Consider the following 112,417-nt stretch of genomic DNA (forward strand, 5'->3'; position numbering starts at 1 on the left):
GGGGGAAGCGGGTATGGGGAACCCCGCGCCAGGCGGCGCGGGGCGGGGCATTACATGCCGTTGGCGAAGGCCGGGATGCTCATGTCGATGGTTTCGCGAACGGGCTTCAGCGCGGTGGCGTACTTGGCCAGGATGTCCAGGTCGTAGTCCATGCGCGCGCGGATGCGCTGGTCGTCTTCGCCGACCACTTCGGCGCCGTTGAGCACCTTCTCCACGCCGCGCACGATCAGGTGCTCGGGCAGGTAGCAAAGGCGGCAGTTCTTGTAGCTGGAGGCGCGCAGCTCGCTGATCGGGTAGCCGCCGCCGATGCCGGAGGAGATGCCCACCAGCAGGCCCGGCTTGTGGGCCAGTTCGGCCTTGCTGGCGTAGATGAAGAAGTTCTTGATCGCCGGGCAGGCCATGCCGTTCCACTCGGGGGCGATGACGATCACCGCGTCGGCGGCCTTCAGCTGCTGCTGGAAGCCGGCCCAGGGGCCGGTGTCTTCGGCCGGCCACAGGGGCAGCGGCTGGGCGCCCAGGTCGATGACGCTGGTGTGGGCTTCGTTGGCCAGTTGCAGCTCCACCAGGCGTTGGCGGATGAAGCGGGCGACCTTGCCGGACTGGCTGTTGGCACGGCTGGAGCCGGCGACGATGGCGTAGTTGAGCATCTCGGGTTTCCTTTCTGAGGGATGGCGCAGGCTAGCTGGCAGCGCAGCGGCGGACAAGCACCGGCGCGTCAGCGCGGCGGGCAAATGGTGACAGGGGCGGTGCGTGCCAGGCGCCGCGAACGCGACCCCTGGCACGGCGTCAGACGCGGAACTGGTCCATCAACCCTTGCTGGTGGTTGGCCAGCCTGTTCAGCGCCTGGCTGACCTGGGCGGATTCCTGGGCCTGGCCGGAGAGGGACTCGGTGACGTCGCGGATGGCGGCGACGTTGCGGTTGATCTCCTCGGCCACTGCGCTCTGTTCCTCGGCGGCGCTGGCGATCTGCAGGTTCATGTCGGTGATCACCGCCACGGCATCGCCGATGCGTTGCAGGGCGGCGACCGCGTGTTCCACCTGCTCGACGCTGCCCTGGGCCTGGCGATGGCTGCTGTGCATGGAGCCGACCACCTCGCGGGTGCCGTGCTGCAGGCCTTCGATCACCTGGCGGATTTCCTCCACCGAATCCTGGGTGCGCTTGGCGAGGTTGCGCACCTCGTCGGCGACCACGGCGAAGCCGCGTCCGGCCTCACCGGCACGGGCTGCTTCGATGGCGGCGTTGAGGGCCAGCAGGTTGGTCTGTTCGGCGATGGCGCGGATCACCTCCAGCACCGAGCCGATCTGCTCGCTGCTGGTGGCCAGGCCCTGGACTTCTTCCATGGCGGCGCTCATTTCGCTGGCCAGCTGCTCGATGGCGCTGGTGGTCTTGCCGATCACGCCCAGGCCCTCGCGGGTGGCGTGGTCGGCACCGCGCGCGGCTTCGGCGGCCTGGGCGGCGCTGCGGGCGACGTCCTGGGCGGTGGCGCTCATTTCGTGGGAGGCGGTGGCGACCTGGTCGACCTCGCGGTACTGCTGCTGCATGCCGGCGCTGGTCTGGCTGGCGATGGCGGCGGATTGGTCGGCGGTGCTGCGGGCGTCCTGCACCGAGCGCTTCACGTCGGCGATGACCGGTTGCAGCTTGTCGAGGAAGCGGTTGAACCAGCCGGCCAGCTCGCCCAGTTCGTCCTGGCGGGCGTACTCCAGGCGGCGGGTGAGGTCGCCCTCGCCACTGGCGATGTTCTTCAGCATGGCGGCGACCCCGAGGATCGGCCGGGTCACGCCCAAGGCGGTGAGCCACATCAGCAGCAGGCCGACCACGGCGGCGGCGAGGCCGATCAGGGTGGAGGTCAGGCTGCTGGCGGCGCTTTGCTCATCGAGCTGCGCCTCGAGCTTCAGCGCCGGGCCCAGCAGGACCTTGTCCGGCACTTCCAGGAGCACGCTCCAGGCAGCGCTGGTGGGGATCGGCTTGAACGGCTGCATGACCCGAAGGGTACCTTCGCGGTCGATCTCGGCAGGCTTGCCGGCGCTGACCACCGAGGCGATCTCGCTGGCGTCGGTGCCGAAGGCCTTGTCCAGCTTGAAGCTGAGCTGCGAAGCGTCGCGGCTGTGGCCGGCGAGCAGCCCGGTGGGGCTGATGATGCTGACCTGGCCCTGGCCGTCGTAGAGGTCCTTGCTGCCATCGATGCTGAGCTGCTGGAGGCTGTCCAGGCTGATGTCCAGGCCCATGACGCCGATCACCTTGCCGTTCAGCTCCAGGGGGAAGGCGATGCTGGTCATCAGCACCTTCTTGCCGCCGACGTCGTCGTAGTAGGGCTCCAGCACACAGGAGTCGCGGGTTTTCAGCGGGCAGGTGTACCAGGTGTTGTAGGGCATGCCGCTGGCCATGGGGCTGCTGTCGCCGAGCAGCTCCTCGGTCATGGATTCGGACTCCAGCTTGCCGGGGGTGGCCTGTGACCAGTAGAGCGAGAAACGCCCCTTGTCGTTGCTGCCCAGCTCGGCCTGGTCGATGAACAGTTCGTCCTTGCCGTCCAGGGCGTTGGGCTCGAACACCAGGTAGAGGCCGAGCAGGTTGGGGTTGGCCTCCAGGCTGGTCTTCACCTGGCGGGTCATGTCCTCGCGCAGGTCGAAGGCGTCGAGGAAGCGCTTCTCGGCCTGGTCCTTGAGGAACAGCACCTGGCGCGAGAAGCCCTTGCCGTACTGGTAGGTGTCCATGAAGTAGCGCTGGATGCGCAGCGCCTGCAACTCGCCGCGGGCCTGCATGCGCTGGCGCGCACTGTAGTCGAGCATCTGCGAACTGGCGGATTTCACCAGCTCGGCACTGCGTTTGGACTGGTAGAGCGAGGCACCGACCAGGAGGGTCACGATGGCCAGCAGGCAGAGGCCGGCGAGCAGGGTGATTTTCCACTGAATGGACAGGCGACTGAACGGCATGGGGCTTTCCTTCTATCTCGTCGGACTGCAAGCCGCTATCGGCGCGGCAGGGAAAAACTTGATACGCCTGCCATGGCGATGCGGCTCCATACGGAATGCATGGGAGCGGCGAATTTGGATGCAAATATTATGCACAGAGCGTCCAGTATTTCGCACGGCGTTTCTTTTGACAGCGCGGCGCTCATTGGGCAGAGTACGCGGCTTTTTTTGCGGGTTGACCGCAACTCGGAGCGAAGCGGATGAATGCGGTGATAGTGGCGGTTGGCATCATGCTGGTGCTGAGCCTGTGCCGGGTGCATGTGGTGATGGCACTGGTGATCGGCGCCCTGGCGGGCGGGCTGCTGGGTGGCCTGGGCGTGCAGGGCACGCTGGATGCCTTCAACAAGGGGCTGGGCGGTGGTGCGACCGTGGCCCTGTCCTACGCGCTGCTGGGCGCCTTCGCCGTGGCCATCGCGCGCTCCGGGCTGGCCCATGCGCTGGCGGACGGCATCATCGGCCGCGTTGGCCGGGGTGGGGCACAGGAGGGCGCTGCGCTGAAATGGGTCCTCATCGCCCTGTTGCTGTGCGTGGCCATTTCCTCGCAGAACATCCTGCCCATCCACATCGCCTTCATCCCGCTGCTGGTGCCGCCGCTTTTGTACGTGCTGACGCGCCTGCAGATCGACCGCCGCCTGGTGGCCTGCGTGATCACCTTCGGCCTGATCACCCCCTACATGTTCCTGCCGGTGGGGTTCGGCAACATCTTCCTCAACGAGATCCTGCTGGCGAATGTGGTGAAAAGTGGCGTCGACGTTACCGGTGTGAACGTCACCGAGGCGATGCTGATACCGGCGCTGGGCATGGTTTCCGGCCTGCTCATCGCGGTGCTGTTCAGTTATCGCCGTAAGCGCGTCTATGACCTGACGCTGATCGCCCAGGCCGAGCAGGTGGAGGCGAAGTACGATCCGCGCAGCCTGGCGGTGGCTGGTGTGGCCATCGTCGTCGCCTTCGTGGTGCAGCTGTGGCTGGACTCGATGATCGTCGGCGCCCTGGTGGGCTTCCTGGTGTTCTCGCTGTCGGGCGTGGTGCGCTGGAAGGAGGTCGACGACCTGTTCACCCAGGGCATGAAGATGATGGCCATGATCGGCTTCATCATGATCGCCGCCGCCGGCTTCGCCGAGGTGATGCGCGCCACCGGCCAGGTCTCCAGCCTGGTGGAGGCCTCCGCTGCGCTGATCGGAAACAGCAAGGCCATGGGCGCGCTGCTGATGCTGCTGGTGGGCCTGCTCGTGACCATGGGCATCGGTTCGTCCTTCTCCACGGTGCCGATCATCGCGGCGATCTTCGTGCCGCTGGGCGTGCAGCTGGGCTTCAGCCCGCTGGCCATCGTGTCCATCGTTGGCACCGCCGGGGCGCTGGGCGATGCCGGCTCGCCCGCCTCGGACTCGACCCTGGGGCCGACCTCCGGGCTCAACGTCGATGGCCAACACGATCACATCTGGGACACGGTGGTGCCCACCTTCCTGCATTACAACCTGCCGCTACTGGCATTCGGCTGGGCGGCAGCCATGCTTCTCTGACAGCCCCCGTGCCATCCGGCCGAACGTCGGTGTCGGCCGGGTGCTACAGCTATTCACGGGGCTGCCGATAAGCGGTCGATCCCGCCTCGTTTTCCCGGCCTGCCTCCCTTCAAGGAATGGAAATATGCGCCTGACACTCAAATCCAAGGTCCTGCTGCTGGCGCTCGCGCCGGTGATCCTCTTCGCCCTCGTGCTCAGTGGCGCCGCCGCCAAGGTGCTGCTCGACCTGGCCGAAGGCGAGGTCAAGGAAACCCGCGAACGGCTGATCCAGGAGAGCCGCCAGGAGCTGCAGCACTACATGCAGATCGCCCTGGGCTCGGTCCAGACCCTCTATGACGCGTCACCGGCCAACGACATGGCCACCCGCGACAAGGCCATCGAGATTCTCAAGAAGATCAAGTACGGCAAGGACAGCTACTTCTTCGCCTACGATTCGCAGGTGATCCGCCTGTTCCGCGGCGACAGCCCGGTTGACGTGGGCAAGAGCTTCTCGGGCCGCAAGGACGTCAACGGCGTGCCTGTCAACGACGAGCTGGTCCGGGTCGCCAAGGACGACAGCCACTACGTGTTCTACAGCTCGCCCCTACCGGGCAACGAGAGCGTGCAGGTGCCCAAGCTCGGCTACACCTACTACCTGCCCAAGTGGGACATGGCGCTCGGCACTGCGGTGAACCTCGATGGCGTGGAGGCCCAGGTGGCGGTGGTGCAGGAGGCGATCGATGCACGCATCAGCACCATCCTCACCAGCATCGCGGTGATCGCCGCGATCCTGCTGGTGGTGTTCGGCATCATCGGCACCGCGCTGAGCAACGCCTTCCTGCGTCCCCTGCAGCAGATCAAGGCCAACCTGGACGACATCGCCGCCGGTGAAGGCGACCTGACGCGCCGTTTGCCGGCCGACAGCCATGACGAACTGGGCGAACTGGCCGGCTCCTTCAACCGTTTCGTCGAGAAGATCCACGGCCTGGTGCGCCAGATCGTCGACATGACCGGCCAGCTCACCGGCCTGGTGGGCGAGGTATCCGCCCAGGCCCATCGCTCCGAGCAGGCCATGGAGCGTCAGCGCCACGAGACCGACCAGGTGGCCACCGCGATCAACGAGATGTCCGCCGCCGCCCATGAAGTGGCGAAGAGCGCCCAGGGCGCCGCGGAAGCCGCCCAGCAGACCGACCAGGAAGGCCAGGCGGCGAAGAAGGTGGTGGACGGCAGCATCATCCGCATCCACGCGCTGGTGGGTGATATCCGCGAGAGCGGCGTGTCCCTCGACAGCCTGCAGCAGGACGTGCAATCCATCGTCAGCGTACTGGGGGTGATCCGCTCCATCGCCGAGCAGACCAACCTGCTGGCGCTCAACGCCGCCATCGAGGCTGCCCGTGCCGGTGAGGCGGGCCGGGGTTTCGCCGTGGTCGCCGACGAGGTGCGCGCGCTGGCCAGCCGTACCCAGCAGAGCACCCAGGAAATCCAGGGCATGATCGATCGCCTGCAGCAGGGCACCCAGGAGGCGGTGACCTCCATGCGCCGCTCCAGCGACGCCGGCGAGATCACCAGCGAGCAGGCCAACCAGGCCGGCTCCTCGCTGGACGCCATCGCCCAGCTGATCGGCACCATCAATGCCATGAACGCGCAGATCGCCAGCGCCGCCGAGGAGCAGACCGCAGTGGCCGAGGAGATCAACCGCAGCGTGCACCAGATCGCCGTCGCCGTTGACAGCGTCGCCGACGAAACCCAGCAGGGCGCGCAGACCGCCCGCAGCCTGGCCGCTCTCGGTGAGCGCCTGGGGGCGCTGGTGCGTCAGTTCCGCATCTGATCCGGTAGTGATTCACGGGGGCGAATCCAGTGGAGATTCGCTCCTCGTGCTCCGTTTCCCCGGGCTGAAGCCCGGGCTACGCGCCACCCCGCAAAGTCTTCGCACTTTCCCCGTCTCGTTGCGGACTAATCAGGAACCCTCCCTGATGGTGTCCGCTCCATGTCCGAATCCCGCTACCCCCTGGAAGTCCGCACGCTGATCCTGTTGCTGGTGCTGGTAACCCTGGCCTTCGGCTGGATACTGCTGCCGTTCTATGGGGCGGTGTTCTGGGCGGTGGTGCTGGCGGTGGTGTTCAGCCCGCTGCAACGGCGGCTGGCACTGCGGATGGGCGGGCGCGGCAACCTGTCGGCGCTGATCACCTTGAGCGTCTGCCTGCTGGTGGCGATCCTGCCGGTGTTCTGTATTGCTGCGCTGCTGGTGCAGCAGGGTGCCGATCTCTACCAGCGACTGGATTCGGGCGAGCTGGATGTCGGTGTCTACGTGGCGCGGGTGCGCGAGGTGCTGCCGGCGGTTCTCCAACATCAGCTTGACCGTTTCGGTCTCAATGATTTCGATGGCCTGCGTGACCGCATCGTCAGCGGTGCCATGCAGGGCAGCCAGTTCATCGCCACCCAGGCCTTCTCCATCGGCCAGGACACCTTCCAGGTGGTGATCGGTTTCTTCCTCATGCTCTACCTGCTGTTCTTCTTCCTGCGGGACGGCCTGGACATCGTCCGTGGCATCCGCATGGCGGTGCCCCTGGCCGACCACCACAAGCGCCGCCTGCAGATCAAGTTCACCCGGGTGGTGCGGGCCACGGTGAAGGGCAACGTGGTGGTGGCGGCCATCCAGGGCACCCTGGGCGGGCTGATCTTCTGGGTGCTGGACATCCCCAGCGCGTTGCTCTGGGGCGTGCTGATGGCGTTTCTCTCGCTGCTGCCGGCGGTGGGCTCGGGGATCATCTGGGCACCGGTGGCCGCCTACCTGCTGCTGTCCGGCAACACCTGGCAGGGCGTGGTGCTGGCGGTGTTCGGCGTGCTGGTGATCGGCATGGTGGACAACGTGCTGCGCCCCATACTGGTAGGCAAGGACACGCGCATGCCGGACTACCTGGTGCTGCTCTCCACCCTGGGCGGGCTCTCGCTGTTCGGCCTGAATGGCTTCGTCATCGGCCCGCTGATCGCGGCGCTGTTCATGGCCAGCTGGGACCTGTTCACCAGCACCCGCAAGCAGGTCAGGCTGCCTTGAGGGCGGCCCTCAACTGAGGATCTGGCGGAAGGTCAGGCTGATGCGCGGGCCGGCGGCTTCCACCCGGGGAATGGCGTGCAGCCAGTGGGCCTGGACGGCCTGGTCCATGTACAGCAGCGAACCCGGTACCAGCTCCCAGGTGACTTCATGGCTCCTGTCGGCCTTGTTGCGGAAGTGGATGGGGCGGGTGCTGCCCAGGGAGAGGATGGCGACGCCGGTGTCCGCTGCCAGCCCGGTGCAGTCGTCGGAATGGAAGCCCATGGAGGACTGGCCGTCGTCATAGAGGTTGAGCAGGCAGTTGTTGGGCCGGAAGCCCAAGCGCTGGTGCAGCTGCTCGCACAGGGGTTGGAGGACGTCCGGCAGTGGGGTGGCGGGGTAGTCGATCTGCGAATAGTTGTAGGCCACGCCATAGCTGGCGGTGCGCCGGGCGCGCATCCGTGTATCCCATTCGACATTGGCCATCAGCTGCTGGAAAAGCGCGTCCGGGGTCTCGAGGAAGTGGGGGTCGAACAACAGGTGGGGTGTGACGTGCATGGGCGGCATCCTTGCTGGAGGGAGGATTCTATGCCGAGGACGGGCGTCATGTATCGGCGGGTTTACCCAGTCTTTACCGAGCGCTGACCGACGCCGCCGGCCCCGCTGCCGATAATGCCGGCTCCCTTCCCTGGTCTTCTCTCGGCTATCGCCATGCCCAATCCCCGTTCCCGTCGTTCGCGTTTTTCCTTACTGCCGTTGCCCCTGGCCATCGCCCTTGCGCTGGGCGCCTGTTCCAGCCCGCCGGAAAAGCCCCAGGACCAGGTGGCCGCCATCCAGGCGGCGCGCCAGGGCGGCTATGTGCCGATAGCCGGGCCGGTGCAGGGCTGGGATGCCACCTGGACGCTGGGCCAACAGCCACTTGAGGTGAGCTGGCTAGCGCCGGCCGGCGAGCATGGTGCGGCGCCGCTGATTCTCTACCTGCCGGGGCTGGGGGAGTCGGCCCGTTCCGGCGAGCTCTGGCGTCGCGCCTGGGCCGAGGCGGGTTACGCGGTGCTGTCGATCCAGATGCCGCAGCAGGGGCGCGCGCTGTATTCCAGTGGCGACGCCCAGGCCGGGGCCTTCCGCAAGCTGGCCCAGGATAATTACTCCCAGGCGTCCCTCAGGCAGCGCATCACCCTGGCCCAGGCGGCACTGGCCGAGGCGGCGAAACGCGGCCGGGCGGGCGACCCCGCGCTGGCGGGGGTGGACTGGGACAACTGGATGGTGGCCGGCTTCGATCTGGGGGCGCAGACCGCCGCCGCGCTGGTCGGTGAGCACGGCAACGGCGAAGCGCGGCTTTCCGCCCTCAGGCCCAAGGCGGCGATCCTGCTCAGCCCCTATGTGGAAAGCAGCTACGACACCGATCGCTTCACCCATATCGACGTGCCGGTGCTGAGCGTCAGCGGGCCGCGCGACGAAGACCCCTTCAGCTGGATTCCCTCGCCCCAGCAGCGCCAGGTGCTCTGGCGTGGGCTGCAGGTGAACGACAGCTACCTGCTGACCCTGATCGAGGCCGATCACGCGTTGCTGGGGGGCGAACTGCCACGCCCGATGGGCGGGCCGGGGCACGGTGGCGAGCGTGGCGGGCCGGGTGGCGGCATGGCGCGGCCACTGGCTTTCAATGAGGGCGGTGGTGAGGGACGCCGAGGTGGCCCGGGTGAAGGCCCGGGCGGTCGCCATGACGGCCGCAAGCCTGGCACTGGCGGTGGCATACGCGAGCACTTCGACCCTCGGCAAGCCGCTTATGTGCAGGCAGTGACCTTGGCATTTCTCGATTCGCGCCTGCGCCATGCGGCGGCTGCAAGCCAGTGGCTGGACCAGAACGCGGCGACCTGGCTGGGCCACGGCGCCTGGCTGGAGAAGAAGAACCCCTGACCGTTGCGGCGGGGGAGGGGAGCACTCGCGCACTTCCTGCTCCCGGAAAAGAAAAAACCCGGCCTAGGCCGGGTTTTTCATTGCAGCGGCTGGCTTCAGTGAGCCAGGGCCACCAGGCCGGAATGTTGCACCAGGTCCAGCAGCGGCTGCGGGTAGACACCGAGGAAGAACGCCAGCAGGGCGACGAACAGCAGCATGATGCCGCCGGCGCGTTGCGCCCAGTGCAGGTCGGCGTCGTGGCGGCGCAGGTTGGGCTCCACCAGGAACAGGGTGACCATGACCCGCAGGTAGTAGAAGACGCCGATGGCGCTGCCCAGGACCATCACGCCCAGCAGCAGCCACAGGCCCGACTCGACACCGGCGGCGATGACGAAGAACTTGCCGATGAAGCCCGCGGTGAGCGGGATACCGGCGAGCGACAGCATCATCACGGTGAGCACGGCGGTCAGGTACGGACGGCGCCAGAACAGGCCGCGGTATTCGTACAGGGCGTCGCAGTCACGGCCGTTGTACGGGGTGGACATCAGGGTCACCACGCCGAAGGCGCCGAGACTGGTCAGCACGTAGGTGGCGAGGTAGACGCCGATGGCTTCCACGGCCATGCCCTTGCTGGCGATCAGTGCGATCAGCAGGTAGCCGAAGTGGGCGATGGAGGAGTAGCCCAGCAGGCGCTTGATGTTGTTCTGCACCAGCGCGAGCAGGTTGCCGAACAGGATCGAAGCGATGGCGATGGCGCCCAGCAGGTCGTTCAACCAGCCGCCGGCGGTGGCCGGGGAGATCTGGTACAGACGCAGCAGCACGGCGAATACGGCAACCTTGCTGGCGGTGGCCAGGAAGGCCGAGACCGGTGCCGGAGCGCCTTCGTACACGTCCGGGGTCCAGAGGTGGAAGGGCACCAGGGACAGCTTGAACGCCAGGCCGATCAGCATCATGCCGATGCCGAGGTGGACCAGCATGTTCTGCGCGCCTTCGGCGGAGAACTTCGCGCCGATGCCGGTGAAGCTCAGGGTGCCGGCGTCGGCGTAGAGCAGCGCCATGCCGAACAGCAGGAAGGCGGAACCGGCGGCCGAGAGCACCATGTACTTGATGCCGGCTTCCAGCGAACGCTTGTTGAAGAAGGCGTAGGCGACCATGCCGTAGACCGGCACCGAGAGCAGCTCCAGGCCGATGAACAGGCCGGCCATGTGCTGCGCGGTGACCAGCACCAGGCCGCCGCAGGCCGACAGCAGGATCAGCAGGTACATCTCCTCGCGGTTGCCCGGGTAGCCCTGGCCGGTATTACCGCCCAGGTAGGCGTGGATCAGGGTGACGCAGGCGAGGGTCGAAGCCAGCACCAGGCCCATGTAGTAGCAGCCGAAGGTGTCGATCTTCAGGAGCGGGGTGACCTCGATGGGCGTGACGCCCAGGGCCGGGATGATCGCCAGCAGTGCCAGGTTGAGGCCGACCACCGAGAGCCCGAAGGTCAGGGTGTGGTTGCGCTTCCAGGCGATGGCCAGCATCACCACGACGACGGTGGCGCAGGCCACCAGCAGCGGCAGCAGGGCGATCAGGTGTTGAGTCGTGAATTCCACAGCGTGATGTTCCATAACAGCTACCGGGCCGAGGCGAGTTGGGTGAAGGCTGCATCCAGCCACTGATGCACGCCGTGCATGCTAGCGGCGGAGGTGTCCAGCACCGGTTGCGGGTAGACGCCCAGGAGGATCAGCAGGGCGGCGAGGCCGAGCACCATGGTCAGCTCGCGGGGCTTGAGGCCCTGCAGCGGGGCGTCGGACTTGGCCGGGCCGAAGTAGGCGCGGTGAATCATGATCAGCGAGTAGACCGAGCCGAACACCAGGCCGGTGGCGGCGATGACGGTGACCCAGGTGGCTTTCTGGAACGAGCCGACCAGGATCAGGAACTCGCCGACGAAGTTGCCGGTGCCGGGCAGGCCGAGGGCCGCTGCGGCGAAGAACAGGCTGATGGCCGGCAGGTAGGGCATGCGGCTCCAGATGCCACCCATCTCGCGCATGTCACGGGTGTGCAGGCGCTCGTAGAGCTGGCCGCAGAGGATGAACAGCGCCGCGGCGGAAAGACCGTGGGCCATCATCTGCACCACCGCGCCCTGCAGGGCGATCTGGCTGCCGGAGTAGATGGCGATGAGCACGAAGCCCATGTGCGACACGCTGGAGAAGGCCACCAGGCGCTTGATGTCGGTCTGGGCGAAGGACAGCAGGGCACCGTAGATGATGGCGAACACGCCGAGCCAGTGGGCGATGGGCGCGAACTCGGCCGATGCATGGGGGAACAGCGGCAGGGCGAAGCGCATCAGGCCATAGGCGGCGGTCTTCAGCAGGATGCCGGCGAGGTCCACGGAGCCCGCGGTCGGGGCCTGGGCGTGGGCGTCGGGCAGCCAGGAGTGGAACGGCACCACCGGGAACTTCACCGCGAAGGCGATGAAGAAGCCGAGCATCAGCAGGTATTCGGCGGTCGGGGTGAGCTGGACCTTGAGCAGGTCGGCGTAGTTGAAGGTCATCACGCCGGTGTTGTTGTAGTTGATCAACACCAGGCTGAGGATGGCCACCAGCATCACCAGGCCGCTGGCCTGGGTGAAGATGAAGAACTTGGTGGCGGCAGTGATGCGGGTCTTGCCCTTGCTGCCGCTGTGACCCCAGAGCGCGATGAGGAAGTACATCGGCACCAGCATCATTTCCCAGAAGAAGAAGAACAGGAACAGGTCGACGGCGAGGAACACACCGACGACGCCGCCCAGGATCCACATCAGGTTCAGGTGGAAGAAGCCGACGCGGTTCTGGATCTCGTTCCAGGAGCAGAGCACGGACAGCACACCGAGCAGACCGGTGAGGGTGACCATCAGCACCGACAGGCCATCCATCGCGAGGTGGATGGTGATGCCGAAACGCTCGATCCACTGCACCTTGAACTCGTGCGCCCATACGGGGCCGGCTTCAGGGGACGGGGCCAGGGTGAAGTCACCGGTTGCCCACAGCCAGAGGCCGAGGCCGAACAGCAGGGACATGGTCAGCAGCGCGATCCAGCGCGGCAAGGTGTTGCCGAAGCGCTCACCTTGCCAGCACAGCAGGCCGCCGATGAAGGGGATCAGGATTAGCCAGGGCAGAATCATGACGGGCTGGTTTCCTTAAGAAGATTCAAGTCAGCAACACGGCGCCGAGCACGAGCACGGCTCCGCCGACCAGGGATACTGCGTACCAGCGCAATTGGCCGGTCTGGCTGCTGCTCAGCAGGCCGTTGCCGCCCCGCACGATGCGCGGGATCAGGCCGATGCCGGAGTCGATCGGGTCATGGCCGAGCACGCGGGTGATGAGCAGGTAAGGCTTGACGAAGAGCTTGTCGTAGATCCAGTCGAAGCCCCAGGCGGCGAACCACCAGGCACCGAGGAAGCGGCCCGGCGCGCTCTGGGCGACGGCGCTGACGAAGCGGCGCTTGCCGAGGAAGAGCAGGGCGGCCAGGAGGATACCCGCCAGGGCGATGGCACCCGAGGCGATCTCCAGGCTGTGCTGGGCTTCGCCACCGGCGTGGCCGACGCTTTCCGGCAGGACGCCAGCCAGCGGCGGGGTGATCAGCGCGCCGATGAAGGTGGACAGCACGATCAGCACCGACAGCGGCAGCCAGTGGGCTACGCCGTGGCCCGCATGGGCTTCGGTCTTGGCCTCGCCATGGAAGGCGATGAAGATCAGGCGGAAGGTGTAGATCGAGGTCAGGAAGGCACCGGCCAGGCCCGCGTAGAGCAGCCACTGATGGCCACTGGCGAAGGCTTCCCAGAGGATCTCGTCCTTGGAGTAGAAGCCGGCGGTGACCAGGGGCAGTGCAGCCAGGGCCGCGCCGCCGACCAGGAAGCTGGCATAGGCCAGCGGCAGCTTCTTCCACAGGCCGCCCATCTTGAAGATGTTCTGCTCGTGGTGGCAGGCGTTGATCACCGCACCGGAGGCGAGGAACAGCAGGGCCTTGAAGAAGGCGTGGGTCATCAGGTGGAAGATCGCCGCGTCCCATGCGCCAACGCCCAGGGCGAGGAACATGTAGCCGATCTGGCTCATGGTGGAGTAGGCGAGGATGCGCTTGATGTCGGTCTGCACCAGCGCGGCGAAGCCGGCCAGTACCAGGGTGACGCCACCGACGATGCCGACCAGCTCGAGGATCTCGGGGGTCAGTAGGAACAGGCCGTGGGTACGGGCGATCAGGTAGACGCCCGCGGTCACCATGGTGGCCGCGTGGATCAGTGCGGAAACCGGGGTCGGGCCCGCCATAGCGTCGGCCAGCCAGGTCTGCAGCGGCAGTTGGGCGGACTTGCCCACGGCGCCGCCGAGCAGCATCAGGGTGGCGATCCACAGCCAGGCGTCGCCGGCGACGTATTTCTGCGGGGCCAGCACCATCAGCTCCTGGATGTTCAGGGTGCCCAGGTGCATGAACAGCAGGAACAGGCCGATGGCCATGAACACGTCGCCGATGCGGGTGACGATGAAGGCCTTGAGCGCGGCGTTGCCGTTGTTCGGGTTGCTGTAATAGAAGCCGATCAGCAGGTAGGAGCAGAGGCCCACGCCTTCCCAGCCGAAGTACAGGAACAGCAGGTTATCGCCGAGCACCAGGAACAGCATGCTGGTGATGAACAGGTTGGTGTAGGAGAAGAAGCGCGAATAGCCCTCCTCACCACGCATGTACCAGGAGGCGAACAGGTGGATCAGGAAGCCGACGCCGGTGACCACACCCAGCATGGTCAGCGAGAGGCCGTCCAGGTACAGGGTGAAGCTGGGGGCGAAGCCGTCGACGTTCATCCACTGCCAGAGCACCTGGGTGTAGACGCCACCTTCCGGCGGGGCGACGTTGAACTGGAAGATGATCCAGGCCGTGGTCAGTGCCGAGAGGCCAACGGAGCCCACGCCGATGACGGCGGAGGTGTTTTCGGAGAAGCGCCCGCGGGAGAACGACAGGATCAGCCAGCCGAGCAACGGGAAGAGGAAAGTCAGGAATAGAAGGTTCATCCGCGCATCTCGCTGGCAGCGTCGATATCGAGGGTGTGGAAGCGGCGATACAGCTGCAGCAGGATGGCCAGGCCAATGCTGGCCTCGGCGGCTGCGAGGGTGATCACCAGAATGAACATGATCTGGCCGTCGGCCTGGGCCCAGCGGGCACCGGCGACGACGAAGGCCAGAGCGGCGGCGTTCATCATCACTTCAAGGCTCATCAGCACGAAGAGGATGTTGCGGCGCACCATCAGGCCGACCAGCCCGAGGCCGAACAGCATGCCGGCGACGGCGAGGCCATGTTCCAGGGGGATTGCTTGCAGCATGGCGTTACTCCTTCGCTTCGTGGCGGCCGAGGTGGTAGGCCGCGACCAGGGCTGCCAGGAGCAGCATGGAGGCGAGTTCGACGGCGAGCAGGTAAGGGCCGAACAGGCTGATACCTACTGCCTTGGCGTCTACCGTGGTCTGGCCGATGGTGGCGCCGCTGCTCTGGCTGAACAGCACGTAGAGCAGCTCGGCCAGCAGGGCCAGGGACAGCGCCGAAGGGCCGACCCAGATGCCGGGCTTGAGCCACTTGCGCTCCTGCTCGACGATGGCCGGGCCAAGGTTGAGCATCATCACCACGAAGACGAACAGCACCATGATGGCGCCGGCGTAGACGATGATTTCCAGGGCGCCGGCGAAGGGCGCCCCGAGTGCGAAGAAGCACATCGAGACGGCCAGCAGGGAAATGATGAGGTAGAGCAGCGCATGCACCGGGTTGGTGTTGGTGACCACCCGCAGGGTGGAAACAACAGCGACGCCTGCGGCGAAATAGAAAGCGAATTCCACGCACGTCTCCTTAGGGCAGCAGGCTCTTCACGTTGATCGGCTCGGCTTCGTTCTGCGCGGCGCCTTTCGGCTTGCCGGCAATGGCCATGCCGGCCACGCGATAGAAGTTGTAATCGGGGTTCTTGCCGGGGCCGGAAATCAGCAGGTCTTCCTTCTCGTAGACCAGGTCCTGGCGCTTGTACTCGCCCATCTCGAAATCCGGGGTCAGCTGGATCGCGGTGGTGGGGCAGGCTTCTTCGCACAGGCCGCAGAAGATGCAGCGGGAGAAGTTGATACGGAAGAACTCGGGGTACCAGCGGCCGTCTTCGGTCTCGGCCTTCTGCAGCGAGATGCAGCCGACCGGGCAGGCCACGGCGCACAGGTTGCAGGCTACGCAGCGCTCTTCGCCGTCGGGATCACGGGTCAGCACGATGCGGCCACGGTAGCGCGGCGGCAGGTACACGGGCTCTTCGGGGTATTGCAGGGTGTCACGCTTGCGGAAGCCGTGGGAGAACACCATCACCAGGCTGCGCAGCTGGGTGAGGGTGCCGACCACCACGTCGTAGATGTACTTGATCATGGTCTTTCTCCTTACTGGGCCGTGGCCAGCACGACGGCGCCGGTCACCAGCAGGTTGATCAGGGTCAGCGGGAGGCAGAACTTCCAGCTGAAGGCCATCACCTGGTCATAGCGCGGACGTGGGATCGACGCGCGGAGCAGGATGAACAGCATGATGAAGAAGGCGGTCTTCAGGGCGAACCAGATGAACGGGATCTGCGGCAGGATGCCGAAGGGGCCGTGCCAGCCGCCGAAGAACAGGGTCACCAGCAGCGCGGACACCAGCACGATGCCGATGTACTCGCCGACGAAGAACATGCCCCATTTCATGCCGGCGTATTCGATGTGGTAGCCGTCGGCCAGTTCCTGTTCCGCTTCCGGCTGGTCGAACGGGTGACGGTGGGTCACGGCGACGCCGGCGATGAAGAAGGTACAGAAGCCGAAGAACTGCGGAATGATGAACCACAGGTGCTGGGCCTGGTATTCGACGATGTCGCGCATGTTGAACGAGCCGACCTGGGCGACGATGCCCATCAGCGACAGGGCCAGGAACACCTCGTAGGAGACGGTCTGGGCCGAGGCGCGCAGGCTGCCGAGCAGGGCGAACTTGTTGTTGCTCGACCAGCCGGCGAAGAGCACCGCGTACACGGTGATACCGGCCATGGCGAAGAAGAACAGGATGCCGATGTTCAGGTCCGCCACACCCCAGGTGGGGGTGATCGGGACCACGGCGAAGGCGATGAGCAGGGCGCTCATGGCGATCACCGGCGCCAGGGTGAAGATCACCTTGTCGGCGAAGGGCGGGGTCCAGTCTTCCTTGAAGAACATCTTCAGCATGTCGGCGGCGATCTGGAACATGCCGAACGGGCCGACGCGGTTGGGACCGTAGCGGTCCTGCCACCAGCCCAGCAGGCGTCGTTCGACGAAGCTGAGCAGGGCGCCGCAGACGACCACGGCGAGCAGGATGACGATGGCCTTGACCACCGCGATGATGACGTCGATCACCTCGGGAGTGAGCCAGCTCATTGCGCGGCCTCCTGCAGCAGGGTCACGGTGGCGCCAGCGATGGCACCCGGGATACCCGGCAGGCCGGCGGGCAGGCCCACCAGGCCGGCGGCCAGTTCTTCACGGACCTGCAGCGGCAGGCGCAGGGCCTGGCCCTTGACCCGCAGGGCCAGCATGGCGCCGTCGTTCACGCCCAGGCGATCCGCCTCGGACTTGGCCAGAGCCACGTAGGGCTCGGGCATGCGCTCCTGGATCGGCGCGGCACGGGAGGAGTTTTCCTCGCTGCCGAACAGATGGTGGAAGGGAACCACCTGCCAGGTACCCTGGGCCGGGTTGAACGGAGCGGCGACGGCGAACCAGGGCAGGGTGGCGCCCTTGGCTTCGATCAGGCGTACGCCCGGGTCGCCGGCACGCAGGTGACCGCCGACTTCGTCCTGGAACTTGTTCCAGGCCTGGGGCGAGTTCCAGCCCGGGGACCAGGCGAACGGAATCTGCTGACGGGGTTCGGCGCTGCCGGCATAGCCTTCCATGGAGAAGGCGAAGGGCGAGTCCTTGTCCTGCGGCTGGCGCGGCTCGTGCACGCTGATGTTGGCGCGCATGGCGGTACGGCCGCTGTAGCGGTGCGGTTCGCGTGCCAGCTTCAGACCCTTGATGCGGAACGAGGCGCTGGGCGCGGCGTCACGGATCGAGGCCAGCAGGCTGCTGCTGTCGGCGACAGCGGCAGTGACCTGGTCGAGCTGGGTCCAGTCGACGGACTTGTCCTGCAGGGTGCTGTGCAGGGCGTGCAGCCAGCGCCAGCCTTCGCGCACGAGGATGTTGGCGTCGTAATAGGTCGGGTCGTAGACCTGGAAGAAGCGCTGGGCGCGGCCTTCCTGGCTGACCAGGGTGCCGTCGCCTTCGGCGAAGCTGGCGACCGGCAGTACCAGGTGGGCGCGCTCGACGGTGGCGGTCTGCTGGTGGTCGGCGACGATCACCACCTGGGCGGCGGCGAGGGCGGCGTCGACCTTGGCGGCGTCGGCACGGCGGTAGAGGTCGTTCTCCAGTACCACTACGGCGTCGGCCTGGCCGGCCGTCAGGGCTTCCAGGGCGGCGTCCACGGATTTCCCACCGAGCTCTTCACCCAGGAGCAGGGCGAGGCCCATGCTGTTGGCTTCCGGCACCACCAGGCTGATGGAGCCGTTCTTCTCACGGTTCTTCAGCGCGCTGGCGATGTTGGTGGCGGCTTCGATCAGGGCCTTTTCGCCCAGGGACGCGCCGGAGACGATCAGCGGGCGCTTGGCGGCGAGCAGGGCGTCGGCGATGGCCTTGACCAGCTCGGCGGCTTCGCTGTCCAGGCCTTCGACGGCCGGTGCACTCGGATCGATGGCGTGGGCCACGGCGAAGCCGATGCGGGCGAGGTCGGCCGGGGCGGCGTGCACGCACTGGGTGGCGACGTCGTCGAGGCGGGTCTCGGTGGTGCTGGCGATGAACAGCGGGTTGAGCGCGTCCTGGGCGACGTTCTGTACGGCCGCCATGTGCCAGTCCTGGATCTTCATCGAGGCGGCGATGTCGGTGGCCTTGCCCTTGACCGACTGGCGCAGGGCCAGGGCGACGCGCGCGGCGGTTTGGGTCAGGTCTTCGCCGAGGACGAACACGGCATCGTGGCTTTCGATGTCGCGCAGGGTCGGTACCGGCAGCGGGCCGTTCTGCAGGATGTCGCGGATCAGGCGGATGTTTTCCAGCTCACCCGCGGCGATGCCGGAGTAGTAGTTGGCTTCGCCTACCAGTTCACGCAGGGCGAAGTTGGATTCCAGGCTGGCGCGGGGCGAGCCGATGCCGATCACGCGCTTGCCCTTGAGCAGTTCGGCGGCCTTGTCCAGGGCGGCATCGATGCCGAGCTTCTGGGTGCCGAACAGCGGTTGACGTGGGCGGTCTTCACGGTTGACGTAGCCGTAGCCGAAACGGCCGCGATCGCAAAGGAAGTACTGGTTCACCGAGCCGTTGAAGCGGTTCTCGATACGGCGGATTTCGCCATAGCGCTCACCGGGGCTGATGTTGCAGCCGCTGGAGCAGCCGTGGCAGATGCTCGGGGCGAACTGCATGTCCCACTTGCGGTTGTAGCGCTCGGAGTGGGTCTTGTCGGTGAACACGCCGGTCGGGCAGACCTCGACCAGGTTGCCGGAGAATTCGCTCTCGAGGGTGCCGTCCTCGACACGTCCGAAGTAGACGTTGTCGTGGGCGCCGTAGACGCCGAGGTCGGTGCCGCCGGCGTAGTCCTTGTAGTAGCGCACGCAGCGGTAGCAGGCGATGCAGCGGTTCATTTCATGGGAAATGAACGGGCCGAGCTGCTGGTTCTGGTGGGTGCGCTTGGTGAAGCGGTACCGGCGCTCGTTGTGGCCGGTCATCACCGTCATGTCCTGCAGGTGGCAGTGGCCGCCTTCCTCGCACACGGGGCAGTCGTGCGGGTGGTTGGTCATCAGCCACTCGACGACGCTGGCGCGGAATTGCTTGGCCTCTTCGTCGTCGATGGAAATCCAGGAGTTGTCGGTGGCGGGGGTCATGCAGGACATGACCAGGCGGCCGCGCTTGTCGTTTTCGTCGGTGTACTGCTTGACCGCACACTGGCGGCAGGCGCCGACGCTACCGAGCGCCGGGTGCCAGCAGAAGTAGGGGATGTCGAGTCCGAGGGACAGACAGGCCTGCAGGAGGTTGTCTGCACCATCGACTTCGAGCGTCTTGCCGTCTACGTGGATAGTGGCCATGGTTCAGTCTTCATCTGCCCGTTTGACCGGGCGTGGCTAATGGAATCAGGTTGCGATCGGGGCCGCTTGTGGCGGCCGCCAACCGGCGGAACTGGCTCTTATGCGCCGACCGGTTCGGGTCGGATCGCCGGTGCGTTCTCGGCGATGCCTGCCTCGAATTCCGGACGGAAATACTTCATCGCGCTACCCAGCGGCTCGACGGCGCCCGGTGCGTGGGCGCAGAAGGTCTTGCCTGGACCGAGGAAGTTGACCAGCCCTTCGAGGGTTTCCAGGTCACCGCGTTGGCCTTCACCGCGCTCGAGGGCGCGCAGGACCTTGACGCTCCAGGGCAGGCCGTCGCGGCAGGGGGTGCACCAGCCGCAGGACTCGCGGGCGAAGAACTCTTCCATGTTGCGCAGCAGCGAGACCATATTGATGCTGTCGTCCACGGCGAGCGCGAGACCGGTGCCCATACGGGTGCCGACCTTGGCGATGCCGGCGGCGTACATGGGCGCATCCAGGTGTTCGGGGAGCAGGAAGCCGGTACCGGCGCCGCCGGGCTGCCAGGCTTTCAGCTTGAAGCCGTCACGCATGCCGCCGGCATAGTCTTCGAAGAGTTCACGGGCGGGGACGCCGAAGGGCAGCTCCCACAGGCCGGGGTTCTTCACCTTGCCGGAGAAGCCCATGAGCTTGGTGCCCATGTCTTCGCTGCCGGGACGGGCGAGGCCCTTGTACCAGTCCACGCCGTTGGCGACGATCGCCGGCACGTTGCACAGGGTCTCGACGTTGTTGACGCAGGTGGGCTTGCCCCAGACGCCGACAGCGGCGGGGAAGGGCGGCTTGGAGCGCGGGTTGGCGCGGCGCCCTTCGAGGGAGTTGATCAGGGCGGTTTCTTCGCCGCAGATGTAGCGGCCGGCACCGGTGTGGACGAACAGCTCGAAGTCGAAGCCGCTGCCGAGGATGTTCTTGCCCAGCAGGCCGGCGGCCTTGGCTTCGTCGATGGCGCGGTTGAGGTTGCGCGCCGCGTCGACGTATTCGCCACGCAGGAAGATGTAGCCGCGATAGGCCTTGAGCGCGCGGGCGCTGATCAGCATGCCTTCCACCAGCAGGTGGGGCAGCTGTTCCATCAGCATGCGGTCCTTCCAGGTGTTGGGCTCCATTTCGTCCGCGTTGCACAGCAGGTAGCGGATGTTCATGGATTCGTCAGCGGGCATCAGGCCCCATTTCACGCCGGTGGGGAAGCCCGCACCGCCGCGGCCTTTGAGGCCGGAGTCCTTGACGGTCTGCACGATGTCGGCCTGGGCCATTTCGCCCAGGGCCTTGCGTGCGGCCGCGTAGCCGTTCTTCTGCTGGTATTCCTCGAGCCAGATGGGCTGCGCGTCGTCACGCAGGCGCCAGGTCAGCGGGTGCGTCTCGGCGCTGCGCTGAATGCGGTTGGCCGGGCCGACGGAAGTGAGGGTCTTCATTGATAGGCCTCCAGCAGTTGCGCGACGCCATCGGCGCTGACATTGCCGAAGGTATCATCGTCGATCATCAGGGCCGGGGCCTTGTCGCAGTTGCCCAGGCAGCACACCGGCAGCAGCGTGAAACGGTTGTCGGCGGTGGTCTGGCCGAGGCCGATGCCGAGGTTCTGCTGGATGCTGCCGAGCACGGACTCATGGCCGCCGACGTAGCAGGTCATGCTGTCGCACACACGGATGATGTGGCGGCCCACCGGCTGGCGGAAAATCTGACTATAGAAGGTGGCTACACCTTCGACGTCGCTGGCGGGGATGCCGAGGATTTCGCCAATGGCATCGGCGGCGCCGTCAGGCACCCAGCCGCGCTCCTTCTGGACGATCTTCAGGGCTTCGATGGACGCCGCGCGCGGGTCCTCGTAGTGGTGCATCTCGTGCTCGATGGCCGAGCGCTCGGTTTCGCTGAGGGCGAAACGATCGGTCTGGATAATGCTCATGTCAGCGGTCCACGTCAGCCATAACGAAGTCGATACTGCCCAGGTAGGCGATCAGGTCGGCCACCATGCTGCCGCGGATCACCGAGGGGATCTGCTGCAGGTGGGCGAAGCTGGGCGTCCGGATCCGGGTGCGGTAGCTCATGGTGCTGCCATCGCTCGTCAGGTAGTAGCTGTTGATGCCCTTGGTCGCCTCGATCATCTGGAAGGCTTCGTTGGCCGGCATGACCGGGCCCCAGGAAACCTGCAGGAAGTGGGTGATCAGGGTTTCGATGTGCTGCAGCGTGCGTTCTTTCGGCGGTGGCGTGGTCAGCGGGTGGTCGGCCTTGTACGGGCCTTCCGGCATGTTCTTCAGGCACTGGTCGATGATGCGGATGCTCTGGCGCATCTCTTCGACGCGGACCATGCAGCGGTCATAGGCGTCGCCGTTATGGGCCAGCGGCACTTCGAACTCGAAGTTCTCGTAGCCCGAGTAGGGGCGCGCCTTGCGCAGGTCGAAGTCCAGGCCGGTGGAGCGCAGGCCGGCGCCGGTGACGCCCCATTCCAGGGCTTCCTTGGTGTTGTACTGGGCGACGCCGATGGTACGGCCCTTGAGGATGCTGTTCTTCAGGGCAGCCTTGGTGTACTCGTCGAGGCGCTTGGGCAGCCATTCGACGAATTCCTTGACCAGCCCGTCCCAGCCGCGCGGCAGGTCGTGGGCGACACCACCGATGCGGTACCAGGCCGGGTGCAGGCGGAAGCCGGTGATGGCTTCGATCACCTTATAGGCGCGCTGGCGGTCGGTGAAGGTGAAGAACACCGGGGTCATGGCGCCGACGTCCTGGATGTAGGTGCCCAGGAACAGCAGGTGGCTGGTGATGCGGAAGAACTCGGCCAGCATCACGCGGATGGTGTCGACCTTCTGCGGCACCTTGATGCCGGCGAGTTTTTCGACCGCGAGCACATAGGGCAGGTTGTTCATCACCCCGCCGAGGTAGTCGATGCGGTCGGTATAGGGAATGAAGCTGTGCCAGGACTGGCGCTCGGCCATCTTCTCGGCGCCGCGGTGGTGGTAGCCCACCTCCGGTACGCAGTCGAGGATTTCTTCACCGTCCAGCTGCAGGATGATGCGGAAGGCACCGTGGGCAGAGGGGTGGTTGGGGCCGAGGTTGAGGAACATGTAGTCCTCGTTTTCGCCCTGGCGCTTCATGCCCCAGTCTTCGGGGTTGAAGCGCGCGGCTTCTTCTTCCAGCTGCAGCTTGGCGAGGCTCAGGCTGTAGGGGTCGAATTCGGTGGCGCGCGCCGGGTAGTCCTTGCGCAGCGGGTGACCTTCCCAAGTGTTCGGCATCATGATCCGCGACAGGTGCGGGTGGCCGGAGAAGTGCACGCCGTACATGTCCCAGACTTCACGCTCGTACCAGTTGGCGTTCGGCCAGATGCCGGTGACGCTGGGCAGGTTGAGGTCGCCTTCGGACAGGGACACCTTGATCATCACGTCGCTGTTTCGCTCGATGGAGATCAGGTGGTAGAAAACGGTGAAGTCTGCGCCCGGCAGGCCACGGCGCTGGGTGCGCAGACGCTCGTCGACGCCATGCAGGTCGTACAGCATGACGAAGGGGCGCGGCGCATTGCGCAGGAAGGTGAGGACTTCGACGAGCTTCTCGCGAGCGACCCAGATCACCGGCATGCCGGTGCGGGTGGCCTGGAGGGTGAAGCTCTCGGCGCCAAAGCGGGAATTCAGTTCAACGACGACGTCTTGGTCGTCAGCCTTGTAAGGCGGGATAGACAGAACGGTGTCTGCAGTCATGGTCTCGGTCGCTTTCGGTCAACGTACAGAGTGAGCCGGGTCTCTTCTCGTGGAAGAGACCGGATCAGACTTCGTCGGGGCTGCGCAGGTTGGTGACCTGAATACGCTGTTCGCGGCGCTGTTCCTTCTGCGACGGCATTTCGGCACGGTAGATGCCTTGGTCGCCGACGACCCAGGAAAGCGGGCGGCGCTCCTTGCCGATGGATTCCTGCAGCAGCATCAAGCCTTGCAGGAATGCCTCCGGGCGGGGAGGGCAGCCAGGGATGTACACGTCCACGGGGAGGAACTTGTCCACGCCCTGAACCACCGAATAGATGTCGTACATGCCGCCGGAGTTGGCGCACGAACCCATCGAGATCACCCACTTGGGCTCCAGCATCTGCTCGTAGAGGCGCTGGATGATGGGCGCCATCTTGATGAAGCAGGTGCCGGCGATGACCATGAAGTCAGCCTGGCGGGGTGATGCACGAATGACTTCAGCACCGAAGCGGGCGATGTCGTGCGGCGCGGTGAAGGCGGTAGTCATCTCCACGTAGCAGCAGGACAAACCGAAGTTGTACGGCCACAGGGAGTTCTTGCGACCCCAGTTGACTGCACCGTTGAGAACATCTTCGAGCTTGCCCATGAAGATGTTCTTGTGGACCTGATCTTCTAGCAGGGGGTCGGAAACGATCTCCCGCTCGCCGATCGGGTACTGCTCGTTGGGAGCAGTCGGATCGATCCGAGTAAGTTTGTATTGCATCGCCAAAGCCTCATTGTTTTAGCTTCGCCTGCCGATTGCGACGACCTTCGGGAGCCCAATCAAGAGCACCGATGCGCCAGAGATAGACAAGACCTGCCAACAGAATTGCTATGAAAATGGTAGCTTCGATGAGGCCTGCCCACCCGCTTTCGCGAACGGATACGGCCCAGGCGAAGAGAAAGAGGGCTTCGACGTCGAAGATCACGAAGAGCATCGCGACCAGATAGAATTTTGCGGAGAGGCGCAGGCGCGCGCTGCCGGTGGGGAGCATCCCCGATTCGAACGGCTCGTTCTTGGCGCGGCCATGGGCACGGCTGCCGAGAAGGCTCGAGACACCGAGCATAAAGGCACAGAGGCCGATCACGCCCAGCAGGAAAATAGCGAAACCCCAGTTATGGGAAAGAATGGCAGTGGCGTCCGACATGCCGGAACTCCTTCAACAAGGAACGGCGTTCACTCGTAATTAAATGGGGTCTTGCCCGCACTAGAGTGCCCGGCAATCTATTCGGACAATTTTATGCCCGTATGGGTCTACAAGTAAATTTTTCAGACTAAAAAATTAACTCGAAAGGCAGTTTAAAGAGCTTGTACTGCTCTGAAAGCCTAGAGCGCCGTGGGTTCCTGTTTTTTGTCAGGCTTTGGTCGGATTGCGTCGCTATGCCGCAGGGCGCAAATATAGGTCAGGTAATGATAGTCATTATCATTTGACTGGGGAATATATAACCACTACATGGTGAGTCCTACGGAAGTGGTTAAAACATGCGCACTTAATAGCCGCTGTTACTCACAACTTCTTTCCTCTATGCCTAATTCATATGTGGCTACCGTTGTCGCTCTGACAACCTTGTACTAGCGTGCTAGAAGCGCCGTGGATGCGGTGCGTTCCCCCCTGTTTCCCTGCCGTACTCAGCGGGTCGGCTGGACCACGGATTCGTCTGCCTGGGCGTGGTGGTCCACTCAGAAAACAAGAAAAAGAGGGAATCGCCATGGGCGTTGCCAAGTTGCTGCGTCACTGCTTCGTGCTTCTGCTGTTCTTCCTGCCTTCACTGCCTGCCCACGCCGAACTCGGCGACTACGGGTTCTGGCAGACGCTGGGCAATCTCACTTCCCCACCCAAGGCCGACAACAAGGTCCTGCCCGAGCAGCGGGTCGGGCCCTATCCGTTGCTGGCCAACCCGGCGGGGTTCAATTCCGGCTTCAAGGCGGCCAACTACTACGCCTGGCAGACGGTGCAGCTCGCACCCGAGACCGGTGCCGTATGTGGTGATGGTTCGCCCTACAAGTTCTTCGTCAACCGGGTACCGAACACCAGCAACACCATCATCTATATGGAGGGCGGTGGCGCCTGCTGGGATTACGCCAGTTGCACGGGCCAGACCGGCATCCGGGGTGCGCGGAACCCGAACGGTATTCCCGACGATTACATGAAGCTGCTCAACCCCAGCGCCAGCCTGGTGAGCCCCTTCGTGGTGCGGTTGCATCCCTGGACGCGGGTGAAGACGCAGAACTGGAACATGGTGTACGTGCCGTACTGCACCGGTGACATCTATTCCGGTGACAAGGTGGCGGTCTACCAGGACCCGACCGGGCAGAAGCCGCAGCTGGTGTGGCACCACAACGGGCTGCGCAACACCCGCGCGGTGACCGCCTGGCTCAAGGACAACCTCGAGCGCCCCGGACAGATGCTCTCCACCGGCTGCAGCGCCGGCGGGGCGGGCAGCCTGATCAGCCATGCGGTGACGCGCCAGGACATCGCGCCTAACCGTGGCTTCCTGATCGACGACTCGGGGCCGGTGTTCAGTGCGGTGACCGGGGGCAGCAACCAGGCCTATCCGTCGCTGCCGTTGCAGACTTTCATCCGCCAGGCCTGGGGCCTCGACAATGGACCGCTGCAATTGCTGCAGAGCCGTCTGCCGGGCGTCACCTTGAATGACTTGGGCAGCATCTATCCGGCGCTTTCCGCCAACCTGCCGGGTGATCGTCTCGGGCATACGCACTTCTGGAAGGACCTGAACTACTCGTCCTACTCCTATGAGCGCTTCTACCCGGAGATCGCCAACGCGCCGGACCAGGCCACCAAGGAGGCGCTGATCCACGCCAAGTGGGATGTGGACACCGGCCGCCTGCGCAACACCCTGGCCAACCTGCATAACTTCGGCGGCTACTTCCCGCAGTACCGGGCGGTGAACGAGAGCCATTGCACCAGCATCATCGAGTTCGCCAACGCCGACATCCAGGAGCAGAACCTGCAGCTGGATGACTTCGTCACCAATGTGCTGGATGGCACCGGGCCGGTGATGGATGCATCCGAGTCGAGCGATGCGGCCGATCGGGCCAAGCCGTTCAACCTGCTCTACTACGTGCTCAACCAGTTGCTTTGAGAAGTGGCTGCGGGGCGGGCAATCCGCCCCGCAGCTCAGTGGTAGGCCTGCTCGCGGGCCTGTTGCAGGCGCTGCCTCAGGTACTCGTCACGGCTGAGGCCGTCGGGGATCGACTGCATCGCCAGCACCTCGGCAACGATGCGTTTCTCTTCCTGCTTGTAGTGATCGAACTGGGGTGAAGGCTGTGCCGCGAGCTTCTTCTCCAGGGCATCGCTGCGCGCCTTGTACCGCTGCAGCAGCGCGTTGGCGCGTGCCTTCTGTTCCTCGACGTCACCGCCGCTGGCCTGGATCAGGGCGATCTGCAGCACCAGTGATTCGCTGGCCGCCAACTCGCCGCTCTGCTCATGGGATTGCACTTCCTCCGCCAACCGCTCGGCCTGTTTTTCCCGTTCTTCGCTGGGCAGGTCCGGCGCCGCCTTGAAGAAGGCCCGGTAGGCGGAGTGGAAGGCCAGGCGCTTCTCGTACTCCGCCGTCAGGGCGGGGTCGATGTGCTGGGCGCTCGCCGCTGCCGTCGCGTCGCTGGCCGGGGTGGCCAAAGGTTGGCTGGTTTGCGTGCGGGGCTGGGCGACAGCCTGGGATTCTGAACCCAGGCGCCAGTAAAGGGTGGCGGCGGCTGTCGTCACGGCGATCGCCGTGCCTGCCAGGATGAACGTGGTTCGGGCCATTGCGGTTCTCGGCCTCTCAGTTGGGACATTCGTACAGCTTAGTCAATGCTCGCGCTTGCGGCTGACCCAGGCCCAGATCATCTCGCAGCGGATGGGTTCGATGCCGGTTTCGTCGGTGATGGCGACCGCGACCCGCACCTCGCCCCGGTCTTCTTCATGGATGCGACGGACCTGCTCGGCATCCAGTTGCGCCACTGCCTTCAGGCCGCCCGTGGCGCGCTTGAGGTAGTCCACGTGCAGGCTTTTGATCAGCGGCAGCTTGTCGTCCGGCACGTTCATGCCCACCAGCAGGCCGGTGGCGGATTCGGCCAGTAATGCCATGGCGGCGGCATGCACGCCCTTGATGTGGTTACGCACCCGGGGGCGGTTGGCGAGGCTCATCACCGCCCGTTGCTGGCTGAGGTGATGGACGCGCACGCGGGCGGTGCCGGCGAAGCGCACCTGGCTGCCGATCAGCAGGCTGAGCAGGGGTGTGTGCAGGGCGGCGGGCAGTTTGCCCACCAGGGAGGTGGCGCGACTCAGACGGTTGGCAGGCATGGGCAGGCCCTTGGTGTGTGGCTGGCCAGTCTGTCAGTGGAAAAAGGGACCGGCCATTGCTGGCCGGTCGCAAATGCCTGGCACTTCGGCCAGTGGCTGGGGGATCAGAGGATGCGGCGACGGTCTTCGCGGGTGATCACCACGGTGGAAGAGCGCGGGCGCTTGCCCGGGCCGTCGGGCCAGGCGCTGGTGAGGTTGGTGGGCGTCGAGCCCTCACCCGGGTGCTGGATGTTGACGAACAGGGTGCGGAAGTCCGGCGTGGCGGCGATGCCGGTGACCTCGGCGCCCAGCGGGCCGACCAGGAAGCGTTTGAGCTCGCCGGTGCGCGGGTCCGCCACCAGCATCTGGTTGTTGCCGAAGGGGCCAGCGGACAGCTGGCTGCCGCTCATGTCGGTCTGGATCCACAGGCGGCCGTCGTCGTCGAACCACAGGCCGTCGGGGCTGGCGAGGATGTTGCTGGCGTCCAGCGGCTTGCCGTTCGGGCCGCGGCTGTCGGTTTCCGGGCCGGCGAGCATGAACAGGTTCCAGTTGAAGGCTTTGCCGGCGTAGTCGCGGCTCTGTTCGCGCCAGCGGATGATGTGGCCGTAGGCGTTGGCCGGGCGCGGGTTGGGAGCGTCCGGGACGGTGCGCGCGGTGTTGTTGGTGAGGGTGAAGTACACCTCGCCGTTGTCCGGGTTCACCGCGCCCCATTCGGGGCGGTCCATCTTGGTGGCGCCGACCACGTCCGCTGCGAGGCGGGTGTTGATCAGCACGTCGCCCTGGTCGGCGAAGGCCACGCCAGCGGCGAGGCAGGCCTTGAGGAAGGACTTGTCGTTGATGTCCAGGGGCAGCCATTGGCCGCTGCCGTCGGCATTGAAGCGCGCGACGTACAGGGTGCCTTCGTCCAGCAGGCGGCCGTTGCTGCGGCCGGGGCGATAGGTGTCGCGGCTGACGTATTTGTAGATGTACTCGTTCTGCGAGTCGTCGCCGGAGTAGCAGACCACCGGGCGGCCGGGTTTCACCGGGGCGAAGATCAGGCCTTCATGGGCGAAGCGGCCGAGGGCGGTGCGTTTCACCGGCACGGAGTCGGGCTCGAAGGGGTCGATCTCGACGATCCAGCCGAACTGGTTCGGTTCGTTGCGGTAGTCGCCTTTGGCATCGGCGGCCTTGCGGGTGGCGTCGAAGCGCTCGAACTCGTCGCCGGGCAGGGTTTCCCAGCCGAAGCGGCTGCCGTTGCGCAGGCCGTAGCGTTTCAGCTCGCGGGGCAGGTCGGTGTCACGGGTGGAGAAGTAGCCGGCCCAGTTTTCCTCGCAGGTGAGGTAGGTGCCCCAGGGGGTGAAGCCGTTGGAGCAGTTGTTCTGGGTGCCGCGGGCGGCGGTGCCGTTGGGGCTGTGGCGGGTTTGCAGGAGCTTGTTGCCGCGAGCGGGGCCGCTGATCTGCATGGGCGTGGCAGCGGTGATGCGGCGGTTGCGGCGGCTGGGCACCACGGTCCACTCGCCGCGCACGTCACGGCGGATTTCGACCACCGAAACGCCGTGGGCGTTGATCTCCTTGCGGACTTCTTCGGCGCTCGTGCGCTTGCCGTTCACCACGGTCGGGCCGTTGGGGTGCAGCAGCGGCGCGTCGATGTATTCGTGGTTGAGCACCAGCAGGCCGTGGTCGGAGCGCAGGCCCAGGCCGAGGCGGGTGTCGATGGGGAAGAAGTGCATGCCGTCATGGTGCATGCCGGTTTGCTCGGCCTGGTCGCGGGCGCTGTTGCTGGCGTCGTCGGCAAAGGCGGGGTAGCGGCCGGTGATGGGAGTGCCCCAGGGAATAAAGGGCGTGGCCTTGTAGCCGGGCGGCACGGTGATGGTGTCGGCGCGGCCGGCCGGGATGCCTTCGAAGCCGAGGCGACGGCGTGGCTTGAAGGGGAAGCCCAGCCCACGGGCTTCGCTCTGCCCGGCTTCGGCCTGGCCGGGCAAGGATACGCCGAGGAAGGCGAGGGCGCCCAGGGCGGCGCCACCGGCGAGCACTTCACGGCGTTTCATGCCTTCGATCAGCTCGCTGATGTGAGGGTTGCTGGAAAGGTTGCTAGGCACTTCGTCGCCATTTCCAAAGAGGACGGCGTTCTCTTTTTCGTTATTCAAGGCTTTGTCTCCATACAGGCGAATCGACGGAGACTCGACGCTACGGCCTCAAGGCGACGGAACTGTGACAGTGCGGTGGGTGTAATGCCTTATGTGCTGCAGTGCACAAAACACTTCAAAGGGTGCTCGACGGTGCGGGGGGTGGCTTGATGGCGAAGATCAGTGCGCCGCCCTGGAGTGCCTCGATCGCCTGGTCGCGATCAGCGGCGGCCAGCACCAGGCAGCCGAAACTGCGCCCAGCCACACCGTGCTGGCGGATGAAGCGATCCTCCATGTAGTCCATGGCATGGATGACGATGGCGCGCTCCATGGCCTTGTTGTTGCTCGGGTCCAGCCCCGTCAGCCGCATCGACAGCCCGTGCCCGGGTTGCCGGCTCTGGTAGACCTCGCCCGTGCGGTAGGTGCCCAGCGAGGAGGCGCGGCTTTCGGGCTCGTTGGAGAAGCGCTCGGCGTAGCCGTCATGGTCGGCATCCGAGCCTTTGCCATGGGCGACGCGGTAGCTGGCCAGCAGGGCGTGGTTGCGGCTGTCGTATAGCAGGAAGCGCTTCTGGTCCGAGCGCTGGGAGTAGTCGACCACGGCGAAGTGCGGGTGCTCGTTCTGCTGCAGGCGCTGGAGGAGCGGCTGGAGGGCGTCCGCCGGGAAACGCTGCTCCAGGTCGCCGGCCTGGGCGAGGAGGGGAAGCAGGGCCAGCAAGCTGGTGACGAGCGTTCGGAGCATGGGGCTGGAGACCTTGGGCTGTTGGCCAGAGGTAAGTTCAGACGCGGCGCGGACGCAAGATGTTCCCTGATGGCGGGCGGGGCATAAAAAAAGCCCCGGCATCGCTGCCAGGGCCTTGAGGCATCCAGCCGGCCCGAAGGCCGTGCTGGTGAACAGTTCCTATTAGTGGAACTGGTTCATGGTGTTGTCTTTACCGCTTGCTTTCAGAGCCGCTTCGCCAGCGAAGTACTCTTTGTGGTTGTCGCCGATGTCGGAGCCAGCCATGTTCTGGTGCTTGACGCAGGCGATGCCCTGACGCAGTTCCTGACGCTGTACGCCTTTGACGTAGGCCAGCATGCCCTGGTCGGCGAAGTACCCTTTGGCCAGGTTGTCGGTGGACAGCGCGGCGGTGTGGTAGGTCGGCAGGGTGATCAGGTGGTGGAAGATGCCGGCGTGAGCCGAACCGTCGCGCTGGAAGGTACGGATCTTCTCGTCTGCAACCTGGGCCAGTTCGGTTTCGTCGTACTCGACGGCCATCAGTTTGGCGCGGTCGTAGGCGGAAACGTCTTTGCCTTCGGCAACGAACGCATCGAACACTTGTTGACGGAAGTTCAGGGTCCAGTTGAAGGACGGGCTGTTGTTGTAAACCAGCTTGGCGTTCGGGATCACCTGACGGATGCGGTCAACCATGGCCTTGATCTGGCCAACGTGCGGCTTCTCGGTTTCGATCCACAGCAGGTCGGCGCCGTTCTGCAGGCTGGTGATGCAGTCCAGTACGCAGCGGTCTTCGCCGGTGCCAGCGCGGAACTGGAACAGGTTGGACGGCAGGCGCTTGGGACGCAGCAGCTTGCCTTCGCGGTTGATCACCACGTCGCCGTTCTGCAGGTCGGAAGCGGTGATTTCTTCGCAATCCAGGAAGGAGTTGTACTGGTCGCCCAGGTCGCCGGCTTGCTTGGTAACGGCGATCTGCTTGGTCAGGCCGGCACCCAGGGAGTCGGTACGGGCAACGATCACGCCGTCGTCAACGCCCAGCTCGAGGAAGGCGTAGCGAACTGCGTTGATCTTGGCGAGGAAGTCTTCGTGCGGAACGGTCACTTTGCCGTCCTGGTGGCCGCACTGCTTCTCGTCGGAAACCTGGTTCTCGATCTGGATGCAGCAGGCACCGGCTTCGATCATTTTCTTGGCCAGCAGGTAGGTGGCTTCCGGGTTACCGAAGCCAGCGTCGATGTCGGCGATGATCGGAACGACGTGGGTTTCGTAACCGTCGATCTGAGCCTGGATCTCGTCGGCCTTGACCTTGTCGCCAGCGGCGCGGGCAGCGTCCAGGGCGGTGAAGAGCAGGTCCAGCTCACGGGCATCAGCCTGGCGCAGGAAGGTGTACAGCTCTTCGATCAGGCCGGAAACGGCGGTTTTCTCGTGCATCGACTGGTCCGGCAGCGGGCCGAAGTCGGAACGCAGAGCAGCGACCATCCAGCCGGACAGGTAGAGGTAGCGCTTGTTGGTGGTCTTCAGGTGCTTCTTGATGGAGATCAGCTTCTGCTGACCGATGAAGCCGTGCCAGCAGCCAAGGGACTGGGTGTAGACGGAGGCGTCGGCGTCGTACTCGGCCATGTCCTTGCGCATGATGGCCGCGGTGTATTTGGCGATGTCCAGACCGGTCTTGAAGCGGTTCTGGGCGCGCATACGGGCGACGGATTCCGGGTTGATAGCGCTCCAGCTGTTGCCTGCGGCTTCTTTCAGAGCGGCAACTGCCTTGATGTCGTTTTGATATGCGGACATGGTCAATCCTTCAAATGTGTTTGGTTGAGCACCGACTTCCCCCTGTGAGCCTTGGAAGGCAACACGGGTAGCTCACAACAGAACGCCGAGAATGTGACCGGTACGAGTAGGACACTCGAGAGGAGGGGTGACGATACGAGCGGCACGGATGACTTCGCTGCCCATTCCGGATGCGCTTTCGGCTCGTGGATGCCTCGGGCGTATCTGGTTCGGTTGGATCGTCGATCTGGCTGCTGCGCTAAACGCTTCCCCGTCCCTCAGGACAACTTCGTTCCAGTCGCAACCTCGTCGAACGGCCTTGTGGGCTGTAACAACACGGGACGGCTCGAAGGTATTGAGCGCGGCCCGGGAGCCCGTTTCAGGGCCCCTGGTTAGCGGGAGCGGGGCCATGATGCGCTTCAAACAAGTGTTCGTCAAACGTTTTGTAGTGATTTTTTGGCACTACTACATAAGTCTTAAGAACGACCGATTGGTCAGGGAAAGGGGGCTCAGTCGAGGCTCTCGACCTTCAGGCGCATGGTCATGTTTTCGCTGCCCTGGGTGCTGCGTTGGCGGAGGAAACCGCTATCGTCGGACTGGCTGGATTCGTTGACGCCGCCCACCGTGATCCATTCGCCGAGGCGGCCGCTGACGCGGGTGTCGGTGCTCTGCACGTCGATCACGCCGGGTTGGGATTGGCTCAGCCGATCGCGGTTGCTGCTGATGGCGACGTGGACGATGTCGCCGGTGATGCTGGCGGTGACGTAGAAGCCCCGGGTCACGTTGCGGTACTCGGTGTTGCTGTAGACCTGGCCGTAAGGGCCGGTGCTGGCGGTGGTTATGGGGACGCTCTGGCCGACCTGGATCAGTGCTGGGTAGCCCTCGCTGGCCTGCACCTGCTGGACGCCGCCGCCACGGGTGTCGGTGCTGCGGCGGATGATGTGCACCTGGTCGCGCCCGCGCACTTCACCGCGCCCGGCTTCGATGTCGACGCCGCCGACGCTGGCCGAGCCGTTGACCGCGTAGCCGCGATCGTCCTGGTAGTTGCTGTCGCTGGTGTCCACCGAGATCAGCAGGCGCTTGGGTGCAGTGTCGAGCTGGCCCAGCACCGTGCGCAGTTCCTGGATCTTCGCCGGCTCGGCGTTGACGATCAGCTGGTTGCCGTAGGCGCTGACGCGGCCTTCGTTGCCGAGTACCGACTGCACCACGGGCATCACGTCTTCGGCGGTGCGGTAGTTGAGCGGGATGACCTCGGTGGCTGCCTGGAGCGGCAGGCTCAGGGCAAGGAGCAGGGCGGCGAGGAGCGCGCGTGGGGTCATAGCAGGAAACTCCGCAGGTCGGGGTCACTGACGCTCTGTTCCCAGGCCTGGTCGAACTGGGCCTGGCGCAGGCGGCAGCGCCCGGGGTCGTTGTACAGAGCGTAGCCGGAGAAGCTGTCCGGTTCAGGGCGCAGCAGCAGGCCGCGGTCGTCCGTCAGCAGGTAGGCGCATTCTTCGTTGGGATGGTCGGGGTTGAGCTTGCGGATCTGGCTGTTGCTGGAGAGGCGGCGCACCAGGTTGAGTAGGCGATGGCCTTCCTTCACCGGGCGGGTCACGTCGCGCACCAGGATGCGCAGGCGGTTGCGCGGGTTGGCCAGGAGGAAGCGGGTGCAGGCGTCCTGGATGCTGCTGTGGTGGTAGAGCCAGGCTTCGAGGTCCGGCGTGTAGAGGCACAGGCTGCGCTGCGCCTGTTGCAGCAGGGCGAGGGCGTGGGGGCGGGCGTCTTCGGGCTTGGCGAAGCGCTGCAGGTCGCCGTGCTCGCCAAGGGTGAAGGGCGCGGGCTCCCAGGGGGCGGGCTCGCGCAGGTCCGGCACCGGGTTGTGGACCTCGAAACGCCCCGGTGACTGGAATTCGATGGCCGGCAATTCGGTCTCGGGTTCTTGGTTTTCCGGGGCGTTGGGTTCCATGTCGACCTCTACTGGCTGTCGCGCACCATGTCCACGTGAGGGATGCCGGCTTCGAGGAACTCGCCGCTGACGACGCGGAAGCCGTGGCGTTCATAGAAGGGGGTGGCGTGTACCTGGGCGGAGAGCATCTGCTGTTTGAGGCCGCGACGTTCCGCTTCGGCGATCACCGCTTCCAGCAGGCGATCGCCGACCCGCAGGCCACGCCAGTCCTTGAGCACCGAGACGCGGCCGATATGGCCGTCGGGCAGTAGGCGTGCGGTGCCGATGGCGTAGTCATGCTCGAGGGCGAGGAAATGGACCGCGTCGACGTCTTCCGCATCCCATTCCTGCTCCGGTGCCACCGCCTGCTCGGCGATGAACACGGCTTCACGGATGCGGCGCAGGTCGGCATTGTCCTTCTGCCAATCGGCGATGCGGATGTGTATCTCACTCATCGGCAAACTCCAGACTTCCTTGCTTGATCAGTTCCCACAGAAGCTTACGCCCGTCCTCGTCCGCCAGCCATTGGCCGAGGTTGTCGATGTGCAGCGCGTCGCTGGCGCAGACCAGTTTCAGCAACTCGCGCAGGCTGCTGGGCAGCAGGCGGCTCTGGCCGCTGGCAAACAGCATCAGGCCGATATCCACTTCGGACCAGGCCATGCGGGCGCTGGGGTTGCGGATCAGCACTGCGCCATCTTCCAGGGCGCCGACGAACTCGTCTTCGTCCACTTCGGTGCCGGCGACCAGTTCGGGGTAGCGCGGCTCGGTCATGAACTGGCCGAACCAGGTCAGCAGCAGGCGTTCATCGCTCATGTGCTCGGCCAGCAGCGCCTTGAGGCGGTCGAGGGAGTCCTGCTGGATCTGGTGCGGGTCGCTGACCGGGGTGATGTCGGCGTCGTTGTAGCGCTCTTCGTCCGGAATGAACTGGGCGAGGAAATCGGTGAAGTGGGTCAGCACCTCGGCGGCGCTGGGGGCGCGGAAGCCGACCGAGTAGGTCATGCAGTCGTCTTCGGCGATGCCGAAGTGGGCCAGGCGCGGCGGCAGGTAGAGCATGTCGCCCGGTTCCAGTACCCACTCATCGGTGCCGTGGAATTCGGCGAGGATGCGCAGATCGGCGTGGGGCAGCAGCGGGCTGTCGGTGTCGCACATCTGGCCGATCTTCCAGCGGCGCTGGCCGTGGGCCTGGAGCAGGAAGACGTCGTAGTTGTCGTAGTGCGGGCCGACGCCGCCGCCGGGCGCGGCGAAGCTGACCATGATGTCGTCGATGCGCCAGCTCGGCAGGAAGCGAAAGTGCTCCAGCAGCTCGGCGACTTCCGGGACGAACTGGTCGACGGACTGGACGAGGAGGGTCCATTCCTTTTCCGGCAGGTCCTGGTAGGTGTCTTCGGCGAAGGGGCCGCGACGCAGTTCCCAGGGGCGCTCGCCATGTTCGATCACCAGGCGCGATTCGACTTCCTCTTCCAGGGAGAGGCCGGCCAGCTCGTCGGGCGAGATGGGGCTTTCATAGCCCGGGATGGCCTGGCGGATCAGCAGCGGCTTCTTCTGCCAGTAGTCGCGGAGGAATTCACGGGCGGAGATGCCGCCGAGGATTTGCAGGGGGAGATCGGAAGTCATGGCGGAACCTTTGAAATAAAAACGCCCGGCACAGCCGGGCGTGCAAGGGGGGCGATAGCCGTTAGATGCGCTTGGCCTGGGCCACCGCGTTGCCGATGTAGGCGGCGGGGGTCAGCTTGCGCAGCTCGGCCTTGGCTTCAGCCGGCATGTCGAGGCCATCGATGAAAGTCTGCAGCGCTTCGGGGCTGATGCCCTTGCCGCGGGTCAGTTCCTTCAGCTTCTCGTAGGGGTTCTCGATGGCGTAGCGGCGCATCACGGTCTGGATCGGCTCGGCGAGGACTTCCCAGCAGGCATCCAGGTCGGCGGCGATGCGGGCTTCATTCAGCTCCAGCTTGCCGATGCCCTTGAGGCTGGCTTCGTAGGCGATGACGCTGTGGGCGAAGCCGACGCCGAGGTTGCGCAGCACGGTGGAGTCGGTCAGGTCGCGCTGCCAGCGGGAGATCGGCAGTTTGCTGGCCAGGTGCTGGAACAGGGCGTTGGCGATGCCGAGGTTGCCTTCGGAGTTTTCGAAGTCGATCGGGTTGACCTTGTGCGGCATGGTCGAGGAGCCGATTTCGCCGGCAACGGTCTTCTGCTTGAAGTAGCCGAGGGAGATGTAGCCCCAGACGTCACGATCGAAGTCGATGAGGATGGTGTTGAAGCGGGCGATGGCGTCGAACAGCTCGGCGATGTAGTCGTGCGGCTCGATCTGGGTGGTGTAGGGGTTGAAGCCCAGGCCCAGGTCGCCTTCGATGAATTCGCGGGCGTTGGCTTCCCAGTCAACTTCCGGGTAGGCGGAGAGGTGGGCGTTGTAGTTGCCCACGGCGCCGTTGATCTTGCCCAGCAGCGGGACGGCGGCTACCTGGGCGATCTGGCGCTCCAGGCGGTAGACGACGTTGGCCAGTTCCTTGCCCAGGGTGGTGGGGGAGGCGGGCTGGCCGTGGGTGCGGGAAAGCATCGGCACGTCGGCGAAGCGGATCGCCAGCTCACGGATGGCGTTGGCCACCTGGCGCATCAGCGGCAGCAGGACGTCATCACGGCCTTCACGCAGCATCAGGGCGTGGGACAGGTTGTTGATGTCCTCGCTGGTGCAGGCGAAGTGGATAAATTCGCTGACCTTGGCCAGCTCCGGCAGCTTGGCGGCCTGCTCCTTGAGCAGGTACTCCACGGCTTTCACGTCGTGGTTGGTGGTGCGCTCGATTTCCTTGATGCGCTCGGCGTGCTCCAGCTGGAAGTTTTCGGCCAGCTCGTTGAGCAGGGCGTTGGCTTCGGCGGAGAAGGGCGCGACTTCCGGAACGCCAGCGTGGGCAGCAAGGCGCTGCAGCCAGCGGACTTCGACCTGTACGCGGAAGCGGATCAGGCCATATTCACTGAAGATCGGGCGCAGTGCGCTGGTTTTGCCGGCGTAGCGGCCATCGACGGGGGAAACCGCGGTGAGCGAGGAGAGCTGCATGGGGCGTTCTCGGACAATCGGTCAACGAAAAGGGCGCACATCATACATGAAAACCGGCCCCGAAACCGCGTCCGGGCATGCGCCGTTCGGCGCCTGCCCGTGGCTCAGCCGCGCAGCATGGGGTAGAGCTCGCCGAGCAGCTTGCGGCGGCTGAACAGCAGCTGCCAGCGGTGGCCGCCGAGCTGGCGCCAGAGGCGTGCGGAGCGGATGCCGGTGAGCAGCAGGGCGCGGATCTTGGCGGCGTTGCTCGGTTGCTGCAGGTTGCGCATGTCGCCATGCACCTGGATGCGCTGTCGGAAGGTGCTGAGGGTGTCCTGGTAGAGGCTGCCGCAGGAGGCGATGACGTTGTCGTGGACGAGGCCGAAGTGCTGGGTCTGCTGCTGGATCTGGTCCAGGCGGCTGCCGATCAGCTGCAGCATGTCTTCGCGCTTGTTCAGCTGGCGCTCCAGGGTCAGCAGCGACAGGGCGTAGCGCAGGGGCTCGCGCTGCAGGCTGCTGGGTTCGCGTTCCAGGGCGCTGATCAGGGCCTTGTAGCCGTCGCGCAGGTTGATGTCGTCACCGCCGTACACGTCGAGGGTGCTCTTCGGGTCGCGAACCAGCAGGCTGCCGAGCATGCAGCCCAGCGGCGCTTCGCTGATCTGGCCGGTCTTGGCGATCTTGTCCACCAGTACGGCGGCTTCGAATACGGCGCCCAGCGCGATCAGTTGTTCCTGCAATGGGGTCATGGGCGCACCTCGGCGTCCCAGGCGTCATAGCTTTCGATGACACCGCCGCCGAGGCAGATTTCGCCGTCGTAGAAGACCACGGACTGGCCGGGAGTGACGGCGCGCTGAGGCTCGTCGAACACGGCGCGATAGCCGGTGGCGGTCTTTTCCAGGGTGCAGGCCTGATCAGCCTGGCGATAGCGGACCTTGGCGGTCAGTGCGCGGGGCTGCTCGAGGTCGATGGGGTTGACCCAGAAGATCTCGGAGGCGAGCAGAGCGCGGGAGAACAGCCAGGGGTGTTCGTTGCCTTGGCCGACCACCAGGACGTTGCGCTCCAGGTCCTTGGCCAGTACGTACCAGGGCTCGTCGCTGGCGTCCTTCATGCCGCCGATGCCCAGGCCCTGGCGCTGGCCAATGGTGTGGTACATCAGGCCGTGGTGGCGGCCGATGACGTCGCCATCGGTGGTCTCGATGTTGCCGGGTTGGGCGGGCAGGTATTGCTTGAGGAAGTCGCTGAAGCGGCGCTCGCCGATGAAGCAGATGCCGGTGGAGTCCTTTTTCTTGGCAGTGGCCAGGCCATGTTTCTCGGCGATGGCGCGGACTTCCGGCTTTTCCAGTTCGCCCACGGGGAACAGGGTGCGGGCGATTTCCTTGCCGCCGACAGCGTGGAGGAAGTAGCTCTGGTCCTTGTTCGGGTCCAGGCCCTTGAGCAGTTCGGTGCGGCCGTCGATGTCGCGGCGGCGCACGTAGTGACCGGTGGCGATCAGGTCGGCGCCGAGCATCAGGGCGTAGTCGAGGAAGGCTTTGAACTTGATCTCGCGGTTGCAGAGGATGTCCGGGTTCGGCGTGCGGCCGGCCTTGTATTCGGCAAGGAAGTGCTCGAAGACGTTGTCCCAGTACTCGGCGGCGAAGTTGGCGGTGTGCAGCTTGATGCCGATGCGGTCGCACACGGCCTGGGCGTCCGCCAGGTCTTCCTTGGCGGTGCAGTATTCGGTGCCGTCGTCCTCGTCCCAGTTCTTCATGAACAGGCCTTCCACCTGGTAACCCTGTTCCATCAGCAGGAGGGCGGAAACGGAAGAGTCCACGCCGCCGGACATGCCGACGATCACGCGGGTTTTGGCTGTATCGGACATAAGGCTCTGGGGGCTGCTGCAAAAAAGAACGGGATTCTATCAGGTGCGCTTGCCTCGGGCGATCACGCCGGGTCGCGGATCAGGCTGAGGGGGAAGCGCTCGCCGGCCAGGTAGTCATCGATGCAGCGCATGATCAGTGGGCTGCGCCATTGCTCGCGGTGGGCCAGGAGCTCGTCACGGGTCAGCCAGCGCGGGCCGATGATGCCATCGTCCAGCTCGCGTTCGGGTAGGTGGCGCAAGGGGCGGGCGGCGAAGCACACGCGCTGGTAGGTGACGCCGTTGCTCGGCGCTGTATAGAGGTAGATGCCGGTGACGGCGGTCAGTTCGACTTCCCAGCCGGTTTCCTCGAGGGTTTCGCGCAGGGCGGCCTGGATGAGACTTTCGTCGGCTTCCAAGTGGCCGGCAGGCTGGTTTAATACCGCCCGGCCATCCGACATCTCCTCGACCATCAGGAAACGGCCCTGGTCTTCGATCAGGGTGGCGACTGTGACATGGGGGGTGAAACGCATGGAGTCCTCCTTAGGTGGGGGCTGATAGTAGCCATCGGTTGATGGCCCGGCGAGAGAGGAGCAATCCGGAAGCAAGCTGCTAGGATGAATAGCGCTTGCTCGGATGGCTACGTGTAGCGAAGTTGTAGTTTGACTACATGTAGGGCTAAAGCACAGGTTTCATGCGGGTTTAACTGCCAACCCGATCTGTCGAAACATGGAAAAGTGCGTGACTTTCTGTAGAAAAACTACAAGAATGTGCCGCCTTTCCGAGACCCAAGATCCATCCGTCGCGCCGACCGCGTGATGGTTGTCAGACCACGAGAACTACGGAGTCCAGCATGGGATACCAAAAGATCCAGGTGCCTGCTACCGGTGACAAAATCACCGTCAATGCCGATATGTCCCTGAACGTCCCGAACAACCCGATCATCCCCTTCATCGAAGGTGATGGCATTGGCGTCGACATCAGCCCAGTCATGATCAAGGTGGTTGATGCCGCCGTTGCCAAGGCCTACAACGGCACTCGCAAGATCTCCTGGATGGAAGTCTACGCTGGCGAGAAGGCCACCCAGGTCTATGACCAAGACACCTGGCTGCCGAAAGAAACCCTGGAAGCGGTACGTGACTACGTCGTTTCCATCAAAGGCCCGCTGACCACTCCGGTCGGTGGTGGCATCCGCTCCCTGAACGTGGCCCTGCGCCAGGAGCTGGACCTGTATGTCTGCCAGCGTCCCGTTCGCTGGTTCGAAGGCGTGCCCAGCCCGGTCAAGAAGCCGGGTGACGTGGACATGATCATCTTCCGTGAGAACTCGGAAGACATCTACGCCGGCGTCGAGTGGAAAGCTGGCTCCCCCGAGGCCGAGAAGGTCATCAAGTTCCTCACTGAGGAAATGGGCGTCAAGAAAATCCGCTTCACCGAAAACTGCGGCATCGGCATCAAGCCGGTTTCCCTGGAAGGCACCAAGCGCCTCGTGCGCAAGGCCCTGCAGTACGCTGTGGACAACGATCGCAGCTCCGTGACCATCGTCCACAAAGGCAACATCATGAAGTTCACCGAAGGTGCCTTCAAAGAGTGGGGCTACGAAGTCGCACGTGATGAGTTCGGTGCCGAGCTGCTGGACGGCGGCCCGTGGATGCAGTTCAAGAACCCGAACACCGGCAAGAACATCGTGGTGAAAGACGCCATCGCCGACGCCATGCTGCAGCAGATCCTGCTGCGTCCGGCCGAGTACGACGTCATCGCTACCCTGAACCTGAACGGTGACTACCTGTCCGACGCCCTGGCGGCCGAAGTGGGTGGTATCGGTATCGCTCCGGGTGCCAACCTGTCCGACACCATCGCCATGTTCGAAGCGACTCACGGCACCGCGCCGAAGTACGCTGGCCAGGACAAGGTCAACCCGGGTTCGGTCATCCTCTCTGCCGAGATGATGCTGCGCCACATGGGTTGGGTCGAAGCGGCTGACCTGATCATCAAGGGCACCAACGGTGCCATCGCTGCGAAGACCGTTACTTACGACTTCGAGCGTCTGATGGACGGTGCCACGCTGCTTTCCTGCTCTGGCTTCGGCGACGCCACCATCGATCACATGTGAGATTGATGGCGTGACAAAAAGGCCGGTCATCATGACCGGCCTTTTTTATGCCCTAAGGAATTGGGCTCAAGCCTCGACCGTGCTGCCCTGGGGGAGGCTGGCAGTGGCGGCAGGTGCTTCGGAATTCGCCGTGACCGTACTGATGTTCACGGCGTGCAGGCCTTTGGGGCCCTGGATGATATCGAAGCTTACCGGTTGGCCAGCTTTCAAGGTTTTATAGCCATCCATCTGAATGGCCGAATAATGGGCGAACAGGTCCTCATCTCGGCCATCAGCGAGGATAAATCCATAGCCCTTGGCGTTGTTGAACCACTTGACCTTACCGCTAACCATGCTGATATCCCTCTGCAAAGGACTCCATCACTGGAGTATCATCCACTTCGACCCCGCGCCCGCTTCGACCATATGGACGAGGGTGCGGAACCCCTGATACCCGTAGGTGGGTATCCATTGTTTGTAACACCGTTTTGCCTTTAGTCAAGGCAATGCAGCGGCCAGCTGAGAAGCGGGTCAAAGTCCATGGGACGTCCCATTTCGTCTACCAAGAAGCTTTATTCCAGCATGCATGCAAGCAGCCAGATTCGACTAACATTCAATCAGGATCGCCCTGAGCATCATGGGGACGACGACTCCGGTCTGTTGGTCCAGGAAGCGAAGCCGATCCTGCAGGCGCCACCCATGTATAAGGTGGTCATGTTTAACGATGACTACACACCGATGGATTTCGTGGTGGAAGTCCTAGAGGTGTTCTTCAGTCACAACCGCGAGGCAGCGACCAAGGTCATGCTGACCGTCCATACCGAAGGGCGGGCGGTCTGTGGAGTGTTTACACGCGATATTGCTGAAACCAAGGCGATGCAGGTGAATCAATACGCGAGAGAGAGTCAGCATCCGCTACTCTGTGAGATCGAGAAGGACGGTTAACGCCGACCGCTTGGGTATGAGGTGAAGCTATGTTGAACCGTGAGCTCGAAGTCACCCTCAATCTTGCCTTCAAGGAGGCCCGTGCCAAGCGTCATGAATTCATGACGGTCGAGCATTTGTTGCTGGCCCTTCTGGACAATGAGGCAGCCTCCGCAGTGCTGAAGGCCTGCGGGGCGAACCTGGACAAGCTGCGGCATGATCTACAGGAATTCATCGACTCCACCACGCCGCTGATCCCTCAGCATGACGAGGACCGCGAAACCCAGCCTACGCTCGGGTTCCAGCGCGTATTGCAGCGCGCCGTGTTCCACGTGCAGAGCTCCGGCAAGCGTGAAGTCACAGGCGCCAACGTGTTGGTGGCCATCTTCAGCGAGCAGGAAAGCCAGGCGGTGTTCCTGCTCAAGCAGCAGAGCGTCGCCCGTATCGATGTCGTCAACTACATCGCCCACGGCATCTCCAAGGTGCCTGGCCATGGCGAGCAGCATGATAGCGAGCAGGAAATGCAGGATGACGAAGGTGGGGAGTCTTCTTCCGCTGGGCATCCGCTGGATGCCTATGCAAGCAATCTGAATGAACTGGCGCGCCAGGGGCGTATCGACCCGCTCGTCGGTCGCGAGACCGAGGTGGAGCGGGTCGCGCAGATCCTGGCGCGACGCCGCAAGAACAACCCGCTGCTGGTGGGTGAGGCGGGCGTCGGCAAGACGGCGATTGCCGAAGGCCTGGCCAAGCGCATCGTCGACAACCAGGTTCCTGAGTTGCTGGCTGATAGCGTCGTCTACTCCCTCGACTTGGGTGCCCTGCTGGCGGGTACCAAATACCGTGGTGACTTCGAGAAGCGCTTCAAGGCGCTGCTCAACGAGCTGCGCAAACGCCCCCATGCGATCCTCTTCATCGATGAGATCCACACCATCATTGGTGCGGGTGCGGCATCGGGCGGGGTAATGGATGCGTCCAATCTGCTCAAGCCGCTGCTGTCCTCCGGGGAGATCCGTTGCATCGGCTCGACCACCTTCCAGGAATTCCGCGGCATCTTCGAGAAGGATCGCGCCCTGGCGCGTCGCTTCCAGAAGGTCGATGTAAGCGAGCCGTCGGTTGAAGACACCGTGGGCATCCTCAGGGGGCTCAAGGGCCGCTTCGAGCAGCACCACCACATCGAGTACAGCGACGAGGCTCTGCGGGCTGCTGCTGAGCTCGCTGCGCGCTATATCAACGATCGGCACATGCCGGACAAAGCCATCGACGTTATCGACGAGGCGGGGGCCTATCAGCGCCTGCAGCCGGAAGACAAGCGTGCTCCTCGTATCGATGTTGCGCAGGTCGAGGATATCGTCGCGAAAATCGCGCGGATTCCTCCAAAGCACGTCAATAGTTCCGACAAGGAATTGCTGCGTAACCTCGAGCGTGACCTGAAGCTGACCGTATTCGGCCAGGATGCCGCCATCGACTCGCTGTCGACGGCCATCAAGCTGTCCCGGGCGGGCCTCAAGTCGCCGGACAAGCCGGTGGGCTCCTTCCTCTTCGCGGGCCCCACGGGCGTCGGCAAGACCGAAGTCGCTCGCCAACTGGCGAAGGCGATGGGTATCGAGCTGGTGCGCTTCGACATGTCCGAGTACATGGAGCGGCACACTGTGTCACGCTTGATCGGTGCGCCTCCCGGGTACGTAGGTTTCGACCAGGGTGGCTTGCTCACCGAAGCCATCACCAAGATGCCGCATTGCGTGTTGCTGCTCGACGAGATCGAAAAGGCGCACCCCGAGGTCTTCAACCTGCTGCTGCAGGTGATGGACCACGGCACGCTGACCGACAACAACGGGCGCAAGGCGGACTTCCGCAACGTCATCGTGATCATGACCACCAACGCCGGTGCCGAGACCGCTGCGCGTGCCTCCATCGGCTTTACGCATCAGGACCATTCGTCCGATGCCATGGAGGTCATTCGCAAGAGCTTTACGCCGGAGTTCCGCAACCGCCTGGATACCATCATCCAGTTCGGTCGCCTCAGTCACGAAACCATCAAGAACGTGGTCGACAAGTTCCTCACCGAGTTGCAGGCGCAGCTGGAGGACAAGCGCGTTCAACTGGTGGTCAGCGACGAGGCGCGCGGCTGGCTTGGCGAGCGGGGTTATGACGTGCAGATGGGTGCTCGCCCGATGGCGCGCTTGATTCAGGACAAGATCAAGCGTCCGCTGGCGGAGCAGATCCTCTTTGGCGAGCTGGCTGAGCACGGCGGTGTCGTGCACATCGACGTCAAGGATGGTGAGCTCGAGTTCGATTTCGAGACCACTGCCGAAATGGCCTGACGATGGAGTAACGCAAAAAGCCCGGCTAGTGCCGGGCTTTTTGTTGTGGATCTGTCAGCGGGCGCGGTAGGTGATGCGGCCTTTGCTCAGATCGTAGGGAGTCAGTTCAACGCGAACCTTGTCACCGGTGAGGATGCGGATGTAGTTCTTGCGCATTTTCCCAGAAATATGCGCGGTGACGACGTGCCCGTTTTCCAACTCCACGCGGAACATGGTGTTAGGCAGGGTATCGATGACAGTGCCTTCCATTTCGAAGCTGTCTTCTTTCGACATGCAGTAAAGCCCTCGGTATCAATGATTGGCCGGGTGCAAACGGCGCCTGGCAAAAACGGCGTGCATTGTGCCCGAAAATTGCACCGTAAGCCAAGGGTTTCAGGTGAGGGTGACCCAGCGCTGGTTGACGAAGAGCTCGATGGGACGGTACTGGGTCTTGTAGTTCATCTTCCGGCAATTTTTGATCCAGTAGCCCAGATAGACCGCCTGGAGGCCCAGGCGCAGTGTTTCTCCGATCTGCCAGAGAATGGCGAAGCGGCCGAGGCTGCGGCGCTCCTCCGACGGGTCGTAGAAGGTGTAAACGGCGGAGAGGCCGTTGGGCAGGACATCGGTGACCGCTATGGCAACCAGGCGGCCGTCCAGGCGGAACTCGTAAAAGCGCGAGAAGGGCAGGTCGCGAACCAGGAAGGTGGAGAACTGGTCGCGGCTCGGTGGGTACATGTCGCCATCTGCGTGGCGCTCTTCGATATAGCGGGCGTAGAGGGCGTAGTACTCCTCGTTGAAGGTCGGGCGTACGGCGCGGACTTCGATATCGGTGTTGCGCTTGAGGATACGTCGCTGCTGGCGGCTGGGGGCGAAGGCTTCTGCGGGGATGCGTGCGGGGACGCAGGCGGTGCAGCGTTGGCAGTGGGGGCGGTAGAGGTGGTCGCCGCTGCGGCGAAAACCCATTTCCGAGAGTTCGGCGTAGACCTCCACATCCATCGGCTGACTGGGGTCGAGGAACAGTGTCGTGGCCTGTTCTTCGGGCAGGTAGCTGCAAGGATGCGGTTGAGTGGCATAGAACTTCAGGCGAGCCAGCTCGGTCATGGTCGAATCTCGAAAAAGCCTTCTGCAAGTGTAAGCCAGGGTTGGCGACTCGCCTAGGCGACGACCCAGTCGGCGCTGTTGGGTTGGTCGAGGTAGAGCTGCAGGTAGCGCGAAAACTTCTCGCGACTGATAGAGCGGGCGCCGAAGCTGTGCAGGTGCTGGGTCGGCATCTGGCAATCGATGAGCACGAAGCCCCAGCGGGACAGGTGCTGGGTCAGGGTGACGAAGCCGACCTTGGAGGCGTTGTCGGTGCGGCTGAACATCGACTCACCGAAGAACAGCTTGCCCATGGCGAGCCCGTACAGGCCGCCTACCAGCTCGTCTTCCAGCCAGACCTCGACCGAATGCGCGACGCCGCGGCGGTGCAGTTCCAGATAGGCGGCCTGCATCGGCGTGGTAATCCAGGTGCCGTCCGCGTAGCTGCGTGGCCCTGCGCACGCCTGGATGACGGCGGGGAAATCCTGGTCGAAGGTGATGCGGAAGCGCTGCTGGCGCATCAGCTTGGCCAGGCTGCGGGAGGTATGGATTTCCTGGGGTGGCAGGACGGTGCGTGGGTCTGGTGACCACCAGAGTATCGGCTGGCCATCCTGGAACCAGGGGAAGCAGCCGTGGCGGTATGCCTGGACCAGGCGCTCCGGGGAGAGGTCGCCACCCGCGGCCAGTAGGCCGTTCGGCTCGCGAAGGGCGCGCTCCAGGGGCGGGAAGATGAGGTTGTCGCGGCTCAGCCAGGTCAGCATGGAGGAGGGGAGGGCGGCGCGGATGGGCGCCGCCTCAGGGCCTTAGTTGTCGTCGAGGAATTTTTCGGCGTCCAGTGCGGCCATGCAGCCGGCGCCAGCGGAGGTGATGGCCTGGCGGTAGACGTGGTCGGCTACGTCGCCGGCGGCAAACACACCTTCGATGCTGCTGGCGGTTGCGTTGCCTTCGGAGCCGCCGCGTACTACCAGGTAGCCGTCGCGCATTTCCAACTGGCCCTGGAAGAGCTCGGTGTTGGGCTTGTGGCCGATGGCGATGAATACGCCAGCCAGGGGCATTTCACGGGTTTCGCCGCTGGTGGTGTCCTTCAGGCGCACGCCGGTGACGCCGGTGGCATCACCCAGTACTTCTTCCAAGGTGTGGTTCCAGTGCAGGCGAACGTTGCCGTTCTTGGCTTTCTCGAACAGTTTGTCCTGAAGGATCTTCTCCGAGCGCAGCTTGTCGCGGCGGTGGATCAGGTGGACTTCCTTGGCGATGTTGGAGAGGTACAGCGCTTCTTCGACTGCGGTATTGCCCCCGCCGATCACGCAGACCACCTGGTTGCGGTAGAAGAAGCCGTCGCAGGTGGCGCAGGCCGAAACGCCCTTGCCGGCAAAGGCTTCTTCGGACGGTAGGCCCAGGTACTGAGCGGAGGCGCCGGTGGCGATGATCAGGGCGTCGCAGCTATAGGTGCCGCTGTCGCCCTTGAGGATGAACGGGCGTTGCTGCAACTCGGCGGTGTGGATGTGGTCGTAGACGATCTCGGTGTCGAAACGCTCGGCGTGCTTCTGCATGCGCTCCATCAGGGCCGGGCCGGTGAGGCCTTCGACGTCACCGGGCCAGTTGTCGACTTCGGTGGTGATGGTCAGCTGGCCGCCGGGCTGGATGCCGGTGATGACGACGGGTTTGAGGTTAGCGCGGGCGGCATACACGGCGGCGGTGTAACCGGCCGGGCCGGAGCCCAGGATGATCAGGCGTGAATGCTTGACGTCGCTCATAAAAAGGCCTCATAAGTCTTTGTCACAAAAGAGAATGCATGCTCAAATTGAGCGCTGCGCAAGATGTTGGCGGCTATGCTACACCGAAGCACGAATCAGCGGCAAAACGCTCCAGGCTCAATGGGCGCGCTGTCGCGCCGGGTGGTTAAGCCCGTACAATAGGCGGCATTTCCGCCAGTAACCGATTCTTGAGCGCGCCTCGGGGCGCAGGAAAAAAGGCGTTTGAAGAATTCCACGAGTACCGCCCAGACGCCCGTCTGGCGCCAGCAATTGCATTACCGCCTCAAGGAAGGTGCGCTGATCGCGCTGGGCGCGTTGTGCCTTTACCTGTGGATGGCGCTGCTCACCTACGATTCCTCCGACCCGGGCTGGACCCACACCAGCAACGTCGAGCAGGTGCAGAACGCGGCGGGCCGCCTCGGCGCCTGGTTCGCCGACATCCTGTTCATGGCCCTGGGCTACTTCGCCTATATCTTCCCGTTGCTGCTGGCGATCAAGACGCTGCAGGTGTTCCGTCATCGCCATCAGGCTATCGACTGGAGTGGATGGCTGTTCTCCTGGCGCCTGATCGGCCTGGTGTTCCTGGTGCTTTCCGGCGCTGCGTTGGCCGATATCCATTTCCAGGACAGCGTCGGCATGCCCGCTTCTGCTGGCGGTGCGCTGGGCGAGAGCCTCAGCCACCTGGCGGTCAACGCCCTGAACGTCCAGGGCAGCACGCTGATGTTCTTCGCGCTGTTCCTCTTCGGCCTGACGGTGTTCACCGACCTGTCCTGGTTCAAGGTGATGGACCTGACCGGCAAGATCACCCTTGATCTCATCGAACTGATCCAGAGCCTGATCAACCGTTGGTGGAGCGCGCGCTCCGAGCGCAAGCTGCTGGTTGCCAAGCTGCGCGAGGTCGATGACCGCGTCAGCGAAGTCGCCGCACCTGTGGTTCGCGACAGCCGCGAGCAAGCCAAGGTCAAGGAGCGCCTGATAGAGCGCGAAGAGGCCCTGGCCAAGCACATGACCGAACGCGACAAGCGCCCGGCCCCCGTCATCACTCCGCCTGCGCCGGCCAAGGCGGCCGAGCCGAGCAAACGGGTGCAGAAGGAGAAACAGGCCCCGCTGTTCGTCGACAGCGCTGTGGAAGGCACCCTGCCACCCATCTCCATCCTCGATGCGGCGGAAAAGAAGCAGAAGAGCTACTCCCCGGAGTCCCTGGAGGCGATGTCGCGCCTGCTGGAAATCAAGCTCAAGGAGTTCGGGGTCGAGGTCATAGTCGAGTCCGTGCATCCGGGTCCGGTGATCACCCGTTTCGAGATCCAGCCCGCTGCGGGCGTCAAGGTCAGCCGTATTTCCAACCTGGCCAAGGACCTCGCACGTTCCCTGGCGGTGATCAGCGTGCGCGTCGTGGAAGTAATTCCCGGCAAGACCACCGTGGGCATCGAAATCCCCAACGAGGATCGACAGATCGTGCGCTTCTCCGAAGTGCTGTCCTCGACCGAATACGACGATGCCAAGTCCCCCGTGACCATGGCGCTGGGCCATGATATCGGCGGCCGCCCGGTAATCACCGACCTGGCCAGGATGCCCCACCTGCTGGTTGCCGGTACCACCGGTTCCGGTAAGTCCGTAGGTGTGAACGCCATGATCCTGTCGATCCTGTTCAAGTCCACGCCCGAGCAGGCGCGGCTGATCATGATCGACCCGAAGATGCTCGAACTGTCGATCTACGAAGGCATTCCGCACCTGCTGTGCCCGGTCGTGACCGACATGAAGGAAGCCGCCAACGCGCTGCGCTGGAGCGTGGCCGAGATGGAGCGGCGCTACAAGCTGATGGCCGCCATGGGCGTGCGTAACCTGGCCGGCTTCAACCGCAAGGTCAAGGATGCGGAAGAGGCGGGCACCCCGCTCACCGATCCGCTCTACCGTCGCGAGAGCATGGAGGACGAAGCGCCTCTGCTGAAGACGCTGCCCACCATCGTGGTCATCGTCGACGAATTCGCCGACATGATGATGATCGTCGGCAAGAAGGTGGAAGAGCTCATCGCCCGTATCGCGCAGAAGGCGCGTGCGGCGGGCATCCACCTGATCCTCGCCACCCAGCGCCCCTCGGTGGACGTGATCACCGGCCTGATTAAGGCCAACATCCCCACCCGCATGGCGTTCCAGGTTTCCAGCAAGATCGACTCGCGCACCATTCTCGACCAGGGCGGTGCCGAACAGCTGCTCGGCCACGGTGACATGCTCTACCTACCGCCGGGTACCGGCCTGCCCATCCGCGTCCATGGCGCCTTCGTTTCCGACGATGAAGTGCACCGCGTCGTGGAAGCCTGGAAGCTGCGTGGCGCCCCCGACTACATCGAAGACATCCTTGCCGGCGCCGAAGAAGGCGGTGGCTCCAGCGGTGGTTTCGATGGTGGCGAAGGCGGCGAGGGCAGCGAGGAAGACCCGCTCTACGACGAGGCCGTGCGCTTTGTGACCGAGAGCCGCAGGGCCTCGATTTCCGCTGTGCAGCGCAAGCTGAAGATCGGCTACAACCGTGCTGCACGGATGATCGAAGCGATGGAAATGGCTGGCGTCGTCACGCCCATGAACACCAACGGCTCGCGTGACGTAATCGCGCCGGGCCCGATTCGCGACTAACCCCGAACGAATTCTGATGAGGACCCCCATGCGACTGATCCGCATGCTGCTCGTTGCCGCGCTGAGTCTTGGCGCCCTGCAGGCCCAGGCCGATGACCAGGTAGCCATCGCCCGCCTGACTGAAATGCTCAACAAGGCACAGACCATTACCGGCCGCTTCTCCCAGCTGACCCTGGACGGCTCCGGCACCCAACTGCAGGAAACCTCCGGTGAGCTGGTGCTCAAGCGCCCCGGGCTGTTCCGCTGGCACACCGACGAGCCGATGGAGCAGCTGCTGGTATCCAACGGCCAGAAGGTCTGGCTGTATGACCCGGACCTGCAGCAGGTCACCATCCAGACCCTCGATCAGCGCCTGACCCATACGCCTGCGCTGCTGTTGTCGGGCGATGTGTCGAAGATCAGCGAGAACTTCGAGATCACCCACAAGGAAGGTGGCGACGTGGTCGACTTCATCCTCACGCCCAAGGCCAAGGACACCCTGTTCGACACCCTGCGCCTGTCCTTCCGCAACGGTGTGATTAACGACATGCAGCTGATCGACAGCGTCGGCCAGCGCACCAACATCCTCTTCCTCGGCGTGAAGATGAACCAGGCGATCGATGCCGCCCAGTTCGACTTCAAGGTTCCGGAAGGCGCCGACGTCATTCAGGAATAAGAGGCTTTTCGCGCAGCCATGGACCTGTTCCGTTCCGAGCCCATCGCCCAGCCCCTGGCCGCACGCCTGCGCGCCAGCAGCCTGGATGAGTACGTTGGCCAGGAGCACCTGTTGGCGCCGGGCAAGCCCCTGCGTGAGGCACTGGAGCAGGGTGCGCTGCACTCGATGATCTTCTGGGGGCCGCCGGGCGTGGGCAAGACCACTCTGGCCAAGCTTCTGGCCCAGGTCAGTGACGCCCATTTCGAGACGATTTCGGCGGTGCTCTCCGGCGTCAAGGAAATCCGCCAGTCGGTGGAGATGGCCAAGCAGCAGGCGGCCCAGTACGGTCGTCGCACCATCCTATTCGTCGACGAAGTGCACCGTTTCAACAAGTCCCAGCAGGACGCCTTCCTCCCTTACGTCGAGGACGGCACGCTGATCTTCATCGGCGCGACCACCGAAAACCCCTCGTTCGAACTGAACAACGCGCTGCTGTCCCGGGCCCGTGTCTATGTGCTCAAGAGCCTGGACGAGGCCGCATTGCGACGGCTTGTGGACCGTGCGTTGAACGAGGAAAAGGGTCTCGGCAAGCGCAAGCTGCGTCTGCCGGGCGAGAGCTTCGCCATTCTGCTCGCGGCTGCCGATGGCGATGGCCGGCGCCTGCTCAACCTGCTGGAGAATGCGGCCGACCTCGCCGAGGACGACAGCGACATCGAGCCCGAGCTGCTGCAGAACCTCCTGGGTGACAGTCGCCGTCGGTTCGACAAGGGTGGCGAGGCCTTCTACGACCAGATTTCCGCCTTGCACAAGTCCGTGCGCGGCTCCAGCCCCGATGGCGCGCTTTACTGGTATGCGCGGATGATCGACGGTGGCTGCGACCCGCTCTACATCGCCCGGCGCGTGGTGCGCATGGCCAGCGAGGACATCGGCAACGCCGATCCGCGCGCTCTGAGCCTGTGCCTGGCCGCCTGGGATGTGCAGGAGCGCCTCGGCAGTCCGGAGGGCGAGTTGGCGGTGGCCCAGGCCATCGTCTACCTGGCCTGCGCGCCGAAGAGCAATGCCGTCTATACCGCCTTCAAGACCGCCATGCGCGATGTCGCTGAAAACGGCTCCCATGAGGTTCCGCTGCACCTGCGCAACGCCCCGACCAAGTTGATGAAGCAGCTCGGCTACGGCGATGAGTACCGCTACGCCCATGACGAGCCGGATGCCTATGCGGCGGGTGAAGACTACTTCCCCGAAAACCTCGAGCCGCGCCAGTACTACCAGCCCGTGCCGCGTGGCCTGGAGCTGAAGATCCGCGACAAGCTGGAGCACCTGGCCGGGCTCGACACCCGCAGCCCGAGGAAGAGGCGCCCATGATCCCCCTGGTCCTTTCCGTGGCGGTGGGGGGCATCGCCGGCACCCTGCTGCGCTTCGCCGCTGGCAATTGGGTCAACGCCCACTGGCCTCGCCACTTCTACCTCGGTACTCTTGCCGTCAATATCGTCGGTTGCCTGCTCATCGGTTTTCTCTACGGCCTGTTCCTGCAACGGCCCGAAGTGCCCGTCGAGATCCGTGCCGGGCTGATGGTCGGCTTTCTCGGCGGCCTGACGACGTTTTCTTCGTTTTCCCTCGACACGCTGCGCCTGCTGGAAAGCGGCCAGCTGCCCCTGGCCCTTGGCTATGCGGCGGTAAGCGTGCTGGGAGGCCTGTTCGCCACCTGGGCAGGCCTGACTCTGACCAAATTCTGATAGACGGGAACCTCACATGCTCGACTCCAAACTGGTACGCACCCAGACCCAGGAAGTAGCTGATCGCCTCGCCAGCCGCGGCTTCCAACTGGACGTGGCGCGCCTCGAATCCCTGGAAAACCAGCGCAAGTCCGTGCAGACCCGCACCGAGCAGCTGCAAGCCGAGCGCAACAGCCGCTCCAAGGCCATCGGCCAGGCCAAGCAGCGTGGCGAAGACATTGCACCGCTACTGGCGGATGTCGACCGCATGGGCAATGAGCTGGAAGAAGGCAAGCGCGAGCTGGAGAGCATCCAGGTCGAGCTGGACAACCTGCTGCTGAACATCCCCAACCTGCCTCACGAATCCGTGCCGGTGGGCGAGGACGAGGAGGGCAACGTCGAAGTTCGCCGTTGGGGCACTCCGCGCAGCTTCGATTTCGAGGTCAAGGACCACGTCAGCCTGGGCGAAACCCATGGCTGGCTGGACTTCGAGACCGCCGCCAAGCTCTCCGGCGCCCGTTTCGCGCTGCTGCGTGGCCCCATCGCCCGCCTGCATCGCGCCCTGGCGCAATTCATGATCAACCTGCACACCGCCGAGCACGGTTACGAAGAGGCTTATACGCCTTATCTGGTTCAGGCCCCCGCACTGCAAGGCACCGGCCAGCTGCCGAAGTTCGAGGAAGACCTGTTCAAGATCGGCCGCGAAGATGAGGCCGATCTGTACCTGATCCCCACCGCTGAAGTGTCCCTGACCAATATCGTGGCTGGCGCGATCCTCGACGCCAAGCAGCTGCCGCTGAAGTTCGTCGCCCACACGCCTTGCTTCCGCAGCGAAGCCGGCGCCTCCGGTCGTGATACCCGCGGGATGATCCGCCAGCACCAGTTCGACAAGGTCGAGATGGTGCAGATCGTCGAGCCGTCCAAGTCCTTCGAAGCGCTGGAAAGCCTGACCGGCAACGCCGAGAAGGTCCTGCAGCTGCTCGAGCTGCCGTACCGCGTTCTGGCCCTGTGCACCGGTGACATGGGCTTTGGCGCCACCAAGACCTATGACCTGGAAGTCTGGGTGCCGAGCCAGGACAAGTACCGCGAGATTTCCTCCTGCTCCAACTGTGGTGATTTCCAGGCTCGCCGCATGCAGGCCCGTTACCGCAATCCGGAAACCGGCAAGCCCGAACTGGTGCACACCCTCAACGGCTCCGGCCTGGCAGTCGGTCGTACCCTGGTGGCCGTGCTGGAGAACTACCAGCAGGCGGACGGTTCCATCCGCGTGCCGGACGTACTCAAGCCCTACATGGGCGGTATCGAAATCATCGGTTGATCCTCATCGCTCCCGCTCCGGCGGGAGTGACTTGAGTGCTCCCAGGCGCCCGCGTTCCGGTTCTCCCCGGATGCGGGCGTCGTTTTCCACGGCAACCACTGCAGCAAGGCTTCCCCATGGATTTCCTCCCGCTCTTCCATAACCTCCAGGGCCGCCAGGTGCTCGTCGTCGGCGGAGGCGAAGTCGCCCTGCGCAAGGCCCGCCTGCTGGCGGATGCCGGTGCGGTGCTGCGTGTGGTGGCGCCGGAGATCGATGGCCAGCTGACAGAACTGGTGCTGGCATCGCAGGGGCAGGCCCATCTCCGTGGTTACGAAGAGTCGGATCTCGATCAGTGCGTGCTGGCCATCGCCGCCACGGATGACGAGCCGCTCAACGCACTGATTTCTCAGCATGCGCAGGCACGCGGAGTACCGGTCAACGTGGTGGATGCGCCAGCCCTGTGCAGCGTTATCTTTCCCGCTATCGTCGATCGCTCGCCCCTGATCGTTGCCGTCTCCAGCGCTGGGGATGCACCGGTGCTGGCACGCTTGATCCGCGCCAAGATCGAAACCTGGATCCCATCCGCCTACGGCCAGCTCGCCGGGCTCGCCAGCCGTTTTCGCAGTCGGGTCAAGACGCTGTTCCCTGATGTGCAGCAGCGTCGGGTGTTCTGGGAGGACGTTTTCCAGGGGCCGATCGCCGAGCGCATGCTCGCCGGCCAGCCGGCCGAAGCCGAGCGCATGCTCGAGGAGCGCGTGGCTGGTGGTGGAGCCAAGCAGGCATTGGGTGAGGTTTACCTGGTGGGTGCGGGCCCTGGCGACCCCGATCTGCTGACCTTCCGTGCCTTGCGTCTGATGCAGCAAGCCGATGTGGTGCTCTACGACCGCCTGGTGGCGGGCCCCATCGTCGAGATGTGCCGTCGTGATGCCGAGCGTATCTACGTTGGCAAGCGCCGCTCGGAGCACGCCGTGCCCCAGGACGAAATCAATCGTCAGCTGATCGACCTGGCGCGCCAAGGCAAGCGCGTGCTGCGCCTGAAGGGCGGTGATCCGTTCATCTTCGGTCGGGGTGGCGAGGAAATCGGTGAGTTGGCCGCCAATGGCATTCCCTTCCAGGTGGTGCCTGGCATCACCGCAGCGTCGGGCTGTGCCGCCTATGCCGGGATTCCGCTGACCCACCGCGACTATGCGCAGTCGGTTCGCTTCGTCACCGGCCACCTCAAGGATGGCAGCAGCGACCTGCCCTGGACCGACTTGGTGGCGCCGGGGCAGACCCTGGTGTTCTACATGGGGTTGGTGGGCTTGCCGAGTATCTGCAGCGAGCTGATCCGCCACGGTCGCGCAGCGGATACGCCGGCCGCCCTGGTGCAGCAAGGCACCACCAGCAACCAGCGAGTTTTCACCGGTACCCTCGGCGACCTGCCGCAGCTGGTCGCCGAGCACGAGGTTCACGCCCCCACGCTGGTTATCGTGGGTGAGGTGGTGCAGCTGCGTGACAAGCTCGCCTGGTTCGAAGGGGCTCAGGCCGACTGAGCCACGCCCTTGCCTGGTAGGCGGTCGCGCCCATGGGGGTGGCTGAAGTCCTGCAGCGGGCCGGCGGGAATGATCCCGGTCGGGTTGATGGTGCGGTGGCTGCCGTAGTAGTGGCTCTTGATGTGCTCGAAGTCCACCGTATCGGCCACTCCGGGCCATTGGTACAGCTCGCGCAACCAGCCGGAGAGGTTGGGGTAGTCGGTGAGGCGACGCAGGTTGCACTTGAAGTGCCCGTGGTAGACGGCATCGAAGCGTATCAGCGTGGTGAACAGGCGCCAGTCGGCTTCGGTCAGGTGGATTCCGGCCAGGTAGCGGCGCTCGCCCAGTAGCGCTTCCAAGGTATCCAACTCATTGAACAGCTCGCCGAAGGCTTCCTCGTAGGCGTCCTGGGTGGTGGCGAAGCCTGCCCGATAGACGCCATTGTTGATCGCCGGGTAGATGCGTTCGTTCAGTGCATCGATTTCGCTGCGCAGGTGTTCCGGGTAGAAGTCCTGGCGATCATTGGTCAGGCCATCGAAGGCCGAGTTGAACATGCGGATGATCTCGGAGGACTCGTTGCTGACGATGCGCCCTTCGAACTTGTCCCACAGCAGCGGCACGGTCACGCGGCCGGTGTAGTCGGCGTCATCGCGGGTATAGCGCTGATGGAGGTAATCCAGGCCGTCGAGGGCATCGCCGCTCGATCCGTGGCCGCGATCGAAGGTCCAGCCGTTCTCCAGCATCAACCAGCTGACCACGGAAACGTCGATCAGGCTTTCGAGGCCTTTCAGCTTGCGGAAGATCAGCGTGCGGTGGGCCCAGGGGCAGGCCAGCGACACGTAGAGGTGGTAGCGGCCGGGCTCGGCGGTGAAGCCACCCTTGCCGCTCGGGCCGGGCGACCCGTCAGCGGTGATCCAGTTGCGCCGGCGCGCGCTTTCACGTTGGAAGCGACCGTCCTTGGCGGTGTCGTACCACTTGTCCTGCCATTTGCCTTCGACCAGCAATCCCATGGCTCTGACCCTCTGAAGTTGGAAATTGGGCTGAGTCTAATGGTGTTGAGTCGATTGAATGGCGCAAATTCAAAGTGTCTTTGATCGATTAAATCGAACGGTTCCGGTTGGCCCACAGCGTTTCCGCTTCGCTGAACGCTTCATCCCGGGGCTTGCCCAGGCCACGAAGGGCCAGGGCCATGGTGCTGAGAATGGCCAGGCGGGCGTAGCTGTCTTCAATGCTGCCGTCCCACACGCCCAGCAGCTGGGCCGCCTCGATGCGCTCGGGTTTGACATGGCGCAGGGGGGAGAGGGCTGGCCATTCCTCGTCCCAGTCGCTGCCGCCCATCGTGCCGTAGAGGTGGGAGGTGGCATCCGGGTTGACCTCGATCTCTCCACCTTCACCCTTGATCACGATGGCCGTGTCGCCGAGCAGTCGGCTGGCTTCACGGTGCACCGCCTGATAGCCCGGATGGAAGATGCTCTGCAGCCCGCAGCGTGCGCCCAGCGGGTTGAGGATGCGTGCCAGCGAGTGGATCGGCGAACGCAGGCCAAGGATGTTGCGCAGGTCGATCATTCGCTGTAGCGGTGCCGACCAGGCGCCCAGCGGGATGAATGCGAGGTTCTGCTCGTCCAGTGCCTGGGCGACGTCCTGCCAGTTCGTGCAGTCGGGTATGCCGAGCAGCTCCAGGCATTGCTCGGTGTAGATGCGACCGGCCGTGTGCAGGCCGCCGCCGTGCAGGAGGATGCGCACGCCGCCATGGGCCAGTGCCTTGGCGGCCAGCAGGAACCAGGGATGGTGGCGCTTCTTGCCCGCGTAGCTGGGCCAGTCGATGTCCACGGGAATGGCCGGGGCGTCGTTGCGCTCACGAAAGGCTTCAGTGAAGCCGGCCAGCTCTTCGGCACTTTCTTCCTTGTGCCGCAGCAGCATGAGAAAGGCGCCCAGTTGGCTGTCTTCGGTCTTGCCGTCCAGCAACATGCCCATGGCTTCGCGGGCTTCTTCGCGGGTCATGGGGCGGGCGCCACGCTTGCCCTTGCCGAGGATGCGCACGAACTGGGCGAAGGGGTGTTCAACGGGAGCGGCGGGAGTCATAGGCAATTGGTCGGCTTGGGCAGGCCGGCGAGCTTGGCGGCAAGCTTGGCCGGAGCGCCCTTGAATAGGTGGTTGAGATGCAGGCTGTTGCCCTTTTCCGGGCCGAGCTGCTGGGCGACGTACTTGATCAGTGGGCGATTGGCCGGCGACAGCTGGAACTCAGCGTAGAAACGCCGCAGCAAATCGAGGATTTCCCAATGCTCGGCCCGTAGCGTGATTTCTTCGCGGAGGGCCAGGGCTTCAGCGACCGCCGGGGACCAGTCCGCCAGCTCTTGCAGGTAGCCGTCCTTGTCCAGCGGGATGCACTGTCCGTTGAGGTCGAGGCTGCTCATAGCCAGCTGTTCACCTTGTCGTGCTGGATGCAAAGCGCCACGAACCCCGGGTAGTCGAGCGGCGTGATGCGCGAGGGCAGGGCGCCGAGCGCACGCGCGGCCACATCTTCTTCCAGGGCGAAAAGGGCGATGCCAGCCGGGAGGGCTTCCAGCTGCTCAAGCGGGGCGGTCGACTGGCGCAGGGCCTGGACGGCTTCACCGCTGAGCAGCAGCGCGTCCTGTTCGCCCAGCAGGCGCAGGCAGCTGGTGAAGCGATCGTCACCGAATGGCGAGTGGGAAAGAACGTGCAATGTGCTCATCAGAGGGTGATTACCTGATCATGGCGCCCGATTAGGGAACGCAGGGCTGCGTCATCCAGGACCTCGACGGGAAGATTCAGCCCGTCGGCGGTCAGGCCACGTTTGTCCAGGCTGTAGGCGCAGGCGTAGAGGGCTTCCACGCCGAACAGCGGCAGGGCCTGCAGGTTGGCGGTCAGGTCTTTCTGCTGCAGTTTTGCGGGGGCCTGGTTGTTGGCGAGCTGGAAGACACCGTCGTCTAGAAACAGCATTGCCAGCGGCAGGTCGAAGGCACCGCCTGCTAGCGCGATATCCAGCGCCTCACGGGCACCGGGGCCGGCCCAGGGCGCGCTACGGCTGATGATCAGCGTGGACTTGGCCATATCAATTCCCTCCAAAGCAGATCAGGCGATCGGCCATCTGTGCAGCCTCATGCAGCTGGCCCAGGCCGGAAAGTTCCCATCCCGGCGCCAGGTTGGCGGCTGCGCGGCCATAGCGTTCGGCCTCTTCCTGGTTGATCACGCCGCGGCGCAGGGCGGCAGCGATGCAGACCACACCGTCCAGCTGGTGGTTGGCCAGAAGATTGGCCCAGTCGCGGGCAATGTCCGGCTCGTCCTGTGGGGTCACCACATTGGCGGAGGCGCTGTGGACACCGTCCTGATAGAAGAACAGCCGGGTAATTTCGTGACCACCGTCCAGTACGGCCTCGGCGAAGCGCAGGGCGCGGCGGGAGGAGGGCGCATGAGCGGGGGCGAAGAGGGCGATGGCGAATTTCATGAGGGTGCTTCGACACAGGATTGCTGGGCGCAATGATACGGCTTGCGTCCAGGTTTTGCAGGCAAGAAAAAGCCCGCCGAAGCGGGCTCTTGCAAGGCGTTGCTATCAGTCGTCGCCGCTCATCACGCCGAAGATCTGCAGCAGGCTGACGAACAGGTTGTAGATCGACACGTACAGGCTGATGGTCGCCATGATGTAGTTGCGCTCACCGCCATGGATGATCGCACTGGTCTGATAAAGGATGCAGACCGAGGCGAACACCACGAAGCCGGCGCTGATCGCCAGTTGCAGGCCGCTGATCTCGAAGAAGAAGCTCGCCAGCATGGCGCCGATCAGGACGAAGAAGCCCGCGGTGATGAAGCCGCCGAGGAAGCTCATGTCCTTGCGGGTGGTCAGCACGTAGGCGGACAGGCCGAAGAACACCAGGGCCGTCATGGCGAAGGCCGAGCTGATCACCTCGCCGCCGTTGGGCATGCCCAGGTAGCGGTTGAGGATCGGGCCCAGGGTGTAACCCATGAAACCGGTCAGGGCGAAGGTGGAAAGCAGGCCCCAGGACGAGTTACGCAGTTTTACGGTGAGGAAGAACAGGCCGTAGAAACCGATCAGCACCACGAAGATGCTCGGGTAGGCGACGCGCATCTGCTGCGCGACATAGGCGACCAGGCCACTGAAAGCCAGGGTCAGCGCCAGCAGCCCGTAGGTATTGCGCAGCACACGGCTGACTTCGAGCCCGCCGGCCTGCGCCTGGTTCAGTACGTAATCTTGATCGCTCATTTGCAAAACTCCTGCAAGAAATTGGGTCCGTGACCGCAGTCGAGCGAAATGATAACAGAGGTCGACACCGGCTCTGTTGCGAGAGTTTGACAGCGTGTTGCGTTCGGGTAGTATGGCGACCCGCAAATGCGGAGGTGTGGCCGAGTGGTTGAAGGCAGCGGTCTTGAAAACCGCCGATGGGCAACTATCCGTGAGTTCGAATCTCACCGCCTCCGCCATATATTTACACCGCAAAGCCCCGTTCTTCGGGGCTTTGTCGTTTCTGGGCCTTGGCTACCTGGATTGTCTTGCGCTTAACGGTCTTGTGTCTTCAAGTGTTGCTGGGCGCTCAGGTTGTGGTCGACAGGGTCGATGTCGCGCCACTGCCAGCCTTGATGTCAGGATCCTGGATCCTTCTGATGAACCACCTACCCAGTTCGGAGAGTGAATAGACCAGCTCTGCGGCTTGGCGGCCGCCGTTATTGCTGAAGCTGGTTCTCTGGGTGAACGAGTCGTTGAGCAGGCCCTTGGCAATGAGCTCGGAGATGCACAGTGCGATCAGGTTCGGGTCGAAGGCTGTGAGCTTGGGGTCCAATGGTATTGCATTCGGGGTGCTCTGACCCACGCTGAAGATGATGGCCTTGCCGCGTGCGTCCTGCCCCAATGCCGCGGCTTCGCGCAGGATGATGATGTGGACGTCCTCCAGCTCTCTGATGAGTTTCAGCACCTGTGAAAGCTCGTTCCAGTCAGTTGAGCTGTTCATCCATGCATGCGCGAGGATGGCGGCGAAGTAGTTGGCCTTCCTTTGGCTCGTGCTGCCCATGAGCGCGGTGATGCATACATGCAGCGCCGCCATGAATTCTTCTGACTCAGGGTCTGGGGCGTTGCGATCCACTCTTCTTGCCAGGTGCTCGAAGAGGCTGTCCAGCCGCTTGATGTTGTAGCTGGCCACATGATTGGAGGCGATTCGGTCGATCGTCCCGCCTCCCAGTAGATTCACCGCCCAGACGAAATAGGGAAACAGGACGCTGTCTTCGTACTTCTTGAATGCTTCGACGAGAACGCTGGGCTTGTTCGCGTAGGCCATTGCGGAGCTTGAGCGTTGCTGGATCAGTTCGTTGTCACTCATGGGGTTTCCTCGTTGCAAGTACGGCGATGGTAGGGACCCGGTTGCTCCTCCCGCAACGCAACACGCCGTACTTGCTCGTGGATGACGTTCTCCGTGGCCTTGGCAGGTGCTACTTAGCCGACCAAGCAATAAAGCGCTGCTCCAACTCCTCGCCGTGGTCCAGCCAGAACTGCGCATCGACTTTCAGCGCCGGTGCGATGTTCTCTGGCGCGGTGGGGAAGTCCGCCCGTGTGGCGGGCGTAACCATGTCGAGTGCGCGAAGGTTCACTGGTCCGTTGTGCATGATCTCGGCAAAGCGTGCCTGTTGATCGGGCTGGCTGGTGAACTGCATGAAGTGCAGGGCGGCGGTTTGATTGCGGCTGCCTTTGACGATGGCCCAGTTGTCCATGTCGTAGAGACTTCCGGCCCAGATCACCGGGAAGTCGTAGCCATCCTTGCGCGCACCTATCGCCCTGGCGGTGTAGCCGGAGGTCATGACGACATCGCGCGAGGCCAGCCACTGTAAGGGTTGAGCCCCTGTTTCCCACCACTGGATATGGGGCTTGATCTGGTCCAGCTTGCGGAATGCGCGCTCGACGCCCTGGGGGTTCGATAGCACCTCGTAAACCTGCTCGGAGGGCACACCGTCGGCCATCAGGGCGATTTCCAAGGTGAGCTTGGCGCCCTTGCGCAGGGCGCGTTTGCCGGGGAATGCATCCAGGTCCCAGAAGTCCGCCCAGCCTTTGGGGGCGGCTGCCAGCGCCTTGGCGTCGTAGGTCAAGGCGGTCGACCAGATGAATATGCCCACGCCGCACTCGCTGATCGCATCGTCGATCAGGTCTTCGACATTCAATTGCTGCAGCGGTGGCAGGGGCTCGAAAAGGCCCTCTTCGCAGCCTCGCTGCAGGTCGGCGTGGTCTACCTCGACCAGGTCCCAGCTGATGGCGCCGGTTGCGACCATGGCCTTGATCCTGCCCAGTTCGCCGTTGTAGTCGTCCGAGCGCACCGAGGTGCCATGGGCTTGCTCAAAGGGCGTGTAGAACGCTGCTTGCTGGGCTTGCTTGTTCAGGCCGCCCAGGGAGACGACGGTCAGAGTGGAGGCGTGGGCTTCGAGTGCCGAGATGGCAATGAAGAAAGCGACTGCTGAAGGCTTGAGCATGATCGATATCCCTTGTTCTTTTTGTGATTTCAAGGTGGCGATCAGGGCTTCTCGTCCACCGTCCGGCATGCAGGGCCATCCTAGGGGTGAGCCGTTGGCGGTGCGTGGAAATAGCCTCCCGCAGGCAGGGAGGTTTTTTCCGATACATTCGCACTCGTGAGTTCCACTGTGTTTGACGAGGGTGAGCGGGGTAGGGGGCAAGCATGAGTGACTATGGCAACTATCGACTGCCGTCCCTGGATGCCATGCAGGCATTCGTGGCCGCTGCTCGCCTTGGTTCGTTCGAGCGTGCCGCCGAGGAGTTGTCGCTGACGGGCAGCGCGCTGAGAAAGCGGGTCTCCGGGATCGAGCAGTTGCTGGGTGTGCAGTTGCTCAATCGCCGTGACGGCGCCTTGTCATTGACGGCACAGGGGCAGGTCTACCTGGAGCAGATCAGGCCAGTGATGGCGCAACTCGTGGCGATTCCCATGCACAGTCGTCTGGTGCAGCGTCGGCAGCGCCTGGCCATTTCCTGTCCGCCGACCTTCGCACGGCAAATCCTTATTCCACGCCTGGCGGAGCATTGCCTGGCCCACCCCGGCGTCGATCTGGAAATCCAGGTGACGGCGCCGCTGAATGGCGCCGGGAATGGCGCGAGTGATGTCGATATCTTCGGCGGGAGCCCCGAGGGTTCATGTGCTCTACCGCTTCTCGATGAGTGGCTGCAGCCCCTGGCTGCTCCGCAGTTGCTGGCCCGGCTCTCGGTGCCCGGCAGCGCGCCGGACTTCAGTCGCCTGCCACTTCTTCGTTCCCCCCTTGAGCCCTGGCGGCCTTGGTTGGCGGCTGCCGGGCTGTCCCTGCCAGAGCCTGACCAGGGGCCTGCGCTGCTCGACCTGGGCATGATGCTGGAGGCTGCGGCCAATGGTCAGGGCGTGGTCCTCGCCCGGCCTTCACTGGCTCGCCCGTGGTTGGCGGACGGGCAGCTGGTGCCCCTTGGGCGTGTGCGCAGCCGGCCTTCCTACCACTACGAAGCGGTGCTGCTGAAGGCCTCGCCGGCTGCCGATGCATTCCTGGTGTGGTTGAGGTCGATCTGCAGCGAAGCGGTGACTCAGTCGCAGGCGCAGATGGATGAACTGCTCGCGGAATAATCCGCCTGGGTAGCGGGAATTCTTTTCCTCATCCGCCACAGGTTGGCTCGCTAGCATCTTCTCCGAATTGCCCGAGGAGGCTTGCATGCCCACCATCACCTGTGTCGAAGACCTTCGTGCGCTGGCCCGTCGACGCGTTCCGAGAATGTTCTACGACTATGTCGATGCCGGCTCCTGGACCGAGACCACCTACCGGGAGAACCAGGCTGATTTCGCCCGGATCAAGTTACGCCAGCGTGTTGGCCGCGATATCGAGCATCGCTCGTTGGCGACCCGGATGCTGGGCGTCGACATGGCCATGCCGCTGGCCATCGCGCCCACCGGCCTGGCCGGCATGCTGCGCGCCGACGGCGAGATACTGGCGGCGCGAGCAGCAGCGCGTGCGGGCATCCGCTACACCTTGTCGACGGTCAGCATCTGCTCCCTGGAGGACATTGCCGAAGCGGTCGGTGCGCCGTTCTGGTTCCAGCTCTATGTCATGCGGGACCGTGGGTTCGTCGGTAGCTTGATCGACAGGGCCAAGGCCGCTGGCTGCGACGCGCTGGTGCTGACCCTCGACCTGCCGCTGAGCGGTCAGCGCCACAAGGATCTGAAAAACGGCTTGAGCACGCCGCCCCGGCTAACCGCCGCCAATCTGCTGGATATCCTCTGCAAGCCCCGCTGGGCTGCGGGTATGTTGCGTACCCGGCGTCATCACTTCGGCAATGTCATGGGCCATGTGAAGGGGGTGGATGATCTGCATCGGCTGGCCGACTGGACCCTGGAGCAGTTCGACCCGAGCTTCAACTGGGGTGATATCGCCTGGATCAAGCAGCGCTGGGGCGGCAAGTTGGTGCTCAAGGGCATTCTCGACGCGGAGGATGCTCGTATCGCCGCCAGCCTCGGCGCCGACGCCTTGATCGTCAGCAACCACGGTGGCCGTCAGCTGGATGGAGCACCTTCGAGCATCAGTGCGTTGCCCGCCATAGTCGAGGCGGTGGGTGAGCAGGCGGAGGTCTGGCTGGACGGTGGCATTCGCAGCGGGCAGGACGTGATCAAGTCCCTGGCCCTCGGCGCTCGCGCCGCATTGATCGGCAGGGCGCATCTCTATGGCCTTGGCGCCTTGGGGGAGGAGGGGGTCGGCAAGGTGCTGGAAATCATCGGCCGAGAAATGGACCTGACGCTGGCGCTATGTGGCTACAAGGATGCCCGTGGGCTCGATCATCGCATCCTGGTTCCGGGAAGCTTCCCATTGCCGTAGATGAAATGCCCGGTAAGACATAGCCTCCTGCCATGACTGGCTTCGGGGTCGAGCCGGCGTGGAGAATCCTTGCAACGGATCGTCGCATCGGAGCGCGATGGCGCATGCAGGGATGACCATGAAACACATGCCGGAAAAGCGTGAAGCGACACTGGATGGGCAGCGCCAGGCTGGCTGACACGGCGCACTCCATAAGACGAAATAAGCAACGAGCGCGAGACGCTGGCGCAGATGGCGGCGCCTGGCTTTCCGCCGATCCCGCTGCGGGTGCTATCGGGTGCGCGGCGGCCTCCTGCCTGGCTGATGTCCGCCGAAGCCGTCGCCTTGCGGGAGCGCAACCAGCTTGGGTTGTCCGCGCTTTCTCCTTATGGTCAGCGGTTGCTGGCGGTCCGCAGTGGGCACTTCCCGCAGATGTCCGAGCCTGGGGGGCGTATTGCAGGTTTTGCAGCAACGCATCGAGGCCGCAGATTCTCGCTAAGGCGAGACCGGCCGCGCGCTTTCGGTTCGCTGGTCGCCCGATTGCAGCCATAACTTTCAGGCGGTGCTGTGATGTGCCACCTTGAGAGTGCGTCTCTCTGCCTGGTGCTCGATTGTCAGCCCCTATGGACTGTGTTTTCCTGGCGCTTGCTATTTGACGGCGATGAATCAAGCTAGGTCTTGTGAGGCTGTCTTGATAATGTATCTGCCTTTCTACAATCCAGCCGCCCAGGCGGTCTGCGATGCACTGCGAGGTGTCGCTTGATTAGGGTACTGGTGGTCGATGACCACGATCTGGTTCGTACAGGTATAACGCGCATGCTGGCCGATATAGACGGCCTGCAGGTGATCGGGCAGGCCGACAGCGGCGAAGAGGCGCTCAAGAAGGCGCGTGAGCTCAAGCCGGATGTCGTGCTCATGGACGTGAAGATGCCGGGCATCGGCGGCTTGGAGGCGACCCGCAAGCTGTTGCGCAGCCATCCGGACGTCAAGGTGGTGGCCGTTACCGTCTGCGAGGAAGACCCGTTCCCCACGCGTTTGCTGCAGGTTGGTGCTGCCGGTTACCTCACCAAGGGCGCGGCATTGGAAGAGATGGTCCAGGCCATTCGCCAGGTGTTCGGTGGGCAGCGCTATATCAGCCCGCAGATCGCTCAGCAGTTGGCGCTGAAATCCTTCCAGCCGCAAACCAGTGGTTCGCCCTTCGACCTGCTTTCCGAGCGCGAGATCCAGATCGCCCTGATGATCGCCAACTGCCAGAAGGTGCAGACCATCTCCGACAAGCTGTGCCTGTCGCCCAAGACCGTGAACACCTACCGGTACCGGATCTTCGACAAGCTCTCCATTTCCAGTGACGTCGAGCTGGCCCTCCTGGCCGTGCGCCACGGCATGGTGGACGCCGTCAGCTAAGATGCCCGACATTTTCGACGCAACTGATTTCCTTGCCGCCTGCAGCGGGCGCCCGGGTGTTTACCGGATGTTCGAAGAGGGCGGCAAGCTCCTCTATGTGGGCAAGGCCAAGAACCTCAAGAAGCGCCTCGCCAGCTACTTCCGCAAGACCGGGCTGGCACCCAAGACCGCCGCCCTGGTGGCGAAGATCGCGCAGATTGAAACCACCATCACCGCCAACGAGACCGAGGCGCTGCTGCTCGAGCAGACCCTGATCAAGGAGTGGCGCCCGCCGTACAACATCCTGTTGCGCGACGACAAATCCTATCCCTATGTGCACCTGTCCGATGGCCCGTACCCGCGCCTGAGCATCCACCGTGGTGCGAAGAAGCGGAAGGGGCGCTATTTCGGGCCCTATCCAAGCGCCGGGGCCATTCGCGAAAGTCTCGCCTTGCTGCAGAAGGCCTTTCTCGTGCGCCAGTGTGAGGACAGCTACTTCCGCAACCGCACCAGGCCCTGCCTGCAATACCAGATCAAGCGTTGCAAGGGGCCGTGCGTGGATTTGGTCGAGCCGGCCGAGTACGCCGAGGACGTGCGGCATTCGGTGATGTTTCTCGAGGGCCGCAGCAATGCGCTGGCCGAGGAGCTGTCCAGCAGCATGGAGCAGGCCTCGATGCGGCTGGAGTTCGAGCGGGCCGCCGAGCTGCGCGATCAGGTCGCCATCCTGCGCCGCGTCCAGGATCAGCAGAGCATCGAGGGCGGTACCGGGGATGTGGATGTGGTCGCTGCCATCGTCAACCCGGGCGGTGCCTGTGTGCACATGATCAGCGTGCGCGGCGGGCGAGTGCTTGGCAGCAAGAACTTCTTCCCCCAGGTCGCTATCGAGGAGGAGGTGGGTGATGTACTGGTGGCCTTCATTGCCCAGTACTACCTGAGCAACATGGAGCGCGACCTGCCCCAGGAGCTCATCGTCAATACCGTCCATGAGGACTTCCCCACGCTGATCCAGGCCGTCGCCGAACTGCGTGGGCGGGAGCTGAGCATCAGTCATCGGGTGCGGACCAACCGCGCCCGCTGGCAGCAACTGGCTGTCACCAACGCCGAACAGGCCCTGGCTGCGCGCCTCGCCAATCGTCAGCACATGGCTGACAAGTTCGAAGCACTGGCCGAGGTACTGGACCTGGACGAGCCGCCGCAACGGCTGGAGTGCTACGACATCAGCCACTCCAGTGGTGAAGCGACCGTTGCCTCTTGCGTGGTCTTTGGGCCGGAAGGTGCGCTGAAGTCGGACTACCGCCGTTACAACATCGAAGGCGTCACCGCTGGCGACGACTATGCCGCCATGCACCAGGCGCTGACCCGGCGCTTCAGCAAGCTCAAGGAAGGTGAGGGCAAGTTGCCCGACATCCTGCTGGTCGACGGCGGCAAGGGCCAGATGGCGATGGCGCAGGAAGTGCTCCAGGAGCTGGCTGTGCCCGAGCTCATCCTTCTGGGTGTCGCCAAGGGCGTGACCCGCAAGCCCGGCTTCGAGACCCTTTACCTGAACGATGCGGCTCATGAGTTCACCTTGCCGGCGGACTCGCCCGCGCTGCACCTGATCCAGCAGATCCGCGACGAAGCCCACCGTTTCGCTATCACGGGCCATCGCGCTCGTCGTGGAAAGGCTCGGCGGACTTCCAGCCTGGAAGAAGTGGCGGGCGTGGGGCCAAAGCGTCGGCGCGAGCTGCTCAAGCACTTCGGTGGGCTGCAGGAACTGTCCCGCGCCAGCATCGAGGAAATCGCCAAGGCGCCTGGTATCAGCAAAAAGCTCGCAGAGTCGATTTATGCAGCCCTGCACAGCGAGTAGAATGCCCGCTCATTTCCGGTTCAGCTGTCACGATGAATATTCCTAATCTCCTCACCGTTCTGCGCGTTCTGCTGATTCCCGTCTTCATCCTGCTCTTCTATATGCCGTTTTCCTGGAGCTACCTGGCAGCCAGTGCGGTGTTCGCTGTGGCGGCGGTGACCGACTGGTTCGATGGCTACCTGGCCCGGCGCTGGGAGCAGAGCACCCCCTTCGGCGCCTTCCTCGACCCCGTGGCCGACAAGTTGATGGTCGCCGTGGCGCTGGTGCTGCTGGTGGAGGAGCATCACAACCTGTGGCTGAGCCTGCCGGCCGCCATCATCATCGGCCGCGAGATCGTCGTCTCCGCGCTGCGCGAATGGATGGCCGAGATCGGCGCCCGCGCCCATGTGGCGGTATCCAATCTCGGTAAATGGAAGACTGCCGCGCAGATGCTGGCACTGGTGATCCTGCTGGCCAACCCGCCGCATTTCACCTTCTGGGTGCTGGTGGGCTATGTGCTGCTGATCATCGCTGCCGGCCTTACCCTGTGGTCGATGCTGCACTACCTGCTGGCCGCCTGGCCGCATCTCAGCACCGAGCCGAAAAAGAAATAAACTTTTTTGAATCAAGGGGTTGACGGGCGCTTATGAATCTATAGAATGGCGCCCGTCACCAAGACAAAGCGGGAATAGCTCAGTTGGTAGAGCACGACCTTGCCAAGGTCGGGGTCGCGAGTTCGAGTCTCGTTTCCCGCTCCAGATTGTCACGATAGACGCCGCCCCAAGCGGCGTCTTCGTTTGAGGCCGGATGGCAGAGTGGTCATGCAGCGGATTGCAAATCCGTGTACGCCGGTTCGATTCCGACTCTGGCCTCCAATACAAAGCCCCGCAGGCTCACGCCTGTGGGGCTTTTTCTTTGCCTACTGAAAGGCGTCGTTTCCGCAACTTTGAGGATCGTTTCCGCAATCTGCCGTCATCATTTGTGGGTATTCTGCGGAGTGTTTTTGTCGGCTTGCGTGGGGAGGAGTGGCTGTATATAGTCCTGCCCTCGCGAAAGGGAGGGCACTCTTCCCATCGCTCAGCGCTACCGCCCGAATGGCGAAATCGGTAGACGCAAGGGACTTAAAATCCCTCGCTGGTAACAGCGTGCCGGTTCGACCCCGGCTTCGGGCACCATACGAATCAAGGGCTTGCGTGCATCATGTGCGCAGGCCCTTGTCGTTTCTTGTTCCGCAATTCCAGGGTTGTTGCGCAGTTCAGCGCGTCGAGACGACGACGCGGTAGCCGGGCGCTCAGCCCTATCTGGGTATTCCGCAAGTGAAAAGCCCTGCGCCTGGATGAGGCCGCAGGGCATTCAATGCTATGCGGCGCCGCGTGCTGCCTTGGCTGGTCTGTAGAGGTCTTCGAAGACGTGGCCGGGCATCCAGGTTTCGTATTGTGCGGGGGTGTCGATGTTCCGCACTACGAGGTAGCCGGCGAAGATGCGGTCAGCGCTGGGCGGATGCTTCATGTTGTTGGATTTTGCGAGTTTCTGGTGGCGGTGGCCGTATTCGCGATTCGACAGCTCGCAGGCCCGGACTATCAGGTGGCCAGCCACTGGTGCGCCCTTGAACGCTTCGAAAATCGGCATATCACTAACCTGGATGTACGCCCGATTGAGGTCGTATGACATGGCGATGCCCTCCATGGAGTAAATGTTCAGGGAGCGTAGAAGTGACCTGGCCTCAACGCAAAGAACCTTCGATCGGTTCGACGAGATACCCCTGACTGCGTTCATAGGTTGGCTGGACCGCATTGCTGCAGCCGGAAAAGGGCGCACGCGCCCTCGTTCTACGGGTGAAAGGACCGGTTCAAGCGGTCAGCTTGGGGTGAGGCACGCCAGCCTGGATGCGTTCGTAGACTTCCTTGCGATGCACGGCAACGTTCTTCGGCGCGACGATGCCGAACTTCACCTGATGCCCGTGGATGCTGATCACTTCCACCGTGATGCCGCCTTCTATGACGAAGCGTTCGCCGACCGAATTGATGAACAGCTGCATGACGGATCTCCCATAGGGTTGTCGTGGGGCACTCCGGCAGCGCTTCCGGAAATCGGCATGACGTCCCGACTGACATGGATTGCAGCTACCTGATCTCCTGACCTATCGCCATGTTTCGAAGTTCCATCCTTCTGGATGCGTGGTTGTGCGCTTGCCTTTTCCGTACGAAGGATAGGGGCGGTTCCGCTTGTCCGATTTCCCCGCCGGGTTTGAACCCCTGTGCGGGCAGGCTGCTCAAATTTGAAATTTTTCTTGCAGTACCGGGCTCCGCGCATGTGTTGCCATGCTTTTCAGCTAGCCTGAGTGCTGCCTGAAGGAGTCAGGTTCAAGAGGTGCATGAATGGAATCCAAGGAACAGCAGTTGGTTCGCCTGCTCAGTCTTACAACCCGCAGTCTCACCCACCTAACCGCCGCGATGACCGAAATGTCGTTCGAGATGATGCGCAGCGACGACCAGGCCATCAAACAGGCCGGGCAACGCATGATCGATCACCTCGCGGCCATCGGTGCCGGCCTCGATCAGCACTGGGAAACCCTCGGCACCTACGCCGGCGAGCCCGTGGTCCACGAGTCCACCGAAACCCTGGTCGAGGTCGAGCTCAACCTTCCCGCCGACGGGCGCTGAGCGCCATCACGGCGCGGTCATCCCGCTGTCACCGTTCTGCCACCGGAGTCCGCTGCAATCCCTGTATCCATAGAGGGAGGGTGAGCCATGCAGCTTTGCGTCGTCGGTGCGGGTTACGTCGGGCTGGTGGCGGCGGCCTGTTTCGCCGAGATGGGTAATCGGGTCGTCTGCGTCGAGCGCGATCCCTGGCGCCTCGCACGCCTGCAGCGTGGCGAGCCGACGATCTACGAGCCCGGCCTGGAAGCCATGTTGAAGATGCACCTCGCCAGCGGCCAACTGAGCTTCAGTGCGCAGCTGGAGGAGGGCATCGACCGGGCAGAGATCATCTTCATCGCCGTCGGCACCCCCAGCGGCGAGGACGGCTCTGCCGACCTTTCCCACGTGCTGGCGGTGGCCGATCAGCTGGGCGCCAGGCTGCGGCGGCCCTGCCTGGTGGTGAACAAGTCCACGGTGCCGGTGGGTACGGCGGAGCGGGTGGCCGATCGCATCCACATGGCGCTCGCCAGGCGTGACCTGGCATTCAGCGTGCCAGTGGCGAGCAACCCCGAATTCCTCAAGGAGGGTTCGGCGATCGACGATTTCATGCGGCCGGACCGCATCATCATCGGCTGTGACGACCCGGCCTCCGGCGAGTTGCTGCGCCGCCTCTACGCGCCGTTCTCGCGCAACCATGACCGGGTGCTGGTGATGGCCACCCGTGCCGCCGAATTCAGCAAGTACGCCGCCAATGCCTTCCTCGCCACGCGCATCTCCTTCATGAACGAGATGGCCGGCCTCTGCGCGCGCCTGGGTGTCGATGTGGAGGAGGTGCGCCGTGGCATCGGCAGTGATCGGCGCATCGGCACCCACTTCATCTATGCCGGCTGCGGCTACGGTGGCTCGTGCTTCCCCAAGGATGTGCGCGCGCTGATCCGTTGTGCCGAGCAGGAAGGCATCGAGCCCGGCATCCTGCGGGCGGTCGAGGCGCGCAATGCGCTGCAGAAGACTTTGCTTTTCCAGTCCGTGCGCGAGCACTTCAATGGTTTCGTGCGGGGGCGCACCGTTGCGCTCTGGGGCCTTGCCTTCAAGCCCGGTACCGATGACCTGCGCGAGGCGCCGAGCCTGGTGCTGCTGGATGCGCTGCTCGCTGCGGGCGCGCGCGTTCGCGCCTGTGATCCCGTGGCGGTGTCAGCGGTGGCGGCGCGCTACCCGGAGCAGCTCGCCAGCGGGCAGCTACACTTGGGCGACTCGCCGTACCAGGCGGTGGAAAATGCCGACGCCCTGGTGCTGGTGACCGAATGGAAGCAGTTCCGGCAGCCGAACTTCGAGCGGATTCGCGGTCTGATGAAAATGCCGGTCATCTTCGATGGCAGGAATCTCTACGACCCGGCGCAGCTGGCTGGAATGGGGTTTCTATATCGCGGCATCGGACGCCCAGCAGCTGGGCATTGTAAGGCGACTGCGGCCTGATTAGACTGCGCGGCAGTTTGCCCAACACCCCACCTTTTCAAGGTTAAACATGATCAAGAAATGCCTGTTCCCGGCCGCTGGTTACGGTACCCGTTTTCTGCCAGCCACCAAGGCCATGCCCAAGGAAATGCTGCCGGTGGTGAACAAGCCACTGATCCAGTACGGCGTTGAAGAGGCCCTCGACGCAGGCCTCAGCGAGATCTCCATCGTCACCGGCCGCGGCAAGCGCGCCCTGGAAGACCACTTCGACATCAGCTACGAGCTGGAGCACCAGATCAAGGGCACCGACAAGGAGAAATACCTGGTCGGCATCCGCCGCCTGATCGACCAGTGCAGCTTCTCCTACACCCGCCAGGTGGAAATGAAAGGCCTCGGCCACGCCATCCTCAGCGGCCGCCCGCTGATCGGCGACGAGCCCTTCGCCGTGGTCCTGGCGGACGACCTCTGCCTCAACCTCGAAGGCGACGGCGTGCTGACCCAGATGGTCAAGCTGTACAACCAGTTCCGCTGCTCCATCGTCGCCATCCAGGAAGTACCGCCGGAAGAGACCTCCAAGTACGGCGTGATCGCGGGCGAGATGATCCGCGACGACATCTACCGCGTGAACAGCATGGTCGAGAAGCCCAAGCCGGAAGACGCCCCGTCCAACCTGGCGATCATCGGCCGCTACATCCTGACCCCGGACATCTTCAAGCTGATCGAAGAAACCGAGCCGGGCAAGGGTGGCGAGATCCAGATCACCGACGCCCTGATGAAGCAGGCCCAGGACGGTTGCGTGCTGGCGTACAAGTTCAAGGGCAAGCGTTTCGACTGCGGTGGCGCCGAAGGCTACATCGACGCGACCAACTACTGCTTCGAAAACCTCTACAAGACCGGCAAGGCCTACTGATCAGGCCCCGCCAGTACTAGCCAAGGCCGCCTCCGGGCGGCCTTGTCGTTTCCGGCATCCTCCCGTAGCCCGGGCTTCAGCCCGGGAGGTCGTGCTCAGGGAATCACCATCCCCTCCGAGCCCGGCCCCAATGGCTGCCCGTAGCTGAACTCCACGTAGTTGCCCGCCGGGTCCCGCAGCCCGCAGTAGTAGCCCACCGGGTAGGGCTCGTCCCGTGGCGCCCATACCAGGTAGCCCTCGGCCCGGGCGCGGGCGGCTATCGCGTCCACCGCCTCGCGGCTTTCCAGGGCGAAGCCGAAGTGACTGTAGTCGTCCGGCGCCAGGTCGCGCGGTCGGCCGCCGGGCATGATCACGAAGATGAAGCGGTGCTCCTGCCCGGGCTCGGCCATCCAGACGATCCGCGAGCCCTTGCCGGCGCGCTCGTGGATCACCCGCATGCCACAGAACCGTTCATAGAAGTGGATGCACGGCTCCAGGTCGGGAACGTGCAGGGCGAGATGGGTGAGGGCAGGGCGCATGACGATTCCTCCTTCGCTGGCTCAAGCATAGGCCCGGCAACTGGTCAGCGGCGCCCGTTCAGGTATGCTGGCCGCCTGTTTCTGGAGACCCTGCCATGGCCTACGATTTCGACCTCTTCGTCATAGGAGCCGGTTCCGCCGGTGTACGTGCCTCGCGCTTCGCCGCCGGTTTCGGTGCCCGCGTCGCGGTAGCGGAAAGCCGCTACCTGGGCGGCACCTGCGTCAACGTCGGTTGCGTGCCAAAAAAGATGCTGGTGTACGGCGCCCACTTCTCCGAAGACTTCGAGCAGGCCCAGGGTTACGGCTGGAACCTGGGCGAGGCGGGCTTCGACTGGCCCACCCTGATCGCCAACAAGAACCGCGAGATCCAGCGCCTCAACGGCATCTACCACAACCTGCTGGTCAACAGTGGCGTCACCTTGCTGGAGGGCCATGCGCGCCTGGTGGATGCCCACACCGTGCAGGTCGGCGAGCAGCGCTTCAGCGCCGAGCACATCCTCGTCGCCACCGGTGGCTGGCCGCAGATTCCTGATCTGCCGGGCCGCGAGCACGCCATCAGCTCCAACGAAGCCTTCTTCCTCGAAAAACTGCCCCAGCGCGTGCTGGTGGTGGGCGGCGGCTATATCGCCGTCGAGTTCGCCTCGATCTTCCACGGCCTGGGCGCCAAGACCACGCTGCTCTACCGCAAGGACCTGTTCCTGCGCGGCTTCGACGGCGCCGTGCGCACCCACCTGCGTGACGAGTTGAGTCGCAAGGGGCTCGACCTGCAGTTCAATGCCGACATTGCCCGCATCGACAAGCAGGCCGACGGCAGCCTGCTCGCCACCCTCAAGGATGGCCGCACCCTCGAGGCCGATTGCGTGTTCTACGCCACCGGCCGCCGCCCGATGCTGGACGACCTGGGCCTGGAGAACACCGGCGTCGAGCTGGACGACCGTGGCTTCATCAAGGTGGACGACGAATACCGCACCACCGAACCCTCCATCCTCGCCCTGGGCGACGTCATCGGCCGCGTGCAGCTGACCCCGGTCGCACTCGCCGAAGGCATGGCCGTCGCCCGCCGCCTGTTCAAGCCCGCCGAATACCGCCCGGTGGATTACGACCACATCCCCACTGCTGTCTTCAGCCTGCCCAATATCGGCACCGTCGGCCTCAGCGAGGAAGACGCCCGCGCGCGCGGCCACAAGGTCAAGGTCTTCGAGAGCCGCTTCCGCCCCATGAAGCTGACCCTCACCGAGAACCAGGAACGCACCCTGATGAAGCTGGTGGTCGACGCCGAAAGCGACCGCGTGCTCGGCTGCCACATGGTCGGGCCCGAGGCGGGCGAGATCGTCCAGGGTCTGGCCGTGGCGCTCAAGGCCGGCGCCACCAAGCGCATCTTCGACGAGACCATCGGCGTGCACCCCACCGCCGCCGAGGAGTTCGTCACCATGCGTACCCCCGTGGGGAACTGACGCGGACATGGCCCAGCTCTTCTACCTGGCGGACCTGTTCGGCGTTGCCGTTTTCGCCATCACCGGCGCGCTGATGGCCGGGCGCAAGTCCATGGATCTGTTCGGCGTGCTGGTGATCGCCATCATCACCGCGCTGGGCGGCGGCACCCTGCGGGACGTCATCCTCGGCAACCACCCGGTGAGCTGGATACGCGACGACACCTACATCCTCGTCGCCTCCCTGGCTGCCGTGGGCACCGTGCTCTGGGTGCGGCTGACCCGGCCGATCAACGAAACCGGCCTGCTGGTGGCAGACGCCTTCGGCCTGGCGGTGTTCACCGTCTACGGCACCGAGGTGGCCCTGCAGCACCAGGTGCCGTTCAGTACCGCCATCATCATGGGGGTTATCACCGGCGTTGCCGGCGGCGTGATGCGTGACGTCATCTGCAACGAGATCCCGCTGATCTTCCAGAAGGAGATCTACGCCATCGCCTGTGTCGCCGGCTCCCTGGTGTTCATCGGCATGCTTCACCTCGGGCTGCCCCGTTGGCTGGACACCGGCGTCGCCATGCTGGTGGTGCTCGGCACGCGCCTGGCGGCGATCCGTTGGGGGCTCTCGCTGCCACGCTTCCACCTGCTGGACCGCGACTGACCTCGCGCCCAGCCGCTACCTGGATTGAGTCGTCGCGGGCCGTTCGGCCCGCACCTCGATCGTCATCTCGCCACCCCGGGCGAAGCGCAGCGTCAGCGGAAAGCGCTCGCCATCCTTCAGTGCGCCCTTGAGGCCTACCAGGGTCAGGTGGCTGCCCGTCGGCGCCAGCTTCAGCACGCCACCGGGCGGCACGCCGAAGGACGCCAGGGTCATCACCCGTCGCGCCTCGCCGATGCGCACCGTCGTCTGCAAATCCACCCGCCAGGCACGGGGCGTGCTGGCGCCCACCAGCCGATCACCCTGGGCGCCCGTATCGGTGATAGCCAGGGAAACCACGGCAGCGGTGGCATCCCAGTCGGACGGCTGCGCCCGCGCCTCGCCAAGCGACAGCTCGCCCGCCTGGCTGGCGGTGCAGGCCAGCAGCGTCAGCAGGAGCAGCGCGCGGCGTTTCCAGGGCAGTGAACGAAAGGGAAGAGGGCGCATCAGCAGAGTCCGGCAGGCGGTGGTGGCTGCGCACGATACCACCGCCATGCCCCGGGGCCTCAGGGCGTCGCCGGCAGGGCGACTTCCGAGAACGGTACCGGCATCACCACGGGGGTGCCTTCAGGCAGTGCGGCGCGGGTGCGCTCGACCATGCCCTGTTCGTCCAGCAGGCGGATGGTCTGCGGCCGCTGCGGGTCGTTGCCGAAGAAGTCCTCCCAGTGGCCGAGCACCACCAGGCGCGGGCGGCTGACCTTGAGCAGGGCGTCGGGGTAATGCTGCACCTGGTTCCAGGAGCCGACGCAAAGAATCTCCACGTCGATGGCCTTGCCGTCTTCGAGTATCGGCGGGAAGCCATAGGGCGGGGTGCTGGCGGAATCCTGGTAGTGGATGCGGTACACGGGCTTCCCGGCTTCATCCAGCAGGTCCACCAGCCAGGCCAGGGTCTGGCCTTCCTTCCAGTTCCACACGGCGGTCGGCAGTTCCTTCAGGTCCTGGTCGTAGCTACCGCGCAGAAAGGTGATCCCGGCGAAATGCGGGGCGTGCATGCTCTGGATCGGCATGGCGCGGAAGCGTCGGTTCCTGGAATAGAGCCAGGTTCCCGGTTGCGCGGCTTTCCCGGGTTCCCCGGCTTCCTTGACGTTGGCCATGGCCGGCTCGGCGTTGACGATGCGTTCCGCCGGCAGCACCGCGCGGAGGATGTGCCCGGCGGTGGCCGAACCGTAGGCGATGGCGTTCGGCGCCTGCTTCTGCATCACCCGGGGCACGTCCAGCAGGTGGTCGTAATGCGCATGGCCGATCAGCAGCATGCTGACGTCATCGGCGGGCGGCATGCGCGCATCGATGGTCGCCTCGTCGGCCTTCACCCGCAGCGGTGGCAGGCCCAGGAAGGACGGGTTGCTGAAGGACGGCGCGATCAGCAGCCCCTCGCCGCGCCAGTGCATCAGGTAGCCGCCCACGCCCAGGTACTGCAGCTTCGGCGGCGAGGCATTGCGCTCGGTGGTCAGCGGCAGGCCGACCGGGTCGCGGGCGCAGCCGGCCAGTGCAAGCAGGAGCAACAGGGCGTATCGGGGCATGCGGATTTCTCCAATGGGCGCGCGAGTATGGAGTCTCGCCGCTGCGCTTTCACCTGCCATAAGGAGGGCGCTACGCGGGTGCGACCCTATCGGCGATTGGCGAATGCCGGGAAAACCGCGACACTGCATGCTTTCCAAGCGCTTCGCTTCACCCAGGGAGAGATAGAAATGCCCAGATTGCCGCTCATTTTCGCCTTGCTGGCCTGCGCGGGTATCGCCCAGGCGGAAATCCGCACCCAGGAGATCCCCTACAAGGCCGCCGACGGCACGGCGCTGGTGGGTTACTACGCCTACGACGACGCCATCGAGGGCAAACGCCCCGGCGTGGTGGTGGTGCACGAGTGGTGGGGCCTGAACGACTACGCCAAGCGCCGTGCCCGTGACCTTGCCGAGCTGGGCTACAGCGCCCTGGCCATCGACATGTACGGCGAAGGCAAGAACACCGAGCACCCGGCCGACGCACTGGCCTTCATGCAGGCCGCCCTGAAGGACGCCCCCGCCGCCAAGGCGCGCTTCCTCGCCGGGCTCGACCTGCTGAAAAAGCAGCCGCAAACCGATGCCACCAAGCTCGCCGCCATCGGCTACTGCTTCGGCGGCAAGGTGGTGCTGGACGCCGCGCGCCAAGGCGTGCCCCTGGCCGGCGTGGTCAGCTTCCACGGCGCCCTGGCCACCGCCACCCCGGCCACCAAGGGCAGCGTCAAGGCCAAGGTGCTGGTGGAGCACGGCGGCCAGGACAGCATGGTCACCAAGGCCGACGTCGCCGCCTTCAAGGAGGAGATGGACAAGGCCGAGGCCGACTACCGCTTCGTCCTCCAGGCCAAGGCCAAGCACGGCTTCACCAACCCCGATGCGGATCGCCTCAGCCACGCCGGCCACGGCAGCGAGAAGGGCCCGGATATCGGCTACAGCAAGGTCGCCGATGAAAACTCCTGGGCCGACATGCAAAGCTTCTTCAAGGACCTCTTCCCCCGCTGATACCGGGTTTGCGCCGCCCTCAGCGTGACGGGCGGCGCAGGCGCGGCGTATGCCCCTGGTTGTCGTTGCGCTGGCCGGTGCGGCCCTGGTCGCGGCGCGCTTCCTCTATCAGCACCTGGTGATCGGCGACTTCCGCCGGTGTCTGTTGCGGGTCGTTCAGGTTGTTGCGCTTGCGCTCTGTCATCGAAGCCTCCTCGCCATGCTCTCTGTGCGCCCGTGAGCCCGTCGCGGCTGTCAGGGTCATGGCGGTGGAGTACAAGGAGCTGGGGCAGGTTCAACCTATGCTTTGACAGGGCCCCGGTTGGGCGCACCTTCGCCCCGGCCACCGGTCCAAAGCAGGACCTGCACGCCGAATCTGCTTAATGTTGTTCTAATAACAAAATAGCGCTTATGAAATGGCGTGATTCCGTGATTCTGAGTTATCTTGATGCGATTAAAACAAGATATCGCCTGGAGCCGCTGATATGCATCCCCGCATTATCGAAGTAACCGAACGCCTTATCGCCCGCAGCCGCCCCACCCGCGAGCGCTACCTGGCGATGATCCGCGAGGCCGCCAGCAAGGGCCCGCAGCGCGGCAAGCTGCAGTGCGCCAACTTCGCCCACGGCGTGGCCGGCTGCGGCGGCGAGGACAAGCAGCGCCTGCGCCTCATGGACGCCGCCAACGTCGCCATCGTGACCGCCTACAACGACATGCTCTCCGCCCACCAGCCCTACGGGCACTACCCCGAGCGCATCAAGCAGGCGCTGCGGGAGATCGGCTCCGTGGGCCAGGTCGCCGGCGGGGTGCCGGCCATGTGCGACGGCGTCACCCAGGGCGAGCCGGGCATGGAGCTGGGCATCGCCAGCCGCGAAGTCATCGCCATGTCCACCGCCGTGGCGCTGTCGCACAACATGTTCGATGCGGCGGTGTTCCTCGGCATCTGCGACAAAATCGTTCCCGGCCTGATGATGGGCGCGCTGCGCTTCGGCCACCTGCCCACGCTGTTCATCCCCGCCGGGCCCATGCCCTCGGGGCTGTCGAACAAGGAAAAGGCCGACGTCCGCCAGCGCTACGCCGAAGGCAAGGCCACCCGCGACGAGCTGCTGGAGTCCGAAATGGCGGCGTACCACGCCCCCGGCACCTGCACCTTCTACGGCACCGCCAACACCAACCAGATGCTGATGGAGATGATGGGCCTGCACCTGCCCGGCGCCTCCTTCGTCAACCCCGGCACGCCGCTGCGCGACGCCCTCACCGAAGAGGCGGCGCGCCAGGTCACCCGGCTGACCCAGCAGGCCGGCGGCTTCATGCCCATCGGCGAGCTGATGGACGAGCGTGTGCTGGTCAACTCCATCGTCGCCCTGCACGCCACTGGCGGCTCCACCAACCACACCCTGCACATGCCCGCCATCGCCCAGGCCGCCGGCATCCAGCTCACCTGGCAGGACATGGCCGACCTCTCCGAAGTGGTGCCGACCCTGGCCCACGTCTATCCGAACGGCAAGGCCGACATCAACCACTTCCACGCGGCGGGCGGCGTCGCCTTCCTGGTGCGCGAGCTGCTCGATGCCGGGTTGATGCACGAAGACGTCAACACAGTCGCCGGCCCCGGCCTGCGTCGTTACACCCAGGAGCCCTTCCTCGAAGACGGCCGCATCGCCTGGCGCGACGGCCCGGCGGCGAGCCTGGACGAAAACATCCTGCGCCCCGTCTCCAACCCCTTCTCGCCGGAAGGCGGGCTGCGGGTGATGGAGGGCAACCTCGGGCGCGGGGTGATGAAGGTTTCCGCTGTCGCGCCGCAGCATCAGGTGGTGGAGGCGCCGGCACGGGTCTTCCATGACCAGCAGGCCCTCGCCGATGCCTTCGCGGCGGGCGAGCTGGAGCGCGACATGGTGGCGGTGATGCGCTTCCAGGGCCCGCGCTGCAACGGCATGCCCGAGCTGCACAAGATGACTCCCTTCCTCGGTGTGCTGCAGGACCGCGGCTTCAAGGTGGCGCTGGTCACCGACGGGCGCATGTCCGGTGCCTCCGGCAAGATCCCGGCGGCCATCCACGTGTGCCCCGAGGCATACGACGGAGGTCCACTGGCGCGCGTGCGCGACGGTGACATCATCCGTGTCGATGGCCAGGCCGGAACCCTGCGGGTGCTGGTGGATGCCGACGAGTTCGCCGCCCGCGAACCGGCGCCGATCCAGCACAACGCCGAGATCGGCTGTGGCCGCGAGATGTTCGCCTTCATGCGTGCCGCGTTCAGCACGGCGGAACAGGGGGCGAGCGCCTTTACATCCAGCCTGGAGAGCCTGAAGTGACCTTGGCGCTGGTCGGCGATATCGGAGGTACCAACGCGCGTTTCGCCCTGTGGCGTGACGAGCGGCTGGAGTCGGTCAAGGTCCTGGCGACGGTGGATTTCGCCACCCCGGAACTGGCCATCGAACACTACCTGGCGGGCCTCGGCCTGGCGCCGGGTGCCATCGCCGCCGTCTGCCTGGCCTGCGCCGGGCCGGTGGGGGGCGAGGATTTCCGCTTCACCAACAACCACTGGCGCCTCAATCGCCGCAGCTTCTGCGCAACGCTCAAGGTCGAGCGGCTGCTGCTGATCAACGACTTCTCCGCCATGGCCCTGGGCATGACCCGCCTGCAGCCCGGCGAGCGCATGACCATCTGCGCGGGCGAGGCCGATGCCGAGCGCCCGGCCGTGGTCATCGGCGCCGGCACCGGGCTTGGCGTCGGCACCCTGCTGCCCCTGGGCGAAGGGCGCTGGGCGGCGTTGCCGGGGGAGGGCGGCCATGTCGACCTGCCCATCGGCAGCGCCCGCGAAGCCGAATTGTGGCGCCACCTGCACGAGCGCCAGGGCCATGTCAGCGCCGAGAACATCCTCAGCGGCGGCGGCCTGTTGCAGCTCTACCGCGCCAGCTGCGCCCTCGACGGCGTCGAGCCGCACCTGGACAGCCCTGCAGCCATCACCACGGCGGCCCTGGCCGGGGACAGCGAGGCGAGGGCGGTGCTGGAGCAGTTCTGCGTCTGGCTCGGCCGCGTCGCCGGCAACAACGTGCTGACCCTCGGCGCACGAGGCGGCGTATACGTGGTCGGTGGCGTGGTGCCGCGTTTCGCCGAGTTCTTCAAGGCCAGTGGCTTCGCCGCTGCCTTCGCCAGCAAGGGCTGCATGAGCGACTACTTCAGCGGCGTGCCGGTGTGGCTGGTCACCGCCGAATACCCGGGCCTGGAAGGCGCGGGCGTGGCCTTGCAGCAAGCGTTGCAGCCCTGAGGCGCAAACACGGGAAGCGGACGCATTGCACGTTACCGGCAGCGCGCCTGATGTAGGGTGGACCACGCTTCACCGGTCCACCGATGGCGCTTGCAGGGTGTGTGAAACCGAACGGATATGACCCATAACAACAAAGGAAGGCCCACGTGAGCCAAGCCGGTAAAACCATCCTCCTGGTCGATGACGACGAGGAAATCCGCGACCTGCTGCACACCTACCTGAGCCGCGCCGGCTTCCAGGTGCGCACCGTGGGCGACGGCGCCGCCTTCCGCCAGGCCATGGGCGAGGTGGCCGCCGACCTGGTGATCCTCGACGTGATGCTGCCCGACGAAGACGGCTTCAGCCTGTGCCGCTGGGTGCGCCAGCACCAGCGTCTGGCCCAGGTGCCGATCATCATGCTCACCGCCAGCTCCGACGAGGCCGACCGAGTGATCGGCCTCGAACTGGGCGCCGACGACTACATCGGCAAACCCTTCAGCCCCCGCGAGCTGCAGGCGCGCATCAAGGCGCTGCTGCGCCGCGTCGGCTTCGCCCAGGAGCGCGGTGCCGGCGAGGCCCAGGTGCTGGCCTTCGACGAGTGGCGGCTGGACATGGTCAGCCATCGCCTGTTCCACATCGACGGCGAGGAAGTGATCCTCTCCGGTGCCGACTTCGCCTTGCTCAAGCTGTTCCTCGACCGCCCGCAGCAGATCCTCGACCGCGACACCATCGCCAACGCCACCCGTGGCCGCGAGGTGATGCCCCTGGAACGCATCGTCGACATGGCCGTGAGCCGCCTGCGCCAGCGCCTGCGCGACACCGGCAAGGCGCCGCGGCTGATCCGCACCGTGCGCGGCTCGGGCTACCTGCTGGCGGCCCAGGTCTCGCCCCATGCCTAAACGCCGCTGGAACCCCATGCCGCGCTCGCTGCTCGGGCGCATGCTGTTCCTCACCCTGCTGGTGGTGCTGATGGCCCAGGCGCTGTCCAGCGTCATCTGGGTCTCGCAGCTGCGCGCCAGCCAGATGGAAGGCCTGCTCACCAGCGCGCGCAGCCTGGCCCACTCCATGGCCGCCAGCGTCGCCTACTTCCGCTCGCTGCCCCTGGGTTACCGGCCGCTGGTGCTGGACCAGCTGCGCAGCATGGGCGGCACGCGCTTCTTCGTTTCTCTCAACGACAAGCCGCTGGACATGCAGGTGCTGCCCGCCACGCCGCGCAAGGCCGCGGTGCTCGACGTGGTCGACGACGTGCTGCGCGAGCGCCTGGGCAAGCAGGTGGACCTCTCGGTGCAGTTCGTCAGCCCGGACGACCTGCGCATCTTCAACGGCGAGCTCAAGCTCGACGAGTTGCCGCGTTCCTGGGCCCACTACGCCCTGAGCCTGGAGCCGCTCAACCCGCCGGTGCTGGTGACGCAGATCCAGATCGCCCCCAACGAATGGCTCTACCTCGCCTCGCTGATGCCGGCGCCCTACGTCAGCCTCGAAGACCAGGGCCTGCCGGCGCAGCAGCTGTGGTTCATCATCCTCACCAGCAGCTTCCTGCTGCTGTTCATCGGCCTGCTGGTGCACTGGCAGAGCCGGCCGCTCAAGCGCCTGGCGGCAGCGGCGCGGGACATGTCCCTGGGCGCCACCGTGGAGCCGCTGGCGGAGGCGGGCGGCAGCGAGGTGGTGGAGGTGAGCCGCGCCTTCAACAGCATGCGCGAGCGCATCAGTCGCTACCTCAGCGAGCGCAGCCAGCTGTTCAGCGCCATCTCCCACGACCTGCGCACCCCCATCACCCGCCTGCGCCTGCGTGTCGAACTGCTGGAGGACGAAGCCCTGCAAGCCAAGTTCGGCCGCGACCTCGACGACCTGGAGCTGCTGGTCAAGGGCGCGCTGCAGTGCGTGAAGGACACCGACATCCACGAGAACATCGAGCCGGTGGACCTCAACCACCTGCTGCACTGTCTGGTGGACCCCTACCTGGGCAACGGCCGCGTCACCCTGGAAGGCACCGCACGCCGGCCCTTCCCGGGCAAGCCCCTGGCGTTGCGACGCTGCATCGGCAACCTGGTGGACAACGCCCTCAAGTACGGCCAGCGCGCCCACCTGCACATCGAGGACGGCCGCGACGCCTTCGTGCTGCACGTGGATGACGAAGGCCCCGGCGTGCCCGAGCAGCGCCTGGAGCAGGTCTTCGAGCCGCACTTCCGTCTCTCCGGCCAGCAGCAGGGCTACGGGCTGGGCCTGGGCATTGCCCGCAACATCGCCCATAGCCATGGCGGCGAGGTCAGCCTGCGCAACCTGCGCGAGGGCGGGCTGCGGGTGACCCTGGAGCTGCCCCGCGTCGCCGACTGAGCACCGCTCGCCACTGCGCATCAGGGCCAGGGCTCCAGCCCCAGCAGGCGGCGCCCGTGTTCGCTGAGCTCGGCACGGGCGAAGTGGCGGCGTTCGTACTCCCTCGGGTCGCCGGGGAAGGGGTCGCCCAGCGGGTGGGTCTGCTCCGCCCAGGTGCGGATGCGCGCCTGGCGCAGGGCCTCGTTGTCGAAATCCGCCGGAAACATCGAGATGTATTGCGCCAGGCGCACGCGATCCTCCGAGCGGTTGGGGCGCACGCCGTGGGCCAGCAGGCTGTTGAAGATCAACAGGTCGCCCTTGTCGAGGCGGATGTTTTCGATGGCGTGCGTGCCGATATCCGGCTTGAAGGGGTTGGCGCCTTCGGGCTGGCGCGACCACCACTGCTCGATCGCTTCGAAGATGCCGGGCACGCACTGGAAGCCACCGACCTCGTCGTCCTGCGGCGCCAGGGACAGCACGCCCTGGGCGGCGATGGGCAGCGGCCGTTGCGACACATCGACGTCGAAGTGGATGAAGCCGTCCTTCTTCCCGGCCGCGCGGGCCGCCTTGTTCGGTGGGTTGAGGTTGGCGCGGTCGATGGCCACCCACAGGTCCTCGCGGTCCCAGATGTCGACGAAGGCGTCGTAGATGCGCCGGTTCTGCCGGGTGTCCCACAGGCTCTGGTGGTTGTAGACCTCCACCATTCCGGTGTTGTTGAGCTCGGTCATGCGGTGTTCGCGCAGTTGCGGGCGATACCAGGTGCTCGGGTCGTGCGGGTCCATCTCCTGGAAGCGCCAGAGCATCGCCACCACCGCGTCGGCCTCGGCGGCACTGACCGCGTGGCGCACGATCACGTAGCCCTTGCGGGTCCAGTGCTGCCAGTCGGCCTCGCTCAGCACCCGCAGCGGGCGCCGCTTGTCGATGGCGTGCAGTGGGGTGGTGGCGCTCCCCGCGCCAGGGTGGTTGCCGTGCCCGTCGGTGTAGAGGGTCGCCATGTCGTTCTCCTGCGTTGTTGTTATGGGAACGCTTCGCAGGCTATCCAGCGGGGCGCGGCGCCGATGCCGCGGTTAGAGGTGGAAACCGATACTTTTATGGCGTGAGTGCGTTCACCGGTTGCGCTATCGTGCCGGCATGCGCGCATTCCTCGAAACCATCACTCCCGACGACGGGGCCTCCTGGGCACTGCTGAACCGGCGCCTGGAGGAGGGCATCCCCTTCGAGTGGCACCACCACCCGGAGTACGAGCTGACCCTCACCCTCAACAGCCGTGGCCATCGCTACATCGGTGACGACATCGAGCCCTACGACGATGGCGACCTGGTGCTGGTCGGCCCCGGGTTGCCCCACAGCTGGTGCTCCCGCGAGCGGATCGACGCCGGGTCGCCCCATGTGGCGCTGGTCATCTGGTTCCACCGTGACTGGGCCAATGGCCTGCTGGCCATGTTCCCCGAGCTGCGCGACATCGGCGTGCTGCTGGCGGGTGCGGAGCAGGGGTTGAGTTTCGGTGCGGCGACCCGCGCCGGCGTGCGCCCGCTGATCGAAGCGATGCCGGGGGCGGAGCCGGGCCGGCGCCTGATGCTGTTGCTGGACGTCCTGCTGCAGCTCTGCCGTGACCCGGACGTGCTGCACCTCGCCAACGCACCGGCCACGCCTGCCGCCATGCCCACGGCTGACCCGCGCATCCAGCGGGTGCTGGACCGGCTGCACCAGGGCTTTGCCGAGCCGCTTTCCATCCCCGAGTTGGCCGAACTCGCCTGCGTCAGCGTCTCGGCTTTCCATCGGATGTTTCGCCGCCACACGCGGATGACCGCCGTGCAATACGTCACGCGGTTGCGCATCGGTCGCGCCTGTTCGCTGCTCATCGCTACCGACCTGGCCGTGGTACGCATCGCCGAGCAGGTGGGCTATGCCAACCTCTCTCTGTTCAACCGGCAATTCCTCGCGCTCAAGGCCAGCACCCCGAGGGACTTCCGCCGCCTGCACCGCAAGGCGCCGAACCCGCCCCGGGTGGTGTCGGCGATGGGTTGAACCAACCGAGGCAGTTTCCGTTCTGTGTAACCGAGCTGTGACCTTCGGGCATCCCTTTGTTACCCGGCGTTCCGACCATCCTGTTTAGACTCCTGGCATGCGCAAGCACCGACTTGCACAGCCATAAAAACAAAAAGGTGATCCCCTCATGAATGCGTTCTCTCGCCTGGCCGTTGTCGTATCCCTCGCTTCGCTCTTCCCCCTTTCCGCCCTCGCCGGTGAAGTGGAGGTCCTGCACTGGTGGACCTCCGGTGGCGAAAAACGCGCCGCCGACACCCTCAAGGAGCTGGTCGAGAAGAAAGGCCATACCTGGAAAGACTTCGCCGTCGCCGGCGGTGGTGGCGAGGCGGCCATGACCGTGCTCAAGACCCGCGCCGTATCCGGCAACCCGCCGTCCGCCGCGCAGATCAAGGGGCCGGACATCCAGGAGTGGGGCGAACTCGGCCTGCTCACCGAGATGGACAACGTGGCCGAGGAGGGCAAGTGGGACCAACTGCTGCCCAAGCAGGTCGCCGGCATCATGAAATACGAAGACCACTACGTCGCTGTGCCGGTCAACGTGCACCGGGTCAACTGGCTGTGGATCAACCCCGAGGTGTTCAAGAAGGCCGGCGCCACGCCGCCCACCACCCTCGACGAATTCTTCGTCGCCGCCGACAAGCTCAAGGCCGCCGGCTTCATCCCCGTCGCCCACGGTGGTCAGCCCTGGCAGGACGGCACCACCTTCGAAAACATCGCCCTGAGCATCCTCGGCCCGCAGGACTACCACAAGGCCTTCGTCGAGCTGGATTCGGCGACCCTCTCCGGCGACAAAATGGTCAAGGTGTTCGAGACCCTGCAGAAGCTCCACGGCTACATCGACGCCAACGCCGCCGGCCGCGACTGGAACTCTGCCGCCGCGCTGGTCATCAACGGCAAGGCCGGCATGCAGATCATGGGCGACTGGGCCAAGGGCGAATGGACCGCCGCCGGCAAGGTGGCGGGCAAGGACTACCTCTGCGTGCCGTTCCCCGGCACCCAGGGCAGCTTCGACTACAACATCGACTCGCTGACGATGTTCAAGCTCAAGGACGAAGCCAACCGCAGCGCCCAGGAAGACCTGGCGCGCATCGTCATGGGCACCGAGTTCCAGACCCTGTTCAGCCAGAACAAGGGCTCCATCCCGGTGCGCCAGGACGTCGACATGAGCGGCTTCGACAGCTGCGCCCAGGCCTCCATGAAGGACTTCAAGGAAGCCGTCGGCAACGGCGGGCTGCAGCCGAGCATGGCGCACCTGATGGCCTCCTCGGGCTACGTCCAGGGCGCCGTGTTCGATGTGGTCACCAACTTCTTCAACTCGCCCTCGGCGGACCCGAAGAAAGCCGCCCAGCAGTTGGCTGCCGCCATCCAGGCCGTGCAGTGACCCCCGGGGCCGCGTAAGCGGCCCCTCCCTTACCGACGATTTCCAGGTGCCGGCAGGCGCCATGGGTTCCTGCTGCCTCGATTTCTCTCTGCTCCCTCCGGGAGAGCGGGCTGTTCGCGTCACCTGTCATACGGAGTGCCCCATGAGCTCAACCGCAGTCTTCACCAAGGCATCGCCGCTGGATGCGCTGCAACGCTGGCTTCCCAAGCTGGTGCTGGCGCCGAGCATGCTCATCGTGCTGGTCGGCTTCTACGGCTACATCCTCTGGACCTTTCTGCTGTCCTTCACCAACTCGCGCTTCATGCCCAGCTACAAGTGGGTGGGCCTGCAGCAGTACGAGCGCCTGTGGGACAACGACCGCTGGTGGGTCGCCAGCCACAACCTGCTGGTCTATGGCGGGCTGTTCATCACCATCAGCCTGGTGATAGGCGTATTCCTCGCCGTGCTGCTGGACCAGCGCATCCGCCGCGAAGGCTTCATCCGCACCGTCTACCTGTACCCCATGGCGCTGTCGATGATCGTCACCGGTACCGCCTGGAAGTGGCTGCTCAACCCCGGCCTGGGGCTGGACAAGCTGCTGCGCGACTGGGGCTGGGAAGGCTTCCGCCTCGACTGGCTGGTGGACCCGGACCGCGTCGTCTACTGCCTGGTGATCGCCGCCGTGTGGCAATCCTCCGGCTTCGTCATGGCGCTGTTCCTCGCCGGCCTGCGCGGGGTCGACCAATCCATCGTCCGCGCCGCCCAGGTGGACGGCGCCAGCCTGCCCACCATCTACCTGCGCATCGTCCTGCCGAGCCTGCGCCCGGTGTTCTTCAGCGCGCTGATGATCCTCGCCCACATCGCCATCAAAAGCTTCGACCTGGTGGCGGCGATGACCGCCGGCGGCCCCGGCTACTCCTCCGACCTGCCGGCGATGTTCATGTACGCCAGCACCTTCACCCGTGGGCAGATGGGCCTCGGCGCGGCCAGCGCCATGCTCATGCTCGGCGCCGTGCTGGCGATCATCGTGCCCTACCTGTATTCCGAACTGAGGAACAAGCGCCATGACTAGCCTGGCCGGAAAACCCCCGTTCAGCCTCAGCCGCCTGGCCATCCACGCGACCCTGATCTTCGCCTGCGCCCTCTACCTGGTGCCGCTGGTGGTGATGCTGCTGACCAGCTTCAAGACCCCCGACGATATCCGCACCGGCAACCTGCTGTCGCTGCCGGACGTGTTCACCCTGATCGGCTGGGCCAAGGCCTGGACCCAGGTCGGCGGCTATTTCTGGAACTCGGTGATGATCACCGTGCCGGCGGTGCTGATCTCCACGCTGCTCGGTGCGCTCAACGGCTACGTGCTGTCCATGTGGCGCTTCCGTGGCTCGCAGCTGTTCTTCGGCGCGCTGCTGTTCGGCTGCTTCCTGCCGTTCCAGGTGGTGCTGCTGCCGGCGTCCTTCACCCTCGGCCAGTTCGGCCTGGCCAACACCACCGCCGGCCTGGTGCTGGTGCACGTGGTCTACGGCCTGGCCTTCACCACGCTGTTCTTCCGCAACTTCTACGTCAGCATCCCCGACGCCCTGGTGCGTGCGGCGCGGCTCGACGGCGCGGGGTTCTTCACCATCTTCGGGCGCATCCTGCTGCCCATGTCGGTGCCCACCGTCATGGTCTGCCTGATCTGGCAGTTCACCCAGATCTGGAACGACTTCCTCTTTGGCGTGGTGTTCGCCAGTGGCGACAGCCAGCCCATCACCGTGGCCCTCAACAACCTGGTCAACACCAGCACCGGGGCCAAGGAATACAACGTCGACATGGCCGCCGCGATGATCGCCGGCCTGCCGACCCTGCTCGTCTACGTATTCGCTGGCAAGTACTTCCTCCGGGGTTTGACCGCCGGCGCGGTCAAGGGCTGAACGCCGCTGCGCGTGCCCGCGACGCTACTCATTTGTGGAGATTGATATGGCAACCCTCGAACTGCGCAACGTCAACAAACGCTACGGCAGCGGCCTGGCCGATACCCTCAGGGACATCGAGCTGTCCATCGACTCGGGCGAATTCCTGATCCTCGTCGGCCCCTCGGGCTGCGGCAAATCCACCCTGATGAACTGCATCGCCGGGCTGGAAGACATCACCGGTGGCGCCATACTCGTCGACGGCGCCGACATCAGCGGCATGAGCCCCAAGGACCGGGACATTGCCATGGTGTTCCAGTCCTACGCCCTGTACCCGACCATGAGCGTGCGCCAGAACATCGCCTTCGGCCTGAAGATCCGCAAGCTGCCTGCCGCCGAGATCGAAGCCGAAGTCAGCCGTGTGGCCAAGCTGCTGCAGATCGAGCACCTGCTCGAGCGCAAGCCCGGCCAGCTCTCCGGCGGCCAGCAGCAGCGCGTGGCCATGGGCCGGGCCCTGGCGCGGCGGCCGAAGATCTACCTGTTCGACGAGCCGCTCTCCAACCTCGACGCCAAGCTGCGGGTGGAGATGCGCACCGAAATCAAGCTCATGCACCAGCGCCTCAAGACCACCACCGTCTACGTCACCCACGACCAGATCGAAGCCATGACCCTGGGCGACAAGGTGGCGGTGATGAAGGACGGCGTGATCCAGCAGTTCGGCACCCCGCAGCAGATCTACAACGACCCGGCCAACCTCTTCGTCGCCGGCTTCATGGGCTCGCCACCGATGAACTTCATCCCCCTGCGCCTGCAGCGCCGCGACGGCCAGCTATGGGCCCTGCTGGACAGCGGCCAGGCCCGCTGCGAGCTGCCCCTGGGCGAGCTGGGGGAGGGCATCGAAGGGCGTGAAGTGATCCTCGGCGTGCGCCCCGAGCAGATCCTCGCCAGTGCGCCGGCCGACGCCAGCCTGCCGAGCATCCGCGCCGAAATCGAAGTCACCGAACCCACCGGCCCCGACACCCTGGTGTTCACCAGCCTCAACCAGACCAAGGTCTGCTGCCGCCTGGCGCCGGACGCCGCGCCGCAGATAGGTGAAACCCTCTCGCTGTATTTCGATCCCAGCAAGGTATTGCTCTTCGACGCGCAGAGCGGTGAACGGCTGGGTGGGCTGGGAAAGTCACGAACCGTTGAGCGCGCGGGCAATGTCGCGCAGTTCAAGGGGCGTTGAAAGGAAGGCCGCCCCGGCTGCCATCCGAGCCCAGGGACGGCCCTGATATCCAAGGCAATACAACAATAAAAACTGGAGTGGATATGAACGTGAAGAAAAGTTGGTGGATGCTGCCCTGCGCCATGCTGGCGATGCCCGGAGCGGCCAATGCACTGGAGTTCACCGGCTACATGCGCAGTGGCGCCGGCAGCTCCACCGACGGCGGCACTCAGTCGTGCTTCCAGCTGCCGGGGGCGCAGTCCAAGTACCGCCTCGGCAACGAGTGCGAGCAGTACATCGAGCTGGACCTGCGCCAGGACGTGTTCAAGCTCGACGACGGCTCGGTGATCAGCCTCGAAGGCATGGCCCAGCTGTACAACCAGTACGGCCACACGCCCAAGTTCACCGGCGACTACGGCTTCGCGCGGATGAACCAGATGTACGCCGAGTGGAGCAACATGCCCGCGCTCAATGGCGGCTCCTTCTGGGCGGGGCGTCGTTTCTACAAGCGTAACGACATCCACATCTCCGACTTCTACTACTGGAACCAGAGCGCCACCGGCTTCGGCTTCGACGAGGTGGCCATCGGCGACCTGAAGTACAGCTACGTCTTCTCGCGCAAGGACAACTACGACCAGAAGCCCTACATCAACCGCCACGACTTCAACGTCGGCGGCTTCCAGACCAACCCCGGCGGCGAGATGGAAGTGGGCTTCAGCTACATCGACAAGCCCGACAGCACCGACTCCCACAGTGGCTGGGCGGTGACCGCGCAGCACAAGCAGAAGCCCTTCGCCGGCGGCGCCAACACCTTCGCCCTGCAGTACGGCCGCGGCCCGGGTACCGGCCTCGGCTACACCGGTGACCCGACCCTGGACAACAGCGCCTCCAGCTGGCGCGCCGTGGAGTTCTTCGACTGGCAGATCACCCCGCACTTCGGTGGCCAGTTCGAGGTCGTCTACCAGAAGGACAAGCGCCCCGACGGCGCCGACCAGAACTGGCTGTCGGTGGGTGTGCGCCCGGTCTACGCCATCACCGAGCAGTTCAAGCTGGTCACCGAGCTGGGTCGCGACCAAGTGGAAGCCCCCGGCGGCACCCGCAAGCTGACCAAGTTCACCATCGCCCCCACCTGGTCGCCCGCCGGCCCGGGCTTCTGGGAGCGCCCGGAAATCCGCCTCTACTACACCTACGCCAGCTGGAACGAAGCGGCGCAGCGTTCGGCCAGCCTGCTGGCGGCCGGCTCGGCGCTCTCCGACACCGGCGCCTACGGCACCGACCTGCACGGCTCCAACGTCGGCGTGCAGATCGAGTACTGGTGGAAGTGAGCCTGCGCGGCGCGGCCCTGCGATGAGTCGTGGCGAACCGCGCCGCCATGGCCTGGAACTGGCGACCGAGCCCGTGGAGCATCCGCTCGCCGGGCTCTTCGTTCCCGGTGTGCGCCAGGTCTTCCGCTGGGGCAGCGAGCAGGGGCGCGAGCTGCTGCTGATCGATCACCCGCGCTGCCGCGCCATCTTTGCCCGCCAGGGCGGCCAGCTGCTGCACTTCCAGCCGCGCGGCGAACGCCCGCTGCTCTGGTGCGCCGCGCGCTGGCCCAGGCTCGGCGCCATACGCGGCGGCGTGCCGGTGTGCTGGCCCTGGTTCGGTCGCCACCCGCAGGAAAGCGGCTGGCCCCACCACGGCTGGGCACGCCTCACGGACTGGCGCCTGCAGGAGCGCGAAAGCTCGGACGCCGGCGTGCGCCTGCGCTGGCGCCTGGCCCTGCATGACTGGGAGGTGGAGCTGCAGGCGGAGCTGGGCGATGAACTGGCGCTGACCCTGACCACCCGCCATGGCGACCAGGAACCCTGCGTGCTCAGCCAGGCGCTGCACGCCTATTGGTGCATCAGCGACATCGCCCGGGTCGCCGTGCTGGGGCTGGAGGGCGCCAGCGGGCAGGATCTGCTCAGCCGCCAGCGCTTCACCCAGCAGGGCGAGCTGCGCCCGGTGGAAGGCTGTCATCGCATCTTCGATCACGCCGGCCCGCTGCACCTGCAGGACGCCGGCTGGCAACGCCGCGTGCGCATCGACACCGGCGGTTCACCCAATACCGTGGTCTGGCACCCCGGCAGCCGCCCGCTCAGCGATGTCAGCTGGAAGGAAGGCCTCGGCTTCGCCAGCATCGAAGCCGCCGCCTGCGGCACTGGCAGCCAGGTCCTCGCGCCCGGGGAAGAGGCGCGCATCCAGCTCAAGGCGCGGGTGGAATGAATCCGCAGGTAGCCCGGGCTTCAGCCCGGGAGCGGGGCTGGGACATTCCCTGTAGGAGCGAATTCACATGAAGTTGGGAAGCCACGTCCTTGGGGCGTGGCCATGAGTCATCGGCTCTGCTTGTGGCGATTCAAGCTAAGGCTCGACAGGATGAACGCGTGCCGTAGGGTGTGCCGTGCGCACCTCCGCTCGGTGCTTCTGGCGAGTTTTAAGGTAGCCCGGGCTTCAGCCCGGGAGCGGGCATTCCCGGACTGAAGTCCGGGCTACGAAGCTGCATCCGCTCAATGGCGGGGCGCGCCATCCCCCGACCACCGGCCCCGAATCAATCCCGCCACCCTGGGTCTGCCTTTTAAAGGGCCTCAGCCCGGCTCTTCATCCGCGGGGTAGCGGCTGGCGTTGAGGCTTTCCTTGATCTTGCGCAGGTGCGGCTGGAAGTCGACGCCGCGGCGCAGGGTCACGCCGGTGGCCAGCACATCGAGCACGGTGAGCTGGATGATGCGCGAGGTCATCGGCATGTAGATGTCGGTGTCCTCCGGCAGCGGGATGTCCAGGCTCAGGGTGCTGGCGCGGGCCAGCGGCGAGCCGGCGGCGGTCAGGCCCAGCACCGAAGCGCCGTTCTGCCGTGCCAGGCGCGCGACCTCCACCAGTTCGCGGGTGCGGCCGGTGTAGGAAATGATCACGAACAGGTCGCCGGTGTGGGCCACCGAAGCCAGCATGCGCTGCATCAGCACATCGGCATGGGCCGACACGGCGAGGTTGAAGCGGAAGAACTTGTGCTGGGCGTCCAGGGCCACCGGTGCCGAGGCGCCCAGGCCGAAGAAATGGATCTGCCGGGCCTGGATCAGCAGGTCCACGGCGCGGCTGATCAACTGCGGGTCCAGCGCGTTGCAGGCGCTGTCCAGGGAGGCGATGGCGCTGCCGAAGATCTTGCGCGTGTAGGCCTCGGGGCCGTCGTCCGCTTCCACGGCGCGGCTCACGTAGGCGGCGCCGCTGGCCAAGCTCTGCGCCAGCTGCATCTTCAGCTCCGGGTAACCGTTGACGCCGAAGGAGCGGCAGAAGCGGTTCACCGTCGGCTCGCTGACGCTGGCGGCCTGGGCGAGGGCGGCGATGCTGAAGCGCGTCGCCTGCTGTGGGTCCTGGAGAATGACTTCGGCGACCTTGCGTTCGGCCTTGTTGAGGTCTTCGAGTCGTCCCTGGATCTGCTCCAGAAGATTGCGTACGCGGTCCATGTAGGTTCCTTGCAAGGGGCCTGCAAAATCGGTGGCCTATCGTAATGAGGGGCACCGGCCAGAGCCAGAGGTAACAGGAGGGTGACAAAATGTTGTTCTTATTACTACATTTATTCTTGATATGGCCATTCTCACCGTGTATTTCTAGTTCAACCTCGTAAAAGAACAATTATTATGGCTTCCTTATCCGTAGAACCCTGCACCTTCGCCCTGTTCGGCGCCCTCGGCGACCTGGCCTTGCGCAAGCTGTTCCCGGCGCTCTACCAACTGGACCGCGCCGGCCTGCTGCATGGCGACACGCGCATCCTCGCCCTGGCCCGCGAAAGCGAGGAGGGCGGCGCGCGCCTGGCATCCATCGAGGAACACCTGCGTGGCTACGTGCCGGAGCGGGAGATCGACGCGGCCGTGCTGCAGCGCTTCATGGCGCGGCTGAGCTACCTGCCCATGGACTTCCTCCACGCCGAGGGCTACCAGGTGCTGGCCGAGCGCGTCGGCCCCGAGGAGCGGCTGATCGCCTACTTCGCCACGCCGGCTTCGGTCTACGGCGCCATCTGCGAGGGCCTGGCCCGCGTCGAGCGCGCCCGCCACACCCGCGTGGTGCTGGAGAAACCCATCGGTCATGACCTGGAATCCTCGCGCCGGGTCAACGACGCGGTGGCCGTGCACTTCCCCGAAAACCGCATCTACCGGATCGACCACTACCTGGGCAAGGAGACGGTGCAGAACCTCATCGCCCTGCGCTTCGCCAACAGCCTGTTCGAAACCCAGTGGAACCAGCACCACATCTCCCACGTGGAAATCACCGTGGCCGAGCAGGTGGGCATCGAGGGGCGCTGGGGCTACTTCGACGAAGCCGGCCAGCTGCGCGACATGATCCAGAACCACCTGCTGCAGCTGCTCTGCCTGATCGCCATGGACCCGCCCAGCGACCTCTCCGCCGACAGCATCCGTGACGAGAAGGTCAAGGTGCTCAAGGCCCTGGCGCCCATCACCGCCGCCCAGGTGGCGCAGCAGGTGGTGCGCGGCCAGTACATCGCCGGCAGCACCCAGGGCCGCCCGGTGCCGGGCTACCTGGAAGAAGAGAACTCCAACACCCAGAGCGACACCGAAACCTTCGTCGCCCTGCGTGCCGACATCCGTAACTGGCGCTGGAACGGCGTGCCCTTCTACCTGCGCACCGGCAAGCGCATGCCGCAGAAGCTGTCGCAGATCGTCATCCACTTCAAGGAGCCGCCGCACTACATCTTCGCCCCCGAGCAGCGCCCGCTGATCAGCAACCGGCTGATCATCCGCCTGCAGCCCGACGAAGGCATCTCCCTGCAGGTGATGACCAAGGACCAGGGCCTGGACAAGGGCATGCAGCTGCGCAGCGGCCCGCTGCAACTGAGTTTCTCCGACACCTACCGCAGCGCGCGGATCCCCGATGCCTACGAACGCCTCCTGCTGGAGGTGATGCAGGGCAACCAGAACCTCTTCGTGCGCAAGGACGAAATCGAGTACGCCTGGCAATGGTGCGACCAGCTGATCGACGGCTGGAAGCAGCTGGGCGACTCCCCCAAACCCTACGCGGCCGGCACCTGGGGGCCGGTCGCATCCATCGCATTGATCACCCGTGACGGCAGGAGCTGGTATGGCGATCTGTAATCTCGACCTGCCCACGCAGGTCACCGGGGTCAGCCTCGGCAGCCCCGAACAACTGGCCGGCGAACTGGCCCTGCACGTGGCCGGCGCCCTGCGCTCGGCCATCGAATCCCACGGCGTGGCCTCCCTGGTGGTTTCCGGCGGGCGCAGCCCCATCGCCTTCCTCGAGCGGTTGTCCGCCCAGGAACTGGACTGGTCCCGCGTCGCCGTCAGCCTCGCCGACGAGCGCTGGGTGCCGGTCGGCCACGCCGACAGCAACGAAGGCCTGGTGCGTCGCCACCTGCTGCAAGGCCCGGCGGCCAAGGCGCGCTTCATCGGTCTCTATCATTCCGCCGCCAGCCTGGATGAGGCGGCGCGCCTGGCCGATGCCGCGCTCGCCGAGCTGCCGCAGCCCATCGACGTGCTGGTGCTGGGCATGGGCGAGGACGGTCACACCGCCTCGCTGTTCCCCAGGAGCCCCGGCCTGGACGACGCCTTGAGCCACTCGTGCACCCGGCGCTGCGTGCCCATGCAGGCGCCGAGCGTGCCGCGCCAGCGCCTGTCCATGCCGTTGCCGCTGCTGGCCGGCGCGCACCTCACGCTGCTGGCGGTGCAGGGGCAGGGCAAGCTAGACACCCTGGCCACCGCGCTGGCCGGTGAAGACGTGGCGGCTATGCCGATCCGCGCCTTCCTCCACCAGCCCCTCGAGATCTACTGGTGCCCTTGAGCCCGAAGGACCTGTCATGACCGCGAATTCCTCCCCCGCGCGCAACGTGCCGAGCATGGCCGAGAAGGTCGAGATGATCGACCGCCTCTGCGCCGAAGCGCGCATCCTCCCGGTGATCACCATCGAGCGCGAGGAACACATCCTGCCCCTGGCCAACGCCCTGGCCGCCGGCGGCCTGCGCGCCCTGGAAATCACCCTGCGTTCCGAGCACGGCCTCACCGCCATCCGCCTGCTGCGCGAGCAGCGCCCGGACCTGCTGATCGGCGCCGGCACCGTGCTGGATGAACACATGCTCGCCGACGCCGAAGCCGCCGGCGCGCAGTTCATCGTCACCCCCGGCTGCACCGCCGAGCTGCTCGACGCCGGTCGCGAAAGCCCGCTGCCGTTGCTGCCCGGTGTCGGCAGCGCCTCGGAAATCATGCTCGGCCACGCCCGCGGCTACCGGCGCTTCAAGCTGTTCCCCGCGGAAGTGGTGGGCGGCGCAGCGGCCCTCAAGGCCTTCGCCGGGCCCTTCCCGGGCATCCGTTTCTGCCCCACGGGCGGCGTCAAGCCGGACAACGTGCGTAATTACATGGCCCTGCCCAACGTCATGTGCGTAGGCGGTACCTGGATGATGGACAGCGCCTGGGTGCGCGCCGGCGACTGGGCGCGCATCGAAGCCGCCACAGCCGAAGCCTTGAAGCTGCTGGAATAAACGCAGCCGGAAGATGAAAGCCGCCCGTGCGGGAGCACTGGCGGTGCAAGGAAGAGTCAGATCGCCGCGTCATCACTGCCATTCACGCTGCCCCGAGGATTGCCCCATGTCCCGTTTCGCCCCCGAAGCCCTGTTCCCCAGCCTCGCCGACATCCCCGAAGCCTGGCGCCTCGGCGCACCGGTGGAGCAGCGCGAATACCTGGTGGAGGGCGAGCTGCGCCGCTGGGACGGCCCCCTGGCCACGGTGCGCAGCCCGATCTTCCTCAAGGGCGAGCAGGGCGAGGAACAGGTCATCCTCGGCAGCACGCCGCTGCTGGATGCCGACGCCGCGCTGGAGGCGCTGGACGCCGCCGTGCGTGCCTACGACAACGGCCAGGGTGCCTGGCCCAATATGCGTGTCGGCGAGCGCATCCACCATGTCGAGCTGTTCCTGGCGCGCATGCGCGAGCGGCGCCACGAGGTGGTGCGCCTGCTGATGTGGGAGATCGGCAAGAACCTCAAGGATTCCGAGAAGGAGTTCGACCGCACCTGCGACTACATGGTCGACACCATCAACGCCCTGAAGGAGCTCGACCGCCGTTCCAGCCGCTTCGAGCTGGAACAGGGCACCCTTGGCCAGATTCGCCGCGTGCCCCTGGGCGTGGCGCTGTGCATGGGCCCCTACAACTACCCGCTGAACGAAACCTTCACCACGCTGATTCCGGCGCTGATCATGGGCAACACCGTGGTCTTCAAGCCGGCCAAGTTCGGCGTGCTGCTGATGCGCCCGCTGCTGGAGGCCTTCCGCGACAGCTTCCCGGCCGGCGTCATCAACATCATCTACGGCCGTGGCCGCGAGACCGTCAGCGCGCTGATGGCCAGCGGCAAGGTCGACGTCTTCGCCTTCATCGGCACCAACAAGGGCGCCAGCGACCTGAAGAAACTGCACCCGCGCCCGCACCGCCTGCGTGCCGCCCTGGGGCTGGATGCCAAGAACCCCGGCATCGTCCTGCCGCAGGTGGACCTGGACAACGCCGTCAACGAGGCCGTCACCGGCGCACTGTCGTTCAACGGCCAGCGCTGCACCGCGCTGAAGATCCTCTTCGTCCATGAAGACGTGCTCGAACCCTTCCTCGCGCGCTTCAGCGCCAAGCTCGCCGCGCTCAAGCCAGGCATGCCCTGGGAAGACGGCGTGGCGCTGACGCCGCTGCCGGAGCCGGGCAAGGTCGACTACCTCACCACCCTGCTGCAGGACGCCACCGCCAAGGGCGCCCAGGTGGTCAACGACGGCGGCGGCCAGAGCCGCGAGAGCTTCTTCTACCCGGCGCTGCTGTGCCCGGTGAGCCCGGACATGCGCATCTACCAGGAAGAGCAGTTCGGCCCGCTGGTGCCCGTGGTGCCGTACCGCGATGTGCAGGTCGCCATCGACTACGTGCTGGATTCCGACTACGGCCAGCAGCTGTCGATCTTCGGCAACTGCTCTGCCGAGGTCGGCCGCCTGGTGGACGCCTTCGCCAACCAGGTGGGGCGCATCAACATCAACGCCCAGTGCCAGCGCGGGCCGGACACCTTCCCCTTCAACGGGCGCAAGAACTCCGCCGAGGGCACCCTGTCCGTGCACGACGCGCTGCGTACCTTCTCCATCCGCACTCTGGTGGCCACGCGCTTCCAGGAAGACAACAAGACGCTGATCAGCGAGATCATCCGCAACCGCGAATCCAGTTTCATCAGCACCGACTACATCTTCTGATGCGCGGCGTCCCGATCTTCGCGCTACTGGTCCTGGCCGGTGCCGCACAGGCGGCGGAACCGGCCTGCGGTGACTTCCTCGAACAGCTCGGGGTCGAGTCGCCCGGGCTGCACTTCGAAGGCTGCAAGCTGGAGGAGGGCGGCCAGCTGCGCCAACTGGTGGCCGAATACCAAGTGCCCGGCCCCCAGGCCCATGGCGTGGAAAGCCTGCTGCAACAGCGCTTCGGCCTGCAGCCGCTGCGGTTCATCTGCTGCGGCTGGGACACCCAGCCCGCCAGCGCGCCCCACGCCAGCGGCCGGCCCTACGAAATCCGCATGAGCTCAGGGGAAACCCTGGAAAAGGACTGGGCGCGCATCGACCGCTTCCACGTCAGCGTCACCCTCTACCTCGAAGATCCATAGTCAGCGGCCCAGCATCGCTGTATTGGGCTTCGCCACGCTCGGCGCCAACCTCCGGAGCAGATCCGTGCGTAGGGTGGATGACGCTTTTTTCATCCACCGGCGGTGTTGTTTGGGACACCGAGTTGGGGCAGCCCTGCGGTCTGCTTGGCGACTGAAGTCGCCCCTACGTCGCCCCTACAAGGTCGTGCCAAGGGGATTTCTTGTGGGAGCGAATTCATTCGCGATGGGGCGTTTGGGCAGCCGCAGCCACGTGCCGGCTGCGGGTCTTCGCGGCTGAAGCCGCTCCCACAAGGAGAGCCCGCTGCGACGCCAACCTCGGGAGGTGGTCCGGGCGTAGGGTGGATGACGCTTTTTTCATCCACCGGCGGTGTTGTTTGGGACACCGAGCTGGGGCAGCCCTGCGGTCTGCTTGGCGACTGAAGTCGCCCCTACAAGGTCGTGCCAGAGGGATTTCTTGTGGGAATTCATTCGCGATGGCCCCGTCCCGGGTGAACCCCGCGAAACCACACCGGGTAACGCGATGCGTCCTTCAGTTTCCGCGCCTCACCTGCAACCTTCGCGGTATCGCCAGCACCCCGGGCTGGTAGTCCCCGGCGATGGCCTGCAGAGCCCGATCCAGCACCTGCTCGGCGATCAGCTCGTGCTGCTGGCGCATGGAGTTCACCGGCAGCGGCAGGAAGTCCAGCAACTGGGTGTCGCCGAAGGTGGCGAGCTGCAGCTGCTGCGGCCAGGCGCCCCGTTCACGCAGCACATCCAGCACGCCGGCCAGCAGCACGTAGGCGGTGGTCACCAGCGCATCCGGCAGGTGGCCCTGGCGCTCCAGCAGGCCAAGCATCAGTTGCCGGCCGCACTCGCGGCTGAACTCGGCGCCATGTTCGACCCGCATCTCGCCCCCGAAGCCGGCGAGCGCGGCACGGAAGCCCGCCTCGCGGTCGCGGCTGATGGGCAACTCCGGCCGCGCGCCGAGCAGCGCCACCTGGCGCGGCGGCGGGTTCAGCAGGCTGCGGGTGAGCAGTTGCGCCGCCTGGTGGTCATCGCTCACCACCGAGCAGAAACGCCCAGGGGCCAGCTCGCGGTCGACGGCGATCACCGGCAGCCCGGCATCCAGCAACGCGCCCAGGCTCGGGTCCTGGGGCGGCAGGCAGCTGGCGACGATCAGCGCATCGCAGCGCCGCGCACTGAAGAGCTGCAGCAGCTGGCGCTCGCTCTCCGGCTCGTCGTCGGAGCTGGCGATCAGCAACTGGTAGCCCCGGGCCCGCGCCTGTTGTTCCAGCAGCTTGGCCAGGCGCGCATAGCTGGGGTTCTCCAGGTCCGGGAGGATGAAGGCCAGGGTGCGCGTCTGCCCACGGCGCAAGCCGGCGGCATGGGGGTCGGGGCGGTAACCGTGGGCATCGACCACCGCGCGCACCCGCTCCACGGTGGCGGGGGAGATGCGTTTCTCCTCTGCCTTGCCGTTGACCACGTAGCTGGCGGTGGTGACCGAAACCCCGGCCAGCCGGGCGATGTCACTGAGTTTCAAGGGGCGACTCCTCGTGGGGTGCGCGTTTCATCGGTCGGGCTTCAAGCGGCGAAGAATATCGAGTAACGTGCCGCCCTGGATTAGTGAAACGATTCAGCACGGCTTTTGTCCAGATAGCAACCACCCTCTGCCAAGGGTTGGGCAGCGCCTAAGCTGAAGGTTCATCGCACAACGACAACAGGGCCTGAAGGCCCGCGTGGAGGAAACGGCATGCTCGAACTGACCCCGGCTCTGGTGTCCATGGGCCTGGCGGCGGCGGACAAGGCCGCAGCCCTGCAACTGGTGGCCAGCCGCCTGGTGGACGACGGGCTCGCCGCCGAAGGCTACCTGGCCGCGCTGCAAGCGCGTGAAGGGCAGGGCTCCACCTACCTCGGCCAGGGCCTGGCCATTCCCCACGGCACCCCGCAAACCCGGCACATGGTCCATGCCACCGGCGTGCGCCTGCTGCACTTCCCCGAGGGCGTGGACTGGGGCGACGGCCAGCGCGTGTACCTGGCCATCGGCATCGCCGCGAAATCCGATGAACACCTGCGCCTCCTGCAACTGCTCACCCGAGCCCTCGGCGAAGGTGACCTGGGCGCCGAGCTGCGCCGCGCCGAAACCGCCGACGCCATCATCGCGCTGCTCCAGGGCGGCCCCGGCGAGCTGGCGCTGGACGAACAGCTGGTGACGCTCGGCAGCGCCGCCGAAGACTTCGACGAACTGGCCCTGGAAGGCGCGCGCCTGTTGCGCCGTGCCGGCTGCGTGGACAAGGGCTATGCCACCCAGCTGTTGCAGGGCGACGCACTGCCCCTGGGCGCAGGCCTCTGGTGGCTGGACAGCAGTCACGCAGTGAACCGCCCCGGGCTGGCCTTCGTCGCCCCGCGCACGCCGCTGCGCCACCAGGGCCAGTCGCTGGCCGGGCTGTTCTGCCTGGCCAGCCGAGGTGACGCCCACGTGGCGCTGCTGGAGCGGCTTTGCGCACTGCTTATCGAAGGGCGCGGTTCCGAACTGGCCCAGGCCGCCGACCGCCGCCGGGTGCTGGAAACCCTGGCCGGCGATGCCACCGCCGAGTGGCCCAGCCTGCGCGTCCCCCTGGCCAATGCCCATGGCCTGCACGCCCGCCCGGCCAAGGAGCTGGCGCAACTGGCCCAGGGCTTCGCCGGGGAGGTGCGGGTGCGCATCGCCGACAGCGGCCTGCCCGCGGTCAGTGCGCGCAGCCTGAGCAAACTCCTGGGCCTGGGCGTCCGCCGTGGCCAGGTGCTGGAACTGCTGGCCGAACCGGGCATCGCCGACCAGGCCCTGCCGGTGCTGCGCCAGGCGGTGGAGCAAGGCCTGGGCGAGGAGGTGGAGCCCCTGGCCGCCGGCTCGACCGCCAGCACCGAACAGCCTGAATCCGAGGCCGAGGAAACTACTCCCGGCGCACCCGCTCCCGGTAGCCTGCTCAACGCCGTGCCGGCCGCGCCCGGCATCGCCATCGGCCCGGCCCATGTGCGTGTCGCGCGGGCGTTCGACTACCCCGCCCGTGGCGAATCCCCGGCCAGCGAGCGCAAGCACCTGCACCAGGCATTGGCCCAGGTGCGCGCGGAGATCGAGGCCCTGGTGGAGCGCAGCGAGGTGAAGGCCATCCGCGAGATCTTCATCACCCACCTGGAAATGCTCGCCGACCCGGGCCTGGGCGATGAGGTGGAGGCCCGCCTGCAACGCGGCGAGAGTGCCGCTGCCGCCTGGGCCAGCGTGATCGGCACCGCTGCCGCCCAGCAGGAGTCCCTGCAGGATGCGCTGCTGGCCGAGCGCGCCGCCGACCTGCGCGACGTTGGCCGCCGCGTGCTGGCCAAGCTCTGCGGCGTCGAGGAACAGGCCGAACCCGAGCAGCCCTATGTGCTGGTGCTGGACGAAATGGCACCCTCCGACGTCGCCCGGCTGGACCGCGCCCGCGTGGCCGGCATCCTCACCGCGCGCGGTGGCGCCACCTCCCACAGCGCCATCGTCGCCCGCGCCCTGGGCATTCCCGCCCTGGTCGGCGCCGGGGCCGGGGTGCTGGCCCTGGAGCCGGGCACGCCGCTGCTGCTGGACGGCGGTCGTGGCCGCCTGGTGGTGGCACCGGAGCAGGCCATGCTGGAGCGCGCCCGTGCCGAGCACCAGGACCGCGAGCGCCTGCTGCGCGAGGCCGAGGCGCACAAGAACGAACCGGCCCGAACCCGCGACGGCCACCGGGTGGAGGTCTGCGCCAACCTGGGCGACGCTGCCGGCGCCGTGGCGGCGGTGGAGCAGGGCGCCGAAGGCGTCGGCCTGCTGCGCACCGAATTCATCTTCATGGCCCATTCCCAGGCGCCCGACCTGGCGAGCCAGGAGGCCGACTACCGCAAGGTGTTCGACGCCCTCGACGGCCGCCCGCTGGTGGCGCGCACCCTCGATGTGGGTGGCGACAAACCCTTGCCCTATTGGCCCATCGCCCATGAGGAAAACCCCTTCCTCGGCCTGCGCGGCGTGCGCCTGACCCTGCAGCGGCCCAAGGTGATGGAGACCCAGTTGCGCGCCTTGCTGCGTGCCGCCGACGGCCGCCCGCTGCGCATCATGTTCCCCATGGTCGGCAGCGTTGCCGAATGGCGCCAGGCCCGCGACATGGCCCTGCGCCTGGCGGAGGAAATCCCCCAGGCCGACCTGCAGCTGGGGATCATGGTCGAGGTGCCGTCTGCGGCGCTGCTGGCCCCGGTGCTGGCCCGCGAGGTGGACTTCTTCAGCATCGGCACCAATGACCTGACCCAGTACGCCCTGGCCATCGACCGGGGCCACCCGACGCTCTCGGCCCAGGCCGATGGCCTGCACCCGGCCGTGCTGCAACTCATCGAGCTCACCGTGCGCGCCGCCCATGCGCGGGGCAAATGGGTGGGCGTGTGCGGCGAGCTGGCCGCCGACCCGCTGGCGGTGCCGCTGCTGGTGGGGCTGGGGGTGGATGAACTCAGCGTCGCGGCGCGCAGCGTGCCCGAGGTCAAGGCGCGCATCCGCGAGCTCAGCCTGGCCGACGCCCAGGAACTGGCGGGCGTGGCGCTGGCGGCGGAAAGCGCCGAAGCGGTACGCGCCCTGGCGGAGAAATTCTGATGGCACGCATCCTCACGCTCACCCTCAACCCGGCGCTGGACCTCACCCTGCGCCTGCCGCGCCTGGAGCCCGGTGCGGTCAACCGGGGCCAGGCGCTGGTCAGCCACGCCGCCGGCAAGGGCCTCAACGTCGCCCAGGTGCTGGTTGACCTCGGCCACTCCCTCAGCGTCAGCGGCTTCCTCGGTGCCGGCAACGCCCAGCCCTTCGAGGCGCTGTTCGCCCGGCGCGGTTTCCACGACGCCTTCGTCCGCGTCGAGGGCGAAACCCGCAGCAACCTCAAGCTGGCCGAAGACGACGGCCGCATCACCGACATCAACGGCCCCGGCCCGGACGTGGACGCCGCCGCACGAGACGAACTGCTGCACCGCCTCGACGCCCTGGTGCCCGGCCACGACCTGGTGGTGGTGGCCGGCAGCCTGCCACGGGGTGTGGACGCCGACTGGTTCGCCACGCTGCTGCAACGCCTGCATGGGCTGGGCGCACGGGTGGCGCTGGACAGCAGCGGGGCGGCCCTGCGCGTCGGGCTCGCCAGCGCGCCCTGGCTGGTCAAGCCCAACGCCGAGGAGCTGGCCGACGCCTGTGGCCGCCCCCTCGACGAGTTGGCCGAACAGGCCGAGGAGGCCGCGCGCCTGCAGGCCGCCGGCATCGAGCACCTGGTGCTATCCATGGGCGCCGAGGGCGTGCGCTGGTTCAACCGGGGGCAGGCCCTGCAGGCGCGCCCGCCCAAGGTGAAGGTGGCCAGCACCGTGGGCGCCGGCGATTCGCTGCTGGCGGGCATGGTCCACGGCCTGCTGGCCGGCTGGCCCGCCGAGCGCACCCTGGCCCATGCCACCGCCATCGCCGCCCAGGCGGTGACGCAGATCGGTTTCGGCATCAATGACCGGGCGCAACTGGCCGCGCTGGAAAGCGCGGTGCGCGTGCAGCCTGTAGAAGAACAACACGAGGTACCCCGATGAAATTCGCCCTTGTCACCGCCTGCCCCAATGGCGCGGTCAGCAGCCTGATCAGCGCGCGCCTGCTGGAAGGCGCCGCCCGCCGCCTGGGCTGGACACCCGGGGTGGAGATGCCCGGCGGCGAGCCCCTGTCTGCCGAGGTCGTGGCCGATGTCGACTGGGTACTGGTGGTGAAGACCGGCCCGCTGGACCTCGCGCGCTTCGCCGGCAAGCGCCTCTACCTGGCCACCCCGGCCGAGGCCCTGCACGAGCCGGAAGCCTTCCTCCAGCGTGCCGAGCGCGAGGCTCAGGTGCAGGCCGAGCAGGCCGCGCCCGTGCCTGCCGTGGCCAGTGAGCGGCCACGCCTGGTCGCCGTCACCGCATGCCCCACGGGCGTCGCCCACACCTTCATGGCCGCCGAGGCGCTGAAGCAGGCCGCTGCGCGCCTGGGCATGGAGCTGCAGGTGGAAACCCAGGGCTCGGTGGGTGCCCGCGACCCGCTGCCGGCCGCAGCCATCGCCGCCGCCGATGTGGTGTTGCTGGCCACCGATATCGAAGTGGACACCGCCCGCTTCGCCGGCAAGCGCGTCTACCGCTGCGGCACCGGCGTCGCCCTCAAGCAGGCCGAAGCCACCCTGCGCAAGGCCCTGGCTGATGCCCAGGTGCAGCAGGCCGGCAAACCCGGCAGCACCCAGGCCGAGGGCCAGGGCGAAGCGAAAGGCGTGTACAAGCACTTGCTCACGGGCGTGTCCTTCATGCTGCCGATGGTGGTGGCGGGCGGCCTGCTGATCGCACTGTCCTTCGTCTTCGGCATCGAGGCCTTCAAGGAGCAGGGCACCCTGGCCGCCGCGCTGATGCAGATCGGCGGCGACACCGCCTTCAAGCTGATGGTGCCGCTGCTGGCCGGCTACATCGCCTATTCCATCGCCGACCGCCCGGGCCTGGCGCCGGGGATGATCGGCGGGCTGCTGGCCGCCACACTGGGCGCGGGTTTCATCGGCGGCATCATCGCGGGCTTCCTCGCCGGCTACTCGGCCAAGGCCATCAGCCGCTGGGTGAAGCTGCCGCAGAGCCTGGAGGCGCTCAAGCCCATCCTCATCATCCCGCTGCTGGCCAGCCTGATCACCGGGCTGGTGATGATCTACGTGGTCGGCAAACCGGTGGCCGGCATGCTCGCGGCGCTGACCCAGTTCCTCGACGGCATGGGCAGCACCAACGCCATCCTCCTCGGCGTGCTGCTGGGCGGGATGATGTGCGTCGACCTCGGCGGGCCGATCAACAAGGCCGCCTACGCCTTCTCCGTCGGCCTGCTGGCCTCCCACAGCTACGCACCCATGGCCGCCACCATGGCGGCCGGCATGGTGCCGCCCATCGGTCTGGGCATTGCCTGCCTGCTGGCGCGGCGCAAGTTCGCCCAGAGCGAGCGCGAGGCCGGCAAGGCGGCGCTGGTGCTGGGGCTGTGCTTCATCTCCGAGGGTGCCATTCCCTTCGCCGCCAAGGACCCGCTGCGGGTGATCCCCGCCAGCATCGCCGGCGGCGCGCTCACCGGCGCGCTGTCGATGTACTTCGGCTGCAAGCTCATGGCGCCCCACGGCGGGCTGTTCGTGATGCTCATTCCCAACGCCATCAACCATGTGCTCGCCTACCTGCTGGCCATCGTCGCCGGCAGCCTGGTCACCGGCCTGCTCTATGCCGCGCTCAAGCGCGGCGATAGCCATGAGTTAGTGCCCTCGTAGGATGGGTAGAGCGGAGTGAAACCCATGGGGTGGTGCCTCGCATCCGATGGGTTTCGCCGGGCTCTACCCATCCTACGGACTCGTCCACCTTCCCCACGGAGCCACGCAATGCCCCGCACCCTGAACAAGGACACCCGCCTGTGCATGTCGCTGTCGGGCCGCCCCGGCAATTTCGGTACGCGCTTCCACAACTCGCTCTACGAGCAACTGGGCCTGGACTACGTCTACAAGGCCTTCACCACGGCAGACCTGCCGGCCGCCATCGGCGGCATCCGCGCGCTGGGCATCCGGGGCTGCGCGGTGTCGATGCCGTTCAAGGAAGCCTGCATCGCCCACCTCGACGAGCTGGACTCCTCGGCGGCGGTGATCCAGTCGGTCAACACCATCGTCAACGACGACGGCCACCTCAAGGGCTACAACACCGACTACCTGGCGGTGGCCAGCCTGCTGCGCAGCCATGGCGTCGACCCGCAGGCGGACTTCGCCCTGCGCGGCAGCGGCGGCATGGGCAAGGCGGTGACCTTCGCCCTGCGTGACAGCGGTTTCGCCAACGGCACCCTGGTGGCGCGCAACGCATCACGGGGCCAGGCCCTGGCCGCCAGCTGCGGCTACGAATGGCAGGCGGAGCAGGGCGAGCTGCGCCCGCGCCTGCTGGTGAACGTGACCCCCATCGGCATGGATGGCGGCCCCGAGGCCGGGCAGCTGGCCTTCGACGAGGCCACCATCGACGCCGCGGAGGTGATCTTCGACGTGGTCGCCATTCCCGTGGAGACCCCATTGATCCGCACCGCCCGTGCCCTCGGCAAGCGGGTGATCACCGGTGGCGAAGTCATCGTCCTGCAAGGGGTGGAGCAGTTCGTGCTATACACCGGCATCCGCCCCAGCGCCGAACAGATAGCCGAGGCCGCCGCCTTCGCGCGCAGCTGAGGCCGCCACGAGGAGCACGTCGATGATCAAGCAGCTTGGCGATACCCCGATCCTCCCCATCCACCGCGCCAGCTGCCACTGCGGCGCCGTGGTGCTGGAGCTGACACTGCCGGACGGGGTGGTGGACCCGCGCCGCTGCGACTGCTCCCTGTGCCGGCGCAAGGGCGCCATCGTCGCCAGCGTGCCGCTGGCCGGGCTGCGCGTGGTGCAGGGCGCCGACGTGCTCACGCTCTACCAGTTCAACACCCTCGCCGCACGGCATTACTTCTGCTCCCGTTGCGGCATCCACACCCACCACCAGCGCCGCTCCAACCCGCATCAGTACGGCTTCAATGTCGGCTGCCTGGAGGGGGTCAACCCCTTCGACCTGGGCGAAGTGCCCACCAGCGACGGGGTCAACCATCCGGCTGATCGCTGAGCGGAGTCGTCGGGTTTCACCCGACCTACGCAGTGCCAGGGATACACCGATCGTGGGAGCGCATTCATTCGCGATGCGCTTCCCCCCACGCACAAAACACAAAGGCCGCTGTCCTCCCGGAGCAGCGGCCTTTTCGTTGTCATCGCGGCTCAGGTGAGCAGGGCGATGAGGATGATGATCGGGATCGGGACACCCAGGAACCAGAGCAGTAGCGAGCGCATGGTCGTTTCCTCGTTCAGCGAAGGGGGGCGGGGCGGTGGTAGGCGAGGCTGTCGGTCACCGTGTCGCGGCTGCGGCCACCGCGGGTGGCGGCGAAGCTGGCGGTGAAGGCTCCGATGAGCAGGGCGACGAACATCCACAGCGAGGCATGGATGCCGGCCTTGCGGGCGGCGTCGGCGGCCTGGCGGGCATCGGTCACCGCTTGCTGGGCCATGGCGTGCACCTGCTCGACGCGGGCCTGGGCCTCAGCCTGGGAGAGGTTGGTGCGCTGGGCCACCAGGCGCACCAGGTAGTCGTGGTCCTCGGGGCTCAGCTGGCCACCTTCGGCCAGGCTGCGCACGAAGATGCGCGACACCACGCCGTGGGCGGCATCGTCCACGGTGGGGGCGGGGCGGTCGTCGCGGAACAGGGTGTCCACGTAGTAGCCATAGGGGTTCTGCGCATCATCGCTGGCGCCGGGTGCGGTACCGGCGCTGGCACCGGCGACCACGGCCGCGCCGGCCTGTACGCCGCCGCCCACCAGGTTGCCGACGGTGCCCACCAGCAAGGCGGCGGTCACCAGGGTCGCCACGGCCCAGGCGAGGAAGCCGTGGGCGGTGTCGCGGAAGAACACCTCGTCGCCGTGCAGGCGGCTCCAGCGCAACCTCAGGCGCCCGGCGAGGTAGCCGCCCAAGCCGGCCGCGGCCAACTGGGTGAAGGCCAGCCAGACGATACTGGCAAAGCCCAGCCCCTCGGCGCTGATGCCCTCGTGTTGCCAGGGCGAGATGGCCGCGAAGCCGAGGCCGAAGCCCAGCAGCACGAGGATCAGGGACAGCGCAGCGGCAGCCGCCGCGCCAGCGAATACCGCGCTCCAGGAGACGCCCGAAGCGTCGTTGACTTCCAGGGCGGTTGCGTAGGCATCAGAAGTGGTGGTGTTCATCGTCGTGTCCTTGTTCGGAGGCTCAACGCCGTGACCGCCAGGGGCGGCGGTCGCCGTACCTTTTTTGTATGGCACTCATGGCTTTGGGTGCCGGAAGGCGAACAAAGGTTCAGGGATTATCTTGCGTGCGCCCCATGTACCGGCGCGCTGGTGCGGCGGCATCCGCTCCTCTAAAGTTCGGCGACGCTTTTTCATCGTTTGGTATCGCCATGGGATTTCTGGATTTCCTGTTCAACCGCAAGCCCTCCCCGGATGACTTCGCCGTGCTCTTCGAGTCGGCTGCGCGCAAGGCCGGCTTCAAGGGTGAGCTGACCTATCGCCCCCGGGAGTTCCGCCTGGTGTATGGCGAAAGCGCCTTCTTCAACTTGCACAACGCCTACCGCGAGTACTGCAGCCAGCGTGGCGCGCGGCGCCGCGAAACCCTGAACAACTACATCGCTGCACTTTGCGAAAACCAGCGCAGCCGCGCGCTGCCCCTGGACGAGGCGCGCCCATTGCTGCTGCCGGTGATCCGCAGCCGCGGCATGATCGAAGAGCTGCGCCTGCACCAGGTGCGCACCGAAGGCGACGACCTGGACTTCAGCCCCGTCTACCTGCCCATGGGCGATGACGCCGTGGTGCTGCTGGCCATCGACCACCCCGAATCCACCGCCACCCTGGTGCAGGGCCCCGACAAGAGCTGGGGCATCACCCTGGAAGAGGGCCTGGCCATCGCCCTGACCAACCTGCGCGACACCACCGCCGACAGCTTCGTCGAGGTGGTGCCGGGGCTGTTCCGGGGCGACTGGAATGACAGCTACGACATCAGCCGCATCTTCCTGCCCGATGTGCTCGAGCGCCTGCCGCTCAAGGGCCGGCCCGTGTTCATGGTGCCCAGCCGCGAAACCCTGCTGGTGACCGGGGACCACGACGGTCACGCGCTCGCCGCCATGGTCGAGCTGGGCCTGCAGGCGGCCAGCGAAGGCCGCGCCATCTCCACCGGGCTGTACTGCTACGAGGACGGCAAGGTGGCGACCTACCCGGTGCAGCACCCGCTGCTGCAGGCCCGCCTGGCGCGCATGCGCTACCTCACCACCAAGAGCGAATACGACACCCAGAAGCACGCGCTGGACCTGATCCACCAGGAGAACAGCACCGACATCTTCGTTGCCAACTACCAGCTGTACGCCGCCCAGGAAGACCCCGACCAGCTGTTTTCCATCGCCAGCTGGACCGAGGGCGTGGACAGCCTGTTGCCCCGTGTCGACCGCCTGGTGCTGGTGCGCCCCAACGAAGACTGCAGCGACGCCGAGACCCGCGCCGTTTCCTGGGAACAGGCCATGGCGCTGCTGGGCGACCTGCTCGAAGAAGCCCCCGGTTTCTACCCGCCGCGCTACCGCACCCTGGGCTTCCCCGAACCCAGCCGCGCCGAGTTGCTGGACGAAGTGAACTAGCCGGCTTGGTCCAACACTGCTGCGCTCGATGTGGGGGGGCGCCACGGCTGGCGGCTTTCGTAGGATGGTGTAGAGCGAAGCGAAACCCATGCGGCGGCGGTGGCAGCAACCCCCGGGCGACCGAACAGCACCGTGCTTGAGGGCAGGCGTCACAACCAACAGCGAACGCAGAAAGCGCCTTGTGGAAAACGCCTACAAGGCAACGCCGTTGCGAGCCTACAAAGGGCTTGGATAGGGTTCCGCCGCTGCTTTCCACAGAAAGCGGTCGGGTGTGGAAGCCTGGGTAACAATGGAAATTGTGCGCGCCATAGCGACGTCTGGCGTCGGCAGTCTATGGCGGACCGTGTGAGTGGGCTCGCGCCCAGCCGGTTTTCGCGTGATTTCCCCGGTACTTCCACCTCGCACGGTCCGCCACCCTTCATGCAGTAGGTGGCGGCTCTATCACAGGATGGAGTACTGCCATGACCCTTCCCGAGATCACCCCTCGCATCTTCCTGCGTCACCAGCGTCAACTGCGCGCTTTCCTGATGGGCCACGAAGCCTGGTTTTCCACCCGCGACCTGCGCCGCCTGCTCAACACCGATATCAACCGCCGGACCCTGTTCCGCCTCTGCGACGACCAACACCGCCGCGTGCGCCTGCGCACCGCCAACGGCTGGTTCGAGGAGGAGGCGGTGGTGAGCGAATCCGGCCTGCATGATCTGCTCAGCGTCTACTGCTTCCACCCGGAAAACCGCATGCTGCGGCGCTGGGTCAGCCAGGAAGTGGTGGCGGTGCTGCGCGTCGGTTGAGCGGCCTCCCAGGCAATGCACCCAGCGGTGCGTTGCCAGGCCTGCCCCGGGCTGAAGCCCGGGCTACACGCGGTTTGGCACGTAGGTTGGCGCCGAGCCTGCGAGGCCCAACGCAGCGGTGCGTCGACTAGAGACGCAGGCTGAGCTGGATGACCGCTTCGGTGCTCAGTCGCACCAGCGGCGCCAGCGAATAGGCCCAATGACCGCCGGCGAGCTCTTCCCACTCATCGTGATGCTGCTGCTATTCCGCGAGGATCGAACCGATACAGGCGCTGGCGGCGGGGTCCTGATCGGCCAGGGTCGCCAACTGTTTGTCGAGATGCCGCAGCACCACATGCTCCACAGCCGCCGTAGTCGTGGCGATGGCCCGCTGGCCCAGCAACCCGGTGATCAGCCCGAGCAGCCATGAATATCTGCCCGCTGTAGATGCATACCGCACCCATTTCGCCGGCGTGGTTAACCTTGAGGAAGCGGCTGCCGGTGTTCAACACAGGGGCTCCGAGAGGCGGGCGGTGAGATGAGGTCGGTTCAGAACACCACTCGCGGCCGGAATACCGGGCGGCCACCACCACAGCCACCGTACCTGCACAGGATGCTGTTGCCCGCCTCGGTGGGCAGCAGCTGCACGTTGGCCTCGGCGTCGAAGGCGATTCGGTAGCGGCTGGCGGCCAGGTTGGACAGCGGCACCATGAGCTGGGCGCGGCCGCAATCGCCGGCGTCGACGGCCAGGTCCCATTGGCCGTAGGGGAGTTGGAAAGCGGCCGATTCCGCAATCTCCAACTGCACGGCGAGCTGGCCATTGATGTAGACGCTGGCCAGGCATTTGCGCCCCCACCAGGCATCGTCGCGGTTGACGATCAGGTACTGGCTCGGCTCGGCCGGTGTTTCCTGATAGGCGAACAACCGCTCTGGCGGAACCGGCCAGGTCTGGTTGGCGGGGATCTGTTTGCTTTGGCAAGCGGTGAGCAGCAGGTAGCAGAGCAGCAGGAGAGGGCGCATGGTTCATCCTTGAATGGGTGTTGCCGGGCGTGACTATACCCGGCAGCCAGGCGCCGGAGAATTGGATCGCTAACGATTACCAGGATTCATAAGGGATGCCGTTTTGCTTGATATAGGCCGCCGATTCAGGCTCAAGCGCAGGCCAGGCGTACTGCCCATTGGTTTCGCCCTGTGACGGCCCCAGTGGTTCGACCTTGGCCTGGTAGCGCCCGATCTCGATATTCGACAGGCATGGCCCGCCCACCCAGGCCTTGGCGATGCCACCGGGGGCCATGCCGATGGAGACGATCTTGCGGTAGTCGGTCTCCCAGCTTTTGGAGCCTTGGCAGTAGGTGCGCTGTGGCTTGACCATCTCGTCGCGTACCCATTGCGGGATATCGATGCGCAGCTTGTAGGTCTGCGGCTCCACCAGGGACTGCCAGCGCACGAACAGCGTTTCGGGCAAGTCGACATTGGATGCCTGCTTCATGGCACCGCCGCCGTTGTGCCAGCCAACCGGGTTGCCGGTGTAGCTGACGACTCCACCGTGGATATGGAAGTACGCCAGTCCTCGGCGATCGATGACATCCACGCTTTCCACCCAGACCTCCATGAATCGTGGCGCGGCAAGACCGACGTACCAGTAGTCATAGGGCAGCCTCGGTCGGCCGGAGCCTGCCGCGCAACCGGCCAGGGCGAGGATGACGAGGGCCAGCAACAGGCGCTTCATTGCGGGTACCCCGCTTGCGGTCGGTTGTTGAAGACCAGCCGCTGGTTGGGTGCGGGTTTGCTGATCAGCAGCCCCTTGCTCGGTGTCCAGTGGGCGGACAGGTGGATATAGCGTGCCCACAGGTGGCGCAGGTCGTCGGGGCTCAGCTGGGATGGGGCGCCTTGTACATAGGCGAGGATTTTCTCGGCAATGGGGGCAAGGTCATCCGGAATGGCGAACTCCGGTGATGAGGGCAGGGATTTGAACGGCACCCCATGCTTCACCCCCAGCTCACGCATGGCGCGCAAGGCCACCCGCGATAACTCGCCACGCACCTTTCGCTGTAGCACGACACCGACCAAGGCTTGCAGGCCGGTTCGCTCCTTATCGGGGTGGGTGCGCTGGACCGGCCAGGCGTTGATCCGGATTTCGCCATCGCCGGGCAGGCCGAGGGACTGGAGGCGGCTGACTTCGTGCTGGGCCTCCAGCCACGCCGGGGTGGCGTCCAGCGGTTGGCCGGTGCGTTCCGTTGCCAGGCGCGGTTGGGAGGCCAGCAGGCGCTCTTCCATCAGCGGCGGGTAGCCGCCACCGATATCCGAATGGACGCCTGGCAGGCTGATTTCCTGGTGATGCGGAGCCACGCTGTTGAGCGCGAAGTTCCAGCGCCGCTCGGAGGCTGCCACCAACTGGACTACCTTGCGCGCGCAACCAGGAGGCAAGTAGAGATTGATGCCGGGGTTGTAGGCGTTGGCCGGGCTCCAGTCGCCTCGCAGCGGGTCGACCGTCGCCGCCACGGTATCGAACAGGCCGATGAAGTTGAGGCGGGTATCGCGCCGCCAGTCGAAGCTTGAGGCCAAGCCGAACCGGCCGCCCCGGAGCACCTCGGCGAGCAGACCTCCATCGGGTTTGAGCACTTCGTTGGCGAAGTGCCGAGCTGCCGCCGCGCCGCGACTGAAACCGAAGAGGTCGAACTCCAGCGTACGTATCTGTATGCCTGGGTGGGTTTGAATGAACAGGTTCAGTTGGTCTTTGATCTTGTCCGGGCTCTGTGCCACCCGATACAGGATGCCGGTATCGC

General features: G+C 65.4%; 104 protein-coding genes, 4 tRNA genes and 2 pseudogenes (1 of these 110 cut by a window edge). 52 read left to right on the forward strand and 58 right to left on the reverse strand.

The window, feature by feature from the left end; all coding sequences use genetic code 11:
* Positions 1–50: 50 nt before the first annotated feature.
* The 3 genes and pseudogenes from RTW82_RS26940 to RTW82_RS32300 all read right to left on the reverse strand — a co-directional run.
* Complete coding sequence (locus tag RTW82_RS26940; protein ID WP_021219053.1) at positions 51–647, reverse strand: NADPH-dependent FMN reductase; 597 nt, start codon at positions 645–647, stop codon at positions 51–53.
* A gap of 139 nt (positions 648–786) precedes the next feature.
* A complete protein-coding gene (locus tag RTW82_RS32295; protein WP_410478862.1) occupies positions 787–1,542 on the reverse strand; it encodes a methyl-accepting chemotaxis protein in 756 nt (251 codons plus the stop codon).
* A 150-nt stretch (positions 1,543–1,692) separates the two neighbouring features.
* Positions 1,693–2,931 (reverse strand): annotated as a pseudogene (locus RTW82_RS32300) (chemotaxis protein); the annotation flags it as partial.
* A gap of 239 nt (positions 2,932–3,170) precedes the next feature.
* On the opposite strand from RTW82_RS32300, the gene RTW82_RS26950 reads away from it, so the two are divergent.
* The 3 genes from RTW82_RS26950 (at position 3,171) to RTW82_RS26960 (ending at position 7,524) form a co-directional block, all read left to right on the forward strand.
* The gene (locus RTW82_RS26950) at positions 3,171–4,490 is read left to right on the forward strand and encodes a Na+/H+ antiporter family protein (RefSeq protein ID WP_316927008.1); all 1,320 of its coding nucleotides are present in this window, start codon (positions 3,171–3,173) and stop codon (positions 4,488–4,490) included.
* 124 nt (positions 4,491–4,614) lie between these two features.
* Entirely contained in the window at positions 4,615–6,297 is a 1,683-nt protein-coding gene (locus RTW82_RS26955) for a methyl-accepting chemotaxis protein (RefSeq protein ID WP_316927009.1), read from the forward strand.
* A 159-nt stretch (positions 6,298–6,456) separates the two neighbouring features.
* Positions 6,457–7,524: an AI-2E family transporter gene (locus tag RTW82_RS26960; protein ID WP_316927010.1), complete on the forward strand. Its 1,068-nt coding sequence runs from the start codon at positions 6,457–6,459 to the stop codon at positions 7,522–7,524.
* Positions 7,525–7,533: 9 nt separating this feature from the next.
* On the opposite strand, the gene RTW82_RS26965 is transcribed toward RTW82_RS26960, so the two are convergent.
* Complete coding sequence (locus tag RTW82_RS26965) at positions 7,534–8,058, reverse strand: alpha-ketoglutarate-dependent dioxygenase AlkB family protein (protein ID WP_316927011.1); 525 nt, start codon at positions 8,056–8,058, stop codon at positions 7,534–7,536.
* A 153-nt stretch (positions 8,059–8,211) separates the two neighbouring features.
* On the opposite strand from RTW82_RS26965, the gene RTW82_RS26970 reads away from it, so the two are divergent.
* Complete coding sequence (locus RTW82_RS26970) at positions 8,212–9,414, forward strand: alpha/beta hydrolase (RefSeq protein ID WP_316927012.1); 1,203 nt, start codon at positions 8,212–8,214, stop codon at positions 9,412–9,414.
* 95 nt (positions 9,415–9,509) lie between these two features.
* Here the strand turns inward: RTW82_RS26970 and nuoN are convergent, their stop codons facing one another.
* The 13 genes from nuoN to RTW82_RS27035 form a co-directional block, all read right to left on the reverse strand.
* Entirely contained in the window at positions 9,510–10,985 is a 1,476-nt protein-coding gene (gene nuoN, locus RTW82_RS26975) for an NADH-quinone oxidoreductase subunit NuoN (RefSeq protein WP_021219047.1), read from the reverse strand.
* 20 nt (positions 10,986–11,005) lie between these two features.
* Positions 11,006–12,535, reverse strand: a complete 1,530-nt coding sequence (gene nuoM / locus RTW82_RS26980) for an NADH-quinone oxidoreductase subunit M (protein ID WP_316927013.1) — start codon at positions 12,533–12,535, stop codon at positions 11,006–11,008.
* 25 nt (positions 12,536–12,560) lie between these two features.
* Positions 12,561–14,408 (reverse strand): NADH-quinone oxidoreductase subunit L, encoded by a 1,848-nt coding sequence (gene nuoL, locus RTW82_RS26985; RefSeq protein ID WP_316927014.1) that lies wholly within the window; start codon positions 14,406–14,408, stop codon positions 12,561–12,563.
* A complete protein-coding gene (gene nuoK / locus RTW82_RS26990; protein ID WP_031287559.1) occupies positions 14,405–14,713 on the reverse strand; it encodes an NADH-quinone oxidoreductase subunit NuoK in 309 nt (102 codons plus the stop codon). The genes nuoL and nuoK overlap by 4 nt, the downstream gene beginning before the upstream one ends.
* 7 nt (positions 14,714–14,720) lie before the next feature.
* On the reverse strand, positions 14,721–15,221 hold the full coding sequence (nuoJ, locus tag RTW82_RS26995; RefSeq protein WP_021219043.1) for an NADH-quinone oxidoreductase subunit J: 501 nt from the start codon (positions 15,219–15,221) through the stop codon (positions 14,721–14,723).
* A gap of 10 nt (positions 15,222–15,231) precedes the next feature.
* Positions 15,232–15,780, reverse strand: coding sequence for an NADH-quinone oxidoreductase subunit NuoI (gene nuoI / locus RTW82_RS27000; protein ID WP_184490279.1), 549 nt, complete (start codon positions 15,778–15,780; stop codon positions 15,232–15,234).
* A gap of 11 nt (positions 15,781–15,791) precedes the next feature.
* A complete protein-coding gene (nuoH, locus tag RTW82_RS27005) occupies positions 15,792–16,784 on the reverse strand; it encodes an NADH-quinone oxidoreductase subunit NuoH (protein ID WP_184490278.1) in 993 nt (330 codons plus the stop codon).
* A complete protein-coding gene (nuoG, locus tag RTW82_RS27010) occupies positions 16,781–19,504 on the reverse strand; it encodes an NADH-quinone oxidoreductase subunit NuoG (RefSeq protein WP_316927015.1) in 2,724 nt (907 codons plus the stop codon). Before nuoG ends, nuoH begins: the two co-directional genes overlap by 4 nt.
* A 98-nt stretch (positions 19,505–19,602) precedes the next feature.
* Positions 19,603–20,949, reverse strand: a complete 1,347-nt coding sequence (gene nuoF / locus RTW82_RS27015) for an NADH-quinone oxidoreductase subunit NuoF (protein ID WP_021219039.1) — start codon at positions 20,947–20,949, stop codon at positions 19,603–19,605.
* On the reverse strand, positions 20,946–21,437 hold the full coding sequence (nuoE, locus tag RTW82_RS27020; RefSeq protein ID WP_021219038.1) for an NADH-quinone oxidoreductase subunit NuoE: 492 nt from the start codon (positions 21,435–21,437) through the stop codon (positions 20,946–20,948). Before nuoE ends, nuoF begins: the two co-directional genes overlap by 4 nt.
* Before the next feature lies 1 nt (position 21,438).
* Positions 21,439–23,220: an NADH-quinone oxidoreductase subunit C/D gene (nuoC, locus tag RTW82_RS27025; protein WP_316927016.1), complete on the reverse strand. Its 1,782-nt coding sequence runs from the start codon at positions 23,218–23,220 to the stop codon at positions 21,439–21,441.
* A gap of 64 nt (positions 23,221–23,284) precedes the next feature.
* Positions 23,285–23,962 carry a NuoB/complex I 20 kDa subunit family protein gene (locus tag RTW82_RS27030; protein ID WP_021219036.1) on the reverse strand — a complete coding sequence of 226 codons (678 nt, stop codon included), beginning with the start codon at positions 23,960–23,962 and terminating at the stop codon, positions 23,285–23,287.
* A gap of 10 nt (positions 23,963–23,972) precedes the next feature.
* Positions 23,973–24,386 carry an NADH-quinone oxidoreductase subunit A gene (locus RTW82_RS27035; RefSeq protein ID WP_021219035.1) on the reverse strand — a complete coding sequence of 138 codons (414 nt, stop codon included), beginning with the start codon at positions 24,384–24,386 and terminating at the stop codon, positions 23,973–23,975.
* Positions 24,387–24,948: 562 nt separating this feature from the next.
* Between RTW82_RS27035 and RTW82_RS27040 the strand changes: the two genes are divergently transcribed.
* Positions 24,949–26,343: a pectin acetylesterase-family hydrolase gene (locus RTW82_RS27040; RefSeq protein WP_021219034.1), complete on the forward strand. Its 1,395-nt coding sequence runs from the start codon at positions 24,949–24,951 to the stop codon at positions 26,341–26,343.
* A gap of 35 nt (positions 26,344–26,378) precedes the next feature.
* Here the strand turns inward: RTW82_RS27040 and RTW82_RS27045 are convergent, their stop codons facing one another.
* The 13 genes from RTW82_RS27045 to RTW82_RS27105 form a co-directional block, all read right to left on the reverse strand.
* Positions 26,379–27,008: a hypothetical protein gene (locus tag RTW82_RS27045; RefSeq protein ID WP_316927017.1), complete on the reverse strand. Its 630-nt coding sequence runs from the start codon at positions 27,006–27,008 to the stop codon at positions 26,379–26,381.
* Between the two features lie 42 nt (positions 27,009–27,050).
* Entirely contained in the window at positions 27,051–27,545 is a 495-nt protein-coding gene (locus RTW82_RS27050; RefSeq protein WP_316927018.1) for a DUF4442 domain-containing protein, read from the reverse strand.
* Between the two features lie 104 nt (positions 27,546–27,649).
* Positions 27,650–29,650: a PhoX family phosphatase gene (locus RTW82_RS27055; protein WP_316927019.1), complete on the reverse strand. Its 2,001-nt coding sequence runs from the start codon at positions 29,648–29,650 to the stop codon at positions 27,650–27,652.
* Positions 29,651–29,765: 115 nt separating this feature from the next.
* Positions 29,766–30,368 (reverse strand): murein L,D-transpeptidase catalytic domain family protein, encoded by a 603-nt coding sequence (locus tag RTW82_RS27060; protein WP_316927020.1) that lies wholly within the window; start codon positions 30,366–30,368, stop codon positions 29,766–29,768.
* Positions 30,369–30,530: 162 nt separating this feature from the next.
* Positions 30,531–32,126 carry an isocitrate lyase gene (locus RTW82_RS27065; RefSeq protein ID WP_316927021.1) on the reverse strand — a complete coding sequence of 532 codons (1,596 nt, stop codon included), beginning with the start codon at positions 32,124–32,126 and terminating at the stop codon, positions 30,531–30,533.
* 488 nt (positions 32,127–32,614) lie between these two features.
* Positions 32,615–33,424: a secretin N-terminal domain-containing protein gene (locus tag RTW82_RS27070; RefSeq protein ID WP_316927022.1), complete on the reverse strand. Its 810-nt coding sequence runs from the start codon at positions 33,422–33,424 to the stop codon at positions 32,615–32,617.
* Entirely contained in the window at positions 33,421–34,050 is a 630-nt protein-coding gene (locus RTW82_RS27075; RefSeq protein ID WP_184490269.1) for a histone acetyltransferase HPA2, read from the reverse strand. The genes RTW82_RS27070 and RTW82_RS27075 overlap by 4 nt, the downstream gene beginning before the upstream one ends.
* An 8-nt stretch (positions 34,051–34,058) precedes the next feature.
* Positions 34,059–34,484: a GNAT family N-acetyltransferase gene (locus RTW82_RS27080; RefSeq protein ID WP_316927023.1), complete on the reverse strand. Its 426-nt coding sequence runs from the start codon at positions 34,482–34,484 to the stop codon at positions 34,059–34,061.
* Positions 34,477–35,643 (reverse strand): cupin domain-containing protein, encoded by a 1,167-nt coding sequence (locus tag RTW82_RS27085; protein ID WP_263402990.1) that lies wholly within the window; start codon positions 35,641–35,643, stop codon positions 34,477–34,479. Before RTW82_RS27085 ends, RTW82_RS27080 begins: the two co-directional genes overlap by 8 nt.
* A gap of 61 nt (positions 35,644–35,704) precedes the next feature.
* Positions 35,705–37,075 (reverse strand): adenylosuccinate lyase, encoded by a 1,371-nt coding sequence (gene purB / locus RTW82_RS27090; RefSeq protein WP_184490268.1) that lies wholly within the window; start codon positions 37,073–37,075, stop codon positions 35,705–35,707.
* A 104-nt stretch (positions 37,076–37,179) separates the two neighbouring features.
* Positions 37,180–37,800, reverse strand: a complete 621-nt coding sequence (hflD, locus tag RTW82_RS27095) for a high frequency lysogenization protein HflD (RefSeq protein WP_021219023.1) — start codon at positions 37,798–37,800, stop codon at positions 37,180–37,182.
* Complete coding sequence (mnmA, locus tag RTW82_RS27100) at positions 37,797–38,912, reverse strand: tRNA 2-thiouridine(34) synthase MnmA (protein WP_263402991.1); 1,116 nt, start codon at positions 38,910–38,912, stop codon at positions 37,797–37,799. The genes hflD and mnmA overlap by 4 nt, the downstream gene beginning before the upstream one ends.
* Before the next feature lie 62 nt (positions 38,913–38,974).
* Positions 38,975–39,421, reverse strand: a complete 447-nt coding sequence (locus tag RTW82_RS27105; protein WP_263402993.1) for an NUDIX hydrolase — start codon at positions 39,419–39,421, stop codon at positions 38,975–38,977.
* 320 nt (positions 39,422–39,741) lie between these two features.
* On the opposite strand from RTW82_RS27105, the gene icd reads away from it, so the two are divergent.
* Entirely contained in the window at positions 39,742–40,998 is a 1,257-nt protein-coding gene (gene icd, locus RTW82_RS27110) for an NADP-dependent isocitrate dehydrogenase (protein ID WP_316927024.1), read from the forward strand.
* A 66-nt stretch (positions 40,999–41,064) separates the two neighbouring features.
* Here icd and cspD read toward each other — a convergent pair whose 3' ends face one another.
* Positions 41,065–41,331: a cold shock domain-containing protein CspD gene (cspD, locus tag RTW82_RS27115; RefSeq protein WP_111262174.1), complete on the reverse strand. Its 267-nt coding sequence runs from the start codon at positions 41,329–41,331 to the stop codon at positions 41,065–41,067.
* A gap of 228 nt (positions 41,332–41,559) precedes the next feature.
* Here cspD and clpS point away from each other — a divergent pair, with 228 nt between their 5' ends.
* Together clpS and clpA are read left to right on the forward strand one after the other, a co-directional pair.
* A complete protein-coding gene (gene clpS, locus RTW82_RS27120) occupies positions 41,560–41,922 on the forward strand; it encodes an ATP-dependent Clp protease adapter ClpS (protein ID WP_021219018.1) in 363 nt (120 codons plus the stop codon).
* Between the two features lie 29 nt (positions 41,923–41,951).
* Complete coding sequence (gene clpA, locus RTW82_RS27125) at positions 41,952–44,222, forward strand: ATP-dependent Clp protease ATP-binding subunit ClpA (RefSeq protein ID WP_316927025.1); 2,271 nt, start codon at positions 41,952–41,954, stop codon at positions 44,220–44,222.
* Between the two features lie 54 nt (positions 44,223–44,276).
* Here clpA and infA read toward each other — a convergent pair whose 3' ends face one another.
* The 4 genes from infA to trxB all read right to left on the reverse strand — a co-directional run bounded on the left by infA (position 44,277) and on the right by trxB (position 47,032).
* The gene (infA, locus tag RTW82_RS27130; protein ID WP_016492441.1) at positions 44,277–44,495 is read right to left on the reverse strand and encodes a translation initiation factor IF-1; all 219 of its coding nucleotides are present in this window, start codon (positions 44,493–44,495) and stop codon (positions 44,277–44,279) included.
* Positions 44,496–44,594: 99 nt separating this feature from the next.
* Positions 44,595–45,302 carry an arginyltransferase gene (locus tag RTW82_RS27135; RefSeq protein ID WP_316927026.1) on the reverse strand — a complete coding sequence of 236 codons (708 nt, stop codon included), beginning with the start codon at positions 45,300–45,302 and terminating at the stop codon, positions 44,595–44,597.
* Positions 45,303–45,355: 53 nt separating this feature from the next.
* The gene (gene aat / locus RTW82_RS27140) at positions 45,356–46,039 is read right to left on the reverse strand and encodes a leucyl/phenylalanyl-tRNA--protein transferase (protein WP_021219015.1); all 684 of its coding nucleotides are present in this window, start codon (positions 46,037–46,039) and stop codon (positions 45,356–45,358) included.
* A 42-nt stretch (positions 46,040–46,081) separates the two neighbouring features.
* Positions 46,082–47,032, reverse strand: coding sequence for a thioredoxin-disulfide reductase (gene trxB / locus RTW82_RS27145; protein ID WP_021219014.1), 951 nt, complete (start codon positions 47,030–47,032; stop codon positions 46,082–46,084).
* A gap of 222 nt (positions 47,033–47,254) precedes the next feature.
* Here trxB and ftsK point away from each other — a divergent pair, with 222 nt between their 5' ends.
* From ftsK to cysG, 6 genes are all read left to right on the forward strand, one after another.
* Positions 47,255–49,660: a DNA translocase FtsK gene (gene ftsK, locus RTW82_RS27150; RefSeq protein ID WP_184490264.1), complete on the forward strand. Its 2,406-nt coding sequence runs from the start codon at positions 47,255–47,257 to the stop codon at positions 49,658–49,660.
* 28 nt (positions 49,661–49,688) lie between these two features.
* Complete coding sequence (gene lolA / locus RTW82_RS27155) at positions 49,689–50,315, forward strand: outer membrane lipoprotein chaperone LolA (RefSeq protein WP_021219012.1); 627 nt, start codon at positions 49,689–49,691, stop codon at positions 50,313–50,315.
* Between the two features lie 18 nt (positions 50,316–50,333).
* Positions 50,334–51,656: a replication-associated recombination protein A gene (locus RTW82_RS27160; protein ID WP_316927027.1), complete on the forward strand. Its 1,323-nt coding sequence runs from the start codon at positions 50,334–50,336 to the stop codon at positions 51,654–51,656.
* Positions 51,653–52,027 carry a fluoride efflux transporter CrcB gene (gene crcB / locus RTW82_RS27165; RefSeq protein WP_021219010.1) on the forward strand — a complete coding sequence of 125 codons (375 nt, stop codon included), beginning with the start codon at positions 51,653–51,655 and terminating at the stop codon, positions 52,025–52,027. The genes RTW82_RS27160 and crcB overlap by 4 nt, the downstream gene beginning before the upstream one ends.
* Positions 52,028–52,043: 16 nt before the next feature.
* Entirely contained in the window at positions 52,044–53,324 is a 1,281-nt protein-coding gene (gene serS / locus RTW82_RS27170; protein WP_316927028.1) for a serine--tRNA ligase, read from the forward strand.
* Positions 53,325–53,440: 116 nt separating this feature from the next.
* Positions 53,441–54,835 (forward strand): siroheme synthase CysG, encoded by a 1,395-nt coding sequence (cysG, locus tag RTW82_RS27175; protein WP_316927029.1) that lies wholly within the window; start codon positions 53,441–53,443, stop codon positions 54,833–54,835.
* Here the strand turns inward: cysG and RTW82_RS27180 are convergent.
* The 7 genes from RTW82_RS27180 to RTW82_RS27210 form a co-directional block, all read right to left on the reverse strand.
* A complete protein-coding gene (locus RTW82_RS27180) occupies positions 54,823–55,824 on the reverse strand; it encodes a glutathione S-transferase family protein (protein WP_316927030.1) in 1,002 nt (333 codons plus the stop codon). The two genes, cysG and RTW82_RS27180, sit on opposite strands and share 13 nt — an antisense overlap.
* An 88-nt stretch (positions 55,825–55,912) precedes the next feature.
* A complete protein-coding gene (locus tag RTW82_RS27185; RefSeq protein ID WP_316927031.1) occupies positions 55,913–56,896 on the reverse strand; it encodes a glycosyl transferase family protein in 984 nt (327 codons plus the stop codon).
* The gene (locus RTW82_RS27190) at positions 56,893–57,228 is read right to left on the reverse strand and encodes a TusE/DsrC/DsvC family sulfur relay protein (RefSeq protein ID WP_184490257.1); all 336 of its coding nucleotides are present in this window, start codon (positions 57,226–57,228) and stop codon (positions 56,893–56,895) included. Before RTW82_RS27190 ends, RTW82_RS27185 begins: the two co-directional genes overlap by 4 nt.
* Positions 57,225–57,527: a sulfurtransferase complex subunit TusB gene (gene tusB / locus RTW82_RS27195; RefSeq protein ID WP_271661002.1), complete on the reverse strand. Its 303-nt coding sequence runs from the start codon at positions 57,525–57,527 to the stop codon at positions 57,225–57,227. The genes RTW82_RS27190 and tusB overlap by 4 nt, the downstream gene beginning before the upstream one ends.
* The gene (gene tusC / locus RTW82_RS27200; RefSeq protein WP_316927032.1) at positions 57,527–57,886 is read right to left on the reverse strand and encodes a sulfurtransferase complex subunit TusC; all 360 of its coding nucleotides are present in this window, start codon (positions 57,884–57,886) and stop codon (positions 57,527–57,529) included. The genes tusB and tusC overlap by 1 nt, the downstream gene beginning before the upstream one ends.
* A gap of 1 nt (position 57,887) precedes the next feature.
* Positions 57,888–58,280, reverse strand: coding sequence for a sulfurtransferase complex subunit TusD (gene tusD / locus RTW82_RS27205; protein ID WP_184490254.1), 393 nt, complete (start codon positions 58,278–58,280; stop codon positions 57,888–57,890).
* Positions 58,281–58,385: 105 nt separating this feature from the next.
* Positions 58,386–59,054 (reverse strand): Bax inhibitor-1/YccA family protein, encoded by a 669-nt coding sequence (locus tag RTW82_RS27210; protein WP_021219001.1) that lies wholly within the window; start codon positions 59,052–59,054, stop codon positions 58,386–58,388.
* 130 nt (positions 59,055–59,184) lie between these two features.
* Between RTW82_RS27210 and RTW82_RS27215 the strand changes: the two genes are divergently transcribed.
* Positions 59,185–59,272, forward strand: a tRNA-Ser gene (locus RTW82_RS27215).
* Positions 59,273–59,382: 110 nt separating this feature from the next.
* Here RTW82_RS27215 and RTW82_RS27220 read toward each other — a convergent pair.
* The gene (locus RTW82_RS27220) at positions 59,383–60,162 is read right to left on the reverse strand and encodes a hypothetical protein (RefSeq protein ID WP_316927033.1); all 780 of its coding nucleotides are present in this window, start codon (positions 60,160–60,162) and stop codon (positions 59,383–59,385) included.
* 109 nt (positions 60,163–60,271) lie between these two features.
* Positions 60,272–61,300, reverse strand: coding sequence for an ABC transporter substrate-binding protein (locus tag RTW82_RS27225; protein WP_410478863.1), 1,029 nt, complete (start codon positions 61,298–61,300; stop codon positions 60,272–60,274).
* Positions 61,301–61,503: 203 nt separating this feature from the next.
* On the opposite strand from RTW82_RS27225, the gene RTW82_RS27230 reads away from it, so the two are divergent.
* The 8 genes from RTW82_RS27230 (at position 61,504) to RTW82_RS27265 (ending at position 68,029) form a co-directional block, all read left to right on the forward strand.
* Positions 61,504–62,427 (forward strand): LysR substrate-binding domain-containing protein, encoded by a 924-nt coding sequence (locus RTW82_RS27230; protein WP_316927034.1) that lies wholly within the window; start codon positions 61,504–61,506, stop codon positions 62,425–62,427.
* Positions 62,428–62,512: 85 nt separating this feature from the next.
* Positions 62,513–63,667 carry an alpha-hydroxy acid oxidase gene (locus tag RTW82_RS27235; protein WP_316927035.1) on the forward strand — a complete coding sequence of 385 codons (1,155 nt, stop codon included), beginning with the start codon at positions 62,513–62,515 and terminating at the stop codon, positions 63,665–63,667.
* A gap of 738 nt (positions 63,668–64,405) precedes the next feature.
* On the forward strand, positions 64,406–65,050 hold the full coding sequence (uvrY, locus tag RTW82_RS27240; protein ID WP_316927036.1) for a UvrY/SirA/GacA family response regulator transcription factor: 645 nt from the start codon (positions 64,406–64,408) through the stop codon (positions 65,048–65,050).
* Between the two features lies 1 nt (position 65,051).
* Positions 65,052–66,875, forward strand: a complete 1,824-nt coding sequence (gene uvrC, locus RTW82_RS27245; protein WP_316927037.1) for an excinuclease ABC subunit UvrC — start codon at positions 65,052–65,054, stop codon at positions 66,873–66,875.
* Between the two features lie 32 nt (positions 66,876–66,907).
* Positions 66,908–67,468, forward strand: coding sequence for a CDP-diacylglycerol--glycerol-3-phosphate 3-phosphatidyltransferase (pgsA, locus tag RTW82_RS27250; protein ID WP_021218990.1), 561 nt, complete (start codon positions 66,908–66,910; stop codon positions 67,466–67,468).
* A 68-nt stretch (positions 67,469–67,536) separates the two neighbouring features.
* Positions 67,537–67,612: transfer RNA gene (locus RTW82_RS27255), tRNA-Gly, on the forward strand.
* Between the two features lie 43 nt (positions 67,613–67,655).
* Positions 67,656–67,729 (forward strand) — tRNA-Cys (locus RTW82_RS27260).
* A gap of 213 nt (positions 67,730–67,942) precedes the next feature.
* A tRNA-Leu gene (locus RTW82_RS27265) sits at positions 67,943–68,029 on the forward strand.
* 184 nt (positions 68,030–68,213) lie between these two features.
* On the opposite strand, the gene RTW82_RS27270 is transcribed toward RTW82_RS27265, so the two are convergent.
* Entirely contained in the window at positions 68,214–68,525 is a 312-nt protein-coding gene (locus RTW82_RS27270) for a hypothetical protein (RefSeq protein WP_184490247.1), read from the reverse strand.
* 178 nt (positions 68,526–68,703) lie between these two features.
* Positions 68,704–68,892: a carbon storage regulator gene (locus RTW82_RS27275; RefSeq protein WP_021222489.1), complete on the reverse strand. Its 189-nt coding sequence runs from the start codon at positions 68,890–68,892 to the stop codon at positions 68,704–68,706.
* Between the two features lie 340 nt (positions 68,893–69,232).
* On the opposite strand from RTW82_RS27275, the gene RTW82_RS27280 reads away from it, so the two are divergent.
* From RTW82_RS27280 to galU, 3 genes are all read left to right on the forward strand, one after another.
* A complete protein-coding gene (locus tag RTW82_RS27280; RefSeq protein WP_021222490.1) occupies positions 69,233–69,517 on the forward strand; it encodes a hypothetical protein in 285 nt (94 codons plus the stop codon).
* An 87-nt stretch (positions 69,518–69,604) separates the two neighbouring features.
* A complete protein-coding gene (locus tag RTW82_RS27285; protein ID WP_316927038.1) occupies positions 69,605–70,966 on the forward strand; it encodes a UDP-glucose dehydrogenase family protein in 1,362 nt (453 codons plus the stop codon).
* Between the two features lie 49 nt (positions 70,967–71,015).
* The gene (gene galU / locus RTW82_RS27290; RefSeq protein ID WP_021222492.1) at positions 71,016–71,855 is read left to right on the forward strand and encodes a UTP--glucose-1-phosphate uridylyltransferase GalU; all 840 of its coding nucleotides are present in this window, start codon (positions 71,016–71,018) and stop codon (positions 71,853–71,855) included.
* A 95-nt stretch (positions 71,856–71,950) separates the two neighbouring features.
* Here the strand turns inward: galU and RTW82_RS27295 are convergent, their stop codons facing one another.
* Positions 71,951–72,373 (reverse strand): VOC family protein, encoded by a 423-nt coding sequence (locus RTW82_RS27295; protein WP_184490245.1) that lies wholly within the window; start codon positions 72,371–72,373, stop codon positions 71,951–71,953.
* 95 nt (positions 72,374–72,468) lie between these two features.
* Here RTW82_RS27295 and gorA point away from each other — a divergent pair, with 95 nt between their 5' ends.
* Entirely contained in the window at positions 72,469–73,827 is a 1,359-nt protein-coding gene (gorA, locus tag RTW82_RS27300) for a glutathione-disulfide reductase (protein ID WP_316927039.1), read from the forward strand.
* A 7-nt stretch (positions 73,828–73,834) separates the two neighbouring features.
* The gene (locus RTW82_RS27305) at positions 73,835–74,458 is read left to right on the forward strand and encodes a trimeric intracellular cation channel family protein (protein WP_021222495.1); all 624 of its coding nucleotides are present in this window, start codon (positions 73,835–73,837) and stop codon (positions 74,456–74,458) included.
* Between the two features lie 15 nt (positions 74,459–74,473).
* Here RTW82_RS27305 and RTW82_RS27310 read toward each other — a convergent pair whose 3' ends face one another.
* Positions 74,474–74,941 carry a copper chaperone PCu(A)C gene (locus RTW82_RS27310; protein WP_316927040.1) on the reverse strand — a complete coding sequence of 156 codons (468 nt, stop codon included), beginning with the start codon at positions 74,939–74,941 and terminating at the stop codon, positions 74,474–74,476.
* Positions 74,942–75,000: 59 nt separating this feature from the next.
* The gene (locus tag RTW82_RS27315; protein ID WP_316927041.1) at positions 75,001–76,014 is read right to left on the reverse strand and encodes a hypothetical protein; all 1,014 of its coding nucleotides are present in this window, start codon (positions 76,012–76,014) and stop codon (positions 75,001–75,003) included.
* A 168-nt stretch (positions 76,015–76,182) separates the two neighbouring features.
* Between RTW82_RS27315 and RTW82_RS27320 the strand changes: the two genes are divergently transcribed.
* Positions 76,183–76,989, forward strand: a complete 807-nt coding sequence (locus RTW82_RS27320) for a dienelactone hydrolase family protein (protein WP_263403039.1) — start codon at positions 76,183–76,185, stop codon at positions 76,987–76,989.
* Between the two features lie 19 nt (positions 76,990–77,008).
* Here the strand turns inward: RTW82_RS27320 and RTW82_RS27325 are convergent, their stop codons facing one another.
* Complete coding sequence (locus RTW82_RS27325) at positions 77,009–77,173, reverse strand: hypothetical protein (protein ID WP_316927042.1); 165 nt, start codon at positions 77,171–77,173, stop codon at positions 77,009–77,011.
* A 280-nt stretch (positions 77,174–77,453) separates the two neighbouring features.
* Between RTW82_RS27325 and edd the strand changes: the two genes are divergently transcribed.
* From edd to RTW82_RS27345, 4 genes are all read left to right on the forward strand, one after another.
* A complete protein-coding gene (edd, locus tag RTW82_RS27330) occupies positions 77,454–79,280 on the forward strand; it encodes a phosphogluconate dehydratase (protein ID WP_316927043.1) in 1,827 nt (608 codons plus the stop codon).
* Positions 79,277–80,236: a glucokinase gene (locus tag RTW82_RS27335; protein ID WP_021222501.1), complete on the forward strand. Its 960-nt coding sequence runs from the start codon at positions 79,277–79,279 to the stop codon at positions 80,234–80,236. Before edd ends, RTW82_RS27335 begins: the two co-directional genes overlap by 4 nt.
* Positions 80,237–80,382: 146 nt before the next feature.
* The gene (locus RTW82_RS27340; protein WP_021222502.1) at positions 80,383–81,114 is read left to right on the forward strand and encodes a response regulator; all 732 of its coding nucleotides are present in this window, start codon (positions 80,383–80,385) and stop codon (positions 81,112–81,114) included.
* A 16-nt stretch (positions 81,115–81,130) separates the two neighbouring features.
* On the forward strand, positions 81,131–82,549 hold the full coding sequence (locus RTW82_RS27345; protein ID WP_021222503.1) for an ATP-binding protein: 1,419 nt from the start codon (positions 81,131–81,133) through the stop codon (positions 82,547–82,549).
* A 20-nt stretch (positions 82,550–82,569) separates the two neighbouring features.
* On the opposite strand, the gene RTW82_RS27350 is transcribed toward RTW82_RS27345, so the two are convergent.
* Positions 82,570–83,523, reverse strand: a complete 954-nt coding sequence (locus tag RTW82_RS27350) for a phytanoyl-CoA dioxygenase family protein (protein ID WP_316927044.1) — start codon at positions 83,521–83,523, stop codon at positions 82,570–82,572.
* Positions 83,524–83,659: 136 nt separating this feature from the next.
* Here RTW82_RS27350 and RTW82_RS27355 point away from each other — a divergent pair, with 136 nt between their 5' ends.
* The 7 genes from RTW82_RS27355 to RTW82_RS27385 all read left to right on the forward strand — a co-directional run bounded on the left by RTW82_RS27355 (position 83,660) and on the right by RTW82_RS27385 (position 91,277).
* Positions 83,660–84,556 (forward strand): AraC family transcriptional regulator, encoded by an 897-nt coding sequence (locus RTW82_RS27355; RefSeq protein WP_316927045.1) that lies wholly within the window; start codon positions 83,660–83,662, stop codon positions 84,554–84,556.
* Between the two features lie 148 nt (positions 84,557–84,704).
* Positions 84,705–85,958, forward strand: coding sequence for an ABC transporter substrate-binding protein (locus RTW82_RS27360; RefSeq protein WP_316927046.1), 1,254 nt, complete (start codon positions 84,705–84,707; stop codon positions 85,956–85,958).
* A 142-nt stretch (positions 85,959–86,100) separates the two neighbouring features.
* Complete coding sequence (locus RTW82_RS27365; protein ID WP_021222507.1) at positions 86,101–87,009, forward strand: carbohydrate ABC transporter permease; 909 nt, start codon at positions 86,101–86,103, stop codon at positions 87,007–87,009.
* On the forward strand, positions 87,002–87,847 hold the full coding sequence (locus RTW82_RS27370) for a carbohydrate ABC transporter permease (protein ID WP_021222508.1): 846 nt from the start codon (positions 87,002–87,004) through the stop codon (positions 87,845–87,847). Before RTW82_RS27365 ends, RTW82_RS27370 begins: the two co-directional genes overlap by 8 nt.
* Positions 87,848–87,893: 46 nt before the next feature.
* Positions 87,894–89,054 carry an ABC transporter ATP-binding protein gene (locus RTW82_RS27375; RefSeq protein ID WP_021222509.1) on the forward strand — a complete coding sequence of 387 codons (1,161 nt, stop codon included), beginning with the start codon at positions 87,894–87,896 and terminating at the stop codon, positions 89,052–89,054.
* A 107-nt stretch (positions 89,055–89,161) separates the two neighbouring features.
* Positions 89,162–90,358: a carbohydrate porin gene (locus tag RTW82_RS27380; RefSeq protein WP_316927082.1), complete on the forward strand. Its 1,197-nt coding sequence runs from the start codon at positions 89,162–89,164 to the stop codon at positions 90,356–90,358.
* 22 nt (positions 90,359–90,380) lie between these two features.
* Positions 90,381–91,277, forward strand: coding sequence for a D-hexose-6-phosphate mutarotase (locus tag RTW82_RS27385; protein WP_316927047.1), 897 nt, complete (start codon positions 90,381–90,383; stop codon positions 91,275–91,277).
* A gap of 359 nt (positions 91,278–91,636) precedes the next feature.
* Here the strand turns inward: RTW82_RS27385 and RTW82_RS27390 are convergent, their stop codons facing one another.
* Positions 91,637–92,506: a MurR/RpiR family transcriptional regulator gene (locus RTW82_RS27390; RefSeq protein WP_021222869.1), complete on the reverse strand. Its 870-nt coding sequence runs from the start codon at positions 92,504–92,506 to the stop codon at positions 91,637–91,639.
* 174 nt (positions 92,507–92,680) lie between these two features.
* On the opposite strand from RTW82_RS27390, the gene zwf reads away from it, so the two are divergent.
* The 5 genes from zwf to RTW82_RS27415 all read left to right on the forward strand — a co-directional run bounded on the left by zwf (position 92,681) and on the right by RTW82_RS27415 (position 97,677).
* Positions 92,681–94,150 (forward strand): glucose-6-phosphate dehydrogenase, encoded by a 1,470-nt coding sequence (gene zwf / locus RTW82_RS27395; RefSeq protein ID WP_021222870.1) that lies wholly within the window; start codon positions 92,681–92,683, stop codon positions 94,148–94,150.
* Positions 94,137–94,853 carry a 6-phosphogluconolactonase gene (gene pgl, locus RTW82_RS27400; protein WP_316927048.1) on the forward strand — a complete coding sequence of 239 codons (717 nt, stop codon included), beginning with the start codon at positions 94,137–94,139 and terminating at the stop codon, positions 94,851–94,853. Before zwf ends, pgl begins: the two co-directional genes overlap by 14 nt.
* Before the next feature lie 16 nt (positions 94,854–94,869).
* Positions 94,870–95,547 (forward strand): bifunctional 4-hydroxy-2-oxoglutarate aldolase/2-dehydro-3-deoxy-phosphogluconate aldolase, encoded by a 678-nt coding sequence (locus RTW82_RS27405; RefSeq protein ID WP_263403051.1) that lies wholly within the window; start codon positions 94,870–94,872, stop codon positions 95,545–95,547.
* 106 nt (positions 95,548–95,653) lie between these two features.
* Complete coding sequence (locus RTW82_RS27410; RefSeq protein WP_316927049.1) at positions 95,654–97,276, forward strand: NADP-dependent glyceraldehyde-3-phosphate dehydrogenase; 1,623 nt, start codon at positions 95,654–95,656, stop codon at positions 97,274–97,276.
* On the forward strand, positions 97,276–97,677 hold the full coding sequence (locus RTW82_RS27415) for a DUF4952 domain-containing protein (RefSeq protein ID WP_316927050.1): 402 nt from the start codon (positions 97,276–97,278) through the stop codon (positions 97,675–97,677). Before RTW82_RS27410 ends, RTW82_RS27415 begins: the two co-directional genes overlap by 1 nt.
* 529 nt (positions 97,678–98,206) lie before the next feature.
* On the opposite strand, the gene cra is transcribed toward RTW82_RS27415, so the two are convergent.
* Complete coding sequence (gene cra, locus RTW82_RS27420; RefSeq protein WP_316927051.1) at positions 98,207–99,196, reverse strand: catabolite repressor/activator; 990 nt, start codon at positions 99,194–99,196, stop codon at positions 98,207–98,209.
* A 210-nt stretch (positions 99,197–99,406) separates the two neighbouring features.
* Here cra and ptsP point away from each other — a divergent pair, with 210 nt between their 5' ends.
* The 5 genes from ptsP to RTW82_RS27445 all read left to right on the forward strand — a co-directional run bounded on the left by ptsP (position 99,407) and on the right by RTW82_RS27445 (position 106,290).
* Entirely contained in the window at positions 99,407–102,277 is a 2,871-nt protein-coding gene (gene ptsP / locus RTW82_RS27425; RefSeq protein ID WP_316927052.1) for a phosphoenolpyruvate--protein phosphotransferase, read from the forward strand.
* Entirely contained in the window at positions 102,277–103,233 is a 957-nt protein-coding gene (pfkB, locus tag RTW82_RS27430) for a 1-phosphofructokinase (protein WP_316927053.1), read from the forward strand. The genes ptsP and pfkB overlap by 1 nt, the downstream gene beginning before the upstream one ends.
* Complete coding sequence (locus RTW82_RS27435) at positions 103,230–104,945, forward strand: fructose-specific PTS transporter subunit EIIC (protein ID WP_316927054.1); 1,716 nt, start codon at positions 103,230–103,232, stop codon at positions 104,943–104,945. Before pfkB ends, RTW82_RS27435 begins: the two co-directional genes overlap by 4 nt.
* A 108-nt stretch (positions 104,946–105,053) precedes the next feature.
* Positions 105,054–105,872 (forward strand): shikimate 5-dehydrogenase, encoded by an 819-nt coding sequence (locus tag RTW82_RS27440; RefSeq protein ID WP_316927055.1) that lies wholly within the window; start codon positions 105,054–105,056, stop codon positions 105,870–105,872.
* A 22-nt stretch (positions 105,873–105,894) separates the two neighbouring features.
* Complete coding sequence (locus tag RTW82_RS27445) at positions 105,895–106,290, forward strand: GFA family protein (protein ID WP_316927056.1); 396 nt, start codon at positions 105,895–105,897, stop codon at positions 106,288–106,290.
* Between the two features lie 235 nt (positions 106,291–106,525).
* Here the strand turns inward: RTW82_RS27445 and RTW82_RS27450 are convergent, their stop codons facing one another.
* Positions 106,526–107,428: a hypothetical protein gene (locus RTW82_RS27450; RefSeq protein ID WP_316927057.1), complete on the reverse strand. Its 903-nt coding sequence runs from the start codon at positions 107,426–107,428 to the stop codon at positions 106,526–106,528.
* Positions 107,429–107,637: 209 nt separating this feature from the next.
* On the opposite strand from RTW82_RS27450, the gene RTW82_RS27455 reads away from it, so the two are divergent.
* Together RTW82_RS27455 and RTW82_RS27460 are read left to right on the forward strand one after the other, a co-directional pair.
* On the forward strand, positions 107,638–108,861 hold the full coding sequence (locus RTW82_RS27455) for a hypothetical protein (protein ID WP_316927058.1): 1,224 nt from the start codon (positions 107,638–107,640) through the stop codon (positions 108,859–108,861).
* Positions 108,862–109,322: 461 nt separating this feature from the next.
* A complete protein-coding gene (locus RTW82_RS27460) occupies positions 109,323–109,652 on the forward strand; it encodes a hypothetical protein (RefSeq protein ID WP_021220783.1) in 330 nt (109 codons plus the stop codon).
* Between the two features lie 241 nt (positions 109,653–109,893).
* On the opposite strand, the pseudogene RTW82_RS27465 reads toward RTW82_RS27460, so the two are convergent.
* The 4 genes and pseudogenes from RTW82_RS27465 to RTW82_RS27480 form a co-directional block, all read right to left on the reverse strand.
* Positions 109,894–110,095, reverse strand: a pseudogene (locus RTW82_RS27465) (demethoxyubiquinone hydroxylase family protein).
* A gap of 85 nt (positions 110,096–110,180) precedes the next feature.
* Positions 110,181–110,651 (reverse strand): hypothetical protein, encoded by a 471-nt coding sequence (locus RTW82_RS27470; RefSeq protein WP_316927059.1) that lies wholly within the window; start codon positions 110,649–110,651, stop codon positions 110,181–110,183.
* 76 nt (positions 110,652–110,727) lie between these two features.
* A complete protein-coding gene (locus RTW82_RS27475) occupies positions 110,728–111,360 on the reverse strand; it encodes a DUF2931 family protein (protein WP_316927060.1) in 633 nt (210 codons plus the stop codon).
* Positions 111,357–112,417, reverse strand: partial view of a phospholipase effector Tle1 domain-containing protein gene (locus RTW82_RS27480; protein WP_316927061.1) — the 3' portion only. Its footprint extends 796 nt past the window's final position; 1,061 of the gene's 1,857 nt are visible here — the last part of the coding sequence; the start codon falls outside the window, past its right edge; its stop codon occupies positions 111,357–111,359. The genes RTW82_RS27475 and RTW82_RS27480 overlap by 4 nt, the downstream gene beginning before the upstream one ends.

This window comes from Pseudomonas sp. zfem005 (assembly GCF_032621735.1).
Classification (GTDB): Bacteria; Pseudomonadota; Gammaproteobacteria; order Pseudomonadales; family Pseudomonadaceae; genus Metapseudomonas; species Metapseudomonas solani.

Coding starts and splice junctions, on each gene's coding strand:
- RTW82_RS26940 (WP_021219053.1), bottom strand. CDS start 647: ATGCTCAACTACGCCATCGTCGCCGGCTCCAGCCGTGCCAACAGCCAG.
- RTW82_RS32295 (WP_410478862.1), bottom strand. CDS start 1,542: ATGCAGCAGCAGTACCGCGAGGTCGACCAGGTCGCCACCGCCTCCCAC.
- RTW82_RS26950 (WP_316927008.1), top strand. CDS start 3,171: ATGAATGCGGTGATAGTGGCGGTTGGCATCATGCTGGTGCTGAGCCTG.
- RTW82_RS26955 (WP_316927009.1), top strand. CDS start 4,615: ATGCGCCTGACACTCAAATCCAAGGTCCTGCTGCTGGCGCTCGCGCCG.
- RTW82_RS26960 (WP_316927010.1), top strand. CDS start 6,457: ATGTCCGAATCCCGCTACCCCCTGGAAGTCCGCACGCTGATCCTGTTG.
- RTW82_RS26965 (WP_316927011.1), bottom strand. CDS start 8,058: ATGCACGTCACACCCCACCTGTTGTTCGACCCCCACTTCCTCGAGACC.
- RTW82_RS26970 (WP_316927012.1), top strand. CDS start 8,212: ATGCCCAATCCCCGTTCCCGTCGTTCGCGTTTTTCCTTACTGCCGTTG.
- nuoM (WP_316927013.1), bottom strand. CDS start 12,535: ATGATTCTGCCCTGGCTAATCCTGATCCCCTTCATCGGCGGCCTGCTG.
- nuoL (WP_316927014.1), bottom strand. CDS start 14,408: ATGAACCTTCTATTCCTGACTTTCCTCTTCCCGTTGCTCGGCTGGCTG.
- nuoI (WP_184490279.1), bottom strand. CDS start 15,780: ATGATCAAGTACATCTACGACGTGGTGGTCGGCACCCTCACCCAGCTG.
- nuoH (WP_184490278.1), bottom strand. CDS start 16,784: ATGAGCTGGCTCACTCCCGAGGTGATCGACGTCATCATCGCGGTGGTC.
- nuoG (WP_316927015.1), bottom strand. CDS start 19,504: ATGGCCACTATCCACGTAGACGGCAAGACGCTCGAAGTCGATGGTGCA.
- nuoF (WP_021219039.1), bottom strand. CDS start 20,949: ATGAAGACCCTCACTTCCGTCGGCCCGGCCAACCGCATTCAGCGCAGC.
- nuoE (WP_021219038.1), bottom strand. CDS start 21,437: ATGAGCATTATCCAGACCGATCGTTTCGCCCTCAGCGAAACCGAGCGC.
- nuoC (WP_316927016.1), bottom strand. CDS start 23,220: ATGACTGCAGACACCGTTCTGTCTATCCCGCCTTACAAGGCTGACGAC.
- RTW82_RS27030 (WP_021219036.1), bottom strand. CDS start 23,962: ATGCAATACAAACTTACTCGGATCGATCCGACTGCTCCCAACGAGCAG.
- RTW82_RS27035 (WP_021219035.1), bottom strand. CDS start 24,386: ATGTCGGACGCCACTGCCATTCTTTCCCATAACTGGGGTTTCGCTATT.
- RTW82_RS27040 (WP_021219034.1), top strand. CDS start 24,949: ATGGGCGTTGCCAAGTTGCTGCGTCACTGCTTCGTGCTTCTGCTGTTC.
- RTW82_RS27045 (WP_316927017.1), bottom strand. CDS start 27,008: ATGGCCCGAACCACGTTCATCCTGGCAGGCACGGCGATCGCCGTGACG.
- RTW82_RS27050 (WP_316927018.1), bottom strand. CDS start 27,545: ATGCCTGCCAACCGTCTGAGTCGCGCCACCTCCCTGGTGGGCAAACTG.
- RTW82_RS27060 (WP_316927020.1), bottom strand. CDS start 30,368: ATGCTCCGAACGCTCGTCACCAGCTTGCTGGCCCTGCTTCCCCTCCTC.
- RTW82_RS27065 (WP_316927021.1), bottom strand. CDS start 32,126: ATGTCCGCATATCAAAACGACATCAAGGCAGTTGCCGCTCTGAAAGAA.
- RTW82_RS27070 (WP_316927022.1), bottom strand. CDS start 33,424: ATGACCCCACGCGCGCTCCTCGCCGCCCTGCTCCTTGCCCTGAGCCTG.
- RTW82_RS27075 (WP_184490269.1), bottom strand. CDS start 34,050: ATGGAACCCAACGCCCCGGAAAACCAAGAACCCGAGACCGAATTGCCG.
- RTW82_RS27080 (WP_316927023.1), bottom strand. CDS start 34,484: ATGAGTGAGATACACATCCGCATCGCCGATTGGCAGAAGGACAATGCC.
- RTW82_RS27085 (WP_263402990.1), bottom strand. CDS start 35,643: ATGACTTCCGATCTCCCCCTGCAAATCCTCGGCGGCATCTCCGCCCGT.
- purB (WP_184490268.1), bottom strand. CDS start 37,075: ATGCAGCTCTCCTCGCTCACCGCGGTTTCCCCCGTCGATGGCCGCTAC.
- hflD (WP_021219023.1), bottom strand. CDS start 37,800: ATGACCCCATTGCAGGAACAACTGATCGCGCTGGGCGCCGTATTCGAA.
- mnmA (WP_263402991.1), bottom strand. CDS start 38,912: ATGTCCGATACAGCCAAAACCCGCGTGATCGTCGGCATGTCCGGCGGC.
- RTW82_RS27105 (WP_263402993.1), bottom strand. CDS start 39,421: ATGCGTTTCACCCCCCATGTCACAGTCGCCACCCTGATCGAAGACCAG.
- icd (WP_316927024.1), top strand. CDS start 39,742: ATGGGATACCAAAAGATCCAGGTGCCTGCTACCGGTGACAAAATCACC.
- cspD (WP_111262174.1), bottom strand. CDS start 41,331: ATGGTTAGCGGTAAGGTCAAGTGGTTCAACAACGCCAAGGGCTATGGA.
- clpS (WP_021219018.1), top strand. CDS start 41,560: ATGCATGCAAGCAGCCAGATTCGACTAACATTCAATCAGGATCGCCCT.
- clpA (WP_316927025.1), top strand. CDS start 41,952: ATGTTGAACCGTGAGCTCGAAGTCACCCTCAATCTTGCCTTCAAGGAG.
- infA (WP_016492441.1), bottom strand. CDS start 44,495: ATGTCGAAAGAAGACAGCTTCGAAATGGAAGGCACTGTCATCGATACC.
- RTW82_RS27135 (WP_316927026.1), bottom strand. CDS start 45,302: ATGACCGAGCTGGCTCGCCTGAAGTTCTATGCCACTCAACCGCATCCT.
- aat (WP_021219015.1), bottom strand. CDS start 46,039: ATGCTGACCTGGCTGAGCCGCGACAACCTCATCTTCCCGCCCCTGGAG.
- trxB (WP_021219014.1), bottom strand. CDS start 47,032: ATGAGCGACGTCAAGCATTCACGCCTGATCATCCTGGGCTCCGGCCCG.
- lolA (WP_021219012.1), top strand. CDS start 49,689: ATGCGACTGATCCGCATGCTGCTCGTTGCCGCGCTGAGTCTTGGCGCC.
- RTW82_RS27160 (WP_316927027.1), top strand. CDS start 50,334: ATGGACCTGTTCCGTTCCGAGCCCATCGCCCAGCCCCTGGCCGCACGC.
- crcB (WP_021219010.1), top strand. CDS start 51,653: ATGATCCCCCTGGTCCTTTCCGTGGCGGTGGGGGGCATCGCCGGCACC.
- serS (WP_316927028.1), top strand. CDS start 52,044: ATGCTCGACTCCAAACTGGTACGCACCCAGACCCAGGAAGTAGCTGAT.
- cysG (WP_316927029.1), top strand. CDS start 53,441: ATGGATTTCCTCCCGCTCTTCCATAACCTCCAGGGCCGCCAGGTGCTC.
- RTW82_RS27180 (WP_316927030.1), bottom strand. CDS start 55,824: ATGGGATTGCTGGTCGAAGGCAAATGGCAGGACAAGTGGTACGACACC.
- RTW82_RS27185 (WP_316927031.1), bottom strand. CDS start 56,896: ATGACTCCCGCCGCTCCCGTTGAACACCCCTTCGCCCAGTTCGTGCGC.
- RTW82_RS27190 (WP_184490257.1), bottom strand. CDS start 57,228: ATGAGCAGCCTCGACCTCAACGGACAGTGCATCCCGCTGGACAAGGAC.
- tusB (WP_271661002.1), bottom strand. CDS start 57,527: ATGAGCACATTGCACGTTCTTTCCCACTCGCCATTCGGTGACGATCGC.
- tusC (WP_316927032.1), bottom strand. CDS start 57,886: ATGGCCAAGTCCACGCTGATCATCAGCCGTAGCGCGCCCTGGGCCGGC.
- tusD (WP_184490254.1), bottom strand. CDS start 58,280: ATGAAATTCGCCATCGCCCTCTTCGCCCCCGCTCATGCGCCCTCCTCC.
- RTW82_RS27210 (WP_021219001.1), bottom strand. CDS start 59,054: ATGAGCGATCAAGATTACGTACTGAACCAGGCGCAGGCCGGCGGGCTC.
- RTW82_RS27220 (WP_316927033.1), bottom strand. CDS start 60,162: ATGAGTGACAACGAACTGATCCAGCAACGCTCAAGCTCCGCAATGGCC.
- RTW82_RS27225 (WP_410478863.1), bottom strand. CDS start 61,300: ATGCTCAAGCCTTCAGCAGTCGCTTTCTTCATTGCCATCTCGGCACTC.
- RTW82_RS27230 (WP_316927034.1), top strand. CDS start 61,504: ATGAGTGACTATGGCAACTATCGACTGCCGTCCCTGGATGCCATGCAG.
- RTW82_RS27235 (WP_316927035.1), top strand. CDS start 62,513: ATGCCCACCATCACCTGTGTCGAAGACCTTCGTGCGCTGGCCCGTCGA.
- uvrC (WP_316927037.1), top strand. CDS start 65,052: ATGCCCGACATTTTCGACGCAACTGATTTCCTTGCCGCCTGCAGCGGG.
- pgsA (WP_021218990.1), top strand. CDS start 66,908: ATGAATATTCCTAATCTCCTCACCGTTCTGCGCGTTCTGCTGATTCCC.
- RTW82_RS27270 (WP_184490247.1), bottom strand. CDS start 68,525: ATGTCATACGACCTCAATCGGGCGTACATCCAGGTTAGTGATATGCCG.
- RTW82_RS27275 (WP_021222489.1), bottom strand. CDS start 68,892: ATGCAGCTGTTCATCAATTCGGTCGGCGAACGCTTCGTCATAGAAGGC.
- RTW82_RS27280 (WP_021222490.1), top strand. CDS start 69,233: ATGGAATCCAAGGAACAGCAGTTGGTTCGCCTGCTCAGTCTTACAACC.
- RTW82_RS27285 (WP_316927038.1), top strand. CDS start 69,605: ATGCAGCTTTGCGTCGTCGGTGCGGGTTACGTCGGGCTGGTGGCGGCG.
- galU (WP_021222492.1), top strand. CDS start 71,016: ATGATCAAGAAATGCCTGTTCCCGGCCGCTGGTTACGGTACCCGTTTT.
- RTW82_RS27295 (WP_184490245.1), bottom strand. CDS start 72,373: ATGCGCCCTGCCCTCACCCATCTCGCCCTGCACGTTCCCGACCTGGAG.
- gorA (WP_316927039.1), top strand. CDS start 72,469: ATGGCCTACGATTTCGACCTCTTCGTCATAGGAGCCGGTTCCGCCGGT.
- RTW82_RS27305 (WP_021222495.1), top strand. CDS start 73,835: ATGGCCCAGCTCTTCTACCTGGCGGACCTGTTCGGCGTTGCCGTTTTC.
- RTW82_RS27310 (WP_316927040.1), bottom strand. CDS start 74,941: ATGCGCCCTCTTCCCTTTCGTTCACTGCCCTGGAAACGCCGCGCGCTG.
- RTW82_RS27315 (WP_316927041.1), bottom strand. CDS start 76,014: ATGCCCCGATACGCCCTGTTGCTCCTGCTTGCACTGGCCGGCTGCGCC.
- RTW82_RS27320 (WP_263403039.1), top strand. CDS start 76,183: ATGCCCAGATTGCCGCTCATTTTCGCCTTGCTGGCCTGCGCGGGTATC.
- RTW82_RS27325 (WP_316927042.1), bottom strand. CDS start 77,173: ATGACAGAGCGCAAGCGCAACAACCTGAACGACCCGCAACAGACACCG.
- edd (WP_316927043.1), top strand. CDS start 77,454: ATGCATCCCCGCATTATCGAAGTAACCGAACGCCTTATCGCCCGCAGC.
- RTW82_RS27345 (WP_021222503.1), top strand. CDS start 81,131: ATGCCGCGCTCGCTGCTCGGGCGCATGCTGTTCCTCACCCTGCTGGTG.
- RTW82_RS27350 (WP_316927044.1), bottom strand. CDS start 83,523: ATGGCGACCCTCTACACCGACGGGCACGGCAACCACCCTGGCGCGGGG.
- RTW82_RS27355 (WP_316927045.1), top strand. CDS start 83,660: ATGCGCGCATTCCTCGAAACCATCACTCCCGACGACGGGGCCTCCTGG.
- RTW82_RS27360 (WP_316927046.1), top strand. CDS start 84,705: ATGAATGCGTTCTCTCGCCTGGCCGTTGTCGTATCCCTCGCTTCGCTC.
- RTW82_RS27365 (WP_021222507.1), top strand. CDS start 86,101: ATGAGCTCAACCGCAGTCTTCACCAAGGCATCGCCGCTGGATGCGCTG.
- RTW82_RS27370 (WP_021222508.1), top strand. CDS start 87,002: ATGACTAGCCTGGCCGGAAAACCCCCGTTCAGCCTCAGCCGCCTGGCC.
- RTW82_RS27375 (WP_021222509.1), top strand. CDS start 87,894: ATGGCAACCCTCGAACTGCGCAACGTCAACAAACGCTACGGCAGCGGC.
- RTW82_RS27380 (WP_316927082.1), top strand. CDS start 89,162: ATGCTGCCCTGCGCCATGCTGGCGATGCCCGGAGCGGCCAATGCACTG.
- RTW82_RS27385 (WP_316927047.1), top strand. CDS start 90,381: ATGAGTCGTGGCGAACCGCGCCGCCATGGCCTGGAACTGGCGACCGAG.
- RTW82_RS27390 (WP_021222869.1), bottom strand. CDS start 92,506: ATGGACCGCGTACGCAATCTTCTGGAGCAGATCCAGGGACGACTCGAA.
- zwf (WP_021222870.1), top strand. CDS start 92,681: ATGGCTTCCTTATCCGTAGAACCCTGCACCTTCGCCCTGTTCGGCGCC.
- pgl (WP_316927048.1), top strand. CDS start 94,137: ATGGCGATCTGTAATCTCGACCTGCCCACGCAGGTCACCGGGGTCAGC.
- RTW82_RS27405 (WP_263403051.1), top strand. CDS start 94,870: ATGACCGCGAATTCCTCCCCCGCGCGCAACGTGCCGAGCATGGCCGAG.
- RTW82_RS27410 (WP_316927049.1), top strand. CDS start 95,654: ATGTCCCGTTTCGCCCCCGAAGCCCTGTTCCCCAGCCTCGCCGACATC.
- RTW82_RS27415 (WP_316927050.1), top strand. CDS start 97,276: ATGCGCGGCGTCCCGATCTTCGCGCTACTGGTCCTGGCCGGTGCCGCA.
- ptsP (WP_316927052.1), top strand. CDS start 99,407: ATGCTCGAACTGACCCCGGCTCTGGTGTCCATGGGCCTGGCGGCGGCG.
- pfkB (WP_316927053.1), top strand. CDS start 102,277: ATGGCACGCATCCTCACGCTCACCCTCAACCCGGCGCTGGACCTCACC.
- RTW82_RS27435 (WP_316927054.1), top strand. CDS start 103,230: ATGAAATTCGCCCTTGTCACCGCCTGCCCCAATGGCGCGGTCAGCAGC.
- RTW82_RS27440 (WP_316927055.1), top strand. CDS start 105,054: ATGCCCCGCACCCTGAACAAGGACACCCGCCTGTGCATGTCGCTGTCG.
- RTW82_RS27445 (WP_316927056.1), top strand. CDS start 105,895: ATGATCAAGCAGCTTGGCGATACCCCGATCCTCCCCATCCACCGCGCC.
- RTW82_RS27450 (WP_316927057.1), bottom strand. CDS start 107,428: ATGAACACCACCACTTCTGATGCCTACGCAACCGCCCTGGAAGTCAAC.
- RTW82_RS27455 (WP_316927058.1), top strand. CDS start 107,638: ATGGGATTTCTGGATTTCCTGTTCAACCGCAAGCCCTCCCCGGATGAC.
- RTW82_RS27460 (WP_021220783.1), top strand. CDS start 109,323: ATGACCCTTCCCGAGATCACCCCTCGCATCTTCCTGCGTCACCAGCGT.
- RTW82_RS27470 (WP_316927059.1), bottom strand. CDS start 110,651: ATGCGCCCTCTCCTGCTGCTCTGCTACCTGCTGCTCACCGCTTGCCAA.
- RTW82_RS27475 (WP_316927060.1), bottom strand. CDS start 111,360: ATGAAGCGCCTGTTGCTGGCCCTCGTCATCCTCGCCCTGGCCGGTTGC.